This window comes from Paraburkholderia megapolitana (genome assembly GCF_007556815.1).
GTDB lineage: Bacteria > Pseudomonadota > Gammaproteobacteria > Burkholderiales > Burkholderiaceae > Paraburkholderia > Paraburkholderia megapolitana.
This window is the reverse complement of sequence record NZ_CP041743.1, coordinates 1,376,472-1,491,814: the sequence shown is the minus strand read 5'-3', so window position 1 is coordinate 1,491,814 and position 115,343 is coordinate 1,376,472. Positions and strand designations below refer to the sequence as shown.

Here is a 115,343-nt window from a genome sequence, read left to right as displayed (position 1 = left end):
CACTGGTCTTGCCGCCGCTCGCGACTATTGTGCTGCGGGCCGATTGAAGGATTGAAGAACAACGTGCTGTCTGGCATGTCGCAGCGCGTGAATGACAACAGGGCGAACAGAACAACTGATGAGAAAAACCGGAACGGGATTCATGTCGCACGTTTTGCCCGATCGACTTGCGCCGGGCGTGCCTTATCCACTCGGCGCGAGTTGGGACGGCCTCGGCGTGAACTTCGCCGTGTTCTCCGCGAACGCGGAGAAGATCGAGTTGTGCCTGTTCGACCCGACCGGCCGCAAGGAGCTCGCGCGACTCGCGCTGCCCGAGTGCACCGACGAGGTCTGGCACGGCTATCTGCCGAACGCGCATCCGGGCACCGTATACGGCTTTCGCGCTCACGGCCCGTATCAACCGCAGCATGGCCATCGCTTCAATCCGCACAAGCTGCTGCTCGACCCGTACGCACGCAAGCTGGTCGGCCAGTTCCGCTGGTCCGACGCGCTGTTCGGTTACCGCATGCATTCGAACCGGCTCGATCTGTCGATCGACCGGCGCGATTCGGCGCCTGCCATGCCGAAGTGCGTCGTCGTCGACGAAGCGTTCGACTGGTCGCACGACACGCGTCCGAACGTGCCGTGGGGCGAAACCGTGATCTACGAAACGCATGTGCGCGGCACGTCGATGCGGCGGCACGATCTGCGCGCCCATGAGCGCGGCACGTTCTCCGCGCTCTCGTCGCCGGACTTCATCGATCATCTGCGCAAGCTCGGCGTCACTGCGGTCGAACTGCTGCCCGTGCACGCGTTCCTGAACGACCGCTTTCTGGTCGAGCGCGACCTGCGCAACTACTGGGGCTACAACACGGCTGCGTTCTTCGCGCCGGAACCGTCGTACCTGTCGACGCACCGTCTCGACGAAATGCGCATCGCCATACGTCAGTTGCACGCGGCCGGCATCGAAGTGATTCTCGACGTCGTGTACAACCACACGTGCGAAGGCGGCGAAATGGGACCGACCATCTCGTGGCGCGGCCTCGACAACGCGAGCTACTACCGGCTGATACCCGGCGACGAGCGGCACCACATCAACGATACCGGCTGCGGCAACACGTTGAACGTGCCTCATCCGCGCGTGCTGCAGATGATCACCGACTCGCTGCGTTACTGGGCCACGGCGTTCAACATCGATGGTTTCCGTTTCGATCTCGGTGTGACGCTTGGTCGCGAGCACACAGGTTTCGATCCGGGTTCGGGTTTCTTCGACGCGTTACGCCAGGACCCTGTGCTCGCACAACGCAAGCTGATCTCCGAGCCGTGGGACATCGGCCCTGGCGGCTATCAACTCGGCAACCATCCGCCAGGCTTCGGCGAATGGAACGATCGCTATCGCGACACCGTGCGACGCTTCTGGCGCGGCGATGCAGGGTTGCGGCCCGATCTGGCAGCTCGTCTGACAGGATCCGCGGATCTGTTCAACCGGCGTCATCGCAAGCCATGGGCGTCCGTGAACTACGTCGCCTCGCACGACGGCTACACGCTCGCCGATCTCGTGTCGTACGAGCAGAAACACAACGAGATCAACGGCGAGAACAACAACGACGGCCACAACGAGAATTGCAGTTCGAACTGGGGTGCTGAAGGTCCGAGCGACGATCCGGCAATCGTCGCCACGCGTGCCCGTGTCGCGCGTTCGCTGCTGGCCACGCTGTTCGTCTCACTCGGCACGCCCATGCTGCTGGCCGGCGACGAAAGCGGTCGCACGCAGCAAGGCAACAACAACGCGTACTGCCAGGATAACGATATTTCGTGGATCGACTGGGAGCGTGCAGCGACCGACGACGGGCGACGCATGACTGCCTTCGTCGCGCGGCTGATCGCATTGCGCAAGCAACATCCGCTGCTGCGCGAAACCCGCTTCCTGTTCGGCGACCGCGAGGTGCTGCCGGGAGTACATGACATCGGCTGGTTCGACGAACGCGGCGAACCGCTCTCCACCGAAGCGTGGCAGGACCCCGAAGGACGCGCGCTGACATTGCGCCGCGCCGGTCCGGGACGCGATGGAGAAACGGAAGTATTGTTGATGATGCTGAACGCGTCGGCCAATACGCTGCAGTTCACGCCGCCCGCGCCGCAGCTGGAATGGCACGTGCTGCTCGATACGGCACAGTCCGAAGTGGCACCGTATGCGCTCGCCACGCCTCAGTTGTCGATCGAAGCGCATGGTTTCGCGCTGCTGGCCGCACAACCGACAGGCACAGCGGACTGGTTCGCCGCATGGCGCGCCGCCGAACGCGTGCTGGCGACGCCGCCTGCCGAGCCGACTGTCGAACCGGCCGGAATCGTGGACAGTACGACACTGGATGAAGTCAGCGGAATCGACGAAGTTGACGAAAGCGACGAAGATCCGCCGCAAGCTTGACGATGCGGTGGCATTCAACCGAAGGGTTACGAATCATGTCCGACCATCCGATCGATCCTCACGCGCATCATCATGCGCATTGCCTGCCGTTCGGCGCACAACTGGTCGGCGCGGCGAGTGCAAAACCGCGCACGCGGTTTCGCTTCTGGGCGCCGTCGTGCAACGCGGTGCAGGTGACGATCGAAAGCGGTCCGCAGCAGGGCGCGCTCGACATGACGCCGACCGGTAACGGCTGGTTCGAGGCCGAAGCCGCCTGCGGCGCGGGCACGCTGTACCGGTACCAGCTCGATAGCGGTCTCGCGGTGCCCGACCCCGCGTCGCGCTTCCAGCCGCAGGACGTGCATGGCCCAAGCGAAGTGATCGATCCGCGCGCGTACGTGTGGCAGCACACACGCTGGCATGGCAGACCGTGGGAAGAGGCGGTGCTGTACGAACTGCATGTGGGCGCGCTCGGCGGTTATGCGGGCGTGATGAAACGGTTGCCCGCGCTCGTGGAACTCGGCGTCACCGCCATCGAACTGATGCCGCTCAACGACTTTCCGGGCGCGCACAACTGGGGCTACGACGGCGTACTGCCGTATGCGCCCGACTCCGCTTACGGCCGCCCCGACGAACTGAAAGCGTTGATCGACACCGCGCATGGCCTCGGCCTCGCGGTATTGCTCGACGTCGTGTACAACCACTTCGGCCCGGACGGCAACTATCTGAACCAGTATGCGAAGCCGTTCTTTCGCGACGGCACGCACACGCCGTGGGGTCAGGCCATCGATTTTTCGCGGACCGAAGTGCGCGAGTTCTTCTTTGACAACGCGCTCTACTGGCTCAACGAATATCGCTTCGACGGTTTGCGTATCGATGCGGTCCATGCGATCGCCAACGACGACTGGTTGCGCGAACTATCAGAGCACATCCGCGCGAGGATGCAGCACGGCCGGCACATCTACCTCGTGCTCGAGAACGAGCGCAACACGGCGAGCCTGCTCGACACCGATTTCGACGCACAGTGGAACGACGATGCGCACAACTCGCTGCATGTGCTGCTGACGGGCGAACACGACGGCTACTATCGCGCGTATGCCGAGCAGCCGATTCGCAAGCTCGCGCGCGTACTCGGCGAGGGGTTTGCGTATCAGGGCGAAGGCTCGCCGATTCACGACGGCGCACCGCGCGGTGAACCGAGCGCGCACTTGCCGTCCACTTCATTTGTGATGTTTCTGCAAAACCACGATCAGATCGGCAACCGCGCGTTCGGTGAACGGCTGCGCACGCTGTGTTCCGACGATGCGCTGCGCGCGGCCACCGCGCTGTTGCTGCTGTCGCCGCAAATCCCGATGCTCTTTATGGATGAAGAGTACGGTTCGCAGCAGCCGTTCCTGTTTTTCACCGACTACACCGGCGACCTCGCCGAAGCGGTGCGTGAGGGACGTCGTCGCGAGTTCGCGCGCTTCCCCGCGTTCAGCGACGAAAGCCGCCGCGCACAGATTCCCGATCCGAACGATCCACGCACGTTTGCTGCATCTTCACCGCGCGATACGCCGGACGTAGACGAACGGCGTAGCTGGATGCACTTCTATAAATCGGCGCTAACGGTGCGCGCAAAACTGATTGCACCGCGACTCGCGCATGCGCGCGCACTGGGCGCACGCGTGCTCGCCTCAAAGGACGGTACCGACGCGGATGCACTGGTCGCACGCTGGCGGCTCGGCGATGGGCAAACGCTGTCGATTGCGTTGAACCTCGCGCAAGACGCCGTGCTGCTACCGGTAGACGCCAAACCCGACGGCAAGGTCATCTTCGAAACGCCGCCCCGCGCACGCGAGCGCGCCGACGCGCACGAACTGCCGGCGTACGCGTGCATCGCGTGGCTGACCGGCGACGTCGGCGAATACGCGTTGCGTCACGACGCGCGCAAGTTCGCGCATCCGGAGCAACGCGCATGACCGCCACCCGACGCCCTACCGATACGATCGACAGTCTCGCGGCACGCGCGGGCTTCGAGGTCGAATGGTTCGATGCGCACGGAACCACGCAGCGCGTGCCCGACGCAACGCTCGCGTTGCTGCTCGAATGTCTCGGTCTGTCGTGCGGCACGGCCGCGCAGATGCGGCACAGCACGGCGTTGATCGACAGCGAACAGTCCGGCCGCAGGCTGCCGCCGCTGCTGACCGCCGAATGCGAGCGCGGCATCGCGCTGCCCGCATCGTCGATTCGCTCGGGCAGCCGCTATCGGATCGAGCTGGAAAGCGGCGCGGTGATCGATGGTCGCTTTACTGCGCCGAAGGGTGAGATTGCGCTGTTGTCGCCGATCGGCGAAGCCGGTTATCACACGCTCGTCATCAACGAACAACGCATCACGCTCGCTGTTGCACCGCCGCGCTGCTACACCGTCGCCGATGCGTGGCAGACGCTGCATGGCGCGGGTTCGCAGCCGCCGCCGTTGTGGGGCATCGGCGCGCAGTTATATGGATTGCGGCGCAGCGGCGATGGCGGCATCGGCGACTATTCGGCGCTGGCCTCCGTTGCGATCGATAGTGCGAAACATGGCGCGCATGCGCTTGCGGTCAGCCCGACGCATGCGATGTTCAGCGCGGCGCCGCAGAACTTCAGTCCATATTCGCCGTCGTCGCGGCTCTGGGTGAACGTTGCACACATCGATCCCGCTGCGGTGTTCGGCGCCGATCTCGCACGCGCGGCGCTCGAGTCCACGCACGCCGCCGACGCGTGGCAGACACTCGAACAGCTACCGTTGATCGACTGGCCGCAGGCGGTGCCGCTCAAGCTCAGGGTATTGCGCGCGCTATTCGAGCGTTTCTGTGAACACGAGCGCACGCCGCCGAGTCCACGCGCGCTCGAATTTCACGGCTTCTGCGAACGCGGCGGCCGCGCGCTCGAAGATCACGCGCGCTTCGAAGCGCTGCACGCGCATCAACTGGCGCAGGAAAACGGCTCGGGCTACTGGCGCGACTGGCCCGACGCGCTACAGGACCCACGCAGCGCAGAGGTAGAAGCGTTCGCGCAGGCGCATCGCCACGAAGTCGAGTTTCATCTATTCCTGCAATGGCTCGCGGCCAAGGGGTTATCGCATGCCCAGCACGCCGCGCGCGACGCCGGCATGGCGGTCGGCTTGATTGCCGATCTCGCCGTCGGTTGCGATAGCGGCGGTAGCCACGCATGGTCGTATCGCGACGACATGCTGCAACGCGTGTCGGTTGGCGCGCCGCCCGATCTGTTCAACCAGGCCGGCCAGGCATGGGGCCTGACAACGTTTTCGCCGCGCGCGATGCGCAACCAGGGCTTCACCGCGTTCATCGACATGCTGCGCGCCGCGTTCGCGCATGCGGGCGGTATTCGCATCGATCACATCCTCGGCTTGCGACGACTGTGGCTCGTGCCCGAAGGTGCGCATGCAAAAGACGGCGCCTATCTACGCTATCCGCTCGACGACCTGCTGCGTCTGATCGCGCTCGAATCGTGGCGGCATCGCGCGATCGTGATCGGCGAGGACCTGGGTACGGTACCGTCGGGCTTTCGCGAGCGGCTCACCGATCACGGCCTCGCCGGCATCCGTGTGATGTGGTTCGAATGCACCGACGGTGGCGCCGGCTTCAAGGCACCGCACACGTGGGACGCAAACGCGATCGCGACGACGACGACGCACGACCTGCCGACTGTCACCGGCTGGTGGCGCGGCGAAGATATCGCGTGGCGCAATCGCATCGGCCAGACGCTGCCGCGCGCGGACGGTCGCGACCCGGTGCAGCTCGCGCTCGACGAACGCGCAGCCCAGCGCGATGCGTTGTGGCGCGCGTTCCAGCAAGCCGGCGTCGCCGCGCACGACGTGCCCGCGCCATCGCAGGACAACGCGCCCGTCGACGAAGCGCTTGCGTTCGTCGCGGCCACGCCTGCGCCGCTCGTCGCGTATCCGCTCGAAGATCTGCTGGCACTGACCGATCAACCGAACCTGCCGGGTTCGATCGACGAGCATCCGAACTGGCGACGTCGTCTGGTGTTGCCGATCGACGAACTCTTCACGGACCCGACATTCTGCGACCGGCTGCTGGCGGTCGATCGCGCGCGTCGCGCTTCTGCACCCGCGTCCGCTTCCGCTCCCACGCAGTCCGATACACCATGACTGCCCCGCGCTCCACACTCAGGCTCCAGTTCCACCGGGACTTCACGTTCGGCGACGCGCTCGCTCAGCTCGACTATTTCGCCATGCTCGGTGTGAGCCACCTGTACGCGTCGCCCATCACGACTGCGCAACCTGGCTCGCTGCATGGCTACGACACCATCGACTACAGCCGGGTCAGCGAGGAATGCGGCGGCGAAGCGGCGCTCAAGCGGCTCGCCGACGCACTGCATGCCCGCGGCATGGGACTGATCGTCGACGTCGTGCCGAATCATATGGGCGTGGGCGGCGCACACAACGCATGGTGGCTCGATATTCTCGAATGGGGACGGCACAGCGCGTATGCGCGGCATTTCGATGTCGACTGGCACTCGCCCGATCCTGCGCTGCGCGGCAAGGTGCTGATGCCGTTTCTCGGCGGGTCGTATGGCGACGAACTGAATGCGGGCAACATCGTGCTGCGCTTTGCGGCGGACAGTGGGCGATTTGTCATCGGCTACGGCGAACATATTTGCCCCGTGTGCCCAGTCGATTACCCGTCGATCCTCCAGGCCGCGAATCATGCGGATTTGAATGCGCTGGCCGAACGCTTCGCTGGGCTCACCACGCAACCCGCCGATCATCCACGCGCCGCCGCGGCACGCGATGTATTGCGCGAATACGCGGCGCAACACGGCACGGCAGCGATCGATGCAGCATTGCAAACGTACGCTCCGGCTAGCGGAGAAGCCACCGACTCCCCCAACGCACTGGCAGCGCACGACCGTCTGCATCGTCTGCTCGAACGTCAGCATTTCCGGCTCGCGTGGTGGCGCACCGCATCCGACGAGGTGAACTGGCGGCGCTTCTTCGATATCGGTGCGCTTGGCGGGTTGCGCGTCGAACGCTCCGAAGTATTCGAAGCGGTGCATGCACTGATATTCCGGCTGTACGCGGAAGGCACGATCGACGGTGTGCGGATCGATCATATCGACGGGCTTGCCGAACCGCGCGAATATTGTCAGCGGCTGCGTCAGCGGCTCATGGAGCTGCGTAGCGATGCGCCTTACCTCGTGGTCGAGAAGATTCTCGCACGCGACGAAACGCTACGCGAGGACTGGCCCGTCGATGGCACGACCGGCTACGACTTCATGAACGACGTGGGCGCGCTGTTGCACGATCCTGCCGGCGCCGAACCGCTTGCGGCAACGTGGGCGGAACTGAGCGGACGCAGCGCGGTATTCGCCGACGAAGCGCTTGCCGCGCGACGCAAGATTCTCGTGGAGAACCTCTCGGCGGAACTGGATCGTGCTGCCCGCGCGTTGCACCGCATCGCGCGCGAAAGCACAACCACGCGCGACTTCACGTTCACCGCGATCCGGCGCGTGGTGGCGGAACTGGTCGCGCATTTTCTGGTGTACCGGATCTATCCGCAGAACGGTGTACGTAGCGAAACCGACAACGTATGGTTCGATGCGGCGCTCGATGCGGCGAAGCGCGTGCTGCCGCTGGCCGATCACGCGGTGCTCGAGCATGTCGATACATGGCTTGGTCGAACCGCTCTGGATGGCGATGACAGCGGTGCCACGCAGAACAGTCACGCGATCATCTCGCGCCGCACGGCCCAGACAGTGTTCGCTCAACTCACCGCGCCCGTCGCAGCTAAAGCAATCGAAGATACCGCGGGCTACCGCTATGGCCGTCTGCTGTCGCGCAACGAGGTTGGCTCCGATCCCGGCGAATTCGCGCTGACGGTCGAGCAGTTTCATTCGGCCAACCTCGCACGTGCGCGGCGCTTTCCGCACGCGCTGCTGGCTACCGCGACGCACGATCACAAGCGCGGTGAGGACCTGCGCGCGCGGCTCGCGGTGTTGAGCGAGATCGCACACGACTGGAGCGCGACGCTGCGGCGCTGGTCGACGCTGAATGCGCCGCATCGGCGGATGCCGGATGCGCATATCGCGTCGGGTAACGAGGGCGATTACTGGGCGCCGGGTCCTGCCGCGGAAGCGGTGCTTTATCAAACACTGGTGGGCTCCTGGCCGCTCGATCTCGCACCCGACGACGTAGCCGGCGTCGAGGCGCTTGCGCAACGCGTCGCCCAATGGCAATTGAAGGCGCTGCGCGAAGCCAAGCTGCGCACCGGATGGCGCATGCAGGATGGCGCATATGAGAACGCCTGCCGCGACTTTCTGTTCGATATCCTCGCGCCGCAGCGGCGCGACGGATTCCTGCATGAGTTGTCGGAGCTCGTCGTGCGCGTGGCGCGCGCGGGGGCGATCAACAGCTTGCAGCAGACCGTGCTGCGGCTGACATCGCCAGGCGTGCCCGATCTGTATCAGGGCACCGAACTGTGGGACTTCAGCCTCGTCGATCCGGACAACCGCAGGCCGGTCGATTTCGCACAACGTCATGCGTGGCTCGCTGGGTCCATCGATATGCCACCCTCGGCGCATCTCGCCGACTGGCGCAGCGGCCGCGTGAAACTCGCGATCGTGCAGCGCGGCCTCGCGTTGCGCACTCATCTGCCCGCGTTGTTGAGCGACGGTACCTATCTGCCGCTCGATGTGCAAGGCGCGCATGCCGAACATGCAATCGCGTTCGCGCGGCGGCACGGCAATGCGTGGGCTGTTGTCGTCGCGACACGGCTCGCCATGTCACTGCTCGATTCCGCTGGCGATACGCCGTGGGTCGACAGTAACGCATGGGGTGACACCGCGGTGGTGTTGCCTCGCGATCTCGCCTCGCGCGCGTTGTTCGATTGTCTGAGCCCCGCTGCGCCAAAAGCCGACGACACGGGTCTGTTGTATCTGCGCGATGTGCTTGCGGCGATGCCGGTGGCTATACTCGTCGAAGATGGTGTGCCGCGTACGTAGCGCCGCTGTCGCCTCTTCGGAAACTGACAATGACGAAAGAAACGATGCTGCCGGACTGGCAAGCGTTGAGCAGCGGCGCGGCCGACGCGTTCGATGGCACCACCATCGAACTGTCCGGATGGATGCTACCGCTCGATGTTGCGACCGAGGCCGACTACTTTCTATTGACGCGCGACGTGCCGTGCTGCGGCGGTTGCGTCCCCGCCGATCCGCGTGCGTGCGTCGAGGTGTTCGCCACGCAGTTAGTGCCGGTGCGGGCGCAGGCCGTCGCGATACGTGGCCACCTGCGGGTTCTGACCGACGATCCCGCAGGCTGGCGCTATCAACTGGTCGATGCTGCGCCGGCCGCCGTTACGACCATCACGCTGAGCCGTCGCGCGTTTCTTGCGTCGGGTGCCGCGCTCGGACTCGCGGCATGCGCGCCCGGCCGCTTTGCGAGCTACACCGACGCTACCGACCACACCGCCGAACCTGCCAGCGCACCGACCGACGACGCCTCAAATGCCTGGCGCACCGCGTCGACGTTGACCATCGACATGCACAGCCACTCCGGCCACGTCACCGTCTCGCGCGACCCCGCGATCGGCGTGAATCGCCCGTTCTTGCCGGTCGCCGCGCCGATGCGCGCAGGCGGGATGAACGTCATCTGCCTCGCGATCGTCGCCGATACCACGGCCACCCGCATCTCCGCCGACCGGCGCCGCTTCGAAGCATGGCGCGAACCGCAACCCGGCGAGCTGTATGCACTTGGACAAGCTTCATTCAAGCGCGTCGACGAACTGATCGAACGGGAACAGCTGCAGGTCGTGACCGACACGGCTTCGCTTGCCGCGCTCGGCAAGACGGGGCCGTGTGTGATCGTTGCGGCCGAAGGCGCGGATTTTCTCGGGGGACGTGTGGAACGGGTCGATGAGGTGTACACCGCGCACCGGTTGCGCCATCTGCAGCTCACACACTACCGGGTCAACGAACTCGGCGACATCCAGACTGCGCCACCCGTACACGACGGACTGACTGATTTTGGCGCGGACGTCGTGCGACGTTGCAACGCGCTTGGCATTGTGGTCGACGTGGCGCACGGCACCTACGATCTCGTCAAACGCGCGGCCGCAACGACTACGAAGCCGCTGGTGCTATCGCACACTGCGCTGTCGACGCATCCCTCGACCTACAGCCGGTTGATTTCACCCGATCATGCGCGGGCCATTGCCGACACCGGAGGTGTGATCGGGGTCTGGCCGAGTTCGGGTAGCTTCCACGATTTGCAGGGTATGGCGGAAGGCATGAAACGGATGGCCGACGTTGTCGGCGTCGAGCATGTCGGGCTCGGCACCGACCTGTACGGCTTCATCTCGCCGCCGGTGTTCCGGCGCTACCAGCAGTTGCCTGCGCTGGCCAATGCGTTGATCGGCACGGGCTTCAGCGCCGGCGAGGTCGGGATGATACTGGGTGGTAATTATCGGCGGGTGTTTGAGGCGAGTGTGGGGTAGGCGTGCCGCTACTGGTATCGCGATGAACAGGGTCACCGCACCGTGCGTACGGCACTACCGCCCCGCCGCCCACAACAACGACAACCCCGACGACAGCATCAACCCATCGACCACGAGCCGGAACGTCTTCGGACTCATCCGCAGCACGATGTGCCGCGCCGCAAACGACCCCGCCATCAACGCAGATCCAATGATCAAACCGCTGAACACAACGCTCGGCGGCAACGCGCCAAAGTGGCGGAAAACAGCAACCTTGGCGACATACACAGCGACCGAACCCGCGGCCTCGGTGGCAAGAAACGCGCCTTTAACAAGACCATACGACATGAACACGGGCACGGTAATCGGCCCCGTCGACACAACGATGCCCGTCAGAAAACCCACCACACCGCCAATCAACGCAAGTTGCAGCAGCGTGAAACGAACCTCGCGACGCGCGAGCCAGCGCCGTGTCGGCACCATCGCGACGAAGAACACGCCAAGCGCCAGTTCCACCGCATGCGGCGGTAGCGCGAGCAGCGTGCGGACTCCGAGCGCGGCGCCCGGTACCGCAGTCGCGCAATAGGCCCCGCAGACGCGCCAGTCGATCTCGCGCCACCACGCGAGCACCTTGCCGAGATTGCCCATGATCGCGGCAATCGCCATGATCGGCACCGCTTGTTGCGGGCCAAAGGACATGACGAGGACGGGCATCAGCAGCATCGACGAGCCGGTGCCGATCACACCGCTCAACACGCCGGCGACGAGACCGACGCTGAGTACGAGGAGGTATTCCATGTCGTCCCTGAAGATCCTCACAAACCATTGAACTAGCGCCTGAGTTCAGACCAGATCCACAATTCCGCAATGAAGGCGCAGGCGATGCCCGCGAAAGTATTCCCGATTCCCGGCGAGTTGTCATCGAACGTGCAAACTGCAAACGCGCAGAGCCCAAGAAGCTCGGCATCCATGTGCACGCGCTTCAAGGCAACCTGGCAATCTATCCGCAAGGAAACTCCTGCAGAATCGCAAGCATCGCGCGAGGAGCATCCATGAACGCAGTCGAAGCACAAGCCTCATCCATCCCTTCCATTCAGTCCGGCTCCTATCCGTTGCGTACCGGAAACCTGCTGCGACCATTGGTCGATAGCGGACCCACCTTCCGCAGACTGTGCGAGGCAATCGATCACGCGCAACACAGCGTCTGGCTCGCCGTGACCTTCATCGACCCTGAATTCCAGATGCCGGACAACCGCGGCACGATATTCGATGTGCTCGATCGCGCGGCGGCACGCGGACTCGACGTGCGGGTGCTTTTCTGGCGCCCACTCGAGCAGAGCAGTCGATACGGCAAAACATTCGCCGGAACACCGGAGGATCACGCGCGACTGCGTGCAAGAAACGTTAGCTTCAAGGCACGATGGGACTGCGCAATCGATCGTTTCGTCCAGCATCAGAAGTTCTGGTTGATGGACGCAGGCGCAGAATCGGAGACAGCGTTTATCGGCGGTATCAACCCGACGTTCGGATGCTTCGAACCGGGCCACGACGGCGTGGGTCATCGCCACGACTTCTATGTCGAAGTCACGGGGCCGTGCTGCAGCGACGTACATCACAACTTCGTGCAGCGCTGGAACGGAGCGAGCGAACGCAACAAGACCGATGGACGCTGGAATAACGATGACGGCGACAGGTTGCCCTTTCCCGTGCGCATCTCCGCATCGCGCGGTGCAAGCGTGGTGCAGATTCAGCGGAACATGCATGCAGGTCTTTACGACGAAAGGACACCGACGCCCGATGGCTTCGCCTACGATCTGTCGAAAGGCGAACGGTCGATCACCGATCAATACCTGCTGGCCATCGCGGCAGCCCGCCATTCGATCTACATCGAGAATCAGGCGCTACCGGTTCCCGACATAGCCAGGCCGCTCGAGCAGGCACTAAAACGCGGCGTGGAAATCGTCATGCTGGCGCCCACGGAACCGGAGGACCCATACGGCCAATGGCGGCGCGACCCGACAAAGCAAGGGCTTTTCGATCACATCGACGCACTCGGGCAATACGCAAACTTCACGCTGACGGGAATCGCAGGACGCACTGCGGAAGGCACGCGCAGCAGCGTCTACGTCCATTCGAAGATCATGCTCATCGACGACGAATGGGCGACGCTCGGGTCCTGCAATCTGCATTCGAATTCGCTGTTCGGTCATGGCGAACTGAACGCGACGGTCTGGGACAGGAACATGGTTCGCGCGCTGCGCTGCCGGTTGTTGTCCGAGCATCTGGACGAGGACACCGCCCAGCTTGAGAGCAAGGCCGCATTGCGCCTCTTCAGGCGCATCGCTCAGGAAAATACCGCACAGCTGAAGCTCGGCCGATACGACTGGCAGGGTCTCGCCATATCGCTCGATCCCACCACGTATGGAAGCACGCGCACGCTGTGATCGCGATTCGGCAAGGCAAGGCAAACCGAAACGATGCCCGCCTAACCGCCCTCGTCGTCGAACTGCTTCGGATACACACGCACGAGCACGATCCGCGGGCCGCGCATCTTCTTGACGACGACATCGAAGCGATCGAACGAGACACGCTGGCCTTCTTCCGGCAGATCGTTGAGCGCCTGGATCACGAGACCACCGACCGATTCCGCACGACCTTCGTCGATATCGATGCCGAGCGCGCGTTCCAGCGATACCACCGGCAAGCTCCCTTTACCCATGAGCGTGCCGTCGTCCATCCGCGTCCAGTCGGCGTCGCCTTGACGGAACTCGTCGTGAATCTGACCGACCAGCGCGCCGAGCAGATTGTCGAGCGTCAGGAAGCCGATCGGCTGCGCATTCTTGTGACCGACCAGCGCAAAGTGCGGCGCGCCCTTGCGAAAACGCCGGAACAGTTCGAGTGCGGGCATCGTCGGCTTCACGTACTGAACCGGTCGCGCGTACTGGGCGAGGTCTTCGAGCGTGCTGCCCGCGTGTCGTGCAAGCAGCAGGTCCTTCAGGTGGATCATGCCGTCCACGCGCACGCCGGATGCATCGTCGAATAGCGGATAACGGCTGAAACGATGCTGCGCGACCACCTGCATGTTGTCGCGCAACGGCAGATCGCGGCGCAGGCCGACCATCTCGTGGGCAGGCCGCATCAGATCGGAGACGGTCATGCGCGAAAAATCGAGTGAGTGCGCGATCGTGTTCCATTCGTCCTGGCTATAAGCACCTTCGCCAAGCACGTTGTCAGGATGACCGTCCTTCTGTTGCTCGACGCCGGCGCGCCGGCCGCGCAGGATCAGCTTCAGTTCGTCGTTCGAGTAGTGCGCGTCGTCACCGTGCCCCGACGAAAGCCCTGCGATACGCAACACCGCGTTCGCACTGCCGTTGAGCAACCAGATAGCCGGATACATCGCCCAGTAGAAACCGTACAGCGGCATCGCGGTCCACAGCGAGATGCGCTCGGCCTGGCGGATCGCGAGCGACTTCGGCGCCAGCTCGCCGACCACGATGTGCAAAAACGAAATGCAGGTGAACGCGAAGAACAGCGAGATTGCATGCGTGAGCGGCAGCGAATGGATACCGAGCACTTCGAAAAGCGGCGACAGCAGTTGGGCGAACGCGGGCTCTCCGATCCAGCCGAGGCCGAGTGACGCGAGCGTGATGCCGAGTTGGCACGCGGACAGATACGCGTCGAGACGACCGTGAACCTTGGCCAGCAGGCGGCCGCGCAGGCCGTGTTTTTTCGCGAGCGCCCGCACGCGGGTTTGCCGCAGTTTGACGAGACCGAATTCGGCCGCGACGAAGAAGCCGTTGAGCGCAACGAGCAATAACGCGCCGATGAGGGCGACAACCTGGATCAAGAGGGGAGGCTCCGGAAGCAAAAGTTGTCAGTATAGAGGGTGCAAGCCAGCTGAAAGCCGATCCGGTCAAAAACCGGCGGTTGCGGGCTTGCGGCTTTTTGCCGTAGCGCGCTGCTGGCTACGATCTAAGATCTACGCCCCGGCCAGCGGCACCCGCAGCGCAAGCGTCGCGGCGCCACCGGGCTGCGCTGCATCGTTCTGCTCGAACGTGCCGCCGTGCGCCTCGGCCACGCGCCTGCACAGCGCCAGCACCCACGCAATACGACCCGCTTCGCACGGCGCCTGGGCTTGCCTGCGCGCAAATGCTTCGAGCAGGTGAGGCACATCGGCGGCATCGAATGCGGCGGGTGTCGGGTGGAACGTGACGGTGCTCTGCCACGCGGTTCCATCGACGGCCGTCGCGAGCGTCACCTGCGACGCCGCAGCGCTCGCTTCGACCGCAAACGTCAGCATCAGCCACAGCGCGGCTGCAAGCCGGTCGCGGTCGCCGCTCAACTGGTCGGTGGATAGTTGCGTATCGACTTCGATCGACACCTCGCGCGGCCCGGCCAGCGTCGTGCGGACCTCGCCGAGCGTTTCGTCGACGAGCGGCCATAGCGCGAACGGCGCATGGTCGAGCGCGAGCGTGCGCGTCTCGGCGCGCGTCGTATCGACGATCTCTTCGAGCAGTTTCACCTGCTGTTCGACACCGGTGCGGATGCCGCCCAGCGCGCGTTGCCCCGCGCTATCGGCGGCATCGAGCTTGCGCTCCAGCACGTAAGCCCAGCTATGAATCGCGTTTAGCGGGCCGCGCAGATCGTGCGATACCAGCGACAACACATGGTCGCGCATGAAGAGCGCAGTTTCGACGCGCCGGCGGGCGGTGCGTTCGTAGGCGGCGGAATCGGGGCGGCCGGGCTGTGCAGCGCCAGGCCCAGCAGAAGACGTGCTCACGTTTGAAGCCCTCTCGGTGCAGGGATGGTCGTCATGACGGTCATTATGGCAGGCCGTTCCGGCGCCCTGGATCGCCGGTCGATCGGAATCGAGGTAGCACGTAGCGGGCCCGGTCGGCCAGGAACCCGCGCACGACAGGAAACAGCCGACCAACCTCGCCTACAATACCGGTTCTCAACGATTTGTCTGAAGGAGTGTGTCATGTCTAGCGTCACCACCGAATCCGGCCTGAAATACGAAGATCTGACCGAAGGCAGCGGCGCCGAAGCCGTTGCAGGCAAGACCGTCAGCGTGCATTACACGGGCTGGTTGACCGACGGCCAGAAGTTCGATTCGAGCAAGGATCGCAACGATCCGTTCGACTTCGTGCTGGGCGGCGGGATGGTCATCAAGGGTTGGGATGAAGGCGTACAGGGCATGAAAGTCGGCGGTGTGCGCCGCCTGACGATTCCGCCGCAACTCGGCTACGGCCCGCGCGGCGCAGGCGGCGTGATTCCGCCGAATGCAACGCTGGTGTTCGAAGTCGAACTGCTCGGCGTCTGAGCGTCGCTCGCCGCCGTTAGCCGATGCTGCCGATACCCCTCGCACCCAGCGTTTCGTTGCGCCGTTTCGGCGCCATCGAGGCGTCGGACGTACACGACTTCCATCAGGTCGTGCTGGGGCTCGACGGCTCGATGGTGATGGCCGTGGATGGCGTCGGCGAGCAGATCGCCAGCGGCTCCGCGTGGCTGGTTCCCGCCGGCTCGCGGCACGACTACTCGGGGCTTGGCGAAAACTGCCAGCTTGTGCTCGATTTACCTGCTGCTTCGCTGGCCGTGCCCGAGCGTCTGTTCGACCGGGCGCGCGCTGTGAGCGTCGATCCGTACATGACTCAGCTCGTGCGCCAGATCGCTGCGGGCGCCACAGTCGGCATACCCGCCGAACCCACCACGCTGGCGCCGCACCTACGGCGCTTCAACTGGGATGCGGCCGCGCGCCTGTGCGCCGCGATCCTCTCGAACACCGGCGCTGTGCCGGCAAGCCGCGCCGGACTATCCGGCCCCGGCCTCGATTTCGCGCGCATCGATCGCTGGCTGCGCGCGCACCTCGCGGAGCCGCTGCGCATCGCCGATCTCGCCGCGCATTGCGGCTTCGGTATGCGGCGCTTTCATCAGTTGTTCATCGACGCGTTCGGCGAGACACCGCATCGCTATCTGCAGCGGTTAAGGCTCGATACTTCGGTGACGCTGCTTGCCGATCCGCGCCGCTCGCTGACCGATATCGCGTTTGACATCGGCTTCGCCGATCAGAGCGCGTTTACGCATGCATTCACACGGCGCTTCGGTCTCGCTCCAGGGCAATGGCGCGCGCTGCGTCACTGAACGAACGAAGCGCCACACCGCCCGGACCATAAAACGCGTACTCAGACTAGCGTGGCGGTTAGGACAGGACTGCTGGCAAGCGGCTCATAGAGGCTGGTGAACAGCGAGTCCTGCATGCAATAAGTCGCGTCCCCAGACGGCGTGATCACCCAGTCGCCCGGCTTCACGTCGCGCCATCCCTCGGGTGTGGCAATCGACCACACGCCATCGTGTTGTTCAACGGCTGGATGATCGCCTGGCGAAAACCATCGAGTGGCTTCGACAATGCAATTGCGTTTGGCAAATTTCAACCCGGCCTCCTGATCGGGGTGGGCGCACCGGCACTGATCCGGATGTGCAGTTCACGTTTCTCGGTTTCGCGTGCAGGCCGGGAACGGCATCGGACGGAAGTACAAGAGTTGCCGCAGCGATCCCGGCGTAACAAAGAACGGCCGAGAAGGGGCGAGCGTCATACTGACATCGCGGACCCGTTTGTACTGTTCAGTTTTGTTCGGGTTTTGTCCGGTTTTGTGCGGCTGGCCAGTTCTGCTCGTCGAACGGCGGACAGCGCTGTCGATGCCATCAGTTCTGAACCCCATGACCAGCCTGCTTCCTTCCGGCCATGGGGTCTCATTCCGGCCCGGCTACGCCAGACCGCGTGCGAGATCGGCGCGAATATCGCCAGCGTTCTCGAGACCGACTGCAAGCCGGATCAAGCCTTCTGTAATCCCCGCTGCCGCCCGTGCTTCAGGTGTGATGCGGCCGTGCGTGGTCGTCGCCGGATGCGTGATGGTCGTGCGCGTATCGCCGAGGTTGGCGGTAATCGAACAGACCTTCGTGCTGTCGATCACGCGCCACGCATTCGCGCGTTGCGCCTCGGGCGTGTCGCCCTTCAGCTCGAACGAAACAATCGCACCGCCGGCCTTCTGCTGACGCTTCGCGATCTCGTACTGCGGATGCGATTCGAGCCCCGGGTAAAACACCCGCTTCACGGCCGGATGACTCTCGAGCCAGCCCGCAATTTCCAGCGCATTCGCCGACTGCTTCTCGACGCGCAACGACAGTGTCTCCATGCCCTTCAGCAGCACCCATGCGTTGAACGCGGACAGCGTCGGACCGGCGCTGCGCACGAACGGAAACACCTTCTCCATGATGAACTGCCGCGAACCAACCAGCGCGCCACCAAGCACGCGACCCTGGCCATCGAGAAACTTGGTCGCCGAGTGCATCACGACATCCGCGCCGAGCTTCAGCGGTTGCTGCAGCGCCGGGCTGCAAAAACAGTTATCGACGACGAACAACGCATTCACCGCCTTCGCAATCTTGCCAATCGCTTCGATGTCGGCGATTTCGGTCAGCGGGTTCGACGGTGTTTCGAGGAAGAACATCTTCGTCTCGGGGTGCACGGCGTTTTTCCACGCATCGAGATCGGTCGGATCGACGAACGTGGTCGTGATGCCGAAGCGCGTGAAGATCTGCGAGAACATGCCGAGCGTCGAACCGAACAGGCTCTGCGAACTGACCAGGTGGTCGCCCGACTGCAACGCCGACATCACCACCGACAGGATCGCGCTCATTCCCGACGCCGTCGCCATGCACGCCTCGCCGCCTTCGAGCGCGGCCAGGCGGTCCTGGAACATCGAGACGGTGGGGTTGGTGAAGCGCGAGTAGGTGTAATAGTCCTCGGAATGCTTGAAGCGGTCGGCGGCTTCGGCTGCGTTCGCGAAGCAGAAGCTCGACGTCAGGAAGATCGCTTCCGAGTGCTCGTTGAACTCGCTGCGCACCGTACCGGCCCGCACGGAAAGGGTGTCGAAATTGAGGGAGTCGTCCATGGTGATTCGGTTCCGTTATTCAGTCGGCGCAGCCTTGGTCGAGACCGCGCCGGCAACAAAAAAGCCCGCTTTGCGTCGGCATAAGCGGGCTTCATGTGCGGGGAAAGCTGGAGCGCTGGCGGCATAGGGAAATCCCACCATTCGCTTTAGCTGTTTTGGGTTGCCCCGCGTCCGCAAGCTGATATCAAATCGACGCAAGTCCCGATGCTAGCACATACGCGCATCGAAGAGGCGGCGCGGCCGCCTCCTGCTGCGCATTACCGTGTTACTCCACCGACAGTTGCAAATGCAGTTGCGAACGCGCCGCACCGCCGTCGATCGCATCGCTTGCCGCGTCGCGGTCCGACAACGCGGCCGGTGCGAGACGCGCGAGTTCGACGCCATCGAGGTACGCGCTCGTGATATCGCCGGTGATGTACTTACCGTCGAAGCACGACGCGTCGAACTCCTTCAGCGCCGGGTTGATATCGCGAATCGCCTGCTTCAGCGCGTCGACATCCTGATACACGAGATGATCCGCGCCGATCATGCGCGCGACTTCCTCGTCGGTGTGGCCATGCGCGACCAGTTCGCCACGCGTCGGCATGTCGATGCCGTAGACGTTCGGGAATTTCACCGGCGGCGCCGCCGAAGCGAAGATCACCTTGGCGGCGCCGGCGTTGCGCGCCATCTGCACGATTTCATGCGACGTGGTGCCACGGACGATCGAATCGTCGACGATCAGGATGTTTTTGCCCTTGAACTCGATGCCCATCGCGTTCAGCTTCTGACGCACCGATTTTTTGCGCACCGCCTGGCCGGGCATGATGAACGTGCGGCCGACATAGCGGTTCTTGAAGAAACCTTCGCGATACTCGACGCCGAGCTTCAACGCGACCTGCATCGCCGCGGGACGCGACGAATCGGGGATCGGCATCACGACGTCGATCTTCACGTCGGGCAGCACACGCTTGATTTTCTCGGCAAGGTAGTCGCCCATCCGCAGACGCGCGTTGTACACCGGCACGCCGTCGAGCACCGAGTCGGGCCGCGCGAGATACACGAGTTCGAAGATGCAGGGGTTCAGGCTCGGGTTGGTCGCACACTGCTGCGCATGCAGATTGCCGTCGAGGTCGATGAAGATCGCTTCACCCGGGGCCACGTCGCGCACGAATTCGAACCCGATACCTTCGATCGCCACCGATTCCGACGCCACGATCCATTCGACACCTTCCGAGGTCTCCAGCTTGCCGAGGCACAGCGGGCGAATCCCGAACGGATCGCGGAACGCGAGCAGCCCGTAGCCGGCGATCAGCGACACGATCGCATACGAGCCCTTCACCCGATGATGCACACCGGCGACTGCCTTGAAGACCGCGGCCGGGTCGAGCTGCAAGCCGGAGCTGGACAGTTGCAGTTCGTGCGCGAGCACGTTCAGCAGCACTTCGGTATCGGAATTCGTATTGATGTGGCGCCGGTCGACGCGGAACATCTCTTCTTTCAGCTGCGGCCAGTTGGTCAGGTTGCCGTTGTGCGCGAGGATGATGCCGAACGGCGCGTTGACGTAGAACGGCTGGGCCTCCTCCTCGCTCGAAGCGGAACCTGCTGTCGGGTAACGCACCTGGCCGATGCCGGTCGTGCCTGGCAGACTGCGCATGTTGCGCGTGCGGAACACGTCGCGCACCATGCCGTTGGCTTTGTGCATGTGGAAATTACTGCCGTTGGCCGTCGCGATGCCGGCTGCGTCCTGACCGCGATGCTGCAGGAGCAGCAGGCTGTCATACAGCAGCTGGTTGACGGGGGAACGGGAAACTACGCCTACGATGCCGCACATGGCATGTCCTTCAAAGGTACGAAATTCGTAACGGCGGCCGGTGCCAGGGCGGCATCCGGGTCGCGCCGGTGTCCTGCATGCTTCGCCGGTGGGCTGCCTCCGCCTGGTCCTGGTGCGCCTGATTCTCCTGATGAGATCAAACGCGGACGTAGGCGGCGAGCATCGCGGGAAGCAGCGGTTTCAGTTCGCGCACGCCCTGTTCGGCGTAGGGCCGCAACAGCGCATCGCGCCAGAATTCCTGCTGGGGCAGCTGGGTCAAGCCTGCAAGGGCGACCAGCAGCAGCACCAGCACGACCCCGCGGACGAGGCCGAACAGCAGGCCCAGCGAGCGGTCCACACCGCTCAGGCCGCTCGCCTGGACGAGGCGGCTTAATAGCGCATTCGCCACGCCGGCCACCAGCACCACGCCGACGACGATCACGAGAAACGCGATCAGCCACTGGGTCAGCGCGCCGCCTGGCCATGTAGCCGGAATCCACGGTAAGACGTTGCCGACGAAGCGGCAGGCGACCACGAAAGCCACGACCCAGCCGATCAGCGCAAATACCTCGGACAGAAAACCGCGCCACGTGCCCCGTAGCGCCGATAAACCGATCACTGCCATTACAGCGTAGTCGAAGGCGGTGAACATCGCCTGGTTACTGTGTGCTGCCGTTCGCGCCCGCCGTCAGACCGGCGTCGCGCACCTTCGCAATGGCCGCCGATGCCGCCGCCCGATCCGCAAACGGACCAGCGCGCAGCAGCGTGCGGGTCGAGCCGTCAGGCTGCTTGCGACGTTCGGTATATGCGGGCACACCGGCCGCTTTCAATTTGGTCGCCCAGGTTTTGGCACTGGTTTCGTCCGGGAACGAGCCGAGCTGTACCGCGAAACGGCTGCCGGGAGGCGACGCGGGCGTGCCTGAATCGGCGTCTGCGGCGGCGGCGGGCGGCGGGTTGTCCGCGGTCTGCTGCGTGGCTGGCGCCTGGCGGGGCGGCTTTGCCGCGTTTGCCGGTGCGTTGTGCGTTGTCGTGGCTGTCGTAGCCGGGGTCGGCTTCGCAGCCGGTTTCGTCGCGGTCGAGGTTGCTGCCGTTGCCGTTGCCGCCGTCCCCGGCGCCGTATTCGCAGCAGCCAGCCCGGACGCCGCAAGCGTTGCGTCGGGCGCGGGACTGTCGGGGCGACACCAGCCTGTGTGTCGTCAGGCGCGGTACTGGCCTTCGGTACAGGGCGGTTCGGAATGTCGATCGAAATATCGTCGGTGACGGGCTTCGGATGCGAATCGAGCACCATCGGCAGGATCACGACCGCCGCGATAACCAGCGCGATCGCCCCGACGAGGCGCCGTCGTGCCCGCTGTTTCTCGGGCAGGGTTGGGTCGAGCAGCATCGCGTCGGCGTCGCCGGCCCGGTCCGTGCGGCGGCTGCGTCGCTCGACGCGCGCCCCGAAAGCGGTCCCCTTGGACTCGGTACGGGTTCCCCGGCTGGAGCCGGATGGTGCGCCGCGCCGGGTAGACGCGTCGTCTTTCTTGCCGAACGAGAAAATTCCCATGAATGGCTTGGTTCGAGCTTCCGCGCGGTCAGTGTTGCTGCGATTTACGATAGGACATAACGCCGGCTACCGTATAGAAACTTCCGAAAACCACGATTCTATCATTGTCGGACGCTCGTTTTAGCGCGTCCTGGAACGCTTCTGCAGGCGACGCATGACGTGTGACGCTGGTATCCGGCCCATCGACCACGCCGGCTTCGCGCAGCGCGCCCTCGATAGCTTCCGCGGAAGCCGCGCGCGGCGTCGGTAGCGCGGTGACGCACCAGTGGTCGATCTCGCCCTTCACGTGCTCCAGCACCCCGGCGATATCCTTGTCGCCCATCGCGCCAAATACCGCGTACGTGTAGGGAAAAAAGCCCATATTGCCGAGATTCTGCGCGAGCACGGCGGCCGCGTGCGGGTTGTGACCGACGTCGAGCACGACTGCGGGCTTGCCAGGCAACACCTGGAAGCGCCCCGCCAGTTCGACGTTCGCGAGTCCGAGGCGAATGTCCTGCGCGGACACGGGCAGACGGTCGCGCAGCGCTTCGAGTCCAGCCAGCGCGGCTGTCGTGTTGATCAGCTGGTTGGCGCCGCGCAACGCCGGATAGGCGAGCGCGGAGCGGCGCATTGTTGGGCCGATGTAGCTCCACTGCTGACGCTCGCTGCCTGCCTGCCCTTCATAGCGGAAATCGCGGCCGAACAGCCACAGTTCGGCGCCGATCTGCGCGGCATGATCGATCAACGTCTGCGGCGGCACTGGGTCGGCGCAAATCGCGGGTTTGCCCGGCCGGAAAATGCCGGCTTTCTCGAAAGCGATTTTCTCGCGCGTATCGCCGAGGTACTCGGTGTGATCGATATCGATACTGGTGACGATCGCGCAATCGGTATCGAGGATATTCACTGCGTCGAGCCGGCCGCCGAGACCCACTTCGAAAATCACCGCGTCGAGCCCGCGCGAGGCGAACAGATGCATGATCGCGAGCGTCGTGAACTCGAAATACGTGAGCGAGACGGGTTCTGCGAGACTCAGGCGAGCAGCTTCGACGGCGGCGAAATGCGGTAACAGATCGGCATCGGTGGCTACTTCGCCATTGACGCGAGCACGCTCGTTGAACACCAGCAGATGCGGCGACGTGTGACAGCCAACGGTATAGCCGGCTCGCAGCAGAATCGATTCGAGGATCGCGCATGTCGAGCCTTTGCCGTTCGTGCCGCCCACCGTGATGATCGGGCAGGCGAACTGCAGGTTCAGCGCATCGCGTACGAGGCTGATGCGCGTGAGACCCATGTCGATGCCGACCGGATGCGCGGATTCGAGGTGCGTCAGCCACGCGTCGAGGCTGGGAAAGGGGTAGCTCATCGGATGGATCGCTTAAGACGGGGATAAACCGGTACCGCGGAACGGCATTATCCCGGAAACGGCAGCGTACCGCATTGTTTGCGGTGTGGTGGATGCGGTTTTCCGTGCCGGGCGCTGGCGATGAGGCCTGCGCCGATAGTGCTCTAGCCAGCGGATGCTGGGGTATTTACGCCGTTGCTGGGACTGCTGCGCCTCGCGCCCTCATCGATGGCGTCCCCGTGATTGGTTGCGCCGCGTGACTAGAGCATGTCAGTGACGTGGCAAAGTCCGGCGTGCTGGGTATCGACCGGGACATGCTGGAAGATCGGCTTTTTGCGTAACGTGTCCTGGTCGATCCTGGTGAGGTCGGCGGTACAGCGTGATCCTATGCCCTGGTCGAAGAAGACGATCTCATAGTCCATGCCACGCTCGGGAACGAAGGAGATCGCGCTTGCGCAACGGTAGATGTTGCCGCCCTGCGGGGAGCCGTCGCTAATGAAGTTCAGTGTGATCGGTTGGTCTGCGGCGATGCGCAGTTCGGTGCTGCGTTCGGTGCTGCGTTCGCTGCTGATCACCGAGTACACCCTGCGGGATAAATCTTTCGGACTGTAGTAGACCTCCTGGGGCATGCCCAGGTCGCGGTCGTTGAGATTGGCGAAGCCCTTGCGGTGCGCCAGCATGACCCCGGCTCCGGGCGTGCGCCAATCCACGCAGGTTTTGCCCGGTACGGCGCGCACCATGCCATTGGACCGAATGCGCAGCCGCGCCAAGTCGCCGGTGGTGGGTTCGACGTAGGCGGTGGAAAAGGAACGGACCGTGGCAATAGTGCCGCAGCCTGCCAACGCGATGATGGGGGCGATAAGCACCACAAAGATGGATCGAATGTGCATGTTCGTTACCGGCAACGGTATGGGCTTTCGCCTTTCAGTTCCTGGCCGGTTTCCAGGTCGGTGATGATGATGGTGGCCTTGGGATAGTTCGAACAGAGAGCGTTGCGCGCCGTGTAAATGTGGCGCCCCTGTGCCATCATTTTCAGGCCTTTGCCGAGTTCGTTGCCGTTGGCGTCGACTGCCTTGACGTTGTAGCTGCCGCTCATGGTTAGGCAACCGGACAGCGGTACGAGTGCGGCGACAAGTAGAAGATTTCGTAGGTGCATGGTGAAGCTCTGTGGTTAAGACAAAGGTGATGGCCTAGGTCAAGGTAGGCATTCGGGCGGCGGGTTGTTGAAATCCATCGTCTCGCAGGCTGCGGGGTTGATGGCGGTCTGCTTGCAGAAAGCGTAACTTCGCTTTCGTTCGCAATATCCACTAATGAGTCGACGGTTGATATCCGGGAGCGGCACCGACGCGTCTGGGCGGCACTCCGGCAAATTGAGGCTCGGCTGGGCGGCACAAATCATTCGGGATGTGCCGTACTTGTATGTGTACCCCGCGTCTAGCATGCAGCGTCCGAAGGCAGCTGATTCGTTGGGAGTTAACGGGCTAAGTCCATCCCCATTGGGATGAGGGAGGCCGCACTCCAACAGCGCTTTCTGCACCTCGAGCATCGATTTCCCCTCCTTGGACCAAGTCAAAAACGTTGGAGGTAGTGGCTGGAAAGGTGCCGACATGCACGCCGATATCGGCATAGTCAGGATCAGTAAGCCCACGACTCGCACAACCATTTCTTCCCCCTCGTCTGGATGGCCGCTCCCGGAAAATGCAGAAGGCACAGCTGACCCTCGCGATCGCCATGGTGTTGCGTCGCATAGTGGCCTGCCATCGTCTCATCGTTAATGAGGTCGTTCATGACCCCACACACTTTGGCGTTGTGCTGCGAGGTGTAACGCACCGCAGCCGATGCTTTGTTGAAGATGCCGCTGGTACCGACACGCACGGTACCGTCCTTATCGGGCCGGAGGTTTAGTTTTTCCTCCATGGAAAGTGATCGCATTTCCATAGCCTGCAGTCAGGGCAGACATTCGGGAGGCGGGTTGTCGAAATCCATCGACTCGCAGGCCGCAGGATTGATGGCGTTTTTTTTGCAGAAGGCGTAGCTTCGCTTTCGCTCGCAATATCCACTATTGAGTCGTCGGTTGATATCTGGGAGCGGCACCGGAGCGTCCGAGCGGCACTCCGGTAGATTGAGGCTCGGCTGGGTAGCGCAGATCAACCGAAATGTGCCGTATTTGTAGGTGTAACCGGCTCCCAGCATGCAGCGTCCGTAGCTGGCCGACTCGTTTGGTGTCATTGGTCTATTGCCCGAACCCGCAGGGTGAGGTAGGCCACATTCCAGCAGTGCTTTCTTTACATCCAGGTAGCTCTTTCCCTCCTGCGTCCAGAGAAAATCTGTCGGCGGAACCGGCTGGAACGGAGTCCAACCGCATGACGACGTTGTCATCGTCACAATCAGTGGTGTCAGGATTCGTGTATTCATTTTGAGGTCACCGTGTTCGTCGCGTGCGATTTCACCGTCGTCATCTCTCTCGACGATGAACGTCGCTTCATAGGCATCGTCGCTAAACTTAAGCGCCCGTTGAGTGGTCGCGTTCTCATCATGAATTCAAGGCAGACACTCGGGCGGCGGGTCGCTAAAATTCATCGTCTCGCAAGCCGCAGGATTGATGGCATTTTTTTTGCAGAAGGCGTAACTTCGCTTTCGCTCGCAGTATTCACTATTGAGTCGACGCTCCGCGGTCGGGCCGGGTATGACGGCGTCAGGAGCACAACTCGGGAGATTCCATTCCGGGTGGTTAGTACACCATCCAACAGGTTCATCTATGTGGCGATAACCCGCTTTTTCCATACAAAGAGATGCCTTCGCTTGATCATCGTAGCTCCTCCCTGATCGAAATCCAGAAGGCGAGTCATGGCCACATTCCAAGAGCGCTTTTTTAATTTCAAGCCTGTCTACTCCCGACTTGATCCAAGCCAAGAAAGACGGAGGCGGTGGCTGGAATATATTGCTTGAACAACCCGCATTCGTTGTCATAAGAAGCCGTTGAGTCGCTGCGTTCTTCATGGTCTGCGTATCTCTGCCTGTGCTTGCCGCGCGCTCACGTCCGTCATCACATGGCTTCAAGGCAGACACTCGGGCGGCGGGTTGTCGAAATCCATCGACTCGCAGGCCGCAGGATTGATGGCGTTTTTTTTGCAGAAGGCGTAGCTTCGCTTTCGCTCGCAGTATTCACTATTGAGCCGACGACTATTATCTGGACGCGGCACCGGAGCGTCCGAGCGGCACTCCGGTAAATTGAGGCTCGGCTGGGTGGCGCAGATCAACCGAGATGTGCCGTACTTGTATATGTACCCCTCACCCAGCATGCAGCGGTCGAAGGCGGCTAATTGGTTTTCGGTCATTTCGCGAATGGCTCGCCCCATTCCGGTGACATTCGGGAGGCCACATCCCAATAGCGCCTTCCGCACATCGAGAAGCGTCTTCCCTTCCTGCGACCATAGAAAATCCTCAGGCGGTACTGGCTGGAACGGTGTCCAGCTACACGACGTGGTTGCCACTGCGAGCAGCGTGACGATCAGGAAGGGTGGTCGTTTCATGGACACGTTTTCACGGCCCGCCGTCAGGGCAAACACTCGGGCGGCGGGTTGTTGAAATCCATCGTCTCGCAGACCGCGGGAAGGATGGCGGTTTTCTTGCAGAAGGCGTAGCTTCGCTTTCGTTCGCAATATCCACTATTGAGTCGACGGGTGATATCTGGGCGCGGCACCGGCGCGTCCGGGCGGCACTCCGGTAGATTTAGGCTCGGCTGTGATGTGCAGATCGTGTGAGAACTGCCGTACTTGTAGGTATAGCCGGCTCCTAACATGCATTTGTCGAACGCGGCTGACTCGTTTGGTGTCATAGGCCTGTTTCCATCCCCTGAAGGGTGGGGAGCCCCGCATTCCAATACAGCCTTCCTAACATCAAGGAGGGTTTTTCCATCCTTGGTCCAGAGTAAATCCTCAGGTGGAACTGGCTGAAACGGTGTCCAGTTGCACGACGACGTCGCGAACGAAATTGTTAACGTCACTAGGAGTCCTGTTCTCATTTGCTTCCTTTTGCCTTGATAGGCATAGTCGCAGGCTGTCCATAGTCCTTCTGACACGCTTTGTCGCTCTCGCCATAGCAGCCATGCACAGTCGGGCTCGACATGAACATGTTGAGCCACTCTTTGATTTTGTAGCTTCCTTCCGGTCGTTTTTCGTACGTGTAAGGATTCCTGCCGATCAACGACCCCACAAAATCGTCACGATGGTTTTGCAGATAGACAGTGTCTTGCGCTCCACCGCTCAAGTCATAGAGCAAATCTGCCGCCTTCTGCGCGTTGTAGGCCGGTCCATAGAAGTAGATCTGCGTAGCGCTCAGAGACCCGACCGCGCCCCTGCGCTGTCGCGACTCCATAGAGTTGCCGAGGGTCATCGCGGCGCGGCTATGGGTGTACAGCACCAGTCCCGTCGCGCCGTAAATCGTCTGTAGTTTGTCTGCGTCGCGTCCGGAATTGGTCAGCCCAAAGAAGTCGTTCTCCAGGAAGTTCTGGTAGCCCGCCACCATCAGTTCAGACAGGCCGTTACCCGCTCTTGGGAAGTGAAGAAAGTGCAGCGGACCTTCGCGATCGCCATGGTGTTGCGCCGCATAGTTGCCTGCCGCCGTCTCGTCGTTAAAGATGCCGTTTATGGCCACGTACACGTTGCCTGCGCTATCGGGTTGCAGGTTCTTTGCTTCCTCCGACGTTAGTCGGTGATGCTTTACGTCACCGTGTTCGTCGCGTGCGATTTTTCCGTCCTCATCTCTCTCTACGATGAACATCGGATGTTCATCGACAAACATCGTCTTATAAGCATCGTCGCTAAACTTAAACACCTGCTGCACCGTCGCGTTCTTGATGGTTTGCGCCGCCTCCGCCTGCGCTTCCAGCGCACCCACATCGAGCCTGCTCGCAGCTTGATGAGCATGCAGCGTGTCGCGATTCAAGGCAGCAACGACATCATCTGCATCGAGACCGGTCAACTCGCGCTGCCTGGCGGCATCGGTAATCTGCACAGTGCCCGCACTGACAGCACTGCGGGTAACGCCGCCCGATGCATCGCCGGCCCCGCCGTTATTGAGCGCGTTACCGATGGCCGCCTTGGCGAGGCCGTACTTGCCCTGCGTGAACATGTCGGTGGACAGGCCAATGCCGCTGCTGCTGGCACTGGCCTCGGCGCGGTTCTCCAGATCGCTGGTGGTCAACGTGGCGGTGACGAGACGATTGCGCTGCGCATCGACGGCGGCCTGGCTGCTGGCGATCAGGCCGCCCTTGAGATCGGTATTACCCTTCACGCGGATATCGAAGCCACCATCACCGGCGATGATGCCTGCCTGCTCATTGACGCTGTCGTAGCGATTGCTCGCCCTGGATCTGGCGATGTTCACGCTACCCTTGACGGGCGTGCCAGTGCAGATAGGCGGGACGCACACGCTGATGCCGGCGCCGGCGCTCGATTGCCGGCTGGCATAGCGACTGGTGTCCTGCAGGCTCTCGATGTTGAGTTCACCCGCCACATCGGCGACGACGGTATGGCCGGCGACCTGGGCACCACGCAGGTTCGTGTCGCCGCCGCTGACAAGCGTGGCGGTGTTGCCGGCCCGTACGCGGCTGTCGGTGTGCCAGCCGTCTTCGCCGTCGGACGAACCGCGCCCCCTCGACACTGCAGCGGTAATAGCCACGCCATTCTGGTCACCGCCGAAGTTAATCCCAACGCCTACACTGCCCGAGCTGTTGCGCTGGGCGCTGTGCTGTTCGGACCGATTCTCGGCGGAGAGCAGGTCGATGCGATTGTCGGCCTTCAAGGTGGCGTTGTGGCCCGCAGTGATCTCGCTACCCCGGACGCGGATGTTGCTGTCCTCGCCGGCACCGGTCGCCATCAGGGTAACGTTGCCGCCGGCGCTTACGGATGAGCCGCGCGCGGTGTCACTGGCGGTAGTGCTGCGGCTGGTACTTTCCGCTTTGCCGAGTGCCACGTTGATGCCGATGCCCGGCTGGGTCGGCTTGCCATCCGCGTCCTTGGGCGGGTCGACGACTTCCCTGGCCGCGTCATAGGCATCCTTGGCGTTGAGTGCTGCCATGGCGGCTCCCAGCGCCTTCATGCGACCGCCGTCGGCTTTACCGACCGCACCCACCAGATCACGCGTGGACTGGACGTAACCGATAACAGGTGATGAGAGGCTCACGGAAAGTCCGCTTTGCTTGAAGCGGGTTTCTTCGTCGGCACGCAGCGATTCCCGCGCCTCTTCGATGACGATATTTCTGGCGAGAACGCTGACGTCGCCCTCAGGCGCGAGCACGTCGCTGCCGACCTAGCGATACTGGTTGCCTGCCACCAGCGTGACGTTTCCCGCTACGCTGGCAACGGTGCTGCCGGCGGCGAGCGTCTGCGTGGTTTTCTGATCGTTGCTCAGCATCTGCGTGCCGATGGTGAAGCCGACCCCGCCGCCACTTAGCAGGCCGCTCTTGTCCGTACGCTTGAAATGGCTTTCGCTAATGGCTTCGGTGGCCGCCCCGATAGTCAGATCGTTACTGGCGACCATGGCGGTACCGGCATCGGAGACAACGTTACTACCGGCGACGGTAACGTTACGACCCTGTACGGCGACGGTATTGCCGCTGAAGGTGCCGGCGACCGCGCGGTTTTCTTCCAGGCTGTCGCGGGTGGTTTCAGTGGTGGCGCCGAGCAGGCCACGCGACGTGTGCTTGCGGCCTTCGCTCCAGTTGTTGCTGGTTTCGCCGACCAGGATGTTCACGTCACCCGCGGCCATGGCGGTGAGCGCGCCCTGCTCGCTGGTGACACTGGCCGCACGTGCGTTGATGTTGCCACTGGCTTGCAGGCGCACGTCGCCCTGCGTCTGAACGGTGGTGCCGATGTCCCGCATATACCCCTGCTTGAGGTAGTTGCTGGCATTGCGGACGTTGTTCTCCTGCTCGGCGAGGATGACCGTACCAAGGTTCAGGTCGCGGCCGGCCACGAGGGCGCTCTGGCCGTCCTGGCCTGCGTTGATGACCTGGGCGGCCAGCAGGTTGGCATCGCGCCCGGCCATGGCGACCAGCGTCCCGCCTGGGTTGGTCACATAGAGCCCCGCCACGCGGCCCATGTTCGTGCGCGAAAAGTCGCTCAGCCCGGCCTGTCGGGCGTCGCTGCGGGTGGTGCTGGTCACGTTGAGGTCGCGACCGGCCTTGAGGATCATGGCACTGCCGGCATCGAGTGTGCCGCCGATCGTATCGATATCGGTACGCGCGTTCAGTGCGAGTGCATCGCCGGTGATGCGGCCGCCCAGGTTGCGCAGATTGTCGCCGGTGAGCTTGACGACGGTGCGACCCGCCACGGTGCCGGTGTTGATCAGGTCGCCCTTGAACTGGAGCTCGACACTATCGGCAGCTATCAGTGTGCCGTTGCCGTCGAGGTCGCCCGGCTTCACACGCACATAGACTTGCGGTACCAGCGCGCGGCTAGCAGTTCCGTCGGCCAGGGTCACGTCGCGCTCCACCAGCCAGACGATGTCGCTAGTGAGCTGTGCCATCTGCTCCATGCTCAGAGCCACACCGGGACGCAGGTCCCAGGCCCGAGCGTAGCTGGCGCCCGCGTCCAGCAGCGCGCGGTACTGCGCCTCGTCGCTAGCGTAGTTGCCGAGGAAGCGGCGGCCAGTGAGCTGGGTGATCTGGTCGCGGACCAGCCGTTGCTCATAAAAGCCGTCGCCGAGGCGCTTGTGTACGCTGGTCGGGTCGTAACCAAGCAGCGTCAGCATGTAATCGGAACTGAGCCAGAGGCGATAGCTAGTGAAGCGCGGGTCTGTTTCGACGAGGTAGTTGCGGGCCGCGGGGCTGGCACGAAACAGACTGTTGACCGGGATGTCGGTGACAACCTGCATGGTGCGGATGCGGGTGGGCGTGTTGCCCGCAACGTGATCGACGATGCTGCTCTCCGCCGCGCCGGGGCCGCTGGCCAGGGCATCGTCCGTAACCGCCGCGGCTGCCTGTGAGCCGAAGGCGGAGCTGCTGTCTACGTTGGCCGGCACTTCGACGATGGGCCGTGAAGCCCCATCGCTGCTGGTCCGCTGGTTGCCCGCCACCATGCCGCTGAGCTTGCCGGGCGAGCGCCCGTCAATGGCGACCCCGTTGCCTGCGCCGGCCGCATGCGACTCGACCCTGGCGACGTTGAGGTCGATGGTCCGCACGGTGTCGGCCGGCGTGTAGGCGATCTTGTTGTCCCATTTGCGCTCGTGGTAGCGCTTGAAGCCTCCGCGCCACTTACTGAAGGTGAACTGGCTAGTACCGCTCTCGCGAGTCAGGTGTTCGCCAACCGCGGCCTCGTTCTTCAGGTGGTCCAGATCGCCTAGCAGCGCGCCGCCAGCGATGATCTGACTCTTGTCGTTGACGAACCCGTCACCATGCAGGGTGATGTCGCCGCCAGCGCGGACCAGTGCCGGCGCGCTGGTGGCGACCTGGCTTTCATATTCGGCGCGAGTAACCTGGTATTGGGTCCACTTGCGTGCTTCCTTGCCGGTCTCTTTGTGACGATAGCGGCCGGCACGGCTCCAGTTTTCCCAGCGGTAGTCGCTGGCGTCGTGCCTGTTCGGATCGCCCTCGGGTTGGAGGTACAGGTGCGTCGTGGGCGTGCCGACCTGGGCGACGGCAGTGCTGAAGTGCAGGTTGCGGTTGAGAAGGCGGTTGGTGTCGATCGTGAGACCGCCAAGCGATTCGATGGTGGCGCTATCGTTGAGCACCTCGTCGGCACGGCCGTCTGCGTGATGGTTGGCATCGAGGTCGCCGCCGATGTTCAAGGCGTCGGGCCCGCTGCCGGCACTGAAGATCAATGCCTGTTCCCGGTTGTGGATAGCGCTGGCGCCGATGTCCAGGCGCTCACGGGCTGCGATGACAGCGGCATGGCCGCTCTCGTCGCGGTTTTCAACGGTTTCAGCACGAACGGCCAGGTGGTCGCCGTAAAGGCGGCCGGTGCCAGTGTTGTCGAGGACGCTCGCGTCGAGGTAGGTCTGACTGCCGTCGATGAGGCCGCGGTTGGTCAGCGCGTGGCTGGCAACGACAGTCGTACGTCCGCCACTGATCTGGCCAGTGGCGGTGTTGTCGATGTGGGTACCGCGGACGTCGAGATCGCCTGCCTGGAGCAAGCTGCGGTTGGTCAGTCGGCCGGCGGTGTGGATGGCAGCCCAGTGGTTTGCGGTGATCTCACCGTCGTGGGTGAAGTCCTGCTGCAGCGCGAGCGTGAGGTCGCCGTGCGAGAGCACGCGACCATCGCCGCTGAGGTGATCGGCAGTGAGGGCCAGGGACTGGCCTGCGAGCAACGTGCCGGCAGGGTTGAGCACGCGGTTGGCGGCAACTTCGAGGGTGCCACCGGAGGAAACGCTACCGCCTGTGTTGTCCAGCACGCTTTCCGCACCAACGCCGTGGATGCCGATGTGACGGTCGGCGGCGACGGTACCGGCAGTGTTGTCTACGTGCCGGGCGCTGAGCATGACGCTTTCGCCGTGCAGGCCGAGCGCCTCGCCGGCGTGGGTACCGAGGGTGTCGCGGTTGAGTATCTGGCCGGCAGTGAGCGCCAGTGCCTCGCCGGCAACCATGAGCCCGCCGCTGTTGTTGGCGGTACCACTGGCACCGATGATGAGGTTATGACCGGCCTGCAGCTGGCCGCCCCCATTGCGCAGGGCGGCAGCGTCAATGTGAATATGGGTACGACTGCCGAACCGGCCGGCAGTGTTGTCCAGCATGCCGGTGCGCGCTGTGATGTCGGCCTGGCCGTGAATCACGCCGGCGTGGTTGTCCAGGTCGCCGGTGTCGAGGGTCAAGGTAGTACCGCTAACTATGCCGCCGGTGACGCCGGAGTGGGTATTGACCAGCGCGTGGCCGTGGGTGTTCACGCGCAGCGCGGTGGCCGATTGCAACAGGCCGCTGCTGTTGTTCAACGTACTGCTGTCTACCACCAGGGTTCCCGTGGTGCTGGCAAGAGTGCCGCCGTTATTGTCCAGCGAAGCGTGCCGGGTATCGACCGAGACGTTGGCGCCCTGCACGATGCCGCCGGCATTGCCCAGGCCAGCGCTGGCGATACTGACATCGCCGTTGCCCTGCAGGGTGCCGCCTGCGTTGTCGATACGGCCTTGGGTATCGACAATGAGCCGGCCATCGGTGGAAAACAGCTGGCCGGCAGCGTTGTCGAGCGTGTCGGCACGGACACGCATGTCGCCAGCACTGACGAGTCGGCCGTTGCGGTTGTCCAGCGACTGCGCCGAGGTCACGCTGAGTTTTCCGGCAGCGTTCACGGTCCCGCCGCGGTTGTCGAAGGTCTGCGCGACCAGATCGACCTGTTTCGCAGTGAGCGTCGCCTTGCGGTGATCGGTAGCACCCATGCGAAGCATAGCCTCGCCAGCGGTGACCATCTCCCCACCTTCCCCGCTGAACACGCCAGTGTTGACAGCGAAACCGCCCTCGCCGGCGTGGATCAGCTGGCCGCTGATGTTGACCATCTGCCCGGCATCCACGGTCAACCAATTGGCGTTGCTGGCCAGGGTCCCGCCGCTGTTGTCCAGGCTACCCTGGATCTGCAACTGGGTGTCCTGCAGGTCGCTGTGCTGGAAGGTGCCAGCGCGGTTGGAAAAGTCGTGCGCGTTCAGGATCAGCTTTCCGCCCAGCTGCATCTGGCCTGCATCGTTGGTCAGTTGGCCGGTCTGGATGCGGGCGTGGCCCGACACCTTCAGCTCGCCTTTGCGGTTGCCCAGATCGCCACCGCTGACGTCGAGCTGGCGTACGCCCAGGTGGCCGCCATCGTTGTCCAGGCCGGCCGCGGCAGTCACGTCGATAGCGCCACCGCCGAGGATGCGCCCGCCGTCGTTGTTCAACGTGCTCGTGATGTTGAGTGTGCCAGAGGCAAGCGGCGCAACGCTGGAGCCGATGGTCATCCCCGTACCACCGTTGCCGTCACCCTCACCCGCTGGATTTTCTGCAGCGTTGTTGCCACCGTTGCCCGACCGATCACCGCTGCCCGGTTGGACGCCGGCGTCGATGGCCACAAGTCCGATGCGACCACTGTCCCGGTTAGCGAGGTGCGCAGTGCGCAACGCCAGATCCTGTGTGCCTGTTTGTTCGACGGCACCGCCGCGGTTGACCAGCGACTGCGCGTTGACCTCCAGACGGCGGCCGTTGATCGTGCCCTTGCTGTTGTCGATATCGTTCGGCGTGCTGACGGTAAGCTCGCGCCCGGCACTGAGCGTGCCGGCGTTCGCGACGCCACCGGTGGCCACTAAGTGAGTATCGGTGCTGGCCTGCATGGCACCGGCGTTTTCCAGCCGGCCGTCGATGGTGACAGCCAGTTGGCCGGCCTGGGCACCGAGATGACCTGCGTTGCGCACGCCGACACCGTGCTCGGTGCCCAGCATGACGATCTTTTGCGCGTACATGCCACCCAGTGCACCGACATCGAGGGCGAAGGCTGGTGCATTGCCGTTGGCCTGCCTTTGCTGGACGTTGTCAGGGTCGACGCCGACCTCGTTGGTACCGGTCGTCACCTGCAGTTGCTGTGCCCATAGACCCGCGTTGACCTCGACGGACCGTGCGATCAGAGCGGTGTAGTCGGTGCTGCCGGCGTTCAGCCCCTCGCTCTGAATCTGGATCGCCCCGCCGTGCACGCGATAGCCTTGAAGGGCACCGTCAGTGATGATCGGCGTGCCAGTGGTGAGGGTCGCCCGGTTGGCGTTGATAAAGCCGCAGCCATCGCAGGCAATGCCGGCCGGGTTGGCGATGACCAGTTGAGCGCGCTCGCCCGCCACTTCAACGAAACCGTTCAGGCGACTTGGGTTGCTGGCGTTGACTTCGTTGAGAATGATCCGGGCTGGGCCTTTGGCAAGCCAGGGGTTGCCTTGTACCCAACCACCCTGTTGGGTCTGGATGTTGGTGCGCGCGTTATTGAGGATGGCACCCTGCGAATCGACGTCGAATTGCTGATAAGTGTTGCGCGAGACACCCGCTGCGCCTGGTGTCTGGATGTTCACCAGCGGCACACCGTTGGCCGCTTCAAGCACAGTCGGGCGTTGATGACCCGGCGCGTGGGGATCAGCAACGATCTGCGCACCGGCCAACGGCGTGATGACGGCCTGGCCCCCTACCAGGAAGAGTGCGACGTAGACGGAGCGCAGGGTGGCAATGAGGCGGCGGCCAGCGGCCTTGGGACCGACGACCGCCCTGCTGCCGCGTGTGGGCACGATGTCGGCAACCTCCTGGAACAGGCCCAGCGCGCGATTGAAAACGATACGGTAGAGGTACCTGCTCATCTCATCACTTCCTATAAATGCAATGTGGCCGCGCGACTCAGTAGGTCCAGTTCAGGCTGAAGCCGGTGGTGAACGAAGCGGCCTGGAAACCAGCGGGCTTGCTTAGCGGCGTACCAGCAAACAGATCCCAATAGACGCCGTATGTGCCGCCACGCAAACCAGCGACGGCACCGGCCAGATGTCGGCCGCTTAGCCACTGCGTGGAAGAGCCGTCGACACGGCCGAGGTCGGCACCGACGTACAGCTCCTGACCCGCGCCGAGCAGCAGACCTAACTCGTTGCGCCAGACCCAGCCCCGCTCGCCGATCAATGTCAGCTCGCCATCGAAGCCACGCACGGTGTAGCGGTTGCCGATGGAAAACCGGTCTTGCGGTACCAGAGGCGTGCGATTCCACTGCCCGCGCCAGCTACCGGTGTAGCGAGCGGACTGCGCGCCGACCGGGAACGGCACCATGACCTGCGCATCGGCGGTGATGACCTTCATGCGTGAGGTGCCCTCGCCAAAGCCCTCTTCGGGAGCAGCAAGCGAACCGAAGCCGCCCGTACCCCTTCGATACGCCACGGTGGCATCGAGCCTGCTTGCGCCAAAGTGCTCGCTGTGCGTCAGCCCCAACTCCCAACCACCGGTGCGGCGACGCTGCACTTCGATTTCGGTGTCGTCGATGGCATTGCTGGATTGGCGCGCCCAACCGCGGACATAGGCGGTCGTTTTGCGCGCGGCGTCGCGATGCAGCAGGCGCGACAGGCGCACTTCGGCGTTGTCGCTGCTGCCCTTGTAGACGTAGTTCTGGCTCAAGCCGGCGACGGTCTGGCGATAGCTGTAGCCGCTGACGGTAGCGCCTAGTGCCCAGTAGCCGTAAGGCACGCTGTAATGCAGGGTATAGCCGCGCGTACCCTTACCATTGCCGTTGAAAACGTCACGGTTGACGTTGGCGTAGAACAGGTCTTGCAACGTCAACACGTCATCGAGCGAGAGCGTGAGGGCGCCCTGATACTTTCCGGTGGCCTTGCTGCCTGCGTCATCCAGCGAAACGCTGATGCGTATGGGGAGCGAGCGCTGCCGCCACGCGATCACCAGATCGCTCTCGCCGGGTCGGGCGTCGTCGCCCTCGGCGGGGATGATCTGAATGTCAGCATCTACGGTGGGCACACGCTTGAAGTTCTCCAACGCCTGCTCGATGTCACGCAGGTTGAGCAGGTCGCCGCGCCTCGCCGGCACCGCACTCCAGGTCGTGGCGCGCGTGCTGGTGCCCTCGGCAAAGCGGATATCACGGATACGCCCAGGCACGACGGTGAGCGTTAGCATGCCGTGCTTGAGATCCTGAGGTGCGGCGAGAACACGGGTGGTGACGTAACCGCGCGCAATCACAGCGTTCTGCACGCGGGTCATGACGGTATGGATACCGGCTGTGCCAAGGCACCGGCCTGTCGCCGGATCAGCCGATGGGTCGGCGGCTTTGAGCGCCCAACCAAACCGGGCGGCATCCTCGCCGGTCAACGCGATCCGATCGATGGTGAAACAGGGGACTTCATGCTCGGGCAGGCGCTCAGATGTGACAATAACCGGGGACGGCATGCGTACATCGGGCGCCACCTCCTGCCGCTCGCGCAATACCCTCTCTCGCTCCTGCTGCCGCAGCAGCTCTTGTGCCGCCGATTCGGCGGTTTGAGCCAGTAAATGCAAAGGCAACAGCAGCAAGCCACTGGCAACGCTCCACGAGCGCCTGGACGATAATCGGCACTTCCGATGCGGCATACGATCCCCGAATTACCCGTCTTTGTATTTGCTTTTCGCGGCGCCATTCGTTCGGCGCCGAGCGCACCCGCCGCACATTGCGAGTGATATCCCATGCAGTGAAGCATCGAGGACGGCGTCTGTTTTTTTGAGCCCGCTGCCGTCTCGCCCTACCGGGTCGCGGCGTATCGAGGGACAGCGCTCGCCAGTGAGCAACCTCGAACGTCCACGCTGATACATGGACCATGGCGGAAGGCCATGGCATGCAACGGCCTCCATGGTGGACGCAACTGTTTCGAGGGGTCTATGAGAGAAATCTGAAATTTACGGCTGCAGGGCGCGTTTGGCGTTTATCCCGACAAGGGCCGCTGACTACGCGTCGTATGAAACCATCTGCATCGCGATCTATGCCGTGCCCCGGGGCGAGCTGCCGCGCAAAGTTATTGAATTTCTGTGTCGTGCCCGTGGGAAGCGTCGGCGCGCGCCCCATCAGTCCGGAGACTCACGGCAAGCTATCCAGACATTAGAAGTGCTAAGTTGAATGGTGCCGGTCACATTGAGGTCGCAACCGACCTTGAGGATCATGGCGCTGCCCGCATCGAGCGGGCCGCCAATCGTGTTGATATCGCTGTGCGCGTTAAGCGCGGGCGCATCGCCGATGAGGCGCTCGCCCAAGTTGCGTAAGTTTCTCGCCGGTGAGTTGGGCGACAGTGCCGTTGGCCAGGGTCCCGGCGAGAACGCCAGCTGTCGCTCAGGCGACCGCGTCCACCGGCTGGCGCGTCAACAGCGCCATCAAACGCGCGATCTCTTCGCGCAGCTTGCGACGGTCGACGATCATATCGATCGCGCCTTTCTGCATCAGGAATTCGGAACGCTGGAAGCCTTCGGGCAACTTCTCGCGAACCGTCTGCTCGATCACGCGCGGCCCGGCAAAGCCGATCAGCGCCTTCGGTTCGGCGATCACGACATCGCCGAGGAATGCAAAACTCGCCGACACACCACCCATGGTCGGATCGGTCAGCACCGAGATAAACGGCAGCTTCGCTTCGGCCAGCTTCGTGAGCATCGCGGTGGTCTTGGCCATCTGCATCAGCGACAGCAAGCTTTCCTGCATCCGCGCGCCACCCGAAGCGGTAAAGCAGATAAACGGCACCTGCTGCTCGAGCGCGTTCTGTGCCGCGCGCGCAAAACGCTCGCCGACCACGGACCCCATCGAGCCGCCCATGAACGAGAACTCGAAGCACGCGACCACCACCGGCAGCGTGTGAATCGCGCCGCCCATGACGACCATTGCGTCGGTTTCGTCGGTTTCGTCCATCGCCTCTTTCAGGCGATCCGGATACTTGCGGCTGTCCTTGAACTTGAGCGCATCGACCGGGAGGATTTCCTGGCCGATTTCATAGCGGCCTTCCGGATCGAGCAGACCATCGAGCCGCTCGCGCGCACCGATCCGCATGTGGTGGTCGCACTTCGGACACACATGCAGATTGGCCTCGACGTCGTTGCGGTACAGCACCGCTTCGCACGACGGGCATTTGATCCACAAGCCTTCCGGAATGCCCTTGCGGTTCTTCGGGTCGGTTTGCTTGATTTTCGGCGGCAGCAGTTTGTCGAGCCAGCTCATGATGTTTCCTTCCTGAATCGCGACACGGGCGGCAGCGGGAACCCCAGCTGCCGCCCGAAGCGACAAATTAAGACGACAAGATAACGGTTAGCGGGTCGCCGCCCCGATGCTATCCACCGCCTGACGCACTTCCGCGATGAAGCGCGTCAGCGTGTCTGCAGCAGTGTCCGGAGCGGCGGTTTCCAGCAATTGCACGATACGACTACCGATCACGACGGCATCGGACACTTCGGCCACCGCACGCGCAGTCTGCGCGTCACGGATGCCAAAACCGACACCTACCGGCAGTGGAACGCGCGACTTAATGGCCGGGATTTTACCCGCGATACTGTAAACGTCCAGATTTGCCGCACCTGTCACCCCTTTCAGTGACACATAGTAGACATAGCCGCTAGCAATCTTGCCGACTTCGGCAATGCGCTCATCGGTCGAGGTGGGGGCCAGCAGGAAGATCGGATCGATGCCCGAAGATCGCATCTTTTCGGCGAAATTAACGGATTCTTCTGGTGGGTAGTCGACAACCAGCACACCATCGACGCCTGCGTCCTGGGCCGCTGCGGCGAACGCATCGGCGCCCATCCGTTCGATCGGATTCGCGTAGCCCATCAACACTACCGGCGTCTTCTGGTTGCTCTCGCGAAAGCGCTTCACATCGGCCAGCACATGACGCAACGACACGCCGCGTGCGAGCGCGCGCTCCGACGACTGCTGGATCACCGGGCCGTCGGCCATCGGGTCTGAAAACGGCACGCCGAGTTCGATGACATCCGCCCCGCCGGCGGCGAGTGCATGCATGAATTCGACGGTGCGTTCAGGATCGGGGTCGCCCGCCGTCATGAACGGGATCAGCCCTTTCCTGCCTTGTGCGGCCAGTGCCGCGAACGTGCTTTTGATACGGGACATGAATTTTCTCTCGAGTGAGACTGCGCGCCGACGGTTTTACGTCGTCGCCGTGGTCGGGGCCGGCACGGAATCGTCCGGCTCGACCGTCACGGGCACTGCGATCGCGTTGACGCGTTCGCGCGCTATCGCGCAGTAACTTGCATTGATTTCATAGCCAACGAATTCGCGCTGCTGACGGGCACAGGCAACGGCGGTGGTGCCGCTTCCCATGAACGGGTCGAGCACGCGGCCGCCCGGCGGGCAGCTCGCGAGCACCATCCGCTCGACGATTTCCAGAGGCTTCTGGGTCGGATGGTCGACGCGCTCGGCATGTTGCCGGTGCAGTCGCGACACGGACCAGACGTCCTTCGGGTTATAGCCGAGCTCCAGCCATTTACTGCCCTCGAACAGCTTGCGCGAACGGGCCTTCTTGGTCGCAGCGTCGTACGGGATGCGGATGGGATCGAGATCGAAGTAGTAGTCCTTCGATACCGCGAAGAAACCGATGTTGTCGTGCACCGACGTAAAGCGGCGCGTCGTGCCGCCCATGCTCGGCACGCGCCGGTCCCAGATGATCTCGTTGACCATCGTGAGTCGGGTCTTCAGGAAACTGAAGATTTCCGGCGCGTATTGCCAGGTGCAGAACACGTACAGCGAGCCAGTCGGCTTGAGCTTCGGAATAGCCAGCTCGAGCCAGCCACGCGTCCAGGCGATAAAGTCCTCGCCCGAGCGCATGTCCGAATCGTTGCCGTAGTCCTTGCCGAGCCCGTACGGCGGGTCGGCGAGGATCAGGTCGATCGACGCATCCGGAAGGTTCGCTACCTCGGTCAGGAAATCGCGGTTCCAAAGTTCGATGCCGGGAGGCAGCGGCAGCTCGGCCGCGGGACGTACAACAACTGACGCGTCTGCTTCCTCTGCTGTTGCCTCGGCCAGCACGGCCGTCCCCGCAGGCACCGTCGTTTCGGCGGTGTCTGCCGGTTGCGGCTCGTCGAACTCGTCGCGCATCGTCGCGGCGCTCAGAACGTAATGCCCGATCGCTCGGCGACCGTATGCATGTCCTTGTCGCCGCGGCCCGACAGGTTGACCAGCAGGTTCTTGCCCTTCGGCAAGGTCGGCGCGAGTTTGGTGGCATACGCGAGCGCGTGACTCGATTCGAGGGCCGGGATGATGCCCTCGATCCGGCAGCAGTCGTGGAACGCCTGGAGCGCTTCTTCGTCGGTGACGGAGACGTATTGCGCGCGGCCGTTGTCCTTCAGCCATGCATGCTCGGGACCGACGCCAGGATAATCGAGGCCTGCCGAGACCGAATGCGTCTCGATGATCTGGCCGTTCTCGTCCTGTAGCAGATACGTGCGGTTGCCGTGCAGCACGCCAGGGCTGCCGCCCGTCAGCGAGGCCGCGTGACGACCGGTTTCGATACCATCGCCGGCGGCTTCGACACCGATCAACTGCACGGAAGTGTCGTCGATATACGGGTAAAAGATCCCCATCGCGTTCGATCCACCACCGATACACGCAATCACCGAATCCGGCTGCCGGCCGGTCAGTTCGGGCATCTGCACCTTGCATTCGTCGCCGATCACACGCTGGAAATCGCGCACCATCATCGGATACGGATGCGGGCCCGCCACCGTACCGATGATGTAGAAGGTGTTTTCGACATTGGTGACCCAGTCGCGCATCGCCTCGTTGAGTGCGTCCTTCAGCGTGCGCGAACCGGACTGGACCGGTACGACGGTCGCGCCGAGCAGCTTCATCCGGTAGACGTTGGCGGCCTGGCGGTGGATATCTTCGGCGCCCATGTAGACGACGCATTCCATGCCGAACCGGGCCGCGATCGTCGCGGTCGCGACGCCATGCTGACCGGCGCCGGTTTCCGCGATCACGCGCGGCTTACCCATGCGTTTGGCGAGCAGCGCCTGGCCGATCACGTTGTTTATCTTGTGGGCGCCCGTGTGGTTCAGGTCCTCGCGCTTGAGGAAGATCTGCGCGCCGCCGAGCGTCTCGCTCCAGCGCTGCGCGTGATAGATGGGAGACGGACGACCGACGAAATGCTTCAGTTCGCGCTCATATTCGGCGACGAAGTCGGGATCCTGTTGATATTTGGCGTAGGCCGCACGCAGCTCGTCGAGTGCGTGAACCAGGGTTTCGGCGACGAAGATGCCGCCATATTGGCCGAAATGACCTCTTTCGTCTGGCAAGTTGTACATTGTGTCACTCTTCTCAGTGGGCGGCGCCGCTGCCCCGGACGGGGAGCTGCACCACCGGAATCATCCGGCGTCTGCGTCGCGCACCGCGCGCACAAACGCCGCCATCAGGGCGTGATCTTTCACACCCCTGGCACCCGCCACCTCGATGCCGCTCGAGACATCGACCGCGTACGGGCGCACGCGATGAATCGCATCACTGACGTTTTGCGCGCTCAACCCACCACTCAAAACGGCCCGACGCGCGAGCTCTGCTGGAATAAGTGACCAATCGAAGACCTTCCCGCCACCGCCATAGCCTTCGACATGTGTGTCGAGCAGAAGGCCACTGGCAGCTGAATAGTTAAGTGCCGATTCTACCAAATCGGCCGGCTGAGTATCCGCCGCAACACGCAACGCACGCAACCAAGGCAAACCCGCAACGCTGGCGAGCGACTCGCACTGCACCGGCGTTTCGTCGCCGTGGAACTGCAGCAGCGTCAGCGGGACGTTCGATGTCACCTCGGTGATCCAGTCCGGCGACGCATTGACGAACAATCCGACCACCGACAGGAACGGCGGAATCTCGCGCGTCATGTCGAGCGCCTGCACGACGCTGACCGAACGCGGGCTCGGCGGATAGAACACGAGGCCGATCGCGTCGGCACCGAGATCGATTGCGTGGGCGACATTGGCGGGCGTCGACAGGCCGCACAGCTTGATGCGCGTTCTATGCGGTACGGCGACGGACGGCGAGTTCTGGTCTGCGGTCATGTTCTGGTTTCGGTCAATCGGTCCAAACGGTGCTCCATGGCACGCTGCCGGACTGCGCGGGCGGCACCGCGAATGCCTCAGGATAGCCCACCTGCGCGAGATACAGGCCGTCCGGCATGAAGGTCGGCGCGGCGCGGCTGCGGTCCTTGCCCGCCAGTACTTCAGCCAGCCATTCAGCCTTGTGACGACCGCGTCCGATCGCCACAAGGCAGCCCATCAGGTTGCGCACCATGTGATGCAGAAACGCATTGGCACGAAAGCGGAAGTGGATGAAGTCGCCCTGCGGCCGCACGTCGATCTGATGCAGATGCTTGACCGGCGTCTTCGCCTGGCATTCCGATGAGCGGAACGCCGAAAAGTCGTGCTCACCGATCAGATACGCGGCTGCGGCGCGCATTGCGTCGACATCGAGCGGCGTATGGATCCAGCCCGCCCGGCCCGTCAGCATCGGCGAGCGAACCGGATGCACATACAGCGCGTAGTGATAGGTTCGCTCGAACGCGGAAAACCGCGCGTGAAACGTGTCCGGCATCGGCTTCGCCCACTGCACGGCGACGCTCGGCGGCAGGAACGCATTGGTGCCGCGTACCCACGAGAAATCGTCGCGTGTCAGTTCGGTGTCGAAATGGACCACCTGTCCGAGCCCATGGACGCCCGTATCCGTGCGCCCCGCCACCACGGTCGGCAGGGGCGTCTGGGCAAACTCGCGCAAGGCGCGTTCGAGCTCATCCTGAACCGTCTTGCCGTGCGGCTGCGACTGCCAGCCGCAAAACGCCGAACCGTCGTACTGGACGCCGAGCGCGACGCGCATCACGACAGCGGCGCGAGCGTCGACAGCAACGCGTGCGCTTCGGAGTGCGTGCCGGCGTCGTTGGCTTCGATCACTTCGTTGATCAGCGTTCGCGCGCCCGTCAGATCGCCCAGCTGGATGTACTCCCTCGCGAGATCGAGCTTGTTGCGGGCGATGCGTGCCAGTTCGTCCGGGGTGAACGCGGGGATCGGCTGTGCGGGGCTCGGCGGCAATTCGAGGTCGAAGTCGAGGTTCAAGGCGCCGAAATGGGCGGCGCCGAGGCCCGCGACTGACGCTGCGCCGGCGGTACCGGCGGCGATGTCGGCGGCGACGGGGGTGGGTGCGGCAGGTTCAGCGGTCGTGTAGCCGGTGGTGGGTTCGTGTTGTGTGTTCTGCTGCGCGAATGGCGCGGGTTCGGCGGGCACGTGGGCTTGCGGTGCGTCGTGTGCGGGCGGTTCGTTCGATTCGTGCGGTACGTTCTGCTGCACGAATGGCGCGGGTTCGGAGGGCACATAGGCGTGCGGTGCTTCATGCCCAGCCGGTTCGTTCGATTCGTACTGTACGTTTTGCTGTACGACTTGCGCAGGCTCGATGGGCACGTAGGCTTGCGGTGCGTCGTGTCCGGCCGGTTCGTTCGATGCCGGTTCGAAGGTTGCAGCCGGTTGTTGCGGCTCAACGCCGTCGTGCGTAGCAGGTGGCGGTGTGGCTTCCACGCGCGGCGGCAGCGATAGATCGAGGCTGCCGAGCGCCGCGATTGCCTCAGCAGGGAACGGCAGTGCGACAGGTGCCGGCCGGGTGGCTGCGGCGGACGCTGCAGGTTGAGCGGCGGTAGATGCGGCGGGTGGTTCCGTGTCGGCGTGATCGCCGTGATCGCCGTGGTCGGCGGCCGGCTGGATCGGCACCAATGGCAACGCTTCGGCGCCCAGCTCTTCAGCCGCTGCGCGACTCGCCGTGGTCGTCGCACTATCAAGCGAAGCGGGCCGTGCATTTGTCGAAATGTCGTCGTTGGCAGTTGCTCCAGCGACACCTGCCGCATCCGCGACGTGATGAGCGGCCGCGCCCGCCTCTGGCGCAGCACTTTCCGCCGATGCCGGAGAAAGCGCATTCATTCGCGCAAGGTAAGCCGCGGTGTCCTTCTCCAGTTGCGTCGGCGGTCGTACAGGAGCGGTGGCCGGCGACGCGGCACGCGCTTTGGCCGCCCTGCGGCGACGCATCGACAGCCCGGTCAGCAACACGACCAGCGCCGCGCCGATGGCTGCGGCGATACTGAGTTGCGTTTGCGAGAAGCCGAACTGGCCGTCGGTAGCCGATGACGTGGATGCGCCAGGACCCGTCGATGCATTCGAGGCAACACCGCCACTGCCCGCGGACGCCTGGGTAGCCGCCGACTGCTGTGTACCGGGCGCCTCGCCCGCGTTGCCGCTGCCCGCGCCGCCCGCCGATGAGCCGATGCCGTGCTTCTGCAACGCCATCAACACGCGATTTTTCAGCGCCAGCAGTTGCTGGAGACTCGAAACCTGCTCATGCGGCTGCGAGGCGGCCGAATCGGTCGATGCTGTATCCGCTGTCGTATTGCCTGCCGCGCTACCTTCCGGTGCGCTCGCGGATGGGCGGATCGCCCCCGCCCAGACGTGGGCGCCGCTCGCATGCTCGTCCTGCTGCGTGTCCGAAGCTGTGTCTGTCTGTGTCGCGTCGGCGGCCGAGGCCGATGGCGATGTGGCCGCAGCGGCGGTTGGCGTGCTGGCGGACACCGCCGCACCAATGCCTGCCGCCGATGCGCCATTTGCCGAAACACTCGCCGCCGACGCCGTGGCGTCAGAAGCCGCCGAAGACCCCGAAGGCGCCCCCGATGCATCGAGTGTCGGCACATCCAGCACTGCACCGAGCTTCAGCCGGCTCGGGTCATGTCCCATGAACGCGTTGGGATTCGCGTCGAACAGTGCACGTGCCGCGCGCGCGAGCGTCGCGCGGTCATGCGACTGCGTGATCTCCATCGCGATGTCGTTAAGCGACTGCCCCGGACGAATGGTGTACTGCGCGGCAGGCAGGCCGATCGCCGACACGGCCTGCTCGGAGGCCGGTATTGGCGTGGCGGGAGCATTGGCGGTGGTGGAGGCGCTGGTGGCGGCCGATCTTGCGGCGGTGGCGCCGGCAGTATTGCTAGCGCCGGCGTCAGCGCTTGTAGCCTTGGCGCGGTTGCTAGCACCGGCGGTTGCGCTTGTGACCTTGGCGCTGCTACCCACGCCAGCGGCTGCGCTCGCAGCCGTGGCACTGCTGCTACCGTCGGCTGCAACGCTCGCAGCATCGGCAGTCGCCGCACTCGCAGCCGGAACAAATGCAACTTGCGCGACACTCGTGCCGGCAACGAGACATGCCGCCGCAGCGAGTACCGTCATTGCGCACACCCGGTTGCGCGAGGCCACTCGAAAACCATTCAGTCGTACTGTCATCGGGACTCCTGGCGCGTCGTCGCGCGGCCCTTGTTGGCGATGGATTGAAGACAAGATTCGGAGCACACAATGAAAAAAGCGCCGCGTGAAACGCGACGCTTTCGGACTTCTTACGCGTCGTAACCGCGTAGTTTACTTTACTTGTCGAGCAGAATGCGCAGCATGCGGCGCAGCGGTTCGGCGGCGCCCCACAGCAGCTGATCGCCGACCGTGAAGGCCGACAGATATTCGCCGCCCATTGCCAGCTTGCGCAGACGGCCGACCGGCACGGTCAGCGTACCCGTCACGACGGCCGGCGACAGCTCGAGCATCGACGCTTCGCGCTGGTTCGGCACGACCTTCACCCAGTCGTTCGCGGACGCGAGGATGCCGTCGATTTCGTCGAGCGGCACATCCTTCTTCAGCTTGATGGTGAGCGCCTGCGAGTGGCAGCGCATTGCACCGATCCGCACGCACAGCCCGTCGACCGGAATCGAACCCGGCTCGCCCACCGCCGGCTTGCCGAGGATCTTGTTGGTTTCGGCACCGCCCTTCCACTCTTCCTTCGACATACCGTTGCCGAGATCCTTGTCGATCCACGGAATCAGCGCGCCGGCGAGCGGCACACCGAAGTGCTCGGTGGGCATGCGATCGCTGTTCAGCGCGGCCTGCACGCGGCGGTCGATGTCGAGAATAGCCGACGACGGATCGGCGAGGTCTTCCTTCGCCGCGCCGTACAGCGTGCCCATCTGTTGCAGCAGCTCGCGCATGTTCTGCGCGCCCGCGCCCGATGCAGCCTGATACGTCATGGCCGTCATCCAGTCGACGAGATTTTCGCGGAACAGTCCGCCCAGCGCCATCAGCATCAGGCTTACCGTGCAGTTGCCGCCAATGAAATTCTTCGTGCCGCTGACGAGCGCGCTCTTGATCACGTCGAGGTTGACCGGATCGAGAATGATGACCGCATCGTCCTTCATGCGCAGCGACGATGCCGCGTCGATCCAGTAGCCGTTCCAGCCGGCTGCGCGCAGCTTCGGGAAGACTTCGTTGGTGTAGTCGCCGCCCTGGCACGTGATGACGATGTCGCACTTCTTCAGATCGTCGATGCTGGCTGCGTCTTTGAGCTTCGTCTCGTTTTTGGCGAACGACGGCGCGTTGCCGCCCGCATTGCTGGTGCTGAAAAACACCGGTTCGATGAGGTCGAAATCGCCTTCCTGCTGCATCCGTTGCATCAGGACGCTGCCGACCATGCCGCGCCAACCTACGAGACCTACGTTCATGACACTTACCCTTGGAGTGGAGCCTTCCCCGCGTCTTTGCCCGCAGTGACCGCGCGGGGAAGACAGGCGGGCACGACGGACGATCAGCGAATCGTGATCGTTTTCGGGGTAATCGTTTTGATCAGCGTTTGGCTGACGATGGCGAGTTCAACCGCACGGGCTGTGTTGCCGTGCTGGTTCGAAATCGAGGAGATTTGTGGAATCTTCGCCATCGCGCCAGTCTACACGAAACCTGAAATAAGCGGTGTAAGCCACCGATACACGTCGTTTTTGCATAAACAGGCCGGTATGACGGCCTGTTTATGCGCTTATTGCCTGTTTATTACGTTAACGCCGGCATCTCACAGCGCAGCGAGCACCGCATCGCCCATCGCTGCCGTGCCGACCTGCCGGCAACCCGGCGTGAGGATATCGCCGGTGCGGAAGCCCTGCTCGAGCACCTTCTTCACCGCGCTCTCGATGCGGTCTGCCTGCTCGACCTTGTTCAGCGAATAGCGCAGCATCATCGCCGCCGACAGGATCGTGGCGAGCGGATTCGCCACGCCCTTACCGGCGATGTCCGGTGCGGAACCGTGCGACGGTTCGTAGAGCCCCTTGTTGTCCTTGTCGAGCGAGGCCGACGGCAGCATGCCGATCGAGCCGGTCAGCATCGCCGCTTCGTCGGACAGGATGTCGCCGAACATGTTGCCTGTAACGATCACGTCGAATGATTTCGGTGCCTTGACGAGCTGCATCGCCGCGTTGTCGACGTACATGTGCGACAGCTCGACGTCGGTATATTCCTTCGCGACGTCGATCATCACGTCCTTCCAGAACTGCGACGTTTCGAGCACGTTCGCCTTGTCCACCGAGGTCAGCTTGCGGCTGCGCTTGCGCGCCGCCTGGAACGCGACGTGCGCGATGCGGCGCACTTCGGGCTCCGAATAGCGCATCGTGTCGAAGCCTTCCTTCGCACCTGCGAACAGACCGTCCGGCGCTTCGCGCACACCACGCGGCGAGCCGAAATAGATATCGCCGTTCAGCTCGCGCACGATCAGGATATCGAGGCCCGATACGATCTCTTCCTTCAGCGACGACGCACCGGTCAGTTGCGGATAGCAGATTGCCGGACGAAAATTCGCGAACAGCTGCAGATGCTTGCGCAGCCCAAGAATGGCCTGCTCCGGACGCAACGCGCGTTCGAGCGAATCGTACTTCCAGTCACCAACCGCGCCGAACAGGATCGCATCGGCTTCCTTCGCGAGCGCGAGCGTCGAGTCGGGCAACGGATGGCCCTTCGCTTCGTAACCTGCGCCGCCGACGGGCGCCTCTTCGAGTTCGAACTTTTCGCCGAGTGCGTTCAGCACTTTCACGGCTTCTTTAACGATCTCGGGACCGATGCCGTCGCCCGGCAGTACAGCGATCTTCATGCGAAATTCCTTGCTGGGTGTTTGATAGAAGTTGTGCCTGACTGATGCCTGCAGCCTAGCCGACGATGCGGTGATTCAGCCACGGCTGCTTCGCCAGCCGCTCCGCTTCGTACTGGCGAATCTTGTCCGCGTGACGCAACGTGAGGCCGATGTCGTCGAAACCGTTCAGCAGGCAGTACTTGCGGAAACCTGCAACCTCGAACGGATATTCGGCACTGCCGTCTGCGGTACGCACAACTTGCGCTTCGAGATCGACGGTCAGCTTGAAGCCGTTGAACGCATAGGTCTCGTTGAACAGATGGTCGACCTGTTGCTCGGTCAGCACGATCGGCAGCAAGCCGTTCTTGAAGCAGTTGTTATAGAAGATGTCTGCGAAGCTCGGTGCGATCAGCGCGCGAAAACCATACTGCTGCAGCGCCCACGGTGCATGTTCGCGCGAGCTGCCGCAACCGAAGTTCTTACGCGCGAGCAGCACGGAAGCACCCTGATAGCGCGGCTGGTTCAGCACGAAATCCGGATTCAACGGACGGCGCGAGTTGTCCTGACCCGGTTCGCCGTGATCGAGATAACGCCATTCGTCGAAGGCGTTGGGGCCGAAGCCGCTGCGCTTGATCGACTTGAGGAACTGCTTCGGAATGATCGCGTCGGTGTCGACGTTCTCGCGATCGAGCGGCGCCACGACGCCCGTATGTACGATGAATTTATCCATGGTTCATCACCCGCCAGAGTTGAGACCCGCACGCGCGATATCTGATCGCGCGTGCCGGTGTAATCGAAAAGCGCCGTGCCCGGGCGACGCGCACGCGTCGTGTGACACGGCAGCGCTGCATTAGTCGGCTGCTTTCTTGATAGCGTGTCCGGCGTCGTCCATATCCTGGCCGAAGCCCGCGACCGTATTGCAACCCGCCAGTCCCAGCAGCATCCCGGTCAACGCCAGCAGCACGGTACGACGCCAGAGTGTCGATGTCTTCATGGCAGTCACCCCAGCTTACGAATGTCGACGAAATGTCCTTCGATGGCCGCCGCCGCTGCCATCGCCGGGCTGACCAGATGAGTACGACCACCCGCGCCCTGGCGCCCTTCGAAGTTACGGTTCGATGTCGACGCGCAGCGCTCGCCCGGTTCGAGCCGGTCGGCGTTCATCGCGAGACACATCGAGCAACCGGGCTCGCGCCATTCGAAGCCGGCGTCGGTGAAGATCTTGTCGAGCCCTTCGCGTTCGGCCTGTGCCTTCACGAGACCCGAGCCCGGCACCACCATCGCGAGACGGATGCTCGGCGCTACGCGCCGACCCAGTTTCTTTACCACGTAGGCAGCGGCGCGCAGATCTTCGATGCGTGCATTCGTACACGAGCCGATAAAGATCTTGTCCGGCTTGATCGATTCGATCGGCAGGTTCGGCTCGAGCGCCATGTATTGCAGTGCACGTTCGATTGCACCGCGCTTCACCGGATCTTTCTCGCGTTCGGGGTCCGGCACGCGACCGTCGATCGGCGTGACCATTTCCGGCGACGTGCCCCACGTGACCTGCGGCACGATCTCGGCCGCATTCAGTTCGACCACGCGATCGAACTGCGCGCCCTCATCGGTCTTGAACTGCTTCCAGTATTCGACGGCCTGGTTCCACTCGACGCCTTGCGGCGAGAACGGACGGCCCTTCAGGTAGTCGATCGTCGTGTCGTCGACGGCGACCATGCCGGCGCGTGCGCCGGCTTCGATCGCCATGTTGCACACGGTCATGCGGCCTTCCATGCTCAGCGCGCGAATCGTCGAGCCGCCGAACTCGATCGCATAACCGGTGCCGCCCGCGGTGCCGATCTTGCCGATGATCGCGAGCACAATGTCTTTCGCGGTGCAGCCGCGCGGCAGCGGCCCTTCGACCTTCACGAGCAGATTCTTGCTCTTCTTCTGCAGCAGCGTTTGCGTGGCAAGCACGTGCTCGACTTCCGAGGTGCCGATGCCGTGCGCAAGCGCGCCGAACGCGCCGTGCGTCGATGTATGCGAATCGCCGCAGACGATCGTCATACCAGGCAACGTCGCGCCCTGCTCCGGTCCGATGATATGCACGATGCCCTGACGCAGGTCGTTCATCTTGAACTGCGTAATGCCGTACGCGTCGCAATTCGAATCGAGCGTATCGACCTGCAGCTTCGAGACGGGATCGGCGATGCCGTGTGAGCGGTCGGTAGTGGGGACGTTGTGATCGGAGACCGCGAGATTCGCGCTGATGCGCCATACCGGACGCTCGGCCAGTTTCAGCCCTTCGAACGCCTGCGGGCTCGTGACTTCATGCAGCAGGTGACGGTCGATGTAGAGAATCGTCGTGCCATCGTCTTCCGTGTGGACCACATGGGTGTTCCACAATTTGTCGTAGAGGGTCTGTGCCATGGTATGCGGGTAGTAATGACGTCACTGCGGACTTCGCATGCAGATTTCGCTGGAAATTGCCTGCTGTCCGTGTCGGTCGATTATGCCACGCAGCCTTTCTGTTTTGCTGACCCGCCAAGCGAAAAACCGATAAAAAACAGTGGGTTGGGTAGTAGTGCCGATACCTGTATCGGCGTTACCCGTCACTGCGCGATGACCCTGCCGGTGCGTTGTTCTTGTCTGCTCTCGTCAATCGAGGCCGAGTTGCGCTCGCCCCAGTGCTGTCAGATCGCGCTCTTCGGCACGCCCTGCGAAGTCGGTTTCGAAGTGATCGGCGGGAAAATCGGGCGGGCTCTCGCCGCGCAGGAAAGCCGGTAACTGCCGCTGCAGATACGCGTCGTTTTTCGCGCAGCCCGGTGCCGACGCGATGTACATCACGTTGCTGTAGCCGGTACCGCTATGTACGTCTTCGACCGAATGCACGACGTCGCTGTGCCAGAACACGGCGTCTCCTGGCTGCATCTGCGGAATCGGTGTCACTGCTTCGAGCAGCAACGCATGCCATTCGGGCATCACCGACAACGCGCGTGCCGGTTGCGCGCCACATAACGAATCGTCGGGTACGTCGTCCTGCAGCGCGCGCAATAGAACCCAGGCCATCGCATTCGCGATCGGGATCAGTTGCAACGTGCCGTCGCCGGGACCTTGCGCGGTCAATGCGGTCCAGCCCTGGAACGTGCGGAACATCGAACACACCGCCGGTGACGCAATCTCCTGTACGTCGGGTCGAAACGCTGCATCGTACGGATCGTAGTCGCGCCAGTTGCCCGACAGCACATGGCGATACACATTGCGATAGTACGGATCGAGCCAGCGTTCCACCGATCCACCGTCGACATGCGGCGACAACCCCAACGATGCCGAACCCGGTGGCCGCCTGCGAATCCGGTCCGCGTACGTGGGCACGACGTCCGGATCGAAATGCTGGCGTCCTTCGCTGTGCGCACGCCACAAGCGATTCAGAAACACCCGCGTGCGCGTGAGCGCCTCCGATTGCCGCGCCGCGATCTGCGGCTTCGACCAGTACACGCCATAGATCAGCGGTTTGTTCGATGCCAGCGTGCCGAAGTACCGGTCCTCGGCGCGACGGGCAAGCACCTCGTCGAGACGATTGCCCTCGACGTACTCGCCGAGTTCATCGTTCCAGTCGCTTGCCTGCTGCGGATCGAACACGCGACGCACGACGCACGCGCCGCGCGTTTTCAGTTGCGCGATGGTGTGCGGATCGACATCGTCCGCGGCAATCGACGCATAGTCGAACACCGGAATCGTGTCGGCGCCGCGCGCGCGGTCGTGCCGAATCGCATCGACCTGGGCAGCGATCGCGCCTTCGACTTCGCGAAACACGCGCTTGTAGTCGGGCAGCGCGGCGCGCAGCGAACGCCGGGTGGCGCGGATCGTGTCCTGCGGGTTGTCGATGGTGAACGGCATCGGTTGTCTCATGGTGGTTGTTTATCGTGCAGCTAGATTAGGAGCGTTTCCGTGCCGACAGACATACTTTTCAGCCAACCATCGATACAATCCGGACATTCGCCATCCCCTTCCCCGGCGGCCGGACGATCCCGATGAAACCCCAGTACGAACGCGTAACGATCCCCGACGGCTGTTCGGTGCGGGTGTATCGCCGGCAGATTGCGCAGATCCCATTCGAATGGCATCACCATCCCGAGTACGAACTGACGCTCACGATGAACAGCCGCGGCCGGCGCTTCGTCGGCGACCATATCGGCGAGTACGCGTGTGATGACCTCGTACTCGTTCCGCCCGACATGCCGCACACGTGGGCGTCCAGCGAGAGCCCCATTGCAAATGAGCCGCAGGTGGCGATCGTCGTGTGGTTCAGCGGCGACTGGGTGCGGCGTGTCGCCGATTGCTGTCCGGAATTCGCGCCGTTGCGCTCGTTGCTACGACGTGCGGCGCCTGGTCTGCATTTCAGCGAGGGCGCTACTGCCGCGATGCGTTCGCGTGTGCCCGCACTGCTCGATGGAGCACCGCGCACGCGGCTCGCGGCGGTGCTCGACACGCTTGCCGCGCTCGCCGAAGCGCAGGCACAACCGCTCGCATCGCCGACCGCTCATGGCGGCGTGGCACCGGGCACGGCCGTCGATGCCGAGCGTCTGAACCGGGTACTCGATCTGCTCGATCGACGGTTCGCCGAACCGCTGCGCATCGCCGAGTTGTGCGCGGTCGCCAACCTGTCGGAGCGCTCGCTGCATCGTTACTTCGTGCGGCACGTCGGCGAGAGTGTCGGGCGTTATCTGAGCCGCCTGCGCATCGCCTACGCCACCCGACAACTGACCGACACCGCGTGGCCTGTCGCAGTGATCGCGGCGAAGGCCGGCTTCCCGAACCTCGCGAATTTCAACCGCCAGTTCCTCGCTGCACGCGGCATGACGCCGGGCGCCTGGCGACGCTGCTTCGAAACGCAGGGGCAGGTGCCATCGTCGGGTTTGTCACCGGGAGTAGAAACGCGGCCGACGTCACTTGAAAAAGATCTGCGGACGCCGCATCCCAGTGGCGTGAAAGACACAATCGGTAAGTTGAGCTCAATCGACTGAATCCGGACCCGACAAAAAGCATATTTTTACCGAACGTAGAAACAGGCTTTGATTCGTTGTGAGCAATTGGCCGAAACGGACAGGTAAATGGCCGCCGAAGAGCTTGGCATTTAACCTTTGACGATCCGCTTTTAATCATCGCGCATTGAACGCAGATAATCCCTCGATCATTTTGTTTCATTTCTGAATCAATAATCTTTTATGCACACAGCACGGAGTGAGTACGTTATATCGATTTATATTGACACCGCTGCGGGCGCTGATACCATCCCAACGTTGATTGAACCAGTTCTTACTGACAAAGAAATTAGTTGTACAAATGGCATAGGTCGCGGCCGCCTGATCTGCACGATGCCGCTATAGCCCAAGCAGTCTTCCCGACACCTTGTTGAGACGCCATGTGATACCTGGCGTGTGACGTACGACGTGTGGCGCTGGCAACCAGATTGCCAGCCCGCCAAAGGACCGATTCATCCTCCCTTGAGTTTTTGCACACGCTGAGCCGGGCGTTAAAACGCCCGCGCAGTGCGTACTAACTGTCGACGCAGCGAACCTGCCGTCGCTGGGCGACTTCGCCCTTTTTATCGCGCCACCTTGCTCAATCCTGGTGCGTGCGTTGCATCGTCTCGAATAATGTTTTCACTAAACAGTACAACTAAATAAAGGCCGGAGTATCCGAGGGCCATATTTAACATTTCAAAAACCTCTACCAAAGATTTAAGGAATTGTCAGCCATGAATCGAGCCTACCGTTCTATCTGGAATGAAGCGCTTCAATCCTGGATTGCGGCGTCAGAACTCACCTCGTCAAACGGGAAACCCAATCAGTCGGCGGTCAAGCGAACCGGCACTGAAACGGTTCTGTCAGGCGGCGGGAAGGGGCAAGCGCCTGCTCCGGGTTCAATCAGGCTGAATAGCATTGCGTTTTGCATAGCGGCTGCGCTGGGGCTCGGATACACGCTTCCCTCTTTTGCTCAGACCACATCGACCACGCTGTCCGGCGTGCAATCTCCGGCTGGCACTGCATCGGTGGACTCGGCCGTATGCTCCTCGGCGGTTAATCGTCTGAACCCCGGTAACTCTCCGACCACGACACCGGGGGCGAATTTTGCGGCCGTCAATTGCGGTGTGGCGATTGGCGACAAAGCCACCGCAACCAATTCGGGCGCGCTTGCCGTCGGCTCCAACTCGACGGCAACGGGAGCACTATCGGTGGGCGTGGGACCTGCAGCAGCGGCCTTGCAGAACGGCAGCGTCGCCATCGGTGCCGCTGCGCTATCGAACGGCGCCGCAGGCATCGCCATCGGCCGGCAGAGTGCTGCGAATGGTGACTTTTCTCTGTCGCTGGGTTCGGTATCGCTGGCATCCGGCACAGCCGGCATTGCGATCGGTCAGTCGTCGCTCGCTTCGGGCACACGCTCCATCGCGATCGGTTCGGACAATACCGCTACCGCCGGCATCAACTACGACGCGACCACGCAGACCCGGGCGTCCGGCAATCTGTCCGTCGCACTCGGCGCGGGTGCGGTCGCCGGCACGGACAACTCCGTTGCGTTGGGCGCGCAATCCACCACAGCCGCGGCCAACCCGGTGACCAATGTCACGATCGGTTCGACCACCTTCGGCCCGTTCGCCGGCACTACGCCTGGTGGCGTGGTGAGCGTCGGCGCGCCTGGCGCCGAGCGGCAGATCACGAACGTCGCGGCAGGCCGCGTGACTTCGACCAGCACCGATGCAGTGAACGGCAGTCAGCTGTTCAGTGTCGCGAACAATGCGGTATCGCTGTCGACCGCTACGGCGGCCAGCGTGGCCAGCCTTTCGACTGGATTGAGCACAACCAGCAGTGGCGTGGCGAGCCTGTCGAGTTCGACGTCGACGAGTATTGGCTCGCTTTCTACGTCTACTTCGACCGGCATCAACAGCCTGTCGACCGGGTTGAGCACGACGACCAGCAGTGTCAGCAGTCTGTCGACTTCGGCTTCGAGCGGTATCGGTTCGCTGTCGACCGGTCTGAACACGTTGTCCACTTCGACGTCGACGGGCATCACATCGCTGTCCACCGGACTGAGCACGACGGGCAGCAGCGTATCGAGCCTGTCCACCGTCGTCTCGGCGACGCGCACGCACTACTACAGCGTCAACGACAACGGCACGCAGCAAGGTAACTACAACAACGACGGCGCAACCGGTGTGAACGCGATGGCGTTGGGTCCGAATGCCAGCGCGTCGGTGTCCAATGGCGTGGCGATCGGCAACGGCGCGGTGGTCAGCACCGCGAACAGCGTGGCCCTGGGTAGCAGCTCTATCACGGCGGCGGCCAATCCCACGCCGACTGGGACGGTTGGCGGGCAGTCCGCTACCTACGCGGGGGGAGCGCCGGTAGGCGTGGTATCGGTGGGTGACCTGAACAAGGAACGCCAGATCACCAACGTGGCTGCAGGCCGGGTCACAGGAACCAGCACCGATGCAATCAACGGCTCGCAGCTCTTTGCGACGAATGGCGCGGTCAACTCGCTGTCAACCGGCGTCGGCAATCTCTCGACAGGTTTCAGCAGTCTGTCGACCGGTCTGAGCACGACCAATAGCAATCTCGCGAGCCTGTCGAGTTCGACGTCGAGCGGTATCGGTTCGCTGTCGACGGGTGTGAATTCGCTGTCTACTGGGCTGAGCACGACCAATAGCAATGTGACGAGCCTGTCGAGCTCCACGTCTAGTGGCATCACCTCGCTGTCGACTGGGCTCAGCACGACCAACAGTAATGTGACGAGTCTGTCGAGCTCCACGTCGAGCGGAATCAGCTCGTTGTCGACGGGCGTGAGTTCGCTGTCGACCGGCCTGAGTACGACCAACAGCAACGTAACGAGCCTGTCGAGCTCCACATCGAGCGGGATCAGCTCGCTATCGACCGGCGTGAACTCGCTGTCGACTGGCCTGAGCACGACCAACAGCAACGTCGGTAGTCTCTCGACGTCGGCCTCGACGGGTATCAACTCGCTGTCCACGGGTCTGTCGACGACCAACGCGAATGTGGTGTCGCTCTCGACGTCGGCTTCGACCGGTATCAACTCACTATCCACCGGCTTGTCGACCACCAACCTGAACCTGACCTCGCTCTCGACGTCCGCTTCGACCGGCATCAACTCGTTGTCTACCGGTCTGTCTACGACCACGAGCTCCGTCGCGTCGCTATCCACCTCGACATCCAGCGGTCTGTCCACGACGAACAGCAACCTCGCTTCGCTGTCGACGTCGACATCGACCGGACTCGTAACGCTGACGAGCAACGTCACATCGCTGTCTACTGGCCTGAGCTCGACTAACAGCAGCCTGACTACGCTGTCGACCTCGACATCGACTGGGCTTAGTTCGTTGTCCACCGGCATCAGCTCCATCACGTCCAACACAAACGCTCTGGGCACTTCCACGGCCTCGGCGCTTGGCGGTGGAGCGAAGTACGATCCGACGACTGGTCAGGTCTCGGCGCCGGCCTACGTCACCTACAACGCAGACGGCACGACCACTACCAACAATAACGTCGGAGACGCCCTCAACAACATCAGCACCAAGGGCACCAAGTACTTTCATGCCAACTCGACGTTGCCGGACAGCATCGTGACCGGTCAGAACAGTGTCGCTATCGGCCCGAATGCAGTCGCCAGCGACGACAACTCGGTTGCCATCGGCAACGGCTCTACTACTGCGCCGTTTGTCCCGGTCTCGTCGGTCACGATCGGAGGGCTGCTCTTCGGCGGGTTTGCGGGCGCTAATCCTAGCGGCGTGTTCAGCGTCGGCTCCGCTAACGCGCAAGGGCAAATCATCACGAGGCAGATCACCAACGTCTCCGCCGGCCAGATCACGTCGACCAGCACCGACGCGATCAACGGTAGCCAGCTGTTCGCGACCAATAGCGCTGTCGCTTCGCTGTCGACGGGACTCGGTGCCACCAACGCCAGCGTCGCGTCGCTGTCGACCTCGACGTCGACCGCAGTCGGCTCGTTGTCGACCGGCCTCAGCACCACCAACAGCAACCTGACATCGCTGTCCACGTCGACCCAGACGAGCGTCAACTCGCTATCGACAGGTCTTTCGAGCACCAACAACACCGTCGCGTCACTGTCGACCAGCGTGAACAACCAGGTGTCGTCGCTTTCGACCAGCATCAACAACAGCTCGACGACAGCAGCGAACAACAATGGCGTCGCGACGGACATGAACGGCAAGGGCACCGACAAGCCGCACGTCACGGCTGGATCCAATTCCGTGGCAATCGGCGCCGGCTCGGATGACGGAGGCCGTTCAAACGTCGTTTCGATGGGTAGCGCGAACCAGCAACGCCAGGTCACGAATGTGGCCGCCGGCACGCAAGGCACCGACGCGGTCAACCTCAACCAGCTCAACGCCACGCTCAGTCAGGCGAACAATTACACGAATCAGGCGGTGGGCCAGTTGCAGCAGAGCGTCAACAGCACGGCAAGAACCGCTTATTCGGGTATTGCCGCCGCGACAGCGCTCTCGATGATCCCGGAGGTGGATCAAGGCAAGACGCTTTCGATGGGGGTAGGCGTCGGGTCCTTCCAGGGCTACCAGGCGGTCGCCGTGGGAGCGACCGCGCGCATCACGAATAACATCAAGATGCGCGCCGGCGTCGGTACGAGTTCGGCAGGGACTGCATACGGGATTGGTGCCTCGATGCAGTGGTAAAGGACGCGGGACGAGGCCGCTAAAGCGGTCTCGTTTCTGTGCAAACCACCGCACCAGTAAAAACGCCCCGACGGCTTTTACCGTCGGGGCGTTCTCTTTGCAGTTACCGCTACTTATCGCCTTAGCGCTGCGCGATCGGCTTCGCTTCGCGCGACGTATCGCCCACGAACAACTGGCGCGGACGACCAATCTTCTGTTCCGGATCGGCGATCATTTCGTTCCACTGCGCAATCCAGCCCACCGTACGCGCCATCGAGAAGATGCAGGTGAACATCGACGTCGGGATACCGAGCGCACGTTGCACGATGCCCGAGTAGAAGTCGACGTTCGGGTACAGCTTGCGCGACACGAAGTATTCGTCTTCGAGCGCGATCTTTTCGAGTTCCATGGCGAGCTTGAAGAGCGGGTCGTCATGCAGGCCCAGTTCTTCCAGCACTTCGTAGCAGGTCTCGCGCATCAGCTTCGCGCGCGGATCGTAGTTCTTGTACACGCGGTGACCGAAGCCCATCAGCTTCACACCCGAGTTCTTGTCCTTCACCTGCTTGATGAACTCAGGGATGTTGTCGATCGAACCGATTTCTTCAAGCATGTTCAGCGCCGCTTCGTTCGCGCCGCCGTGTGCCGGACCCCACAGGCATGCGATACCGGCCGCGATACACGCAAACGGATTCGCACCCGACGAACCCGCCAGCCGCACCGTCGACGTCGACGCATTCTGCTCGTGGTCCGCATGCAGGATCAGGATACGGTCGAGCGCGCGCACCAGCACGTCATTGACCTTATATTCCTCGCACGGATTCGAGAACATCATGCGCATGAAATTCGCGCTGTACGACAGGTCGTTGCGCGGATACACGAACGGCTGGCCGATACTGTACTTGTAGGCCATCGCGACCAGCGTCGGCAGCTTCGCGATCATGCGAATCGCCGATACGTCGCGGTGACGCGGGTTATTGATGTCGAGCGAGTCGTGATAGAACGCCGACAGCGCGCCGACAGCGGCCACCAGAATCGCCATCGGGTGCGCATCGCGGCGGAAACCGCGGAAGAAAAACTGCATCTGCTCGTGCACCATCGTGTGCTTCGTGACGGTGTCGACGAACTCGTCCTTTTCCTGCTTGTTCGGCAGTTCGCCCTTCAGCAACAGGAAGCAGGTTTCGAGGAAGTCGGCGTTCTGCGCGAGGTTGTCGATCGGGTAGCCGCGGTACAGCAGCTCGCCCTTGTCCCCATCGATATACGTGATCGCCGAGTTGCACGACGCCGTCGACATGAAGCCGGGGTCGTACGTGAACTTGCCGGTCTGGCCGTACAGTTTGCGGATGTCGATCACGTCCGGGCCAAGGGTGCCCTTGTAGATCGGCATTTCAACGCTCGGCGAGTTGTCGCTGAACGATAGCGTGGCTTTTACATCAGACGGGGTCATGGCACATCCTCAATCGAAGTATGGAAACAGGGTTTCGATAATCTGCACGCCCGGCAGCACCGGCAGCACCGCACGCGTGCGCTACTTGCGCTGCGTGCGTCTACTCGCGACGCTTACACGGTACGCAGCAGCTGCAGCACCCGTATGACATCCGGGTCAGCAAGTTCGCCTTCGGGTTCCTTGCGTGCAAGCAGCAAGTCCATCAGGTCGTTATCGCTCAGCTCGAGCAGGCGCGTAAGGGCGCCGACATCGGCATCGCTGAGGTCATGCTCGTATTTGCCGAAAAAACGCTCGAAGATCAGATCGTTTTCCAGCAAGCCGCGCCGGGCGCGCCAGCGAAGGCGTGCGCGGCGAAGCGGGTCGGACTGGTGCGAAGCTTCTTCCATGCTATACGGCGCGGCGAACCATCAATTCCTTGATCTTGCCGATCGCCTTCGTCGGGTTCAAACCCTTCGGGCACACGTCGACGCAGTTCATGATGGTGTGGCAGCGGAACAGACGATACGGATCTTCCAGGTTATCGAGACGCTCGCCGGTCGCTTCGTCGCGGCTATCCGCGATGAAGCGATAGGCTTGCAGCAGACCAGCCGGCCCGACGAACTTGTCCGGATTCCACCAGAAGCTCGGGCACGACGTCGAGCAGCTCGCGCACAGGATGCACTCGTACAGGCCGTCGAGCTCGTCGCGCTCTTCCGGCGACTGCAGGCGCTCCTTCTCCGGCGGCGGCGTGTCGTTGATCAGGTACGGCTTGATCGAGTGGTACTGGTTGAAGAACTGCGTGAAATCGCAGATCAGATCGCGCACGACGGGCAGGCCCGGCAGCGGACGCAACACGATCTTGTGCGGCAGGTCGTTCAGGTTCGTCAGGCAGGCAAGACCGTTCTTGCCATTGATGTTCATCGCGTCCGAACCGCACACGCCTTCGCGGCACGAACGGCGGAACGACAGCGTTTCGTCGACCGCCTTCAGCTTGATGAGCGCGTCGAGCAGCATGCGTTCGTGCGAGTCGATCTCGATCTCGTAGCGCTGCATGCGCGGCGCTGCATCCTTGTCCGGATCGTAGCGGTAGATTTCAAAAATTCGCGTGGCCATTTCCAGTTCCTTTGATTTGGCTTGGGCTTAGAACGTCCGCGCTTTCGGCGGTACCGATTCGACCGTCAGCGGCTGCATATGCACCGGCTTGTAGTCGAGGCGATCGCCTTCGCTGAACCACAGCGTGTGACGCAGCCAGTTTTCGTCGTCGCGATGTTCGAAGTCGCTCTGCGCGTGCGCGCCGCGGCTTTCCTTGCGCGCCTCGGCGGAGACCATCGTGGCGCGCGCCACTTCGATCAGGTTCGCCAGTTCCAGCGCTTCGACACGTGCCGTGTTGAACACCTTCGACTTGTCCTTCAGATGGACGTGTTCGACCCGCTCGGCCAGTTCCTTGATCTTGTCGACACCTTCGGCCAGCAGCTTCGATGTACGGAACACGCCTGCATGTGCCTGCATCGACGCGCGGATGTCGCCGGCGATGGCCTGCGTGTATTCGCCCGAGGTCGACTTCGTGAGCTTGTCGAGACGTGCCAGCGAGAACTCGGCTGCATCGGCCGGCAGCGGCTTGTGGTCCTTGATCTCGCGCACGTGCTTGACGATGTGGTTGCCGGCCGCCCGGCCGAACACCACGAGGTCGAGCAGCGAGTTCGTGCCGAGGCGGTTCGCACCGTGCACCGACACGCACGAGCATTCGCCCACTGCGTAGAAACCGTTGACCGGATCTTCGTGACCCTTCGACGTCCCCACCACCTGCCCGTGGATGTTCGTCGGAATACCGCCCATCTGGTAGTGGATGGTCGGTACGACCGGGATCGGTTCCTTGATGCAGTCGACGTTCGCGAACTTCAGCGCGATTTCGCGAATGGACGGCAGACGCTTCATGATCGTCTCGGCGCCGATGTGCGACAGATCGAGCAGCACGTGGTCTTTATTCGGACCCACGCCACGGCCTTCCTTGATTTCCTGGTCCATCGAACGCGAGACGAAATCGCGCGGCGCCAGATCCTTCAGCGTCGGCGCATAGCGCTCCATGAAGCGCTCGCCGTCCGAGTTACGCAGAATGCCGCCTTCGCCGCGCACGCCTTCGGTAATCAGCACGCCTGCACCTGCCACGCCGGTGGGGTGGAATTGCCAGAATTCCATATCCTGCAACGCGATGCCCGAGCGGGCCGCCATGCCGAGGCCGTCGCCGGTGTTGATGAACGCGTTCGTCGATGCCGCGAAGATACGGCCTGCGCCGCCCGTGGCGAACAGCGTGGTCTTGCCTTCGAGGATGTAGACGTCGCCGGTTTCCATTTCGAGCGCGGTCACGCCGAGCACGTCGCCTTCGGCGTCGCGGATCAGATCGAGCGCCATCCATTCGACGAAGAACTGCGTCTTCGCCGCGACGTTCTGCTGATACAGCGTGTGCAGCAGCGCGTGACCCGTACGGTCCGCTGCCGCGCAGGCGCGTTGCACCGGCTTTTCGCCGTAGTTCGCGGTGTGGCCGCCGAACGGACGCTGATAGATCGTGCCGTCGGCATTACGGTCGAACGGCATGCCCATGTGTTCGAGTTCGTAGACCGCATTCGGCGCTTCACGGCACATGAATTCGATCGCGTCCTGGTCGCCGAGCCAGTCCGAACCCTTGATCGTGTCGTAGAAGTGGTAGTGCCAGTTGTCTTCGCTCATGTTGCCGAGCGAAGCACCGATACCGCCTTGCGCGGCGACCGTGTGCGAACGCGTCGGGAACACCTTCGACAGTACGCAGACCGACAGGCCTGCGCGCGCGAGTTGCAGCGACGCGCGCATGCCCGAACCACCTGCACCGACGATGACGACGTCGAAGCGGCGACGCGGCAGAGAATTCTTGATTGAAGCCATTCTTTTACACTCTCCAGAGAATCTGCGCAGCGTAGCCCGCACATGCGAGCAGCCAGACGATCGTCAGCGCCTGCAGGAGGAGCCGCGTGCCGACGGGCTTGATGTAGTCCATCCAGATGTCGCGGATGCCGACCCAGGCGTGATAGAACAGCGACAGCAGCGCGACGAACGTGGCGAGCTTCATCCACTGCGTGGCGAAGATCGACGACCAGCCTTCATAGGAGAAGTCCTTCGCACCGAAGAACCACGCGAGCAGGATCACGGTGTACACCGCCATCACGACAGCGGTAATGCGTTGCGCGAGCCAGTCGCGCAGCCCGTAATGCGCGCCGACTACGAGGCGCTTCGGGCCGATTCGATTGTGGGATGCCATTTTTTTAGAAGACTCCGAAGAGTTTTGCTGCAAAAGCGAGGGTGAGTAGCGACGACAGGACCAGCACGACGATCGACGTCTGCTTGCCGCCCTCCTTCGTGACGCCGCGGTGTGTGTCCATCACCAGATGGCGAACGCCGGCGCAGAAGTGAAACAGGAAGGCCCACGCGAGAACCAGCGTGATGAGCTTGACGACGATGTTGGAGAGGAAATCCTTGAACAACTCGAAGCTGATTTCTGATGTCAGGCTTTGCGAGAAGAGGTACAGCAGGAACGGGAGGAACACGAAGAGCAGACCACCGCTCAGGCGGTGCAGGATCGACACCCGCCCCGCTAGCGGGAGACGGTATGCCGTCAAGATCTGTCCGATACCGATGTTCCGGAACTCCGGCCTCGGTTTTTTTACGGCTTCAGCCATGCTAGACCCCTACTTTGTAGTCACACTAGTCCGCGATTTTAGCGCCTTTTCATATCGCGCTGCAGCGAAAAACCGCGCAGGAGCTTTACGGAGCGGGCAACAATTGCGTGTTTGAGCCGCCTGGCGCGTGCTTCGCACAGGCCCTCGCGCGTTGTCTTGAGCCTTTGTCTTGAGCCAGTTCGTCAGCTCAAATCGTTCTGATAGTAATACCCGGTTGTGACATACCAGCCACGACGTACTTCGACCGGTCGATCGCCGTACGTATAGGACACGCGCTCCACCGAAAGCAGCGGGAAACCGGCCGGCACGTGCAGCAGTTCGGCCACGGTCGGATCGGCTGCCACCGCGCGGATTTTCTCGGATGCGCGGATCATGCGCGTGCCGAACTCCGTCTCGAACATCGCGTAGAGCGGCCCCTTGTACTCCGACAGGCGCTCGAGCGTGAGGCCGCGAAACATGCCGCCTGGCAGCCAGATTTCGTCGAGCACCGTAGTTTCGCCATCGAACTGCAGCAGGCGCTTGATCAGCACGACGGGATCGGCGGGCTTCAGATCGAGCTGGCGGGCAATTTCCGCCGGGGCGCGCAGCCGCCGGCATTCGAGCAGCCGGCTGACGTGCGGATGTTCGTCGCCGTCATCGGCAAGCAATCTGAGGAAGCGAAACTGGGCACGGTCTTCGTTGTGCGTAGCAACAAAAGTGCCCTTGCCCTGGCGCCGGACCAGCAGGTTATCGGCGGCGAGTTCGTCGATTGCCTTGCGCACGGTGCCCTGACTCACCTTGTAGCGGGCGGCCAGTTCGACTTCGCTGGGAATGATTTCGCCGGGTTTCCATTCGCCCGACTCGAGGCTCTGCGTAATCAGCCCCTTGATCTGCTGATACAGCGGGCTGAAGGTCGGCGAGGTGGGCAATGCGTGGGCTGCGGCGGGTGCTGAAGCAGCAGGCGCGGCCCCCGCGGAAGAAGTGGGTGCGCCAGCGGGCACGCCGTCGCCTGAGCCCGCCGGGCCGATAGGATTCGCAGTGCTCGCCTGGTTCGAAGTCATCCGCGCATTTCATCATAAAGGCCCATCTTGCGTCCAGCCCTTTCCCGGCGATACTTATGTCTTATATAAGACATAAGATAATGTTGACTTTGCGTCTGCCGAATCCTACACTCCTTGTCGAGCAAGGGTTTGCGGGTTGTCGTACGGCGCTTTTCCCGATGGCTGTCACGCACCAAAAGCCGCCCTGCACCATGCTGTTCTCTCATGCAGTCCAGGTTTCGACTGGCCCGCCGGCGCCCCGCCGGACGCGCGCCGAAACGCGCTGTAGCAGGAGCCGGCAGGCGCAACGGCCGCTACGGTACCAACAGCGTCCCGCACTCCGCTCGGTTGTACAGATTACCCGGCACGACGGCCGCGCAGCGGCGCTCCCCGGCTTCCGCCCGGTTCAGCGCAAGCCCGCGCGCAGCGAATTCCGCCGTGTTTCAACGACGCTTTGTCTAACGCGCATATAAAATGGCGTTTTTCCCTAGCGTCTAACGCACTAACGCATCGTCCTGGAGATTTTCAATGGCTAAGCCCGCAAAGCGTGTTGCCGTCACCGGCGCCGCAGGTCAAATCGGTTACTCCCTGCTGTTCCGCATCGCGAACGGCGACATGCTCGGCAAAGACCAGCCCGTGATCCTGCAGTTGCTCGACCTGCCGCAGGCGCAAGGCGCCGTCAAAGGCGTCGTGATGGAGCTCGAAGACTGCGCATTCCCGCTGCTCGCGGGCGTCGTGGTCACCGACGACCCGAAGGTCGCGTTCAAGGACGTCGATGTCGCGCTGCTGGTCGGCGCCCGTCCCCGCTCGAAGGGCATGGAGCGTAAGGACCTGCTGTCGGCAAACGCCGAAATCTTCACGGTGCAAGGCAAGGCGCTGAACGAAGTCGCGAGCCGCGATGTGAAAGTGCTGGTGGTCGGCAACCCGGCCAACACGAACGCCTACATCGCCATGAAGTCGGCACCCGATCTGCCGAAGAAGAACTTCACCGCGATGCTGCGTCTCGACCACAACCGCGCGCTGTCGCAACTGGCTGCGAAGTCGGGCAAGCCGGTCGCATCGATCGAAAAGCTCGCTGTGTGGGGCAACCACTCGCCGACCATGTACCCGGACTTCCGCGTTGCAACGGCAGAAGGCCAGGACCTCACCAAGCTGATCAACGACGACGAATGGAATCGCAACACGTTCATTCCGACGGTCGGCAAGCGCGGCGCGGCAATTATCGAAGCGCGCGGGCTGTCGTCGGCGGCATCGGCGGCTAATGCGGCGATCGACCACGTGCATGACTGGGTGCTCGGCACGAACGGCAAGTGGGTCACGATGGGCATTCCGTCGGACGGCTCGTACGGCATTCCTGAAGACATCGTCTACGGCGTGCCCGTCACGTGCGAAAACGGCGAATACAAGCGCGTGGAAGGTCTGGCCATCGACGCGTTCGCCCGCGAGAAGATGGATCACACGCTGAACGAATTGCTCGAAGAGCGCGACGGCGTTCAGCATCTGCTCGGCTAATAGTCGCGAGCCGCGCGGCAAGACCGGGCTCGTTGAAGTACGACGAGCACCGGTTTTTTCACGCAACTGGTTTTGACATGCGAATTCGCGCACGGCGGTTTTTTTCGAATCGTCGTGTGCCGGGTTCGCGCCTGATCCGGGCGCGTTTTGCCCACCGCACTGTGTCATCGCAGCGCTCCCGCAGAACGCACCCGAATCAGGTTTCTCCCTAAGACGACCCACGCTCCTGACGCCGACGATGCGCGCTCTCACACCCGCCGAAGTGCTGTTTGACGGCGAAGCGCCCCCAGCCGTTCTGCCTGCCTGCGATCACTACGCCGGCAGCGAGAAGCTGATGCTGAAATCGCTTGCACTACAGCAGGAGCTTGGTGCGGTGTTCGACGTTACGCTCGATTGCGAAGACGGCGCCCAGGTCGGCCACGAAGCGGAGCACGCGGAACTCGTCGCGTCGTTCCCCGGCAGCGAGCACGATCGCTTCGGCCGCGTCGGCGTGCGCATTCACGATTTCGCTCATCCGCACTGGCGCGACGACGTGCGCATCATCCTGCGTGCTGCACAACGTGCGCCCGCCTACATCACGCTTCCGAAAATCCGCAATGTCCCGGACGCCGCCGAAATGTGCGCGTTCATCGAAGCGACGCGCCGCGAACTCGGCATTGCCCAGCCTGTGCCGGTGCAACTGCTGGTCGAAACGCACGGTGCGCTCGCGCGTGCGTTCGATCTCGCTGCGCTACCTGGTGTCGAAGCGCTGAGCTTCGGTTTGATGGACTTCGTCTCCGCACACGATGGCGCGATTCCCGATAGCGCGATGCGCTCGCCGGGCCAGTTCGATCATCCGCTCGTGCGTCGCGCGAAGCTGGAAATCGCCGCGGCGTGTCACGCACATGGCAAGGTGCCGTCGCATAACGTATCGACAGAAGTGCGCGACATGACCGTGGTCGCCAGCGATGCCGCTCGGGCGCGCAACGAGTTCGGCTATACGCGGATGTGGAGCATCCACCCCGCGCAAGTGCCGGTCATCGTTGCGGCGTTCGCGCCGCGCGACGAGGAAATCGCCACCGCCGCCGATATCCTGCTCGCCGCGCAACACGCGCAGTGGGGTCCGACGCGGTACCACGATACGCTGCACGATCGCGCGAGCTATCGCTACTACTGGTCGGTGCTGCGCCGTGCGCGCTCGACGGGTCACACGGTGCCCGCTGAGGCCGCGCCGCTGTTTGCGCCAGTGGATTCACAGCAGGGGCGCACGTCGTGAATATGCATGGTCAGAAGCCGTTGCGCATGCTGAACCAGGCCGCGGCCAGGACGATGGCGACCCGCACCGAAGCGCTGTCCGGAAGCATCAGCTGTCACGCGTACGAGCTTAAGCTCGACGTGCCGTTCAACAGGAAGTGAGCAGGGCCACAAGGAGATCGCAGGAGATGAGCGAAGCGCCGCAATCCGCCGCGCAACCAGGCGCAGCTGGCTTCAAACCGAAAAAGTCCGTCGCCCTGTCAGGCGTGACGGCAGGAAACACGGCTCTGTGCACGGTCGGCCGTACGGGCAACGACCTGCACTACCGCGGCTACGACATTCTCGATATCGCCGGTGCGTGCGAATTCGAGGAGATCGCTTATCTGCTCGTGCACGAGAAGCTGCCGAATAGCGCCGAACTCGCCGCCTACAAGACGAAGCTCAAGGCATTGCGCGGCCTGCCCGCCAACCTGAAGGCTGCGCTCGAATGGATCCCCGCCTCCGCGCATCCGATGGATGTGATGCGCACCGGCGCATCGGTGCTAGGTACGGTACTGCCGGAGAAGGACGACCACAATCTGCCCGGCGCACGCGATATCGCGGACCGCCTGATGGCCTCGTTCGGTTCGATGTTGCTCTACTGGTATCACTACTCGCATAACGGCAAGCGCATCGAGGTCGAGACCGACGACGATTCGATCGGCGGTCACTTCCTGCATCTGCTGCACGGCGTTGCTCCGTCGAAGTCGTGGGTCGATGCAATGCATGTGTCGCTGAACCTGTACGCCGAGCACGAATTCAACGCCTCGACCTTCACCGGCCGCGTAATTGCCGGCACGGGTTCGGATCTGTACTCGGCGATTACCGGTGCGATCGGCGCGCTGCGCGGTCCGAAGCACGGCGGCGCAAACGAAGTTGCCTTCGAAATCCAGTCGCGCTACACGAACCCCGACGAAGCAGAAGCCGACATCCGCAAGCGCGTCGAGAACAAGGAAGTCGTGATCGGCTTCGGCCATCCTGTGTACACGATCTCCGATCCGCGCAACAAGGTGATCAAGGAAGTGGCACGCAAGCTCTCGAAGGAAGCGTCGAACCTGAAGCTGTTCGATATCGCGGAACGGCTTGAGAGCGTGATGTGGGACGTCAAGAAGATGTTCCCGAATCTCGACTGGTTCAGCGCGGTGTCGTACCACATGATGGGCGTGCCGACAGCGATGTTCACGCCGCTGTTCGTGATCGCGCGCACGGCAGGCTGGAGCGCGCACATCATCGAGCAGCGCATCGACAACAAGATCATCCGACCCAGTGCAAATTACACCGGTCCCGAGAATTTGAAGTTCGTGCCGCTAAATAGGAGAAAATAGCGTCCGCTGCGCGCTTTGTCACAGTGCGTGGAGTCCAATCCCGACGGTTGCGCTGCCTGTACCCGTCAACTGTTTAACCAAAAACGATAGAGAGGGTTTTCTCCCATGAATAAGCTGCTGATTGCCGCCGTTGCCGGTGTTTTGTCCACCACGATGCTGATCGCCGTACCTGAAGCGTCCGCGCAAACCGCCAGCGCACCGGCTGCAACCGCCAAGGCCAAGCCGAAAGCACCGGCACCGAAGCGCCGCCTGATCAAGCGCAAGGCCAATCCGTCGAAGGAAGCGAAGGTCGACGCGGTGCCGGACGGTTCGGAAAAGTGGTCGTGCAACGAAGGGCTGTCGTTCGACCTGAAGGGTGACATGAAGCGTGACCAGATCGTCACCGTGCACTGGGGCAGCAAGAACTACAACCTGCCGCGCGAAGCCACGACGACGGGTGCCGACCGCTTCCACGACGCCGCTTCCGGCATGGATCTCGTCGTGATCCCGACGAAGGCAATGTTGTTCTCCGACAAGGACAGCTCACGTCTGGCCGACGAATGCAAGACGGCAGCGATGAGCCAGGGTGCTCCGGCTCCGACGCAATCGAACGAGCTGATCAAGAACCCGAACAACTAATCGTTCTTACCAGGAAGCTTCGATGTCCGCACCGATTTCCAACGTCAGGCCCAAGCCCGATCAGGTACTCGTCGATATCGTCGACTACGTGCTCGGCTACGCGGTCGACAGCGCGCTCGCGCTGGAAACCGCGCGCAACTGCCTGATCGACACGCTCGGCTGCGGACTCGAAGCGCTTTCCTACCCCGCCTGCACCAAGCTGATGGGACCGCTCGTGCCGGGCACGATCGTGCCGCACGGTGCGAAGGTGCCCGGCACGCAGTTCCAGCTCGACCCCGTGCAGGCCGCCTTCAATATCGGCGCGATGATCCGCTGGCTTGACTTCAACGACACGTGGCTTGCCGCCGAGTGGGGTCATCCGTCGGACAACCTGGGCGGCATCCTCGCTACCGCCGACTGGCTTTCGCGCAACGCCGTCGCCACCGGCAACAAGCCGCTGACGATGAAAGACGTGCTGGTCGGCATGATCAAGGCGCACGAGATCCAGGGCTGCATTGCGCTCGAGAACTCGTTCAACCGCGTCGGACTCGATCATGTGCTGCTCGTCAAGCTCGCCTCCACCGCCGTGGTCGGCCAGTTGCTCGGGCTTACGCGCGACGAGCTGATCAATGCGGTGTCGCTCGCCTTCGTGGATGGCCACTCTCTGCGCACCTACCGGCATGCGCCGAACACCGGCTCGCGCAAGTCGTGGGCCGCCGGCGATGCAACCTCGCGCGCAGTACGTCTCGCGTTGATCGCTAAGACGGGCGAGATGGGTTACCCGTCGGTGCTCACCGCGAAGACCTGGGGCTTCTACGACGTGCTGTTCAAGGGCAACGCGTTCAAGTTCCAGCGGCCGTATGGTTCGTACGTGATGGAGAACGTGCTGTTCAAGATCTCGTTTCCAGCCGAGTTCCACTCGCAGACTGCAGTCGAGGCAGCGATGACGCTGCACGGCCAGCTGAAAGCGAAGGGCAAGACGGTCGAAGACATCGCGAAGATCACGATCCGCACCCATGAAGCAGCGATCCGCATCATCGACAAGAAAGGGCCGTTGAATAACCCCGCCGATCGCGATCACTGCATCCAGTACATGATTGCGGTGCCGCTGATCTACGGCCGTCTGACGGCCAGCGATTACGAAGACGCAATCGCGCAGGACCCGCGCATCGATGTGCTGCGCGAGAAGATGACCTGCGTGGAAGACGCGCAGTTCACGAAGGATTACCACGACCCGGACAAGCGCTCGATTGCCAATGCGCTGACGGTCGAGTTCAACGACGGTACGGTGCTCGACGAGGTGGTGGTCGAGTACCCGATCGGTCATAAGCGCCGCCGCACCGATGGCATCCCGCTGCTGGTCGAGAAGTTTCGCACCAACCTCGCGCGACGCTTTCCGGTGAAGCAGCAACAAGCCATTCTCGACATCTCGCTCGATCAGGCACGGCTCGAGGCCATGTCCGTCAACGAATATGTCGATCTGTATGTGATCTAGTTTGAAGAAAGTAGCACCGTTATCTCCACGACCCGCGATTCAACCAGGGAAAAACACCATGGCCCACAATCTCCACAAAACGCTCAAGGAATTCGACAGCGGTTCCGGTAAAGGCAAGTTCTACTCGCTGCCGCAACTCGGCAAGGCGCTGAACATCAAGATCGACCGCCTGCCGGTATCGATCCGCATCGTGCTGGAATCGGTGCTGCGCAACTACGACGGCAAGAAGATCGCTGAAGAGCACATCGAGCAACTCGCGAACTGGAAGCCGAGCGCATCGCGCGTCGACGAAATCCCGTTCGTCGTGTCGCGCGTCGTGCTACAGGACTTTACCGGCGTGCCGCTGCTCGCCGACATCGCTGCAATGCGCGGCGTCGCGAAGCGCGCCGGCAAGAACCCGAAGGCGATCGAACCGCTGGTGCCGGTCGATCTCGTCGTCGACCATTCGGTGCAGATCGATTACTTCCGCCAGAAGGACGCGCTCGACCTCAACATGAAACTGGAATTCCAGCGCAATAACGAGCGCTACCAGTTCATGAAGTGGGGTATGCAGGCATTCGATACGTTCAAGGTCGTGCCGCCGGGTGTCGGCATCGTCCACCAGGTGAACCTCGAATATCTGGCTCGCGGCGTGCACAAGAAGGCTGACGGCAAGGACACCGTGTACTACCCGGATACGCTCGTCGGCACGGATAGCCACACGACGATGATCAACGGTATCGGCGTGGTTGGCTGGGGCGTGGGCGGTATCGAAGCGGAAGCCGGCATGCTCGGCCAGCCGGTGTACTTCCTGACGCCGGACGTGGTCGGTGTGCATCTGAAGGGCAAGCTGCGCGAAGGCGTGACCGCCACCGACCTCGTGCTGACCGTCACCGAACTGCTGCGTAAAGAGAAGGTCGTCGGCAAGTTCGTCGAATTCTTCGGTGCAGGCACGAAGTCGCTGTCGCTGCCAGACCGCGCGACGATCGGCAACATGGCGCCGGAATACGGCGCAACGATGGGCTTCTTCCCGGTCGACGAAAAAACCATCGACTACTTCAAGGGCACCGGCCGCACCGACGCTGAAATCTCCGCGTTCGAAAACTACTTCAAGGCGCAGGGTCTGTTCGGTATTCCGAAGGACGGCCAGATCGACTACACGAAGGTCGTCACGCTCGACCTCGGTACGGTGGCGCCGTCACTCGCCGGTCCGAAGCGTCCGCAAGACCGTATTGAAATCGGTCACGTGAAGTCGACCTTCAGCGACCTGTTCTCGAAGCCGGTCGGTGAAAACGGCTTTGCGAAGAAAGCCGCTGACCTCGACGCGCAATACACGACGAGCAATGGCGTGAACGTGAAGAACGGCGACATCCTGATCGCCGCGATCACGTCGTGCACGAACACGTCGAACCCGAGCGTGCTGCTCGCCGCCGGCCTGCTCGCGAAGAAGGCTGTCGAAGCCGGTCTGACGATCGCGCCGCACATCAAGACGTCGCTGGCTCCCGGCTCGCGCATCGTTACCGAATACCTGACGAAGACCGGCCTGCTGCCGTTCCTGTCGAAGCTCGGTTTCGAACTGGCCGCGTACGGCTGCACGACCTGTATCGGCAACGCGGGCGACCTCACGCCCGAGCTGAACGAAGCAATCACGAAGAACGACATCGTCGCGGCCGCCGTGCTGTCCGGTAACCGTAACTTCGAAGCGCGTATCCACCCGAACATCCGCGCGAACTTCCTCGCGTCGCCGCCGCTCGTCGTCGCATACGCGATCGCCGGCAACATCACGCGCGACCTGATGACCGAACCGGTCGGCAAGGGCAAGGGCGGCAAGGACATCTACCTCGGCGACATCTGGCCGACCAGCGACGAAGTCAACGCGCTGCTCAAGTTCGCGATGGACGCCGACGCGTTCCGCAAGAACTACGCGCAGCTCACGAAGAAGGGCGACCTCTGGAGCAAGATCGAAGGCGAAGAAGGTCAGGTCTACGACTGGCCGAAGTCGACCTACATCGCCGAGCCGCCGTTCTTCGGCGACGACTTCTCGATGACGCCGGCCGCCAGCATCGCCGCAGTGACGGGTGCACGTGCGCTCGGCATCTTCGGCGACTCGGTGACGACCGACCACATCAGCCCGGCAGGCTCGATCAAGGAAGACTCGCCGGCCGGCAAGTGGCTGAAGGCTAACGGCGTGCAGAAGGCCGACTTCAACAGCTACGGCTCGCGTCGCGGCAACCACGACGTGATGATGCGCGGCACGTTCGCCAACGTCCGGATCAAGAACCTGATGATCCCGGTGAAGGCGGATGGCACGCGCGTCGAAGGCGGCCTGACGATTCACCAGCCGGATGGCGAACAACTGTCGATCTACGACGCAGCGATGAAGTACATCGATGCGGGTACGCCGACCATTGTGTTCGCGGGTGAAGAGTACGGCACGGGTTCGTCGCGCGACTGGGCGGCGAAGGGCACGCAACTGCTCGGCGTGAAGGCCGTGGTCGCACGCAGTTTCGAACGGATTCACCGTTCGAACCTGGTCGGTATGGGCGTGCTGCCGCTGCAGTTCAAGGGCTCGGATAGCGTGCAATCGCTCGGTATCACCGGCGAGGAAACCTACGATGTCGAAGGTCTCGGCGACGACTTCAAGCCGCAGCAGGAAGTCACGCTCGTGATCCACGGCAAGGACGGCAGCACGAAGCGTGTGCCGGTTCTGCTGCGTATCGATACGCCGATCGAAGTCGACTACTACAAGCACGGTGGGATTCTGCCGTTCGTGCTGCGGTCGTTGCTCGCGGCTTGAGTGTGATGTAGTTGCCGCGTTAGCAGCCGCGTCTCTGTTGAGATGCGGTGGTGTGGAAAAGCCCGGTTTTGTGCCGGGCTTTTTTATGTCCGATCGAAACGGAGCCGTTACTTCGTCAGACGCACCACGTACAGACCGGGGACCTGTGCGTTTGCAGCCAGGGTGTAGTTCGGCGCCCCCGCAAACGATGCCCCCTGAACCAGCGGCTTGTAGACCACACTTCCATTCGTGACATCAGCGAACTCGATGACCGGCGGGTTCGGATCGGGGACGACGTCGGATGCGAAGTTCAGCGTCAGTGTCGAAGACGCCATCACACTCAGATCACTCGAGGACTTCACTTCATAGACGTAGTTTGCTGTCACGCCAGCAGGCACCGGATCGGGTTTGCCGAGACAGATGATCAGATCGCCTGTCTTCCCGTCTGCAGGTGTCTTGACTGTCAGGGTCGCAATGCCGTCGTCGCTTCTGATATTCAGACTCACGTTCGCGATCACGCTGTTGTTCGAGAGACTTATCCTCCTGTAGTCGGCCGGACAGGAGAACGGTGCCGTAGGAGTCGTCCCGGTTTGCGCAGTCGAACCGGTTGAGCGGTTGCTGTTCGCCGCACTTCCGTTGTTGCCATCTCCATTACCGCCACACGCTGCCAGAAGGACCGTAGAGCTCAGAAGACTCATCACAAACGGTTTGTTTTGCATTTTCCACCCCTTTAATCTTTAAACATAACTAACAAATTACGTCACACCATCAGTTTGATTTATTCAAATCGGCCGGTGTGATTCCTGCACAACACCCACTGAGATCAACGGCACGACAGGACTACGACTCCACCCAAAGATCCTGTCGAGTAACCGACGGCAACCATCGGCTGCGTCGCATCGCGTCCCACGACAACTGACTGAACCCACAACCGCTCGGTCTTCGAAACACCGTTCAATGGCGCCTCTGCGTGCGTCAGCGTGTATTGGGGATTCGTCTGCGCATATTGAGGATCAGTCGAATTGATCAACAGGCTCAGATTATTGAGCGTGCGCGTCGCGAGATTGAGCGTGGCTGAGCTCGTTTCGAGCGTGCCTCCCGGGCTGCCGAATTCGCTCGCCACCCTGTCTGCGATCAATTGAGTACACGCGAGCGTGCCGCTCGTCGCGGACAGCGCCAGCGGCCTACCGACCGCGTAGTGAACGCCTTGCTGATCGTTATAGGTGTTGCCATCCGTATCCATGGCCTTGTTCCACCGGCCGATCGTCACATCGCTGCCGACACTCTGAATCTCCGTCACCGCCCCGTGTTCGAGCCCAAGACAGTCCGTCTCCGCCGCCGATGAGGCAAGCGTCGTGAACGCGCCACCCGGTTGCTGTACGAGACTCGATGCGGGTACGTCTGCGGCAGTCATGTTCCTGTTCTTCGCATAGGCATTAGGTAGTGTGGGGACCACCACCACAGCCAGTTGTCCGTTGTTTGCCGCTACTTGAGAGGCGGACCCCGAATAGGTAAAGCTGCCGTCGGGCCGGCATGCTGCGTGGATCGAAGGCTGTGGTGTCGAAGAATTGGGCGGAGCGGTAGTTGGTGTTTCGGCCGCGTTATCGTTCGAGGTGCTCGTTCCTCCATTGATGTTCCCGCCGTTGCTCCCACCACACGCCGCGAGCAAGACGGTTGAACTTACCAAGCTTGCCAGAAGAAATTGCTTCCTCATTACTAATTCCTTTGATTGATAAATATTCCTAACAAGTTACGACGTGCAATTTTTCGACTTGATCCCAATTTCCCTTGCGCGATTACTGTATAAAAGACGCGACGCAAAAGCTGCCGCACGGAGAATCTAGACTTGGGATAGTCTTGACACAATCGACCTAGAACTGCGAGGTCGCCTGGAAGGCGACCGTAACGCGCGCAGTCGGAAATCCAGACGGCTTGTAGATCGGCGTGCCCGCAAACAGGTCATACGCATACGTCCCCAGTCGATTGCCGGCGCTGCCCTTTACGCCGATCACCGCGCCCGCGAGTTGCGTGCCAGCCAGTGCGATCGGCTGCGCGCCCAAGACCCGGCCATAGTCCAATCCCGAATAGAGCGCGTGTCCGGTTTGGCCGATCGGCATTTGCAGTTCGTTGCGCCAGTAGAACCCGCGCGTAGCTGCCAGCAGCGTTTCCCCGTCGAAACCTCGTACCGTGTAGCGGCTGCCGATCGTCAGGTTATCGATGTAGTACAGCGTGTTCCCGGTGTACTGGCCGTGGAACGTTCCGACATAGCGGAACGGCTGCTTCGCGATTGCGAATGGCACCGACAGGTTCGCGTCGAGCACGGCCATCCGGTAGCGATAGGTCGGACCACCGGCCGCTGCAAACACGTCGTCCTGTGCGCCGAATGCGCCGACGCCCTGCCGGTACGCGAGTGCGCCATCGAACTGCGCACTGGCGAAGTAGTGCCGATCGGTCATGCCGATTTCAATGATCGTGTTATTGCGGCGCTGCTGGGGAATCTCGGTATCCTCAATAAAACTCCGACCAAAGCGGCGCGATAGCCGGAGATACCCGCCCAATACGTCATATTGGTTGCGCATCAGCACACGGGCCAGCTTGAAATCGACCGTCTTCGAGTTGCCGCTCGCGACGAACGTCTGATTCACGCCGGCAATCTGCTGATAGTAGGCGTTCGTGTACGCCGACAGCGTGGCGGTCCAGTAGCCCCACGGGATCGAATAGATGCTGTTCCAGCCGTGCGAGCCGAGGCGGCTGTCACCGAATTCGAGATCCTGGCTCACGCCGATGTTGAAGATGTCGTTCAGGCCGAGTGGGTTGTAGAACCCGATCGAGAGATTGCCTTGCAGCTTGCCGGTGGGCCGCGTGCCGGAGTTGTCGATCGATGCGACGAGTGTCCACGGCTTGCTCCGCTTCACATCGAGCACTATGTCACTTTCGCCTGGCTGCTCGCCGGGGACGATCTGCATCGATACGTCCTGGTTCGAGACGCGCTTCATCTGCTCCAGACCCTGTTCGAGGTCGCGCAGGTTCAGCAGGTCACCATCCCTTGTCGGGAAGGCCGGTTTCCATGTGCCGTATAGTTTTTCGTCGGCAAAGCGAATGTGATGAATGACGCCGGGGATCAAGGCGAGCTTGAGTGTGCCGCTCGATAAGTCCTGCTCGGGGACGAGTACGCGCGTGGTGACGTAACCGCGTGACAGAATCGCTTGGGAGAGACCTTTTAGTAGTGCGTCAACGCCTTGCTGGCCGATGCACTGGCCCGCGTAGTGGTTCAGCCATTCGTGGGCGAAGGCGAAACGGTCCATTGGCAACGTTGAGGCTCCCGATGATTTGACGGCCGCGGGCAGCGAGTCAGGCATGTCGAGTGTGAAGCGGCTGATGTGGAAGCACGGTTGCTCGGACGGTAGCGATGGATACGTTTCGGGCTTCGGTAAGTCGGAGCGTGCTGAAGGTGCGCGTACAGTCGCGTCGCGTTGCTGTGCGTCGTGTTGCTGTTGTGCCTGGCGGTCGCGTTCTGCGTTTGCTCGCGCGGCGGCGACCTCGTCGGCAGGCGTGGGAGTCTGTTGAGCGTGCACCCCGAGCGATACCAAGACTGTGATCGGCAAGGCCGCCAGCCGTGTGGTTCGTTTCATTGCTTTTTCTATCCCCGATTCGACAGATTTCAAGATTTCCGGTAGTGGCTTCCCAGCACCTGTAAGCCGACCGCTAATAACTAATGAGGCATCGCTTTGTTGGCACTACTCCTCTATTGATTTCAAGTCGTTTCCAGCAATGACCGACGGCGCCCTACTCGTCCGTCGAGATTCGAAAACTCTACCTCGCGGTTGCCAACGCTGTAACCTTCAATCGCGTATCCGACGTTGGTCGGATTGATCGGCGCCTGCGTGTACCTGTGAGCGCTCTTGTCGGTAAGTTGCTTTGCTAGTGTCTTTTCTTCGGGATGCAACTAGCGGTTGTAAAGATCAACGTATCGCTTCCGGTTCTGCACGGGGTCTCATTGCGCTTCGACCTCTCCAGACCGAAATCGCCCCAGAGATCGACAGACAAAACGTCAAGACCGGGTATGGATTTGGCCTCGCTGCGAATGCAAGTACGGCGACGCCTGCGTTGATGAGGAAAACGCACATCGCGATCCGCCATACCAGCGTCGTACATCGATAGAGACAACGGGCGAGCAGTACATACCCAACGGCAAAACTGAGGATGTTGATGATCGCGTTGGTCGTGGCCGACACCCGTTGCATCATTGAGCCTTGCGGGGGAACCTCGAAGGATGCTCCTCCGATACCTGTGCCCAGCGCCACTAGCACCTGGAGGAATGCGAATAGATACAGAATTACCTGGGCAACAGCAAACCTGTCCTCGTTCACCACTTTGTCGAGAGTTGTTTCATTCATTTTCGCTTATCCAGTTTTTCGTCTTTCACTTTGTAGCTGTCGCGAGCTTTCTTATAGCTGTTGTCGAATGGCCTAAGACCCAGCGCTTTTGCATAAGACGCGTAACCTCCAACAGCAGAAACTGGGAACCCAAAATTATCAAAGCAACCGCAATGGCTTTAGGCAACGAGCGGAAAACCAAGCCACAGTAAGTCAAAGTGATGCCCAGCACGACAAGACCAGATCGCGCCCAGCCGGAGATATTTCCATCAACAATAAATCTTATCGCCATCTTATTGAGATCCCTTCATCAACTCTTGCACATTCTTGCCTGCCCAGTCCTTTGCCTGCTGAGCTTGGGCACTATTGCCCGGCACGTTGCCGAATTCGTTGATTATTGGAGCCACCAACGGATACTTTCCAGTCATCGCACCAGTTACTTGGCCAATCGCAGTGGACACCGAGTAATCGCCAAAATTGGGTCGAGCTGCCTGCTGGATACCATTTAAGAACCATGAACCTACCAATGACGTAATCGCTAGCTGTCCAACGGGTGTCCCAATAGTGGACATGCTTGTCGCCAACGCCGGTATTGTCGTTACTGCTCGTCGCTATTCAACGACTTTTCAGCTTCTCCTTCCTCTCGCTTCAAAGCGTGTAGTTCTTTGATTAATTTATAAGTAACGGCAACCAAAAATGTCAAATAGACAGGCACTCCAACGAGAACCGGTTTCCAGCTCGCTCCCTGTGTAACAGAGAACGCCAAAGCAACGAGAATCATCCCCAAGATGCCGAGATATCCAATAGCAAAGCGGCGATATATCGACTTACGTTTCATTTCATAATGCATTACTTTTCGCTCCCAGCATTCTTTGATTTTTCAATCGCTGACTGCATGGGGCCAGGTACGATCTGGAACAAATACCCTAAGCTCGTACCGACTGGGCCGGGAATTAAGTTCTGTGCAAAACCACCTGTTAATCCAGTACCAAGGCCAATGCCCGCCGACAAATCCGGGCTACTGCCCGGGCTCGTCATCGCTGTCGTGCCGAACGCTCCGACGCGGCTCGTGCTGTGCCCGTTCCACATCGCATATTGCCGGTTAGCCGTATCCAGCTCCGCCTGCGCCGCAGTCGGCCTATCACTCGCCCTCTTCACAGCTTCAGCAGCCTTATCCGTGAGGTGCTTCCCGACTTCACCCACCACCTGCATCCCGCCCCGACCCACCGCCTGCTGTACAGCGAGGTTGTTCTGCACCTTCTGCGCATCGAACGTGTTCTGCATGGCGCCGTTTGCAATCGACATGTCACGGTTCAGGCCCACCGTGCTGTCATGGTCCGTACCCTCACGCGCTTCGCGGATGACTTGTGTTCGCGACACTAAGAACGACCGATGCTCAACCAAGCAAGAAATGTGTATGCAAATGATATAATCAGCGTCAATTTTACAATTGATTTAATATCACTCCATCTTAACGAATAACTCAAACCATTAAAATAGGAATATAAAATTGCACCTACCCCCCACATCAAAGAACACGCAACCATCCAAATTAAAAATGCAAGTAAAAATACCCTGATAAGACGGAAAATCATTTTCCTCCTTCAGAGGACTGGCCGTGCTCAATAGCATTTTTCAGAGCCTCCTGTACAACACCACCGCCAAACGTCGCACCCATCGTAGCGCTGTTGTTGGGCCTGAAAATGTTGTATCCACTACTTGACCAGACTCCAGGGCCCGTCCAGTTATTCAAATTATTGACAGTTGGCTTCATTATGGAATTGATGCCATCTCCAATGACCTTGCCTGCGCCATAGCCTAAAGCAGACAAAACACCGCTGGAAATGCCTGATCCTATTACACTTTCATTTTTTCCATACAAAATATCATTCAGTGTCGTCGTCGTTATTCCACCGATCGTATTCAGTCCGACATTCCACCATAGCTTACCGTACGAGCCGGCCGTACCTGTCGCAAACGCGCTGACTACATCGACCGGGTTGATCTTGCCATCCTGCGCATACTGCGAGCTCGCATTGATACCCGCGCTGATAATACCGGTCCCCATTGGCGACGCCATGGCACCCGAACCCAACGCACCCTCTGCACCGAGGATCGGTACACCTGGCAACGCAGCTATCGCGGGCCCACCAGCAATCAGCCCAGCACCGGCCGCGGACGCCAATGTGCCTTTCGCATAGGCATCCCGGTACGCCGCCTCACGATTGACTGAGTTCGCGATATCTCCCGCAGTGGGCCGGTTCATGCCCGCACCGTCCGGGTAATAGCCCGCATACACGTCCGCGTTCGCCTTCTGCTCCGGCGTCGCATAGAACATGTAGCCCAGCCCACTATTGCCATCGGCCGGCAACATGCCATGCGCCTGCCCCAGGAACGCATTGGCATTCCGATCCCACGCCCCCGATGATCCGTTCTGCACCTGCCGGTCTGCCTGCGCCGTCAAGGCGCTAACCGCCTGTTCGAGTGTGATGTCTTGCTGCTTCGCGTACGCCGCTGCGTTGTCCCTGATCCACTGACGTTCATCGGGATGAAGCTGCCGATTGTAAAGATCCGCACTCAACGCCCCACCCGCACCACTTATCGCCCCTGACGCACCACCCACTACCCCACCAGCCACCGCACCGGCCGCACCCGTTACAAGATTCGTCAGCAGCGTGCCGCCTAGCGTGTTCCCCGCCATCTGCCCCACAGCCGCACCCGCATAGTCCCCAGCAACCGTCCCGACCACCGCACCCGCCACATTCCCACCACCCAGCGCCGCCGCTGCAGCCGAGACGATCGAATGAGCACCGACCCGGCTGGCGCTGTCCCCGTTCCACATCGCGTATTGCCGGTTAGCCGTATCCAGTTCCGCCTGCGCCTTCGAAATCGCCGCCGCGTCACCGGACGCCTGCGCCGCAGTCAGCCCGTCACTCGCCTTCTTCACAGCCTCAGCGGCCTTATCCGTGAGGTGCTTCCCGACTTCACCCACCACCTGCATCCCGACCTGACCCGCCGCCTGCTGTACCGCCAGATCGTTCTGCACCTTCCGCGCATCGAACGTGTTCTGCACCGCGCCGTTTGCAATCGACATGTCACGGTTCAGGCCCACCGCGCTGTCATGACCCGTACCCGCATCGCCGCGAACGGTGATGCTGCCCGGGTTCACCGTCGCGTAGGTCGTACCGGTCACATCGCTGCCCGTGCCTGCCACCGAGAACCCACCCGGCCCCAGACCATTCGCCGTCACCGGCCCTGGACTCATCGCCCCGGCCTGTGTCACCGGCGTATTCAGATTGATCCCCTTCGACGAACTGTTGCCAACACCACCGCTCGCGCTGAACCCCACCGCACTGCCTGAATGGCTCGCACAGTTCTCGATGTCCGTATAACCGAAGCTCTGCGTAGAGAAGCTGTTCCTATCCCCGCCCGCCGTCGCAGCGATCGCGCCACCATCCAGTTGCGTATGGTTACCGACATTGACCTCATACCCGCCATCGCCCGCAAAAATCCCGCTCTGCCGGTTCACCGATGCGAACGTCGCCCTGATGTTCTGCTGGCTGACATTCACGCTGCCGTTCACCGTCTGACCCAGGCAGAACGGCGGCACGCAGACACTCATCTGGAGTCCAGCGCCTGTCTGCCTGCTCTCGTACGTCGCCGTATCCTGCTGACTCTCGATGTTCAGATCGCGACCGACATCCGACACCACACGGTTTCCCATCGCCTGCGCACCGCGCAGGCTTGTATCCCGGCCGCTCTTCACCGTAAGCGTATCGCCCGCCGACACCACCGTGTCGCGGTTCATCACGCTCTGCCCGCTGACGTTGCCACGCGCCGCGCTTGCGGCCAGCTCCAGCGTAAAGCCGTTCTGCTGGCCACCAAGGTTCGCGCCGATCCCGATACTGCCTCCACTGCTGCTGTTCCAGTTCGACATTTGCGTCGTGTCCTTTGCACTCTGCAGGTTGATGTCGCGTGCCGCGTCCAGCACCACGTTCCTGCCGGAGATGCGCGTGCCGCGCGCGTCGATATCGCCGTCGGTCGCAAAGCCATCGGCATCCTTCGCACCGCTCCCCGTCGCAATCAGGCTGACTTTCCCGCTCGCCGTGAGCGTACTACCAGCGTTCGCTAGCGCGCTGCTGCGTGACTCGCTGCTGGACACCCCACCACCCACACTCGCCGTCGCCTTCACAAGCGGCTGCGCAGTCGACTTACCCGCATCGAATGCCTGCGCCACCTTGGTTGCGTTGTAGGCGGTGAGCGCCGCCTGCGTCTTGTCAAGCGCTCCAAGTCGCACATCGTCGCCGCGCGCCGGATTGCCCGTCGTCTGGTTCACGGCAGACATTGCATTGCCCACTGCTCCGCCCAGCGCGAGGCTGACACCAAACTGACTCGCGTGCTGACTCATGCTGTTCTGCGTCCTGTCTGTGCCCGAATCGAGATGCAGATTCTCACCTTGCAGCTTCAGGTCCTTGCTTGTCATGAGGTCGGAGCCTGTCACCGTAAGATCTTTCTTCGCATCGAGCGTTACGTTTCCGCTCGCGCTTGCGATCTGGCTGCGCATCGTGCCCTGCGTCTGGTTCGCGCTGTCCTGCACGCTATGGCTGTTCGACACGCCAACGCTGAAGCCCGTGGACGTACCGTTGCTGCCGAGATTTCCGATCCGGCGGCTGCTCGATTCCTCGTGGCTCCGGTTCGTCTCCAGTCCCGCGAGCACATTGACTGCGCCCTGGTCGGCTGTGACCCTCACGTCGTGCGTGCCGCTCACGCCCGACCCGATGACGTTCACGTCGCCCGTGCGGCCGCGGATCGTCACGCTGTCGCCGGATACAACGGTTGCGGTCTGGCGCGTTCCCGACAGGTTGCCGTCCGAATTCTCGCGGCTCGCGTTGTATGGAGAGAGGCCGACGCCATCGTTGTTCGCCGTCCCGCTGATCCAGCGCACAACATTCCCGAGACTGGGCGACGACAGGAGCGCGAGGCTCGTGCTCGAGCTACTCGAGTGCGTGTTCTGCTGATACTGATCGGTAGACGCTGCCAGCGTGACACGCCGGTTCGCGTCCAGCAGCGTCTTGCCACCTGCGCTGATCGAAGAACCCACCACCGTGATATCGCCGTCCGTCGCATGCCCTTGCGTGTCCCTCTCCGAGCCACCGGTGGCGATCACGGTAACGTTGCCCGCACCACGGATCGCGCTACCGGCATTCGTCCGGCTCGATCTGTCGGTCACGCTGCTGCTTTCACTGCGACCATAGGTCAGCGCAATCGAAGGGACGTCGAGCATGCTCGCGCCAGCCTCGGTCACGACGCCGTGAGCACGTTGAAACCCGTTACCACTCGACGCGTTGTCGCGCACATTGCGGACCGCATCGAACGGCGTGCCCGTAATGGCAGCCGTGAAGCCGCGCGACTTCGACTCCTGCTGGTCGTGTGCACGGGCGTCGTCCTGGCCCGGATCGATCGTGACCTTCTGGCCGGCAATCCTGATGTTTCCCGTCGCATCCGCCGGATCGTCCGCCGCCTTGCCGGCGATAACGTCGCTGCCGCCGATGTGAACGTTCTCCCCGGCCTTGATCGACACGTTGCCTTGCACACTCCCCACCGCGCTGCGCCGCTGGCTCTGCTGAACGCCGTGATTGTCCGACTGTGCCTTCTGTTGCGTCGAACCGATCGTAAAACCCAACCCGCCCGAACCCATCAGACCCGACCGCTTCCTGTCGTAATACGCGGACGAATCGTTGCGGTCTTCCGCTGCGAGGATATTCACGCGCCGCGCGGCGTCCAGCGAAACATCGCCCGTACCAACGACCGCGCTACCGGTCACGTTGATGTCCTTGCCACTATGGATCGATACGCTGTCGCCCGACACCAGCGAGCCGTTCGCGTTATCGCCCGCATAGCTGCGTGCGCTATCGGTCGACCTGCGTGACAGCGGATTGCGCGACTCGGCGTGGCTTGCCGAGTTACCGTCTGCCCGGGTACGCATCTCCGCGATCGTCACGTCGCCGCTCGCACCGAGACTAACGGCGCCATTTCCCGCGCCGTTTGTTCCCGCCGCAATGCCCGATCCCGTCACCGCCAGGTTTTTCTGCTCGCCAATAGATGCTTCAGGCAGCACCAGCATGCCATCCGATGTCCTTTGCACACCCGCGAGCACCGTCGCGCTCCCGCCCGCCGACAGCCGGCTGCCCACGCCCGTTTCAAGCGTCCGGTTATCGACGCTCCAGTTCTTCCCTGCGGCGGCATTCAGACGAGTCGACGTGCTGTCCTTCGCCGCCTGGATCGTCACATTTCCTGAGCCGGCCACCAGCATGTCGCCACCCGACTTCAGCGTGCTCCCTGTGATGCCGATATCGCCACCGCTCGTCACGCCCAGATTACCGCCTGTCTGCAGCACACTGCCAACCTGCGCCGTATCGATCTGCTGCCGGGTATTGCGTGCATCGGTCTGCGTCGACACGCTCGAACCTGTCGCGACCGTCCCGACGTTGACCGCGTTTCCGGCCATGGCACTCAGGTTCTGCCCGGCCGACACCCGCGCGCCCCGAACGTCGATATCGTTTCCGGCCTGCATCATTAGATTGCTGCCCGCCGTCAACTGACCCAGCGCCGCAATCGATGTGTGGGTCGATGTCCCCGTCGCGAAGTGTGTCGTTTCGGTGCCGGTGATCGACTGGTTGACGATATCGCGGCCGGCGACCAGCGCCAGATTGTCGCCGGAGATCGTGCCACCGAGATTCTGGATGTCGTTCGAGGCCAGCAGTACCGTATCGCGCGTGCCGGCGACCGTTGCGCCCTGATTGAGAATGTCGCGGGCCTTGAGAGCGACCGCGTCGCCAGCGATCAACGCGCCGGTCGGCGACAGGTTCGGGTTGCCCGGCTTCGACAGATACACCTGCGGCACGAGGGCGGTCTGTTCGCTTCCGTCGGGCAACGTGACAGTCTGATTGACGAGCCAGACGATATCGGTTGTCAGGGCCGCCATCTGCGCATCGGTCAACGCGATGCCGGGCGCGAGGCCGAACTGTCTGGCAAATACAGCGCCGTTGGTCATCAGTTGCCGGTATCCGGCTTCGTTGCTCGAGTGGCCTGCGAGATACCGCTTGCCGGTCAGGTTCGTGATCTGGTTCATCACGAGTTGCGATTCGTAGTAACCGTCGCCCAGACGCTTTGCTATTGCGCCAGGATCCAGTCCCAGTTGCGACAGCATGTAGTCACTCGAAATGAAGCTGCTATAGCGTGTGAAGCGTGGATCGGTGACGACCGCATACGGTTGCTCTGGAGCCGTTACGAGCGTGAACAGGCCGCCAGGCGGTAACGCCGGGTTCGGCATGGTAGTGCGTGCGCCGTCGACCGTCCTGATCGCTCCGCCCGGGCCGGTCGACTGTCCACCCGCGAGCGTCGCCGCTGTCAGCCCCAGCACAACCGCACTCGCGCCTGTCGGGCCAGTCGTTGCCGGCACACTCGTATTCACAATGCTGCCGGCATCGATAGTGACAGTCTTATTGCTCGTGATGGTGCCGCCCGCGATACCTGTCGGCAGCGTGATCGAGGGTCTCGTCCATGTGGTCCACTGGGCGGGCGCCGTCGGATCGCTCGCCCACGGGCTGCCGTATCCAGAGCTGTTCTGGAACGAGTAGGTGGTCGACAGCTGCGTCGACGTGTTTCTGATCATGGCGTGACTGCCATCGTCCAGCACCGCCTGATCGTTGACGCGCAGGTCGCCGCCCGCTGCGATCGTCCCATTGTCGTTGTTCAGTTGCGTACCGATCGCCAGATTCATTGCGGCGCCCGAGGTCAGCAGTGCCGCAGCACCGCTCGCCGGTGACAGCGTGGTCTGCGCCACCGTCCGGGTCGCAATCCGTTCGACTTCGACCGGGTAGGAACCCGGGCCGCTGCCACCCCGGCGTTGCTCAGTGTCCTTCTGGATCAGCGTCGTCGGATCGGTGTATTGCGGATAGGTCTCGATGCGCGTACAGGCCGACGTGCAATTGCCGTACTGATTCGAATAGGTGGTCGTCCCCTGCTGGTTGTCCGTCGTCGTCTTCGAGAATTGCGGCCATGCCGTACCGCCCGCGTGATCGGGGTTCGACTGCCCGGTCTGAACACTGTATGCGTACAGCACGACCTGACTTGCGGCCGGCGTCAGACGGGAATCCTTCTGGAACTCGACGCGCGAGCCACCATTGGGTTGTGAATACGTCAGGCCGCTTTGCCGCCACTGGAATGCGGAAACACTGGAAGGCAGGTTTGCCACGACCTTCTGGACGACAAAACCGTCCGGCGTCACGACGGGCGTGATGGACACGATGTCGGCCGGATTCAGGTAGTACGCGTCCCGCATCACGATATTGGCGTTCTGCGGTGTCCACCACGGCAACTCCGACATCGTCGATGTCGAACTCGATGTATCGGTTTGCGTCTGGATATCCTGCCGGACGTTGTTCAACTGGTTCGCCGCGACGTTCAGTTGACCGCCCGCCTCGATCGTCGACGAGAGATTGTTGACGGTGCCGGTCTGGTTGACCAGCTTATCGTTCGCGTCCTTCTGCCCGTCCCTTGCAATGTTGATATCGCCCAGACTGACGATCGTCGCGCCGTGCTGACTGGTGAGCGTTTCCGATGCGTAGAGATTGACCTGGTTCGCACCCGCAATGACCGCCTTCGCACCGTCGTTGACGATGGTGCCGGCGGTATGCGTCAGCGTGCCGCCGATGATCGCACCGGTATTGGTCAGTATGTTGCCGCTCGTCGTGACAGCATTGCCGTCGATACTGCCCGCGTTGTCGATGTCGCCCGGACCTGCATCCAGCGTCGTCATGCCGCTGGAATCGTCCCCTGGGTTGCCCGACGCGAGCATCGCGCCTGCCTGGTTCACGATCCCGTTTGCGTTGATCGTCATGTTGCCGGCCGATGCAAGCCTGCCGGTATTGGTCAGTTGCCCGGTCGTCGAAAACGTCAGATGGCGATTGGCGGTGATCAGGTTCGCAGCGTCGTTCGTATAGTTGCCCTGCAGGCTCACGGTCGTATCGCGGCCACCGGTCAGTCTGCCGTCGCCCATGAGCACACCGGCCGTAACGATAAGGTCCTGTGTACTGGTAATCGCGCCGCCCGGATTCGTCAGGGTCCCCGTCTGAACAGAGACGTTACCTGGGGAACCGGCCAGATTGCCGATCTGGCCGTCGGTGTTATCGAGGCGCGCGGTATCGAGATTGACGTGCGCCGCGTTGACGGTGCCGCCGACGTTGGAGAAGGTCGACGTAGGGCGATGCATGCTCAACGTACCGCCCGCCGTCAGGTTGCCGCCGTCGTTCACGATCTGGTTCGCGTTTCCGAACGTCAGGTTGTCCCCCGCGACGAGTTGCCCCTTCGCGGTGTTCATGATCGACGCGCCGTGCACGGCGACATCGCCGTTCCCGCCCGCCGTACCACCTGTATTGACGAGTTGCGTGCCCGCGTCGATCTGCGTTGTGCCGGTGCCCGCGTTGACGATTCGTCCGGACGTGTTATCGATGCTCGCGCCCGTGACGCTCAACGTACCGTCGTCGCTCAGGCTTTCGAGCTTGCCGCCCTGATTCGAGATCGCACCGGCGGCGGTCGCTTTGAGTTCGTTGCGAGCCTGGATCACACCGTGAGCGTTCGACAATGCCCCTGCGACAAGACCGATCTGCGTCGCAGTGAGCGTGCCGTTGCTGTTGTCGATCGTACTGCCTGTGACAGTGAGCGCCCCGCCGCTTTGCACGGTGCCCTGGCTGTTCGAGAATGCGCCGGTCTGAAGCTGCATCGCACCTTGCGATTCGAGCGTGCCACCGACATTCGATATGCTTCCGGAGGTCGCGTTGACATCTTGCTGACCCGACACCTTGCCGTAGTCATTGACGAGCGCTCCTGCCGCGTTCACCGTGACGCTCCCCTGGGCACTCGTCGTCGCATTCGTGAGATTCACGTCGCCGGTCGTGGAGGTCATCGACAGGTTGCCGCTCGCGGCCGTCGTGCTGCCAGCAAGATTCACCGCGGAGCCTTTTAGCGTCGCGTTACCGCCCGCAAGGTTCCTGCCCGTCGCGCTCAACCGACCCGCTGTTGTGAGCTGCAGCTCCCCGGCTTGCGTGAGCACGCCATCGCTGTCCACGCCCGCGCCGATCGATCCCGTCGAATCCACCGAACCGGCATTCACGCCCACATGGTGTTGCGCGGCGAGCGTGCCGCTGTTTGCCATATCCGCACCGGTGTTCAGCGACACCGACTGCTGGCTATACGTCGTGCCCGTATTCTCGATACCACCTGCCGCCGATACCGCAACGTTGCCGAGCGCACTGATCGTGCCCGCCTGCACGAGCCGGCCTTCGGTCGTCAGCGTCAGGCCCATCGCGTCTGCTACGATCGTGCCGGCGTTGCGAACACCGACACCACCTTCCGTACCGACCAGAAAAATCCGGTTCGCGTACATCCCGCCGAGTTGGCCGATATCAAGCGCAACGGCGGGCACCGCACCTTCGCCCTGAATGCGCGAGGTCGCCAACGTGTCATGGTTGACCTGATTCGCGCCGGTGAGGACGTTCAGGTTATTCGCATAGATCGCGGCATTCGCTTCTACTGCCCGCGCAATGAGATCGACGCGATCGACACCCGACGCATTCAGCCCCGAGCCCACCACCGTGACAAGACCGCGATTGACGTTAAAACCAGCAAGCGAGCCATCTACCCCGTAGAACGGTATCCCGGTCGTCAGCGTCGCGCGACTTGTATTGATGAATCCACCACCGTCCACCACCAGGCCCGACGGATTCGCAATCACCACGTCTGCACGCTGCCCCGCAACTTCAACAAACCCTCGCAGCTGCGACGGGTTATTGCCGTTAACCTGGTTGACGATGATCCTGGCCGCGTCGTTCGCCCCGAAGTTCGGATTCCCGTTGATATAACCCGCCTGCCGGGTCTGCACAATCGTGGGCGAGTTGTTCAGGATCGCGCCGGCCCTCTGCACGTCGAACTGGCTGTAGGTGTTGACCGATACCCCCGCACCCGAGGGACGCGCCACGTCGACCTGGGGCAAGCCGTTCTGTGTCTGGATTACATGCGCGCCGGAACCGGGCGCGGCAACGATCTGGGCCATGGCGATTGCTGGCACACCCAGTAGCAGCATGGCAGCCAGCGCTATCGGGCGCCGTGTCGTCTGCAGTATCGCGGAAACAACCAGCGCACCAGATGCACGGCGACCGCCCGCGGCGTGCGGCGCCAGGCCATTCTCCTGCACCACCATGAGCGCGCCCCGAGCGCGATTGAAGATAACCCGATAGCAGTTCTTGTTCATTATTCACGGCGTGCAATTCACGCGCAGGTTCTGGTCTGCGCGTAAGCGTATCGAAGCCGCGAACGGTATTTGTGAACAATTGCCAACGCGTGAAGTACCGTTAGCAAACGAGCATCAGCAGGGGGATCTATGAATAAGGCTAGAAGTGCGTTTACCGCCATTTTTCAGACAGCAAAGCGGCGCACGACAACTTGCAGAGTGTCGAGCGAGTAAAACAAGCCTCAATGGCGCCCGTCCACCAGATACGCTGCAATACACGCCGCCGTCTCTTCAGCAGACACGCCGGCGTTATCGAGAACAACGTCGCTGAACGCCCTCGACCGATATCCCTGCGCATACATCTCGACGATGCGCTCACGCTCCCCGTGCGTCAGCACGCGCGAGTCCAGATCGAATCCGCCCACTAATCCCGCATCGCATGCGGATCCGAATTCGCGACCACACGGTTCTTGCCATCCCGTTTTGCCTGATACAGCGCAACGTCGGCGGCTTCGATCAGCGAAGTCGTCGCCGCTTCGACTTCGGGCACGACCGTTGCACCGCCGATACTGATCGTCACGTAGTCCCCCGTCGACGATTGCCGGTGCGGCAACTGCAGTGCCTCGATCCCGGCGCGGATCTTCTCGGCAAGCAGTTTCACGCCGCCTGTCGACGTCCCCGGCAACACCACCGCGAACTCTTCGCCACCAAAACGCGCCGCCAGATCGCCGGCACGACCGAGACACCCTTCGACCGTCGCCGCGATCTGCTTGAGCACTTCATCGCCGGCAACGTGCCCATACGTATCGTTGTACAGCTTGAAGTTATCGACATCGATCATCAGCAGCGACAGCTCCGATTGATCGCGCAGACCGCGTCGCCATTCGGCGCTCAGATACTCGTCGAGATAGCGCCGGTTCGACAGTCCGGTCAGACCGTCCGAATGCGTGAGACGCCGCAACTCGAGATTCGCCTCGAGCAGTTGCTGCTGCGACTGCCGCAGCGCGCGATACGCTTCATCGCGTTGCAGCAGGTTCACATACGAGCGCGAGTGATAACGAATACGCGCGACCAGTTCGATGCGGTCGGGCAGTTTCACGAGGTAATCGTTCGCACCGGTAGCAAACGCCGCGCTCTTGATAACCGGTTCTTCCTTGGTCGACAGCACGATGATCGGTACATCGCGTAACGCCGGGTTGGCGCGATACGCCTTCACGAGCGTGAGCCCGTCCGTGCCTGGCATCACCAGATCCTGCAGGATCACCGTGGGCCGCGTCTGCACCGCGGCGTACATCGCCTCGTCGGAGTGGGCGCAGTAATGGAAGTCGATACCGTCCTCGTTCGCCAGCGCGCGACGCACGGCTTCGGCAACGATCGCCTGGTCGTCGACCAGCAGAACCATCGCGGGCACGGCCGACGCCAGCGGTGTCTGTAGCGCGGCATGGACCGCGTCGAGCGTCGGATGTACGCCTTCTTCGGTCGTGATGCGGCCAGCCTGGTCAGGCTCGCCGCTTCGGTCTGTATCCATATTCACCCCTCGCTATGCTCAGATAGTCCTACTCTCTCATTGTGATTTTTTGACCAAGGCCAGCAGTTCGCCCGCTATTTTATCGAGCGGCAGAATCGAGCGCGCCGCACCCAACGCGGCCGCGGCTTTCGGCATGCCGAACACCGCGCTCGTCGCCTCGTCCTGGGCGATCGTGTGGTAACCCTTCGCGCGCATGGCCTTCAACCCGATCGCGCCGTCGCGCCCCATGCCGGTAAGCAGCACGCCAATTGCGTTGGCCTGCCAGTGCTGGACCACGCTGTGAAAGAACACATCCACCGACGGCCGATACGGCGTGTCGGCAGGCTCGCGCGCGTAATCGAGCGTACCGGTGCGCGTGAGGTTCAGATGATCGTTGGTCGCCGCCAGCAGCGCCTCGCCAGGCTGCGGCCGGTCACCCAGTTGGGCGACGCGCACGTGCAGCGGCGTCTGGCCATCGAGCCATTGCGCCATGCCCTCTGCAAACGCCTTGTCGACGTGCTGCACGATCACGAGCCCCGCGCGGAAATCGACCGGCAATTTGCCGAGCACGGTTGCGAGCGCAGTCGGGCCGCCCGCCGATGCGCCGATCGCCACCAGCGTCGAGACCTTACCCGTTGCACGCGGCACGGCAGCCGTCGTGCGCCGCGCCACCGGCTGTTCCAGCAACCGGCCAATCTGGTCGATCTTCTCGAGTAGCTGTTGCGAACTGTCGGCCAGCGTATGGTCGGCGAGTGTCGGCGTGTCGACCGCATCGAGTGCGCCCGCGCCCATCGCTTCATAGACCCGCCACGCGTTCGCGCCGACGCTGCTCGTGACGACGAGGATCGCGCACGGCGTGCGCGACGCCATGATGCGCCGTGTGGCCTCGACACCGTCGAACCCCGGCATCACGAGATCCATCAGCACGATGTCGGGGGGCTGCGCCGCGCAGAAATCGACGGCATGGGCACCGTCGGGCGCGACCCAGAGCACGCGGTGCTCGGGGCGTAATGCGATCGCGCGGCGTATCGCTTCGACCGCGAGCGGTAAGTCGTTGACGATCCCGATGTTCATGAACGGGCTTCTCCGATCAGATCGCGCACTGCATCAAGCAGCGCCTCGTCGTGAAAACTGCCTTTCGCGAGATAGTAATCGGCGCCCGCATCGAGCCCGCGACGACGATCCTCCTCACGATCCTTGTACGACACGATCATCACCGGCAGCGACTTGAGCGCCGCATCGCGCCGGATCAACGTCACGAGTTCGATGCCGTCGATGCGCGGCATATCGATATCGGTCACCACCAGATCGAACTCCGCATTGCGCAACGCGTTCCAGCCATCCATGCCGTCCACCGCGACCGTCACCAGATAACCGCGCTTTTCCAGCAGCTTGCGCTCAAGTTCGCGCACCGTCAGCGAATCCTCGACCACCAGCACGTGCTTGCGTGTCTCGACTGTCGCGCCTTGCGCGCGCCGCACCTTGTCGAGCTGGCCGCCGCGCACGAGCTTGTCCACCGAGCGAAGCAGGTCTTCGACATCGACGATCAGCACCGCTTCGCCGTTTTCCATCAGTGCGCCCGCGGCAATGTCCTTGACCTTGCCGAGCCTGCTATCGAGCGGTTGCACCACGAGCATGCGTTCGCCGAGAAAGCGATCGACGGCGATGCCGCACAGTTCGCGTTCGTCGCCGATCACGACCACCGCGACGCCGGCACGCGCGTCATCCGACACGGGCGTACCAAGCAACTGATGCGCGGTGACGAGACCAATCGGCTTACCTTCGAACGCAAAGTGTTGCTGCCCTTCGAGCATATCGATGTCGTTGCGCGTGAGTTCGAGCGTGCGCCGCACATGCGCAAGCGGAAACGCATACGCTTCGCCGCCAACCTCGACCAGCAGGCTGCGTATCACCGACAACGTCAGCGGCAATTGCAGCACGAAGCGCGCGCCGCGCCCGGGTTCGTTGTGGATACGCACCGTGCCGCGCACGGCCTTGACCATCTCGTGGACGGCATCGAGACCGACGCCGCGACCCGACACGTCGGTGACGCGCTCGCGCATCGAGAAACCGGGCAGCAGCAGGAATTCGAGCAACTCATGATCGGTCAGGCGCGCGGCCGTGTCGTCGTCGGCGAGACGACGGCGCACGACCGCCGCCCGCACACTGTCCAGATCAATGCCGGCGCCGTCGTCGCTGACGGAAATCAGCAGCTTGCCCGCACTATGCCGCGCTTCGAGCGTCACGGTCGCCTCGGCGGGCTTGCCGTGCGCCGTGCGCGCATCGGGTGTTTCGATACCGTGATCGAGCGCGTTGCGCAACAGATGTCCGAGCGGCGCGTCGAGCATGTCGAGAATGTCGCGGTCGACCTGGGTCGATTCGCCGACCACCGAGAAACGCACACGCTTGCCAAGCGAACGCGCAAGATCGCGCACGATACGCGGATACGCATGCGCCGCATCGCCGAACGGTCGCATCCGCGATTGCAGCGCTTCGTCGTAGAGCTGCTGCGCGAGATGGGTGCTGCGGCGATCGAACCGGTCGAGTTCGTCGATGCGTGCGCCAAGCACCTGTTGCATGTTGCCGAGCGTTTCGCGTACCCGGTTCAGCGCGGCAAGCGCATCGGTATCGAGACGCTCCGCGAGCGTCTCGTAGAACGCATCGAGCGAACGAGCGGCGTCGCGTTGCGTGCGCTTCACGCGCAGCATCGATTCGGCGAACGGTTTGAGCCAGCGCGCTTCGACCAGCGATTCGCCCGACAGACTCAGCAACCGGTCGAGGCTGTCCGCGCGCACGCGCAGCATGCGATGCGGATCGCGGGTCGGATTGATGTGCGCGAGGGGTACCTCGACGGCAGTTGGCGCGCTCTGGTCGCTAGCGTCCCTGTGGTCCGCGCGGGCGGGCGGCGGCTGCACCGCTAACGATGCGACAGGCTGCTGCGAGGTCAGGCGCGCGTCCGGCTGTGCAGCCGCATGCGCATTGAGCAGCGCAAGCGCGGTGCGCAGCGTGGCATCGTCGTCGGCACTCGATGCATCGCCGGGTTCGCTGAAACTGACGCCGACCGGTGCGGCCGGTTGGGCGCCGAACGTCGCGAGACCCGCCACCCATGCGTCCACTTCGCTGCGCAGGACCGGCACTGCGGGGTTCGCTTCGCCGATACGCAGCAGCATGTCGGCGCCGCGCAGCAGCTCGTCGATATGTTGTGCGGTAAGCACCAGCTCTCCATGCTGCGCAGCGACGAAGCATTCCTCCATCATGTTCGCGACATCGACGCCGTCCGGCAAGCCGACGATACGCGCCGCGCCCTTCAACGAATGTGCGGCGCGCATACAGGCTTCGAGCGCGCCAGCATCGGTCGGTGCATGTTCGAGCAGCAGCAACCCGTCGGAAAGCACGCGCGTCTGCACCTGCGCCTCTTCGCGGAACAGTTCGAGCAACGACAGGCGGCCCGGATCGTCGGTGCTGCTCATCGCAGGTTCCTCGCAAGCGAGTCGAAAACGCGTGCCGTATCGAGCAGACCGATCGTCGTATCGCGCCACGCGAGCACGCCGCGTGCGTGCGATGCGGTTGCATGCGCAAACGTTGTCGGAACCGGCATCACCGTGGACGTCGCAAAGCGCACGATGCCTTCCACTTCATCGACGGGGAATGCGGCCGGTTCGCCACGATGCGTCGCGACCAGCATGCGCGCATAGACAGTGCGACTGGCGTGCCGCGCCGGGCCGTTACGATCGAGATTCAGCAGCTCGCCAAGCGATGCGGCAACCGTGAGCGCACCGCGAATGTTGACAAGACCGAGTACCACACGGTTGCGTCGATGCGGCAACGAATGGATCGGCCGCGGCTCGTCGACCTGGCGCAACGCGGCGGCCGGCAGCGCGAGCCATTCGTCCGCGACGCGAAACACGAGTGCGGCTTCGAGCGACGCGCGATCGACGTCGGCGAGATCGTGAGCGGCGAGCGCACGGGCGGCGTGTTCTCGCGAAGCCGACGATGCAGCCTGCGCGGACGGATACGACGCGTGCGGCAGGCCAGGTGAGTTGTCGAGCGGGCGATCGAGCAGCAATGCCGCGCCGCGCTCGAAGACCGGGCAGTTCAGGCAGCGCGCGTACTCGACAAGACGCGGGCACGAGCCATCGCCGCGCGAGCCGATGCGGTTCCAGCAATCGTCGACGGGTACCGTTGTCTGCCCGTTGTCGGTGGCGACGTGAATCATGCGTTCCTCACGATGGGTCCGCGCGGCCCGATCCGCGCGTCGACATCCGCGCCATCGCGCGCTGGGCGCGCAGCGTCATCTGCTGCGCACCGGCTGCGTCGCCGCTCACGTCGAGCAGCACGGCAAGATGCGTCAGCGCTTCGTAGTGAGCAGGCGCGAGATAGAGCGCCTTGCGATAGAAATCGACGGCCTGGGTGCGCTCGCCGCGCGCATCGGCGATCAGGCCGAGCAGATAGAACGCCTCCGCTTCAGGCCGATGACCTTCGATGAACGTGCGCACCAGACGCTCGGCGTCGTCGAGCAGACCCGCATCGGCGAGCCGATGGGCTTCGGCAAGCCCAGACGAAGCAGATACGGCGGATGCAGATGCAACCGGCGCAGAGGTCTTAGTCGCGGCACGGCGCGCAGCAATCTCCGACGGACGCGATGCGGCAAAGGGCGGCGGCGTAGAGCGTGCGGGGGCCTGCTTCAACGTCGTTGTCCGTGCAATGGGCGCGACCGGCAGGACCGCACCGCCATCCACAGGAACAGCCGCAGACAACGCAAGCCACTGGTCCGCTCGCGTAGCACCGCCGAACAGGTTTTTCTCATCGGCTGGCAGGCGCTGAAACGCAAACGCAAGCGGAATGCGCGCGGACGTCAACGCATGCCGCATCATCAGTCCGGTTTCGGCGGGGCCGACAAAGATCGTCCCGCCGTCCGCGAGCTGCGCATCGAGCAGACGGATCGCACGGTCCTGCGCGTCGCGGTAAAAGTAGATCAGCACGTTGCGGCAAAAAATGAAATCGTAGCGAATATCGGCCTGCTGCGAAGGCCCAAACAGATTGCCTTGCGTGAATCGCACGGTCCTCTGCACACGCTCGTGCAACTGCCAGCCTTCCGCGGTTTCGTTGAAGTGGCGGGCACGAAATTCGAGCGCGTGCCCGCGAAACGAATTGCGCCCATACACCGCGCGCTGTGCGCGTTCGATTGCCTGGCCACTGATATCGACTGCATCGACGGTAAAGCGCGTCGGGTCGATGCCGGCATCGAGCAACGCCATCGCCGCCGAATACGGTTCCTCGCCGCTCGAACACGGCGCGCTCAATACGCGCAGCACACGCGTCGGCGCACTGGCGAGCCGCTCATGCGCGAGCCGTGCGAGCGCGGCAAACGCCTCGCGCTCGCGGAAAAACCAGGTCTCCGGCACCACCAGCGACTCGACGAGCGCCTGGCGCTCTTCGGGCGAGATGTTCAGCAGGACCCAGTACGCGTCGAGTGCGACGTCTTCGGGTAGCTCGTCGTGCTGGGTCGCGCGCACGCGTTCGAGCACCGCGCGACCGAACGCGTTGACACCGAGCGACGACGCATCGATGCCCGTCTCCGACGAGAGCCAGTTGACGAAGCGTGGATCGGCGAAAGTCATGGGCGTCATCACGTGCGGGCGGCCACTGCTACCGCGGACGCGGCCGGAAACAGCAGCGCGCGGGTTTCATCGTCGAGCATCTGTTCGACATCGACCCATTGCACAAGCCCTTCGGCATCGCTTGCAACGGGGCCGAGCCAGCGCGCATGTGGCGTTGCGACACCGCTGTCGGCGAAGCGTTCACGCTCGATGCGTTGCGTACGCGTCGCACGCTCGAGGATCAGGCCGAGCAGATGTTCGGTCTCGTCGGGATGCGGCGATACGCCGCTGCGATAGCGCACCAGCACGAGACGCGTGGAGCGCAGCGCACGCGCCGCACGGCCAAGCGCCAGCCGCGACACGTCGATTACCGGCACCGGCGCGCCGCCGTGCTCGATCACACCTGCAATCCATGCAGGCGTGCCGGGAAGCGCCCGCGCCTGCGTATAGGCGAGCACCTGAACGATCGCTGCCGCATCGAGTGCGTAGCGCTCGCCGTCGAGTTCGAACTGGAGAAAGAGCATCGCGATTGCCTGCGCGGTCCGGTGCGGGTGTCAGCCCTTGAGTCAGGCCTCGAGTCAGGCCTCGATCTTGAAACGCGACACGCCGGTACGCAGCTGATTCGCGACCAGCGTCAGATCGTCGATGGCCTGCGAAGACTGGCGCAACGACTCGGCCGTCTGCTGCGCGGCCTCCGACAGTTGCGACAGCGCCTGGGTAATCTGCTCGGCGCCGCTTGCCTGAGTCTGCATGCCTTCGTTGACCATCTGGAAGCGCGGCGCGAGTGTCTGCACCTCGGTGATGATCTGCGACAACTGGCCGCCCACCTGATGCACATCGCGCATGCCGCGCCGCACCTCTTCGGAGAACTTGTCCATGCCCATTACCCCGGCCGATACCGCCGACTGGATGTCCTTGACGGTCTGCTCGATGTCGTATGTCGCCACCGCGGTCTGATCGGCGAGCCGGCGAATTTCGGTCGCCACGACCGCGAAGCCGCGACCGTATTCGCCGGCTTTCTCGGCTTCGATTGCCGCGTTCAGCGACAGCAGGTTGGTCTGGTCCGCGACCTTGGTGATCGTCGCGACGACCTGGTTGATGTTGATCGCCTTCTCGTTGAGGATCGCCAGCTTCGCGTTGACGGAGCCGGCCGCTTCCATCACGCTGCGCATCGTTTCTTCCATCCTGGACAGACCGGTATGACCTTCGCCCGCGAGCGACGCCGACTGCTCCGCGACATTCGACACTTCGTTCATCGTGCGCAGCAGATCGCGCGAGGTCGCGAAAATCTCGCGCGAGGTCGCGCCGATTTCAGTGGTGGTCGCGGCGGTTTCGCTTGCGGTCGCCTGCTGTTCCTTCGACGTCGCCGCAATCTCCGCCACCGAGGTCGTCACCTGCAACGACGACTTCTGCGCCTGCGAAACAAGGCTCGCCAGTTCTTCGGACATACGGTTAAAGCCGTCCTCCAGGCGACCGAACTCGTCGTCGCGCCGCAAATCGAGCCGTTGCGTCAGGTCGCCGGTGCGCATGCGGTCATGTACTTTCACGAGTTGCGCCATCGGCACCGTGACCGCCTTGAGTAACGCGTAGCCGGTGGCGAGCGAAATCAGCAGGATGATGCCGAGCGCCGTGGCGAGCGTGATCTGCGTGCCGGTCACCGAGCTGCGGATCAGTTGCGCCGATTCGTCGGCGCGTGTGCTGTTTTGCTTGACCAGCACATTCGCCGTGCGGATCACTTCGTTCCATACCGGTGTGAGTTTCACGAACGCGGCCTGGGCTGCCGGTTTCGATGTCTGAGCAATACGCACCGCGTCGTTGAGCAGCGGCACGTACTGGTCGTAGGCGCTGCGAAACGCGCGGAACTGCTCGCGGTCCTGTTCGTCGTAGATGGTCGCCTGATAGTCGGCGCTCAACTGGTCGAAGTTTCGCAGGGCATCGGGTACGCCGTCGATGTCGCGTTTCGCATCGTCCGCAGTAGCGTCGACGAACGCCGCCCGTTCGAGCATCGTGTAGCTCACGTTCGCCGCCGCGCGCAGCGACGTCGACAGATAGAGCCCGGGTACCGAGTCGCGGCCGATGCTGTGCGCCTCTTCGTCGATCGCCCGCAGGCGGTTGTAGGAAATTGCCGCCATCACGAGCAACAGCACGAACAACGCGCCGAAACTCAGCACGATGCGGTTGCCGAGCGACAACCGGCCGCCGCCGAGCATGACAGGCAGATTCTTGTTGCTTCCGATGGATGTCGTGCTGGCCATGTTCCGGATAACTCTCAAAGACCGTGGGGTGAATTAAGCAACGCCCGGGAAGTATTTCTCTAACTATCGAGGGCGTCAGTGCGGAGGATACACCGCGCAGGCAACGGCTAATACGGGGAAAAACCTCGGGAATGCCTTGCATCTCGTCTTGCGTCTCGCTACCCGATCGATCCGCCGGCAAACCTGCACTACCTGACGTGCCGTGAAAACACGCGCGTGATGCTCAACCCGCCCCGCGCGCCCGGTTGCGCCGATACCACCAGCCGATGCCCGCGATACCGAGCAGCACCACCACAACCGGTACGTACAGATGCCGATGCACCCAGTAGCGCATCGTGCGCCAGGCCTGCACATACGGAAAGCGGCTCGCTGCGCGGAAATCGGGCGCCGGACAGTCGCGGCCGAAATGCGCGGCGAATGGCACGACCGCGCCGTCCTTCACGTAGCGCTGGTAAATCGCATTCGCGCGGTCATCGTCGTCCCGCACGAACGCCGCGCCGTGGCATAGCACCGCAGCGAACGCCTGGGACCGCGGCGGCAGCAGGTTCGCGGCGTTGAGGGCTTCGTCGGCGGCAACCGAGCGGTAGTGAAACCGCGTGTCGGGTTTTGCTTCGCTCGATGCATAGCGTTGGCGTTCACCATCGGTCACGAACGGGCCGGGCAGGTCGGCGGCGGCGCGCTGCGCTGGGGTGTCGAGGGGCGGTGCGGCAGCTCCGGAAGCCGAATCGGCCGCCGGCAGCCAGGCGCTGCGACGTCCGGCGCCGCCGCTGTAGGTGCCTTCGAACGTCGCAAAGTCTGGCTCCTGCTCGTAACCCATGATCTCCATGCCGTGTGTGCGTGCTAGCGTGGCGGCCGTGAACCACGCTTCTGCGCGCGTCGTACTGCGCCATGCGTGCTGCGCATCGCGCAGCGCGGCACCATAGGCCGCTGCCCAGGTGCGCGCCCGCCATGGGGTCACGATAAACGTGTCGTTGCGGTAGTCGATATCGAAGAAGCGCGGATCGTTGTCCGCCGGAAAGTACGGTAACGCATCGTCGATCCGGCCGTCGCGCACGAGGCGCCGTGCCAGCAGCGTACGCAGCATGTCGCCCGGTGTCCGCAAATGCTGCGCGAGCCACTGGTCGTAGTACTGGTCATGCGTGAGGTTGATGGGACCAGTCGTTGCGGACGCCGCCGGTGTATTGGCTGCTACATGCACATCGACCCATGTCTTCAGTTCGTCGGTGGTCAGCACGCGCTCGGCCACGTAAGCCGCATCTTCCGCATAACCGATCGCACTGCCGTCCAGGCCGACGCTCCAATCGGGCAGGTCGGTGCCCTGCTGCTTGCGCAGCGTTGCCGCATAGAGCTGGTCCAATGCATCCACATACTGTCCGCGTGCAAGCGTTAGCACGCCCTGCTCGCCCTTGACGAGCGCCGCACGATCGCTATCGAGACTCGCATCGTTCGGCGGGAACGCTTTCGATGCCTGCGCATAAGCTTGCGCGGCCGCCGCCAGATCGCCGTTGCGCAGCGCGAGCTTCGCGCGCACCCAACTGGCGAGCGCGCTGTCGTCGTGTGCGATCAGCGTTTGCGCGAAGTCGTAGCGCCCAAGCCGGTAGGCGAGCGCCGCAAGCCGATCCGCGCCCACGGGCCGTTCGATACCCTGCTTCTGGATCGCTACGACGAGTGCGGAGAGCACGGGGTTGGCCCGCACGCCCTTGTCGCCGCGGGCCGCATCCGCGTAGCCCCGACGCCCGTCGATGGAGAACATCGCGAAGGAGTCGGTCGTGCTCGCCGGATCGTCTTTCACGACATCGCCGAGACGCGCGAGGCCGTAGGCGACCAGCAGCCGCTGCGTCAGTGGATCGTCGATTAACCGGGTCGCGCGCGCCGGACTACTAAGCGCCCATCCGGCGATCTCGATCAGCGACACCTGCCCGCTCATGGAGCCGCGTGCAGCCTGTTCGGCGTACAACGCGATCGCGCGGTTCAGGTCCGCCGGCGCGAGGCCGTCGGCACAGGCTGTCCGGTTGTCGAAATCGGAGTCGTCGCATCGTGTCTCGCTGGAGTACAGATACAGGCGCGCCTCTTCGCCGTAGCTCGCGACGGCTAGTCCCCATGGGTCGCGTGCGCCGTCGCGGGCCCGGGAGCGGGCCAGCGCGAAGGACTGCACCGCTGCTGCCCGTTCGGCGGCGGTGTCGTTGCCTGCACCGGTCGACGCGTCGGCGTGCATCTTGCCGAGCATGTAGGCGGCCCAGACTACGCGCAGGTCGCCGCTCGCGTGCGGTAGGTCGAGTACGGCCTGAAAACGCTGCTGCGCGCGGACGGCGGCTGCAGCGGCGTCGGTTTCCGCGCGCTTCTGGGCAGCGCGGCAACTGGCTGGACGTTTTGTCAAAGAACGTGCCGACGCCGCGACGGCATGCGACGCGGCGCTTGCGGAATGATTGCCGGCGCTTGCTGTACTCGCTGCATTTTCGGCATTTGTCGTGCCTGCTGTGTTTGTTGCGCTCGCTGCATTTGCCGCGCTCGCTGCGCTTGCTGCATCCAGATCGCACGACGGCACCGCCGCATTCGACGCCTTGTAATCGACCGCAGCAGCGGTGTACAGACGCACCGCATCCGGCACGCCATCACCGAGCGCGAATGCCGCATCGCCGTTGTTAAGCGCGCGCATCACCTGCACGGTCTTCATCTGATCCGCGGTGAGAATCGTCTTGTCGGGCGCATCGGGCGAACTGTCGTTACCGGAAGCCGGCTCCACAGCCTTCAATGCGTCGTTCACCGAAACCAGATGCGATGCCTCGTAGGCAAACGAATTAGCCGGCGTGCTTCTTAGCGTGCCGGCGCGATGATCGAGCAGTTGCAGCGGGAAATCCGGGCCGCAGGCCAACACAGCTGCGGTGCCCGCGACGACAGCAGCAATCGCCGCAACCAGGACCAGGCCGGTGGGTTTACGGTTCGACACGTGAAGTCACCGTGGGTTGAGTACAGCGAATCCAGCCGATGGTGCGCTGGCGACCCGCACGCAGCAGACCGTCCTGCGTGCGACGTAACACGAGATTCTGGGCATCGCGATCGAGCGAGTAGCCGTTGATGCCGTCAGCGGCGACGCAGGTCCTGTCGAGGCGAATACGCGACGGCAGCGATGCATCGGCGGTGCCGTCGTTGACCAGCACGAGGTCCGCCGCCGCCGAACCGGCCGCGACGCGCGTACGCACCGACAACGCGGCTCGCAATGGCGCATGCGTGAGCACCGCGCGCCACGTGACGAGGCTCCATGCGCGTTCGTCATCGTCGGTGGGCAGGCGGAACCACACGATACCGGCGAGACCCGCCGGCCGGTCGCGCCCGATGCGCGCAGCGAACGCACCGATCTCGTCGGGCTTTGCCACGAGTTCATGCGCAAGATCGTCGGACTGCAATGTAGGGCGCTCGCTCTCGATACCCGTTACGCGTCCGTCCGGCCCCCACGTGACGCGCGTGCCATAGGTCGGCAGCGCAACGCGCCACGGATGATGCGTGCGCCGGGCAAACGCATGCATCCAGGTCTGCGCACGAGCTTCGTCGAAGAGCCCTCGTACCGGGTTCATCACGGCATGCACCTGCAGCACGGCTTCGTCGCTCGTCGCGAGCAGGTCGTCCAGCGCCGGACTATCCATCCAGGTGGGTAACGCGGTAATCGACAGACGCGTGGGGGGCGACATAGTCGCAAGCCGCTCGCGCAACGCGCCAAGAAACCGTCGATAACCCGCAAGACGCGCGGTCGCGCAGTCGTAGTCGATTTCGATGCCCGCGACTGCGATGCCCTCGCGCTGCCACGTGCCGAGCAGCGTCGCGATGTGCGCGATCGACGCCGCGTCGTCGAGATCGCCTAGGGCTCCGTCGAAACGCACGACGGCCACCACCGGCACATGCGCCGCAGCAAGCACACTCGCATCGGGTGTCATATCGACCCAGCGGCCGCGCGCGTCGAGTTCCGCGGCCAGCACATGCCAGCTTGCGACGAGGCCGCGACTCTCATCGATCGCCGCGGCAACCGTCGGGGTCCACGTGCGTTGCCAGACGTATGCGTCGTTGGGCAACGCGGGCAGCGGTTTGCCGCAACCCGCGATGCAGATCAGCATCATGATCGCGAGCACACGTCTCGCGAGGCGGGCTGCGGGCGCTGCGGGTGCTGCCGGGGCGGCGGGTCTCGACGGGTCGAGCGGCGGCATGCGCTGTCCTGTTGTGCTGGGTCGTTCCGATGCGCGGCGGCGTGAACTACCGTGACAAGCCGCGCATCATTTCAAACCGAAGTCCACCCGCGTCGGCGCGCCCTTGTCCTTGATACCCTGCGCGTCGAGCTTCGGTGCAACGATGAAGACCCGGCTGCTGTCGATCTTGCCTTCGAAATACTGCTGCACGGCCTGCGCGCGCTGCTGCGCCAGCTCACGCAGGCTGGCGTCGTTGACCGGCGCATGTTCGGCGATGGCGCTCTTCATTTCGTCGGCGGGCAGGGACTTCGTCAGGCCGACGAAGTTGTGCGGCTTCTTGAAGTCCGCGGCCTTGTACGCCTTGGTCAGATATTTGTCGTAGTCGGCGGCGTCGACGGTCACCGTCGATGTGTCGACGCTCTCGCCGTTGCCGACCGTGTCCTTGATCTTCTGCTGCTTGACGAGACGATCGACATACGCGGTGCGCAAGCCTGGCTCGTCAGCGGCCGGATCGACGCGGCCGATCAGATCGATGCGGATCGACGACTTCTCCGTGAGCACCTTGATGATCGTGTCGAGCTTCTTCGTCGAAGCATCGGACAGCTTCGCCGAACCCGGATCGAATTCGACGTAGCCGAGTTCTTCGCTATTGCCGCCGCCGAATGCGTTGGCGATCAGCGAGAACGGCGCCGTCACCGCCTTCTCGAGCAGGTTCAGCACCGCATGCCAGATCAGCCCACCGATGCTGAACTCGGGGTTCGACAACGAACCCGACACGGGGATATTCACGTCGATTTCGCCACGCGAGTTTTTCAGCAGCGAGATGGCGAGCCGCACCGGCAGCTTCGTCGCGGTGCTGTTGTCGACGTGGTCGCCGAAGGTCAGCTGATCGATGAAGATGTGGTTGTTCGCGCTCAGCTGGTCGTTGGCGAGCTGGTAGTGCAGGTCGACGTTCAGCTTGCCCTTCGTGATCGGATAGCCCGCGTACTTCGCCGAGTACGGCGTGAGATTGGTCAGTTCGATGTCGTGCGCACTCGCGGTCAGATCGAGCGCGGGCTTCGCGATCAGTGGATTAACCGAGCCGCGGATCGACAGCGGACCGTTCGCCGCGAGCTTCGCGGCGACGTCCACCGGCGCGGAAGTGGTCGACTGCGTGCCGAACGCACCGATCTTGCCGGTAATGCTCACGAGGTTCGCCGTGTAGTTCGGCTTGATGAAGTTGTCGGTGTAGGTGACGCGGCCATCCTGCAACAGCAACTGGCCGAAGTGCAGTTTCACCGGACTCTCCGGCGGCGTTGCGGCGACCACCGTCGGGGCGGGCCCGGACGCCGGATGCGGCGCCGATGCCGCGACTGCTTCGGATGCAGCAGGCGGTGTCAGCGGTATCGCTTCACCCTTTGCGTTCTTGTCGCGTGTGAGCGACTGCGCTTCGCCTGTTTCGTGCGCGACCACCTGGCTCAGGTTCAGCTTGCCCTGCGCATCGAGCAGCACGCGGCCATAGAAACCGGCAAACGTCACGCGGCTTGCGTCGACGTCGGTGCCGCGTTCGCTGTAATTCGCTTTCAGGTTCGCCAGCGCAAGCGAACGCCAGCCGGCGAATGGATCGGAGGTCGCCTTGTCGAGCATGCGCACGTCGACGAGCGCTACGTCGCCGCGATACTCGACCTGTAGTGCCTTGCTCTGCGACAACGCCACTTCGCCGTTCGCATTCAGCAGCGCGCTCGCGATAGTCGCGTTCAGCTTGTTGCCGAAATACGGTTCGAAGGCTGCTGCATCGAGCCGGTTCGCGTTGATTTTCAGCGCGAGCTTCAGCGGAGTTGCCGTCACGTTGCCGGTCACGCCGAGCGTGCCCTTGCGGTTCAACGTCGCCTGCAGATCGATCGGCAATGGATGGCTCATGTCGTCGCTGATCTGCTGCACCTTCAGTTGCAGCGGCGCTACGCTGAGCTTCACCGGGCGCGGCGTCGTGTTGTCGGTGAATTCCGCCGATCCGTCCTTCAAGCTCAATTCGCCGATTTTGTAGTGCCACGCAGCCTCTTTCGTCGCAGGCTGCGCGGTGCGCGGTGCCGCACGCCGCGGCGCAGCCGCATGCGAATCGGCCAGCGCTGCGAGATCGATGCGACCGTCCTTCAGACGCTGTGCGTTGACGACGAGGCCCGTCAGAGCGACGCTCGTGACAGCGGCGTTGCGCGCGGCCAGATCGACCTGGTCGATCTTCACGTCTCCCTGCGTCAGCCCGATGGCGGTCTCTTTCACGCCGGGCACGTTCAGCTTCAGCGACTGGAGCGTCAGCGTGCTGTCGTTGACTTTCAGGTCGAGCGGCGACTTGCCCCAGTTCGTGTTGAGGTTCACGCTCGCAGACAACGTTCCGTCGGCGATCCGTGCGGCGGTCGCGCCGGCGAGGTACGGCTGCACCAGCGGCAGCGGCAATGTCTTCACGTCGAGCTTCGCATCGGCGGTCTGTGCGGCGAGTGTGAACGAGCCGGTCGCCGTCACCGAGCCACCGCCCTTCAGCGACGCGCCCAGCGTGTAGTGCGCCGGCGATTTGCCGAGCATCGCGAAGTCCGCGAGCGTCGACGACAGATCGGTGATGCCGAGCGTGACCGGTTGCGCGGGCGTGTCGTCGCGGAAATTGACGGTACCGCCGGTGAGTTCGAAGCGCTTGATCGATAGATCGAAGGGAGCCGGCTGTTTTTCGGCTTCGGTCGGCGCGGTGGCGCCCGATGCAGCACTCGCCGCCGATGCAACTTGCACGGCACTGGCGCTCTGCGCAGCGGCGTTTGCCGTTGTGGTTGTGCTCGCGGTCGCAGCACCAGGCGCCGGTGCGAACATGCGCTGCACACTCAGCACACCGTCCTTGTCGCGGGCAAGCGCGACGGTCGGCGCATCGATACGGATATCGTCGAAGCGATAGATATTCTTCAACGGTTCCAGCGTCGCCGCGGCGACATGCAATTGATGCAGCGAGACAAACGGCGCATTGTTCTGATCGACCGCATCGACGTCGTCGAGATCGGTGGTGCCGGAGATGCGCAGCGTGGGCGCGTCGTCGGACATCACGAAGTTCAGTTTCAGATCGCTCGACAGCTTGCCCGTGCGCACGGTGACCGGCAGCTTGACCGGCGCATACGACAGCAGGCGCGGCACGTCGAGACCGTCGAAGCGCAGCGACACTTCCGATTCGCGCGAAGCCGCAAACGGCTTCGTCTTGCCGTCGATGGCGAGCGGACTGCCATCGATCCGCGCGCGCAACAGCGGCTGCACGAAAATATCGGTCTTGGACGGCAGCGTTGCGATAAACGGAATGCCGAGCTTCCACTGGTCGATGACGTGCTTCATGCCGAGCAGCCGGTCGTCGAAATCGATCCGGCCGTTTTCGAGCCGGATGTTCGATACCGAGAACAACGTCGGCTTGCTATTCGGCGTGGACGGCTGCTTCGAGAATTTCTCGATCAGGTCGGTGAAATTGAAGCGCTGCGCGTCGTAACGGATGATGTGAAAGCTCGGCGAATCGAGCTGCACTTCGTTGACGATCGGCGCCGCGCGAAACAGCGACGCCCACGACGGCCGCACGATCAGCCGTGCGATATCGATGAAGTCGCCCGCGCCGCCGCGCTCGCCGATATGAACGCTATCGGCTTCGAGGTTGAGCGTGTAGGGATTCAGTGCGATGCGGCCGATCGTGGCCGGCCGGTCGAGCTGCTTGCTCAACTGTTGCTCGGCAATGTGGCGGATCAGCGGGGGCGCGGCGAAGAAGCCGAACAGGCCGAACAGCACCAGGAAGATCAGCAGGCCGGTCAGGATGCGCCGCGTACGCCGCGCGCTTGCCACGCCGCGAACGGCCTGCAGGGAAGAAACGAGTGCCGCCTTGTTGAGGCTCGCCATGCTTGTCGGTCGCCGATGATGCGGCGGCAAGCCCGCCGCGATACGAAAGTTCAGACTGCGGCAAGTATACGTCCTGGAAGTTTCGTGTCGTGCAAATGTGAGGCAATTTGCACGGTACTGCGCTCATCGATGCAACATGCATGCATATGCATCGACAGGCTTCACACACACGATCTCACCCGCGGACGACACGCCCGAAGGGCAGCGAAGCACCGGCTCGCTGCCCCACCCGTGCGGTTATCCGCGCGTCGCTGCGCTACTGGCGCACAACAGCAGGCGGCGCCCACGAACCATCCGTGGCCTCGGGCTTCGGCGCATACAGACGCATCATCAACTGGAAGTCGGCGCGCGGCACCGGCAGCCAGTTCGCAGCCTTCGCCCGCACCGCCGACACCGTCACGTCGACCGAACCGTCGCGATTGCGCCGCAAGCCATTGCGATCGCCGACCGCGAGGTGCGCCGGCGCACTTTCGCCCAGTGCGCCATCTTTCGTGTACGCGGTGATCGACCAGAAGCCGCGCGTCGGCGGCAACTGGTTCGGCGCGAAGTGGATCTGGTAGCGATTCGCGCCGTTCAGCGCGCGGCCGTCGCCGTCAACCGCGACCGTGGCGCGGACTTCGTCGTCGCGGGTACCGATGCCGGGCTGCGCGAATGCCGCATACGCGCGCAGCGAGTAGTCCGGACCGTAGTTGCCGATGCCGTCGCCAAACCAGCTCCAGCCATTGCCTGTCAACAGGTTGGACGGAGCAGTGGCGACGCGGTCGTGACCGTCGGCAAGGCCCGCGGCGATCGCATCGCTCGCACCCGACGGCAATGCCGCCGACCCACCCGGCGTCACGCCCAGATCGGAGAGGGTCTTCAACGCGTGCGGATCGACCGGTTCCGGCGGATTGTCTTGCAGCGCCTGGGCAAGCCGGCCGAAGAACGCATTGGCGTCGTAACCGGCCACGAGAATGGCCGGCGTGGCGGCGGACGGCACATCGGCGGGATTGCCGCCTGCACGCGCCGCGGGCGCCGCCGCTGTCGCGGTATTCGACCACGCGCTTAGCGGCGCGACACGCATCGCACGCTGCAGCCTGCGGACCGCCACGACGTCGCGCGGACTGCTCGACTGGACGCGCACCGTGAGCCACACGTTGCGGGTCGGCACGTTGATACGCGTGATGCCCTTCGGCAGATCGCCCTGCCAGCCGGGACCGACGAACGCAATCGTTTGCGCCTTGAGTCCCGCAGCGTGCGGGCCAATTTGCGCGGCCGTCGACCAGATCACGTTGGTCCACATGTCGAGCGCGCGCGCGTCGACATAGCGGCCGTGCGAATCGGGCAGCGAAACGATGACGGGTTCGGCACCGACGTCGAGCCAGCCGGTCGAGTCGAGCGTATCGAGGCTGGGCGTGGTCGGGTTCGCCGCGCCGACCGGCGGCAGCGTCTGCGCATGGCGCAGCGTGTTGACCGGCGCCTGGCCCATGCTGTCGCCGACCGCGGCGTCGCGTGCGACGCTCATCAGTACGAGCGGGTAGCCGAACACATAGGAGTCGGCCACCTCGTCCTTGATCCAGCCCGTCGACTTCGGACTGTCACCCGGCGGGGCGGCACAACCAGCGAGGAAAGCGAGGCCCGCGAGCGATGCGCAGGTCCAGTAAAGCGAAACGGAATCTCGGCGACTTTTTATCATTCGTTGATTGTTACAGGCGTTCGGTGAAATAGCGCGAGCCGGATGCGGCTGGGTTCGCTGAGCCCCCGCTCATTGGCGAACCGGCGTGTCTCCGACCCTAACATCGGGTTTTAACGTATCCGTGACGGCGAAGCAAGTCCGAACGCGGTGACACCGGTCTGTCATGTGCGAAAGCGGCGTTTTACCAGGCGATCGAATCTGTTCTTGACCTTCCCATGATAGGAAGGTCGATACTCGGTTTTATCGTGCGGCCAAACGCCGCCTCAGACCGAGCCACATCATGACTGACCTTGCCGTGCCAGAACGCACTGCCCTAGCGCAGGCGGAACTTGAAATCAGCGGGATGACCTGCGCGTCGTGCGCGACGCGCGTCGAGAAGGCGCTGGCGAAGGTGCCGGGTGTCTCGCATGTCTCCGTCAACCTCGCCACTGAAAAAGCCACCGTCGATCTGCACGACACGGCCAGCACCGGCGCTCTTGTCGAGGCCGTTCGCAAGGCCGGCTATGACGCGACGCCTGTTGCGCCTGAAGCCGACCCAGGCGCAGCCGATACCGCGTCAGCGGGGCAGACCGCGGAATTTGCAATCGGCGGAATGACCTGCGCCTCATGCGCGATGCGCGTCGAAAAGGCGCTGGCGAAGGTGCCGGGTGTCTCGCATGTCTCCGTGAATCTCGCCACCGAAAAAGCCGCTGTCGATCTGGTCGACCCCGTGCCCATCGATCAACTCGTCGCCGCCGTGACGAAAGCCGGCTACACCGCCACACCGCTCGCTCGCGAAGCCGACGTCGAGGCGACGCAAGGCGCAGCCGGCCGGCCCGCGCAAGCCAACATCGCACAACGCGAACTCATTGCCGTCGTCGTGTCTGCACTGCTTACGCTGCCGCTCATCGCGCCGATGGTCGGCGCGTGGCTAACAGGAATCGGCCTCGACCTCGCACCGCCGGTCTGGCTTCAGTTCGCGCTCGCCACGATCGTGCAGTTCGGCTTCGGCGCGCGTTTCTACCGCGCCGCGTGGCGGGCAGTCCGCGCGGGCGCGGGCAATATGGATCTGCTGGTCGCGCTCGGTACGTCGGCGGCGTACGGGATCAGCGTGTATGAACTGGTCGTTCACCCGGGCGCCACGGAACATCTGTACTTCGAGGCCGCGGCGGTCGTCATCACGCTGGTGCGCTTCGGCAAATGGCTCGAAGCGCGCGCGAAGCGCCAGACCACCGACGCCATCCGCGCACTCAATGCCCTGCGCCCCGAACGCGCACGCATCGTGGTCGGCGAACGCGAGCACGAGGTACCGCTTGCGCAAGTGCGCGTCGGCATGATCGTCGCGATACGGCCTGGCGAACGGGTGCCTGTGGACGGCAAGATCGTGCAGGGCCGCACGCATATCGACGAATCGCTGATCACCGGCGAGAGCCTGCCTGTGCCGAAGGAATCCAACGATCCGGTCACGGCCGGCTCGATCAACGGCGAAGGCGCGATCACCGTCACCACGACCGCCACTGGGGCAGAGACCACGCTGGCGCGGGTGATTCGCCTCGTCGAGAGCGCGCAGGCGGAAAAGGCGCCGATCCAGCGGCTCGTCGATCGCGTGAGCGCGATCTTCGTCCCCGCGATCCTCGTCATCGCCGCGCTGACCCTGGTCAGCTGGCTGCTCGCGGGCGCATCGGTCGAAAGCGCGATTCTCAATGCAGTCGCCGTCCTCGTGATCGCGTGCCCCTGTGCGCTCGGCCTCGCGACACCGGCTTCGATCATGGCCGGCACCGGCGCAGCAGCGCGCCGCGGTGTGCTGATCAAGGACGCCGAAGCGCTCGAGATCGCTCATCAGGTGAATATCGTCGCATTCGACAAGACCGGCACGCTGACGATCGGCCAGCCGTCGGTCACGGCTTTCGAGCCCCTCGGCATCGAGCGCGACGAAGCGCTCGCTCTGGCCGCGGCGGTGCAGCGGCACAGCGATCATCCGTTGGCGCGCGCGATACTCAAAGCAGCCGACGAGGCTTCTGCCGGGCAATCGCCTGGTACCGATGCCGCTGACACTCGCGCGGCAACGCAGGCGCGTGCCGTGCCAGGCCGCGGCGTCGAGGCGCAGGTCGATGGCCGCACGCTCGGCATCGGCAGCAGCCGCTGGCTGGAGGAACTGCATATCGCGCTGCCGCCCGAAGTCGCGGCTCGCGCCAAGGCGCTGGAGCAGGCTGGCAATACCGTGTCGTGGCTGATGGAGCTGGGTAGCGATAACGGGCCGTCAACCGCACCTGCAGCGCTCGTGCTGATCGCCTTCGGCGACACGCTGAAACCAACGGCGCGCGCGGCGATCGAACGGCTCGCGAAAATGGGCGTGAAAAGCGTGCTCGTAACCGGCGATAACGCAGGCAGCGCAGCCAGTGTCGCCGCCGCGCTTGGCATCGACGAGTTTCATGCGCAGGTGTTGCCCGAAGACAAGGCCCGCGTGATCCACGATCTGAAGATCCGCACCGCCGGCGTCGTCGCGATGGTCGGCGACGGCATCAACGACGCACCCGCGCTTGCCGCGGCCGACATCGGCATCGCGATGGCGACCGGCACCGACGTCGCAATGCACGCGGCCGGCATCACGCTGATGCGCGGCGATCCGGCGCTGGTCGCCGATGCGATCGACATCTCGCGCCGTACGTGGCGCAAGATCCAGCAGAATCTGTTCTGGGCGTTCGTCTACAACCTGATCGGCATTCCGCTCGCCGCTTTCGGCCTGCTCAATCCGATGCTGGCCGGCGCGGCGATGGCGTTTTCGAGTGTCAGCGTCGTGACCAATGCGCTGCTGCTGCGCGGCTGGCGCGGCGCGAAGTAAGAAGTGAGCCGCGGTCGCAGCTTCGCCTTTGCTCACGCCGTCGGTCGCACCATCTTGAACATCGCGCCGATCTCCGCGTAGTCGGCGCGATACCCCGCGCGCATGATCGGCTGGGCGGCCTGCGTATCGAACAGGCCGTCCTTCAGATACGCAGGATCGATATGCACGCCGACCACCTGGCCAAGCGCGAGGAAGTTGTCCATCGGCGTGCCGTCGAGCGTATGCAAACGGATCACCTGCAACAGCCTGCACTCGAGTGCCGCGGGCGTCTCGCCGACGTGCGGTACCGCGACATTGCGACCCGGTGCCGGCGTCAGACCGGCCAGTGCGAATTCGTCGACATCGGGTGCGACCGGTGCCGACGAGCGGTTCATCTGCTCGGCTAGCGGCTTCGTCGCGAGATTCCACACGAATTCGCCGGTCGCTTCGATATTGCGGATGCTGTCCTTGTAGCCTTCGCTGCAGAATCCGATGATCGCCGGAAACGTCGCGAACGCGCCGAAGAAGCTGTATGGCGCGAGGTTCAGGCGCCCTTCGGGATCGCGTGTGGAAATCCAGCCGATCATGCGCGGTGCGACGATCGCCTTGAATGGATCGTGCGGCAAACCGTGGCCTTGCGCGGGGTCGTAGAAAAGATGCGACATGGGGCTTATCCTCCGCCAATCAAACGCTTGCGCAGCGCACGGACTTGCGCAAGACGCGCCTCGTCCCATTCGTAAAAGCCCGCACCGCTGCGCACGCCGACGCGGCCTGCGTCCACCTGTTCGCGCAGTAGATCGAGCACGTCGTTATCGGTGGCGAGTTCGGGCAGCAGATGTGTGCCGACATTGAGCAGCGTATCGAGGCCACCCAGGTCCGCGCTTTCGAGCGGACCGACAATGCTCCAGCGACGCCCGAGCGACGCCTTCATCACGCGATCCACGACTTCCGGCGAAGCTGCCCCCGAGCGCACGATGTTGAGCGCTTCGCGCAGCAGCGCAAACTGCAACCGGTTACCGACGAACCCCGGAATCGCTTTCGCGAGCACGACCGGTTCCATGCCGATCGCTTCCATCAGCGCGACGGTACGGGACGTGACGTCGGCGGACGTAGCCGAACCGGGCACGACCTCGACGAGCGGAATCAGGTGCGGCGGATTCCAGAAGTGCGCGATGACGAAACGTTCGGGTGCCTGCAAAGCGGACGCGAGCCGGTCGGGCGGAAAACCGCTGGTGTTGCTCGCGAAAATCGCGGCCTCGCCAAGCACGTCCGCAAGCGATGCATACAGACGATGCTTGAGTTCGAGTACTTCGGGAATCGCTTCGATCACGAAGTCTGCAACGGCCATCGCGTCGAGCTGCGCGCTACGCTCGATGCGCGCCAGCGCGGCCTGCTTTGCCGCAAGGTCGATACGACCGGCGTCGAGCAGTTCGTCGAGGATCGCCTCGGCCTTCGACGCAACACTCGCAAGGCGCGATTCATCGACGTCGTACACGATCGTCCGGTAGCCATGCAACGCGCTTTGCGTAGCGATGCCAACGCCCATCAACCCGCTGCCGATCACACCGATGACGGTCGTGTCAGGCCAATCGATGCGCGAAGTACTGGCGCGCGAAGTGTCCACGTTATCCAAGCTGTTCTCCTGCCGAGCCTTCGATAGAAGCTCCAGAGAATAGCCCAACGCGCCCGTTCGCGACGCCAGATGCAGCAAGGCCGGCGCCCTTGCGAACGCCGGCCTTGCTGGGCCTGCTACCCGACGACGCCCCACGCCGCATCGGGTTGACTGCTCGTTACGCTACGTCCGTTAAGGACGACGATCGTGGTCGCGCCGCGGATCATGATCGTGCGGATGGCGATGCATCCACTCGTCGTGCGCCCAGTAGCGGTGACCGTCCCAATACCGATCGCCGTGCCAGCCGATATTGATCTGCACACCCACCGGCATCATCTGCGGCTGTTCGACCACCACCGCCTGCGCGAACGCACTGCTTGCAGCCAGTAGTGCACCGCCTGCGAGCGCTGCGGCGAGGATCGTTTGCGAAACCCTGTTGCGTGTCTTCATGGAACACCTCCCTTTTTCTCAGGTTTGCCGCGAGGCGGTCGGCGTGCCCGCTTGACTGGACATGTCGTCGTGATTCGGCCCCGCGCTTGCAATCCACTCTAGCGACCGATGCCGCGTGAATACGTGAGGACTTGTAAGCGCAGATTTCAGGATGACCGGGAGGTAAAAAACCGTATCGATACGGTCGGACCGCTGTTTATCGGGGCGATCGGAAGGCACGCGGCAACCGTCTGCCGGAGCGGCCGGTCAGCGGTCGTTACATTCATTTCGGTCTCGAAATATCGCGTAAAAGCGGAGGTGTGGATGACTCGAAGCGCAAAACCGTCAGACAAAACAAAACGGCGCGTCCAGACAGGACACACCGCTTACCGACGATGCGCGAAACAGACCGCGCGATGTCAGCTGTGTTCAGTCGATCAGGCGGATACCGAACAGCGTGGACTGCGACTCGCGAACGCGTTGCGCTTCACGTGCGCGCGCTTCGTACGAGTAATCCGAGTCCATCGGCAGATGCGGCGACGCGAAGAGGCCGCTGACCTTTTGAAACAGTGCGAGGATAAAGCTCATGGCGACTCCCGGTTGATAGATGGCTAGGGTTTTCCCTTAAGTTGGATTCTAGGGTTTTCCCTAGTCGATGTCTAGTGCATCGCACCATTTTTAACAATTGATGGTGTTTCTACGGTGGGAAGGCGGTTGATGCGTTGCATCAATGCAACGGGCGAGTGGCTGACTCGAGGTCAGAGCCGGTCTCCGTCCGCCACGCGCAAACGCACGTCTGGCGGGCGTTACGGCCAGTTAGAGGGGATGGGGGAGCCGCCGGCGGAAAGGAAAGGCGGCAGGATGCGGCGTCGAATAGCCGCAACCTGCCTCGCCAGTACCCGCGCCAACCACGGGCTCGCAAAGCTCAGTGCGCGTTCGTCGGCTTCGACTTATGCCCGTGCTGCGCTTTCGAAGGATGCCGGGCCGGCGCCGCCGGACGCGGTTGCGCCGCTGCCGGCGCGGGCGCCGTTGCAGCGGGTACCGGTACCGTGGCCGAATCGGTGTCGAGCAGCGTCGCGAGCGTCGCCTGCTGGTTCAGCATCATCTGCTCCATGCGCTGTTGCTGCAGCATCGTGTTGCGCGCGAGACGCATCAGCAGCAGCGTTTGCGCGATACCGATCGCGACCGTCACGAGCAACGCACCCACGACGATCGACAGCATCCACTTCATACGGCGCGAGTGATCGGTTGCCGAGCGACGTTGATCGGCGATCACGCCGTACAGCGCATCGACGGTATCGGCGAATGCCGTGGCGCGGGCGCGATCGAGCTCAGGCGTGGCGCGCGGGGTCTCATGCTGCATCGGTGGAGCCGCGGGCGGTATTGCGCGGAACGTGCTCGATGTGGACGGTGCGGGTGTTGTGGCGGCGGTCGACGCAGTGTGGGTGGTACTCGCCGCTGTATCGGCAGGAGGTGCTTCCGTTGACGGTGTTGCTGACGCCGATGTGCCCGCTTCGCGCGATGCGCTCGCAGCTTTTGCAAACGTCGCGGCGAAACGTTGCGGCGGCGTTGCCGGCTTAGTGCCGCTCGTCGTGCCGGACGAGGACACCGTTGCGTCATCGGGTGACTGACGCAGCGCGGCGATGCTGCGCGCCACGCTTGCCGTCGCACTGGCCTGTGCAACCTCGTCCGATACGGCCGGTTCCGCAGATTCGACTGCCGGTTGCGACGTACCGCTTGTAGCGTTCACGTTCGCGGCCGGTTCGCCAACGTTGGTCGAAGCAGGTGCATCGCTCCACTGGCCAGCACGCTCACCCGTTACCGCCTCCGGTGTGGTGTCGTCGGATTTTGGCGAGCGCGAAACGCGCCGCACCGCCTTCGTATCGGTGCCCGTCGCCACACCCTGCACACCGTCCGGTGCCCCAATCGCAGCGAGCACCACTTCCGGCAACTCGAACCCCGACAGCGTGCCCTGGCGAACGTCGATATTCATCGCCTGCAGCGTCGCGCGGGTGGGATCGTCGGGGAACAGGTCGAGCGTGCTGTCGTCGCTGGGAACGTCGCTCAGTTGGGCAAGGCGCTGCGCGGATTGCGCGGCGCGTGCA

The 115,343-nt window shown here is 62.9% G+C and carries 82 protein-coding genes and 2 pseudogenes (2 of these 84 cut by a window edge); 20 read left to right on the top strand and 64 right to left on the bottom strand.

The window, feature by feature from the left end; all coding sequences use genetic code 11:
• The 6 genes from glgB to FNZ07_RS06250 all read left to right on the top strand — a co-directional run.
• Nucleotides 1-47 carry the 3' portion of a 1,4-alpha-glucan branching protein GlgB gene (gene glgB / locus FNZ07_RS06275; protein ID WP_091012589.1) on the top strand. The gene continues 2,179 nt to the left of window position 1, outside the view, so 47 of the gene's 2,226 nt are visible here — the last part of the coding sequence; the start codon falls outside the window, past its left edge; it ends in the stop codon at nt 45-47.
• Nucleotides 48-142: 95 nt separating this feature from the next.
• A complete protein-coding gene (gene glgX, locus FNZ07_RS06270; RefSeq protein WP_091012587.1) occupies nt 143-2,407 on the top strand; it encodes a glycogen debranching protein GlgX in 2,265 nt (754 codons plus the stop codon).
• A 35-nt stretch (nt 2,408-2,442) separates the two neighbouring features.
• A complete protein-coding gene (gene treZ, locus FNZ07_RS06265) occupies nt 2,443-4,347 on the top strand; it encodes a malto-oligosyltrehalose trehalohydrolase (protein ID WP_091012583.1) in 1,905 nt (634 codons plus the stop codon).
• On the top strand, nt 4,344-6,539 hold the full coding sequence (malQ, locus tag FNZ07_RS06260; RefSeq protein ID WP_091012581.1) for a 4-alpha-glucanotransferase: 2,196 nt from the start codon (nt 4,344-4,346) through the stop codon (nt 6,537-6,539). The genes treZ and malQ overlap by 4 nt, the downstream gene beginning before the upstream one ends.
• The gene (gene treY, locus FNZ07_RS06255; RefSeq protein WP_091012579.1) at nt 6,536-9,391 is read left to right on the top strand and encodes a malto-oligosyltrehalose synthase; all 2,856 of its coding nucleotides are present in this window, start codon (nt 6,536-6,538) and stop codon (nt 9,389-9,391) included. Before malQ ends, treY begins: the two co-directional genes overlap by 4 nt.
• Before the next feature lie 29 nt (nt 9,392-9,420).
• The gene (locus tag FNZ07_RS06250) at nt 9,421-10,881 is read left to right on the top strand and encodes a dipeptidase (RefSeq protein WP_245811491.1); all 1,461 of its coding nucleotides are present in this window, start codon (nt 9,421-9,423) and stop codon (nt 10,879-10,881) included.
• A 54-nt stretch (nt 10,882-10,935) separates the two neighbouring features.
• On the opposite strand, the gene FNZ07_RS06245 is transcribed toward FNZ07_RS06250, so the two are convergent.
• Entirely contained in the window at nt 10,936-11,658 is a 723-nt protein-coding gene (locus FNZ07_RS06245) for a sulfite exporter TauE/SafE family protein (protein WP_091012576.1), read from the bottom strand.
• A gap of 254 nt (nt 11,659-11,912) precedes the next feature.
• Here FNZ07_RS06245 and FNZ07_RS06240 point away from each other — a divergent pair, with 254 nt between their 5' ends.
• On the top strand, nt 11,913-13,304 hold the full coding sequence (locus tag FNZ07_RS06240; protein WP_091012571.1) for a phospholipase D-like domain-containing protein: 1,392 nt from the start codon (nt 11,913-11,915) through the stop codon (nt 13,302-13,304).
• A gap of 41 nt (nt 13,305-13,345) precedes the next feature.
• Here FNZ07_RS06240 and FNZ07_RS06235 read toward each other — a convergent pair whose 3' ends face one another.
• Nucleotides 13,346-14,707, bottom strand: a complete 1,362-nt coding sequence (locus tag FNZ07_RS06235) for a hemolysin family protein (protein WP_091012568.1) — start codon at nt 14,705-14,707, stop codon at nt 13,346-13,348.
• A 132-nt stretch (nt 14,708-14,839) separates the two neighbouring features.
• The gene (locus FNZ07_RS06230) at nt 14,840-15,640 is read right to left on the bottom strand and encodes a sensor histidine kinase (RefSeq protein WP_177228282.1); all 801 of its coding nucleotides are present in this window, start codon (nt 15,638-15,640) and stop codon (nt 14,840-14,842) included.
• Nucleotides 15,641-15,841: 201 nt separating this feature from the next.
• Between FNZ07_RS06230 and FNZ07_RS06225 the strand changes: the two genes are divergently transcribed.
• Both FNZ07_RS06225 and FNZ07_RS06220 read left to right on the top strand, forming a co-directional pair.
• A complete protein-coding gene (locus FNZ07_RS06225; protein WP_091012566.1) occupies nt 15,842-16,183 on the top strand; it encodes an FKBP-type peptidyl-prolyl cis-trans isomerase in 342 nt (113 codons plus the stop codon).
• A 23-nt stretch (nt 16,184-16,206) separates the two neighbouring features.
• Entirely contained in the window at nt 16,207-17,001 is a 795-nt protein-coding gene (locus FNZ07_RS06220; protein ID WP_091012564.1) for an AraC family transcriptional regulator, read from the top strand.
• 41 nt (nt 17,002-17,042) lie between these two features.
• Here FNZ07_RS06220 and FNZ07_RS06215 read toward each other — a convergent pair whose 3' ends face one another.
• From FNZ07_RS06215 to FNZ07_RS06080, 29 genes and pseudogenes are all read right to left on the bottom strand, one after another.
• On the bottom strand, nt 17,043-17,291 hold the full coding sequence (locus FNZ07_RS06215) for a hypothetical protein (protein WP_091012562.1): 249 nt from the start codon (nt 17,289-17,291) through the stop codon (nt 17,043-17,045).
• A gap of 333 nt (nt 17,292-17,624) precedes the next feature.
• Nucleotides 17,625-18,812 carry an O-succinylhomoserine sulfhydrylase gene (locus tag FNZ07_RS06210; RefSeq protein WP_091012561.1) on the bottom strand — a complete coding sequence of 396 codons (1,188 nt, stop codon included), beginning with the start codon at nt 18,810-18,812 and terminating at the stop codon, nt 17,625-17,627.
• 265 nt (nt 18,813-19,077) lie between these two features.
• Nucleotides 19,078-20,625: an amidophosphoribosyltransferase gene (gene purF, locus FNZ07_RS06205; RefSeq protein ID WP_091012559.1), complete on the bottom strand. Its 1,548-nt coding sequence runs from the start codon at nt 20,623-20,625 to the stop codon at nt 19,078-19,080.
• A 136-nt stretch (nt 20,626-20,761) separates the two neighbouring features.
• On the bottom strand, nt 20,762-21,256 hold the full coding sequence (locus tag FNZ07_RS06200; RefSeq protein ID WP_091012557.1) for a CvpA family protein: 495 nt from the start codon (nt 21,254-21,256) through the stop codon (nt 20,762-20,764).
• 7 nt (nt 21,257-21,263) lie between these two features.
• A pseudogene (locus FNZ07_RS06195) lies at nt 21,264-22,150 on the bottom strand (SPOR domain-containing protein).
• A gap of 28 nt (nt 22,151-22,178) precedes the next feature.
• Nucleotides 22,179-23,492, bottom strand: a complete 1,314-nt coding sequence (gene folC / locus FNZ07_RS06190; RefSeq protein ID WP_091012553.1) for a bifunctional tetrahydrofolate synthase/dihydrofolate synthase — start codon at nt 23,490-23,492, stop codon at nt 22,179-22,181.
• Nucleotides 23,493-23,731: 239 nt separating this feature from the next.
• Nucleotides 23,732-24,361, bottom strand: a complete 630-nt coding sequence (locus FNZ07_RS06185; RefSeq protein ID WP_091012551.1) for a hypothetical protein — start codon at nt 24,359-24,361, stop codon at nt 23,732-23,734.
• 5 nt (nt 24,362-24,366) lie between these two features.
• A complete protein-coding gene (locus tag FNZ07_RS06180) occupies nt 24,367-24,567 on the bottom strand; it encodes a hypothetical protein (protein WP_211367892.1) in 201 nt (66 codons plus the stop codon).
• 539 nt (nt 24,568-25,106) lie between these two features.
• Nucleotides 25,107-25,403, bottom strand: coding sequence for a hypothetical protein (locus FNZ07_RS06175; protein ID WP_143098082.1), 297 nt, complete (start codon nt 25,401-25,403; stop codon nt 25,107-25,109).
• A 15-nt stretch (nt 25,404-25,418) separates the two neighbouring features.
• Complete coding sequence (locus tag FNZ07_RS06170) at nt 25,419-25,886, bottom strand: hypothetical protein (RefSeq protein WP_143098081.1); 468 nt, start codon at nt 25,884-25,886, stop codon at nt 25,419-25,421.
• A 641-nt stretch (nt 25,887-26,527) separates the two neighbouring features.
• Nucleotides 26,528-27,004, bottom strand: coding sequence for a hypothetical protein (locus FNZ07_RS06165; RefSeq protein ID WP_143098080.1), 477 nt, complete (start codon nt 27,002-27,004; stop codon nt 26,528-26,530).
• Between the two features lie 487 nt (nt 27,005-27,491).
• Nucleotides 27,492-29,771, bottom strand: coding sequence for a hemagglutinin repeat-containing protein (locus tag FNZ07_RS06160; RefSeq protein WP_091012541.1), 2,280 nt, complete (start codon nt 29,769-29,771; stop codon nt 27,492-27,494).
• Nucleotides 29,772-29,783: 12 nt separating this feature from the next.
• On the bottom strand, nt 29,784-35,756 hold the full coding sequence (locus FNZ07_RS06155) for a two-partner secretion domain-containing protein (protein WP_091012539.1): 5,973 nt from the start codon (nt 35,754-35,756) through the stop codon (nt 29,784-29,786).
• A gap of 37 nt (nt 35,757-35,793) precedes the next feature.
• The gene (locus FNZ07_RS06150) at nt 35,794-37,512 is read right to left on the bottom strand and encodes a ShlB/FhaC/HecB family hemolysin secretion/activation protein (RefSeq protein ID WP_091012537.1); all 1,719 of its coding nucleotides are present in this window, start codon (nt 37,510-37,512) and stop codon (nt 35,794-35,796) included.
• A gap of 468 nt (nt 37,513-37,980) precedes the next feature.
• On the bottom strand, nt 37,981-38,166 hold the full coding sequence (locus FNZ07_RS06145) for a hypothetical protein (RefSeq protein ID WP_143098079.1): 186 nt from the start codon (nt 38,164-38,166) through the stop codon (nt 37,981-37,983).
• 76 nt (nt 38,167-38,242) lie between these two features.
• Nucleotides 38,243-39,115 carry an acetyl-CoA carboxylase, carboxyltransferase subunit beta gene (gene accD, locus FNZ07_RS06140; RefSeq protein ID WP_091012534.1) on the bottom strand — a complete coding sequence of 291 codons (873 nt, stop codon included), beginning with the start codon at nt 39,113-39,115 and terminating at the stop codon, nt 38,243-38,245.
• Between the two features lie 87 nt (nt 39,116-39,202).
• Entirely contained in the window at nt 39,203-40,018 is an 816-nt protein-coding gene (gene trpA, locus FNZ07_RS06135; RefSeq protein ID WP_091012531.1) for a tryptophan synthase subunit alpha, read from the bottom strand.
• A gap of 36 nt (nt 40,019-40,054) precedes the next feature.
• The gene (locus FNZ07_RS06130; protein WP_091012529.1) at nt 40,055-41,002 is read right to left on the bottom strand and encodes a DNA-methyltransferase; all 948 of its coding nucleotides are present in this window, start codon (nt 41,000-41,002) and stop codon (nt 40,055-40,057) included.
• 11 nt (nt 41,003-41,013) lie between these two features.
• Nucleotides 41,014-42,207: a tryptophan synthase subunit beta gene (gene trpB, locus FNZ07_RS06125; RefSeq protein ID WP_091012526.1), complete on the bottom strand. Its 1,194-nt coding sequence runs from the start codon at nt 42,205-42,207 to the stop codon at nt 41,014-41,016.
• Between the two features lie 60 nt (nt 42,208-42,267).
• Nucleotides 42,268-42,957, bottom strand: coding sequence for a phosphoribosylanthranilate isomerase (locus tag FNZ07_RS06120; RefSeq protein WP_091012524.1), 690 nt, complete (start codon nt 42,955-42,957; stop codon nt 42,268-42,270).
• A 13-nt stretch (nt 42,958-42,970) separates the two neighbouring features.
• Nucleotides 42,971-43,768, bottom strand: a complete 798-nt coding sequence (truA, locus tag FNZ07_RS06115; RefSeq protein WP_091012521.1) for a tRNA pseudouridine(38-40) synthase TruA — start codon at nt 43,766-43,768, stop codon at nt 42,971-42,973.
• Nucleotides 43,768-46,197 carry a FimV/HubP family polar landmark protein gene (locus FNZ07_RS06110; protein WP_091012518.1) on the bottom strand — a complete coding sequence of 810 codons (2,430 nt, stop codon included), beginning with the start codon at nt 46,195-46,197 and terminating at the stop codon, nt 43,768-43,770. The genes truA and FNZ07_RS06110 overlap by 1 nt, the downstream gene beginning before the upstream one ends.
• A 137-nt stretch (nt 46,198-46,334) precedes the next feature.
• The gene (gene asd, locus FNZ07_RS06105; RefSeq protein ID WP_091012516.1) at nt 46,335-47,456 is read right to left on the bottom strand and encodes an aspartate-semialdehyde dehydrogenase; all 1,122 of its coding nucleotides are present in this window, start codon (nt 47,454-47,456) and stop codon (nt 46,335-46,337) included.
• Between the two features lie 83 nt (nt 47,457-47,539).
• Entirely contained in the window at nt 47,540-47,668 is a 129-nt protein-coding gene (locus FNZ07_RS34265) for a hypothetical protein (protein ID WP_266254504.1), read from the bottom strand.
• A 129-nt stretch (nt 47,669-47,797) separates the two neighbouring features.
• Nucleotides 47,798-48,865: a 3-isopropylmalate dehydrogenase gene (gene leuB / locus FNZ07_RS06100; RefSeq protein WP_091012513.1), complete on the bottom strand. Its 1,068-nt coding sequence runs from the start codon at nt 48,863-48,865 to the stop codon at nt 47,798-47,800.
• A 55-nt stretch (nt 48,866-48,920) separates the two neighbouring features.
• A complete protein-coding gene (leuD, locus tag FNZ07_RS06095) occupies nt 48,921-49,574 on the bottom strand; it encodes a 3-isopropylmalate dehydratase small subunit (RefSeq protein WP_091012511.1) in 654 nt (217 codons plus the stop codon).
• A gap of 120 nt (nt 49,575-49,694) precedes the next feature.
• The gene (locus FNZ07_RS06090) at nt 49,695-49,838 is read right to left on the bottom strand and encodes an entericidin A/B family lipoprotein (RefSeq protein ID WP_091012509.1); all 144 of its coding nucleotides are present in this window, start codon (nt 49,836-49,838) and stop codon (nt 49,695-49,697) included.
• A gap of 5 nt (nt 49,839-49,843) precedes the next feature.
• Complete coding sequence (gene leuC, locus FNZ07_RS06085; protein ID WP_091012507.1) at nt 49,844-51,253, bottom strand: 3-isopropylmalate dehydratase large subunit; 1,410 nt, start codon at nt 51,251-51,253, stop codon at nt 49,844-49,846.
• Nucleotides 51,254-51,481: 228 nt separating this feature from the next.
• Nucleotides 51,482-52,723: a DUF1479 domain-containing protein gene (locus FNZ07_RS06080; protein WP_091012504.1), complete on the bottom strand. Its 1,242-nt coding sequence runs from the start codon at nt 52,721-52,723 to the stop codon at nt 51,482-51,484.
• Between the two features lie 134 nt (nt 52,724-52,857).
• Between FNZ07_RS06080 and FNZ07_RS06075 the strand changes: the two genes are divergently transcribed.
• From FNZ07_RS06075 to FNZ07_RS06070, 3 genes and pseudogenes are all read left to right on the top strand, one after another.
• Nucleotides 52,858-53,850, top strand: a complete 993-nt coding sequence (locus FNZ07_RS06075; protein WP_091012502.1) for a helix-turn-helix domain-containing protein — start codon at nt 52,858-52,860, stop codon at nt 53,848-53,850.
• A 734-nt stretch (nt 53,851-54,584) separates the two neighbouring features.
• A pseudogene (locus FNZ07_RS34445) lies at nt 54,585-54,644 on the top strand (ESPR-type extended signal peptide-containing protein); the annotation flags it as partial.
• A gap of 234 nt (nt 54,645-54,878) precedes the next feature.
• Nucleotides 54,879-58,550, top strand: coding sequence for a beta strand repeat-containing protein (locus tag FNZ07_RS06070; RefSeq protein ID WP_409373388.1), 3,672 nt, complete (start codon nt 54,879-54,881; stop codon nt 58,548-58,550).
• 121 nt (nt 58,551-58,671) lie between these two features.
• Here the strand turns inward: FNZ07_RS06070 and gltA are convergent, their stop codons facing one another.
• From gltA to FNZ07_RS06035, 7 genes are all read right to left on the bottom strand, one after another.
• The gene (gltA, locus tag FNZ07_RS06065) at nt 58,672-59,973 is read right to left on the bottom strand and encodes a citrate synthase (RefSeq protein WP_091012498.1); all 1,302 of its coding nucleotides are present in this window, start codon (nt 59,971-59,973) and stop codon (nt 58,672-58,674) included.
• A 113-nt stretch (nt 59,974-60,086) separates the two neighbouring features.
• The gene (locus FNZ07_RS06060; protein ID WP_091012496.1) at nt 60,087-60,359 is read right to left on the bottom strand and encodes an FAD assembly factor SdhE; all 273 of its coding nucleotides are present in this window, start codon (nt 60,357-60,359) and stop codon (nt 60,087-60,089) included.
• A gap of 1 nt (nt 60,360) precedes the next feature.
• The gene (locus tag FNZ07_RS06055; RefSeq protein ID WP_091012494.1) at nt 60,361-61,065 is read right to left on the bottom strand and encodes a succinate dehydrogenase iron-sulfur subunit; all 705 of its coding nucleotides are present in this window, start codon (nt 61,063-61,065) and stop codon (nt 60,361-60,363) included.
• Nucleotides 61,066-61,092: 27 nt separating this feature from the next.
• Nucleotides 61,093-62,868 (bottom strand): succinate dehydrogenase flavoprotein subunit, encoded by a 1,776-nt coding sequence (gene sdhA / locus FNZ07_RS06050; RefSeq protein ID WP_091012491.1) that lies wholly within the window; start codon nt 62,866-62,868, stop codon nt 61,093-61,095.
• 4 nt (nt 62,869-62,872) lie between these two features.
• Nucleotides 62,873-63,241: a succinate dehydrogenase, hydrophobic membrane anchor protein gene (sdhD, locus tag FNZ07_RS06045; RefSeq protein WP_091012488.1), complete on the bottom strand. Its 369-nt coding sequence runs from the start codon at nt 63,239-63,241 to the stop codon at nt 62,873-62,875.
• Between the two features lie 4 nt (nt 63,242-63,245).
• Nucleotides 63,246-63,659: a succinate dehydrogenase, cytochrome b556 subunit gene (gene sdhC, locus FNZ07_RS06040; protein ID WP_091012486.1), complete on the bottom strand. Its 414-nt coding sequence runs from the start codon at nt 63,657-63,659 to the stop codon at nt 63,246-63,248.
• 182 nt (nt 63,660-63,841) lie between these two features.
• Nucleotides 63,842-64,699 (bottom strand): GntR family transcriptional regulator, encoded by an 858-nt coding sequence (locus FNZ07_RS06035; RefSeq protein ID WP_091012483.1) that lies wholly within the window; start codon nt 64,697-64,699, stop codon nt 63,842-63,844.
• Nucleotides 64,700-65,206: 507 nt separating this feature from the next.
• On the opposite strand from FNZ07_RS06035, the gene FNZ07_RS06030 reads away from it, so the two are divergent.
• From FNZ07_RS06030 to acnA, 7 genes are all read left to right on the top strand, one after another.
• Complete coding sequence (locus FNZ07_RS06030) at nt 65,207-66,190, top strand: malate dehydrogenase (RefSeq protein WP_091012481.1); 984 nt, start codon at nt 65,207-65,209, stop codon at nt 66,188-66,190.
• A 238-nt stretch (nt 66,191-66,428) separates the two neighbouring features.
• Nucleotides 66,429-67,445, top strand: a complete 1,017-nt coding sequence (locus FNZ07_RS06025; RefSeq protein ID WP_091012479.1) for an HpcH/HpaI aldolase/citrate lyase family protein — start codon at nt 66,429-66,431, stop codon at nt 67,443-67,445.
• Complete coding sequence (locus FNZ07_RS33570) at nt 67,442-67,585, top strand: hypothetical protein (RefSeq protein WP_170275674.1); 144 nt, start codon at nt 67,442-67,444, stop codon at nt 67,583-67,585. Before FNZ07_RS06025 ends, FNZ07_RS33570 begins: the two co-directional genes overlap by 4 nt.
• 26 nt (nt 67,586-67,611) lie before the next feature.
• Nucleotides 67,612-68,787, top strand: coding sequence for a bifunctional 2-methylcitrate synthase/citrate synthase (gene prpC, locus FNZ07_RS06020; protein ID WP_091012477.1), 1,176 nt, complete (start codon nt 67,612-67,614; stop codon nt 68,785-68,787).
• 105 nt (nt 68,788-68,892) lie between these two features.
• Complete coding sequence (locus tag FNZ07_RS06015; protein WP_091012474.1) at nt 68,893-69,405, top strand: hypothetical protein; 513 nt, start codon at nt 68,893-68,895, stop codon at nt 69,403-69,405.
• Between the two features lie 22 nt (nt 69,406-69,427).
• Entirely contained in the window at nt 69,428-70,879 is a 1,452-nt protein-coding gene (locus tag FNZ07_RS06010) for a bifunctional 2-methylcitrate dehydratase/aconitate hydratase (protein WP_091012471.1), read from the top strand.
• A 58-nt stretch (nt 70,880-70,937) separates the two neighbouring features.
• The gene (gene acnA, locus FNZ07_RS06005) at nt 70,938-73,655 is read left to right on the top strand and encodes an aconitate hydratase AcnA (protein WP_091012469.1); all 2,718 of its coding nucleotides are present in this window, start codon (nt 70,938-70,940) and stop codon (nt 73,653-73,655) included.
• Nucleotides 73,656-73,762: 107 nt separating this feature from the next.
• Here the strand turns inward: acnA and FNZ07_RS33970 are convergent, their stop codons facing one another.
• From FNZ07_RS33970 to FNZ07_RS05910, 20 genes are all read right to left on the bottom strand, one after another.
• The gene (locus FNZ07_RS33970; protein ID WP_091012467.1) at nt 73,763-74,353 is read right to left on the bottom strand and encodes a hypothetical protein; all 591 of its coding nucleotides are present in this window, start codon (nt 74,351-74,353) and stop codon (nt 73,763-73,765) included.
• Nucleotides 74,354-74,457: 104 nt separating this feature from the next.
• Nucleotides 74,458-75,048 (bottom strand): hypothetical protein, encoded by a 591-nt coding sequence (locus FNZ07_RS05995; RefSeq protein WP_245811490.1) that lies wholly within the window; start codon nt 75,046-75,048, stop codon nt 74,458-74,460.
• A 457-nt stretch (nt 75,049-75,505) separates the two neighbouring features.
• Entirely contained in the window at nt 75,506-77,266 is a 1,761-nt protein-coding gene (locus tag FNZ07_RS05990) for a ShlB/FhaC/HecB family hemolysin secretion/activation protein (protein WP_091012462.1), read from the bottom strand.
• Nucleotides 77,267-77,596: 330 nt separating this feature from the next.
• Complete coding sequence (locus FNZ07_RS05985; protein ID WP_091012459.1) at nt 77,597-78,031, bottom strand: hypothetical protein; 435 nt, start codon at nt 78,029-78,031, stop codon at nt 77,597-77,599.
• Between the two features lie 272 nt (nt 78,032-78,303).
• On the bottom strand, nt 78,304-78,582 hold the full coding sequence (locus tag FNZ07_RS05980; protein WP_143098078.1) for a hypothetical protein: 279 nt from the start codon (nt 78,580-78,582) through the stop codon (nt 78,304-78,306).
• A 26-nt stretch (nt 78,583-78,608) separates the two neighbouring features.
• Entirely contained in the window at nt 78,609-78,848 is a 240-nt protein-coding gene (locus tag FNZ07_RS05975) for a hypothetical protein (protein WP_245811489.1), read from the bottom strand.
• 11 nt (nt 78,849-78,859) lie between these two features.
• Nucleotides 78,860-79,315, bottom strand: a complete 456-nt coding sequence (locus FNZ07_RS05970) for a hypothetical protein (RefSeq protein ID WP_091012454.1) — start codon at nt 79,313-79,315, stop codon at nt 78,860-78,862.
• A gap of 286 nt (nt 79,316-79,601) precedes the next feature.
• The gene (locus FNZ07_RS05965) at nt 79,602-89,321 is read right to left on the bottom strand and encodes a hemagglutinin repeat-containing protein (protein WP_091012452.1); all 9,720 of its coding nucleotides are present in this window, start codon (nt 89,319-89,321) and stop codon (nt 79,602-79,604) included.
• Nucleotides 89,322-89,542: 221 nt separating this feature from the next.
• Nucleotides 89,543-89,698, bottom strand: a complete 156-nt coding sequence (locus tag FNZ07_RS33560; RefSeq protein ID WP_170275673.1) for a hypothetical protein — start codon at nt 89,696-89,698, stop codon at nt 89,543-89,545.
• Between the two features lie 26 nt (nt 89,699-89,724).
• Nucleotides 89,725-90,828, bottom strand: coding sequence for a response regulator (locus tag FNZ07_RS05960; protein ID WP_091012447.1), 1,104 nt, complete (start codon nt 90,826-90,828; stop codon nt 89,725-89,727).
• A gap of 36 nt (nt 90,829-90,864) precedes the next feature.
• Complete coding sequence (cheB, locus tag FNZ07_RS05955; protein WP_091012445.1) at nt 90,865-91,881, bottom strand: chemotaxis response regulator protein-glutamate methylesterase; 1,017 nt, start codon at nt 91,879-91,881, stop codon at nt 90,865-90,867.
• Complete coding sequence (locus tag FNZ07_RS05950) at nt 91,878-94,277, bottom strand: hybrid sensor histidine kinase/response regulator (protein WP_091012443.1); 2,400 nt, start codon at nt 94,275-94,277, stop codon at nt 91,878-91,880. Before FNZ07_RS05950 ends, cheB begins: the two co-directional genes overlap by 4 nt.
• Nucleotides 94,274-95,023, bottom strand: coding sequence for a chemotaxis protein CheW (locus tag FNZ07_RS05945; RefSeq protein ID WP_091012441.1), 750 nt, complete (start codon nt 95,021-95,023; stop codon nt 94,274-94,276). The genes FNZ07_RS05950 and FNZ07_RS05945 overlap by 4 nt, the downstream gene beginning before the upstream one ends.
• A 7-nt stretch (nt 95,024-95,030) precedes the next feature.
• Complete coding sequence (locus FNZ07_RS05940; RefSeq protein WP_091012879.1) at nt 95,031-96,428, bottom strand: CheR family methyltransferase; 1,398 nt, start codon at nt 96,426-96,428, stop codon at nt 95,031-95,033.
• Between the two features lie 8 nt (nt 96,429-96,436).
• Nucleotides 96,437-96,931: a chemotaxis protein CheW gene (locus tag FNZ07_RS05935; RefSeq protein WP_091012438.1), complete on the bottom strand. Its 495-nt coding sequence runs from the start codon at nt 96,929-96,931 to the stop codon at nt 96,437-96,439.
• 54 nt (nt 96,932-96,985) lie between these two features.
• Nucleotides 96,986-98,662, bottom strand: coding sequence for a methyl-accepting chemotaxis protein (locus tag FNZ07_RS05930; protein ID WP_091012435.1), 1,677 nt, complete (start codon nt 98,660-98,662; stop codon nt 96,986-96,988).
• Between the two features lie 223 nt (nt 98,663-98,885).
• Complete coding sequence (locus FNZ07_RS05925; RefSeq protein ID WP_091012432.1) at nt 98,886-101,609, bottom strand: hypothetical protein; 2,724 nt, start codon at nt 101,607-101,609, stop codon at nt 98,886-98,888.
• Nucleotides 101,596-102,858, bottom strand: a complete 1,263-nt coding sequence (locus FNZ07_RS05920) for a DUF3142 domain-containing protein (protein WP_245811488.1) — start codon at nt 102,856-102,858, stop codon at nt 101,596-101,598. The genes FNZ07_RS05925 and FNZ07_RS05920 overlap by 14 nt, the downstream gene beginning before the upstream one ends.
• Before the next feature lie 66 nt (nt 102,859-102,924).
• Nucleotides 102,925-106,722, bottom strand: coding sequence for a DUF748 domain-containing protein (locus tag FNZ07_RS05915; protein ID WP_091012429.1), 3,798 nt, complete (start codon nt 106,720-106,722; stop codon nt 102,925-102,927).
• A 256-nt stretch (nt 106,723-106,978) separates the two neighbouring features.
• Entirely contained in the window at nt 106,979-108,397 is a 1,419-nt protein-coding gene (locus FNZ07_RS05910) for a DUF1254 domain-containing protein (RefSeq protein ID WP_091012427.1), read from the bottom strand.
• A gap of 280 nt (nt 108,398-108,677) precedes the next feature.
• On the opposite strand from FNZ07_RS05910, the gene FNZ07_RS05905 reads away from it, so the two are divergent.
• On the top strand, nt 108,678-111,218 hold the full coding sequence (locus tag FNZ07_RS05905) for a heavy metal translocating P-type ATPase (RefSeq protein ID WP_091012425.1): 2,541 nt from the start codon (nt 108,678-108,680) through the stop codon (nt 111,216-111,218).
• Between the two features lie 32 nt (nt 111,219-111,250).
• On the opposite strand, the gene FNZ07_RS05900 is transcribed toward FNZ07_RS05905, so the two are convergent.
• From FNZ07_RS05900 to FNZ07_RS05885, 5 genes are all read right to left on the bottom strand, one after another.
• The gene (locus FNZ07_RS05900; protein WP_091012422.1) at nt 111,251-111,862 is read right to left on the bottom strand and encodes a flavin reductase family protein; all 612 of its coding nucleotides are present in this window, start codon (nt 111,860-111,862) and stop codon (nt 111,251-111,253) included.
• 5 nt (nt 111,863-111,867) lie between these two features.
• Nucleotides 111,868-112,743, bottom strand: coding sequence for a 3-hydroxyacyl-CoA dehydrogenase family protein (locus FNZ07_RS05895; protein ID WP_091012872.1), 876 nt, complete (start codon nt 112,741-112,743; stop codon nt 111,868-111,870).
• Nucleotides 112,744-113,001: 258 nt separating this feature from the next.
• Complete coding sequence (locus FNZ07_RS05890; protein ID WP_091012420.1) at nt 113,002-113,259, bottom strand: hypothetical protein; 258 nt, start codon at nt 113,257-113,259, stop codon at nt 113,002-113,004.
• Nucleotides 113,260-113,667: 408 nt separating this feature from the next.
• Nucleotides 113,668-113,826, bottom strand: a complete 159-nt coding sequence (locus FNZ07_RS33555; protein WP_170275672.1) for a hypothetical protein — start codon at nt 113,824-113,826, stop codon at nt 113,668-113,670.
• Nucleotides 113,827-114,163: 337 nt separating this feature from the next.
• On the bottom strand, nt 114,164-115,343 hold the 3' portion of the coding sequence (locus FNZ07_RS05885; RefSeq protein WP_091012418.1) for a hypothetical protein. 110 nt of this gene lie beyond the right edge of the window; the window shows 1,180 of its 1,290 coding nt (coding positions 111-1,290); its start codon lies beyond the right edge, outside the window; its stop codon occupies nt 114,164-114,166.

Bases quoted from the DNA above. Each gene is read 5' to 3' on its own strand.
- glgX (WP_091012587.1), top strand. From the start codon at position 143: ATGTCGCACGTTTTGCCCGATCGACTTGCGCCGGGCGTGCCTTATCCA.
- treZ (WP_091012583.1), top strand. From the start codon at position 2,443: ATGTCCGACCATCCGATCGATCCTCACGCGCATCATCATGCGCATTGC.
- malQ (WP_091012581.1), top strand. From the start codon at position 4,344: ATGACCGCCACCCGACGCCCTACCGATACGATCGACAGTCTCGCGGCA.
- treY (WP_091012579.1), top strand. From the start codon at position 6,536: ATGACTGCCCCGCGCTCCACACTCAGGCTCCAGTTCCACCGGGACTTC.
- FNZ07_RS06250 (WP_245811491.1), top strand. From the start codon at position 9,421: ATGACGAAAGAAACGATGCTGCCGGACTGGCAAGCGTTGAGCAGCGGC.
- FNZ07_RS06245 (WP_091012576.1), bottom strand. From the start codon at position 11,658: ATGGAATACCTCCTCGTACTCAGCGTCGGTCTCGTCGCCGGCGTGTTG.
- FNZ07_RS06240 (WP_091012571.1), top strand. From the start codon at position 11,913: ATGAACGCAGTCGAAGCACAAGCCTCATCCATCCCTTCCATTCAGTCC.
- FNZ07_RS06225 (WP_091012566.1), top strand. From the start codon at position 15,842: ATGTCTAGCGTCACCACCGAATCCGGCCTGAAATACGAAGATCTGACC.
- FNZ07_RS06220 (WP_091012564.1), top strand. From the start codon at position 16,207: ATGCTGCCGATACCCCTCGCACCCAGCGTTTCGTTGCGCCGTTTCGGC.
- FNZ07_RS06210 (WP_091012561.1), bottom strand. From the start codon at position 18,812: ATGGACGACTCCCTCAATTTCGACACCCTTTCCGTGCGGGCCGGTACG.
- purF (WP_091012559.1), bottom strand. From the start codon at position 20,625: ATGTGCGGCATCGTAGGCGTAGTTTCCCGTTCCCCCGTCAACCAGCTG.
- FNZ07_RS06200 (WP_091012557.1), bottom strand. From the start codon at position 21,256: ATGTTCACCGCCTTCGACTACGCTGTAATGGCAGTGATCGGTTTATCG.
- folC (WP_091012553.1), bottom strand. From the start codon at position 23,492: ATGAGCTACCCCTTTCCCAGCCTCGACGCGTGGCTGACGCACCTCGAA.
- FNZ07_RS06185 (WP_091012551.1), bottom strand. From the start codon at position 24,361: ATGCACATTCGATCCATCTTTGTGGTGCTTATCGCCCCCATCATCGCG.
- FNZ07_RS06180 (WP_211367892.1), bottom strand. From the start codon at position 24,567: ATGAGCGGCAGCTACAACGTCAAGGCAGTCGACGCCAACGGCAACGAA.
- FNZ07_RS06175 (WP_143098082.1), bottom strand. From the start codon at position 25,403: ATGCGATCACTTTCCATGGAGGAAAAACTAAACCTCCGGCCCGATAAG.
- FNZ07_RS06170 (WP_143098081.1), bottom strand. From the start codon at position 25,886: ATGAATACACGAATCCTGACACCACTGATTGTGACGATGACAACGTCG.
- FNZ07_RS06165 (WP_143098080.1), bottom strand. From the start codon at position 27,004: ATGAAACGACCACCCTTCCTGATCGTCACGCTGCTCGCAGTGGCAACC.
- FNZ07_RS06155 (WP_091012539.1), bottom strand. From the start codon at position 35,756: ATGAGCAGGTACCTCTACCGTATCGTTTTCAATCGCGCGCTGGGCCTG.
- FNZ07_RS06150 (WP_091012537.1), bottom strand. From the start codon at position 37,512: ATGCCGCATCGGAAGTGCCGATTATCGTCCAGGCGCTCGTGGAGCGTT.
- accD (WP_091012534.1), bottom strand. From the start codon at position 39,115: ATGAGCTGGCTCGACAAACTGCTGCCGCCGAAAATCAAGCAAACCGAC.
- trpA (WP_091012531.1), bottom strand. From the start codon at position 40,018: ATGTCCCGTATCAAAAGCACGTTCGCGGCACTGGCCGCACAAGGCAGG.
- FNZ07_RS06130 (WP_091012529.1), bottom strand. From the start codon at position 41,002: ATGCGCGACGAGTTCGACGAGCCGCAACCGGCAGACACCGCCGAAACG.
- trpB (WP_091012526.1), bottom strand. From the start codon at position 42,207: ATGTACAACTTGCCAGACGAAAGAGGTCATTTCGGCCAATATGGCGGC.
- FNZ07_RS06120 (WP_091012524.1), bottom strand. From the start codon at position 42,957: ATGACCGCAGACCAGAACTCGCCGTCCGTCGCCGTACCGCATAGAACG.
- truA (WP_091012521.1), bottom strand. From the start codon at position 43,768: ATGCGCGTCGCGCTCGGCGTCCAGTACGACGGTTCGGCGTTTTGCGGC.
- FNZ07_RS06110 (WP_091012518.1), bottom strand. From the start codon at position 46,197: ATGACAGTACGACTGAATGGTTTTCGAGTGGCCTCGCGCAACCGGGTG.
- asd (WP_091012516.1), bottom strand. From the start codon at position 47,456: ATGAACGTAGGTCTCGTAGGTTGGCGCGGCATGGTCGGCAGCGTCCTG.
- FNZ07_RS34265 (WP_266254504.1), bottom strand. From the start codon at position 47,668: ATGGCGAAGATTCCACAAATCTCCTCGATTTCGAACCAGCACGGCAAC.
- leuB (WP_091012513.1), bottom strand. From the start codon at position 48,865: ATGAAGATCGCTGTACTGCCGGGCGACGGCATCGGTCCCGAGATCGTT.
- leuD (WP_091012511.1), bottom strand. From the start codon at position 49,574: ATGGATAAATTCATCGTACATACGGGCGTCGTGGCGCCGCTCGATCGC.
- FNZ07_RS06090 (WP_091012509.1), bottom strand. From the start codon at position 49,838: ATGAAGACATCGACACTCTGGCGTCGTACCGTGCTGCTGGCGTTGACC.
- leuC (WP_091012507.1), bottom strand. From the start codon at position 51,253: ATGGCACAGACCCTCTACGACAAATTGTGGAACACCCATGTGGTCCAC.
- FNZ07_RS06080 (WP_091012504.1), bottom strand. From the start codon at position 52,723: ATGCCGTTCACCATCGACAACCCGCAGGACACGATCCGCGCCACCCGG.
- FNZ07_RS06075 (WP_091012502.1), top strand. From the start codon at position 52,858: ATGAAACCCCAGTACGAACGCGTAACGATCCCCGACGGCTGTTCGGTG.
- gltA (WP_091012498.1), bottom strand. From the start codon at position 59,973: ATGACCCCGTCTGATGTAAAAGCCACGCTATCGTTCAGCGACAACTCG.
- FNZ07_RS06060 (WP_091012496.1), bottom strand. From the start codon at position 60,359: ATGGAAGAAGCTTCGCACCAGTCCGACCCGCTTCGCCGCGCACGCCTT.
- FNZ07_RS06055 (WP_091012494.1), bottom strand. From the start codon at position 61,065: ATGGCCACGCGAATTTTTGAAATCTACCGCTACGATCCGGACAAGGAT.
- sdhA (WP_091012491.1), bottom strand. From the start codon at position 62,868: ATGGCTTCAATCAAGAATTCTCTGCCGCGTCGCCGCTTCGACGTCGTC.
- sdhD (WP_091012488.1), bottom strand. From the start codon at position 63,241: ATGGCATCCCACAATCGAATCGGCCCGAAGCGCCTCGTAGTCGGCGCG.
- sdhC (WP_091012486.1), bottom strand. From the start codon at position 63,659: ATGGCTGAAGCCGTAAAAAAACCGAGGCCGGAGTTCCGGAACATCGGT.
- FNZ07_RS06035 (WP_091012483.1), bottom strand. From the start codon at position 64,699: ATGACTTCGAACCAGGCGAGCACTGCGAATCCTATCGGCCCGGCGGGC.
- FNZ07_RS06030 (WP_091012481.1), top strand. From the start codon at position 65,207: ATGGCTAAGCCCGCAAAGCGTGTTGCCGTCACCGGCGCCGCAGGTCAA.
- FNZ07_RS06025 (WP_091012479.1), top strand. From the start codon at position 66,429: ATGCGCGCTCTCACACCCGCCGAAGTGCTGTTTGACGGCGAAGCGCCC.
- prpC (WP_091012477.1), top strand. From the start codon at position 67,612: ATGAGCGAAGCGCCGCAATCCGCCGCGCAACCAGGCGCAGCTGGCTTC.
- FNZ07_RS06015 (WP_091012474.1), top strand. From the start codon at position 68,893: ATGAATAAGCTGCTGATTGCCGCCGTTGCCGGTGTTTTGTCCACCACG.
- FNZ07_RS06010 (WP_091012471.1), top strand. From the start codon at position 69,428: ATGTCCGCACCGATTTCCAACGTCAGGCCCAAGCCCGATCAGGTACTC.
- acnA (WP_091012469.1), top strand. From the start codon at position 70,938: ATGGCCCACAATCTCCACAAAACGCTCAAGGAATTCGACAGCGGTTCC.
- FNZ07_RS33970 (WP_091012467.1), bottom strand. From the start codon at position 74,353: ATGCAAAACAAACCGTTTGTGATGAGTCTTCTGAGCTCTACGGTCCTT.
- FNZ07_RS05995 (WP_245811490.1), bottom strand. From the start codon at position 75,048: ATGACTGCCGCAGACGTACCCGCATCGAGTCTCGTACAGCAACCGGGT.
- FNZ07_RS05990 (WP_091012462.1), bottom strand. From the start codon at position 77,266: ATGAAACGAACCACACGGCTGGCGGCCTTGCCGATCACAGTCTTGGTA.
- FNZ07_RS05985 (WP_091012459.1), bottom strand. From the start codon at position 78,031: ATGAATGAAACAACTCTCGACAAAGTGGTGAACGAGGACAGGTTTGCT.
- FNZ07_RS05980 (WP_143098078.1), bottom strand. From the start codon at position 78,582: ATGTCCACTATTGGGACACCCGTTGGACAGCTAGCGATTACGTCATTG.
- FNZ07_RS05975 (WP_245811489.1), bottom strand. From the start codon at position 78,848: ATGAAACGTAAGTCGATATATCGCCGCTTTGCTATTGGATATCTCGGC.
- FNZ07_RS05970 (WP_091012454.1), bottom strand. From the start codon at position 79,315: ATGTCGATTGCAAACGGCGCCATGCAGAACACGTTCGATGCGCAGAAG.
- FNZ07_RS05965 (WP_091012452.1), bottom strand. From the start codon at position 89,321: ATGAACAAGAACTGCTATCGGGTTATCTTCAATCGCGCTCGGGGCGCG.
- FNZ07_RS05960 (WP_091012447.1), bottom strand. From the start codon at position 90,828: ATGGATACAGACCGAAGCGGCGAGCCTGACCAGGCTGGCCGCATCACG.
- cheB (WP_091012445.1), bottom strand. From the start codon at position 91,881: ATGAACATCGGGATCGTCAACGACTTACCGCTCGCGGTCGAAGCGATA.
- FNZ07_RS05950 (WP_091012443.1), bottom strand. From the start codon at position 94,277: ATGAGCAGCACCGACGATCCGGGCCGCCTGTCGTTGCTCGAACTGTTC.
- FNZ07_RS05945 (WP_091012441.1), bottom strand. From the start codon at position 95,023: ATGATTCACGTCGCCACCGACAACGGGCAGACAACGGTACCCGTCGAC.
- FNZ07_RS05940 (WP_091012879.1), bottom strand. From the start codon at position 96,428: ATGACTTTCGCCGATCCACGCTTCGTCAACTGGCTCTCGTCGGAGACG.
- FNZ07_RS05935 (WP_091012438.1), bottom strand. From the start codon at position 96,931: ATGCTCTTTCTCCAGTTCGAACTCGACGGCGAGCGCTACGCACTCGAT.
- FNZ07_RS05930 (WP_091012435.1), bottom strand. From the start codon at position 98,662: ATGGCCAGCACGACATCCATCGGAAGCAACAAGAATCTGCCTGTCATG.
- FNZ07_RS05920 (WP_245811488.1), bottom strand. From the start codon at position 102,858: ATGCCGCCGCTCGACCCGTCGAGACCCGCCGCCCCGGCAGCACCCGCA.
- FNZ07_RS05915 (WP_091012429.1), bottom strand. From the start codon at position 106,722: ATGGCGAGCCTCAACAAGGCGGCACTCGTTTCTTCCCTGCAGGCCGTT.
- FNZ07_RS05910 (WP_091012427.1), bottom strand. From the start codon at position 108,397: ATGATAAAAAGTCGCCGAGATTCCGTTTCGCTTTACTGGACCTGCGCA.
- FNZ07_RS05905 (WP_091012425.1), top strand. From the start codon at position 108,678: ATGACTGACCTTGCCGTGCCAGAACGCACTGCCCTAGCGCAGGCGGAA.
- FNZ07_RS05900 (WP_091012422.1), bottom strand. From the start codon at position 111,862: ATGTCGCATCTTTTCTACGACCCCGCGCAAGGCCACGGTTTGCCGCAC.
- FNZ07_RS05895 (WP_091012872.1), bottom strand. From the start codon at position 112,743: ATGGGCGTTGGCATCGCTACGCAAAGCGCGTTGCATGGCTACCGGACG.
- FNZ07_RS05890 (WP_091012420.1), bottom strand. From the start codon at position 113,259: ATGAAGACACGCAACAGGGTTTCGCAAACGATCCTCGCCGCAGCGCTC.
- FNZ07_RS33555 (WP_170275672.1), bottom strand. From the start codon at position 113,826: ATGAGCTTTATCCTCGCACTGTTTCAAAAGGTCAGCGGCCTCTTCGCG.